Origin of the sequence: Cyanobium sp. NIES-981 (assembly GCF_900088535.1) — a bacterium.
In the GTDB taxonomy this organism is placed as follows: Bacteria; Cyanobacteriota; Cyanobacteriia; order PCC-6307; family Cyanobiaceae; genus NIES-981.
The window spans coordinates 1,535,208-1,643,042 of record NZ_LT578417.1 but is presented as its reverse complement, the minus strand read 5'-3'; the positions used below and the strand labels follow the sequence as shown (position 1 = coordinate 1,643,042).

Annotated in this window: 113 protein-coding genes, 10 tRNA genes, 3 rRNA genes and 1 riboswitch (1 of these 127 cut by a window edge); of the genes, 46 read left to right on the top strand and 80 right to left on the bottom strand. The window is 69.0% G+C overall.

Annotation, left to right across the window (positions count from 1 at the left end):
- The 4 genes from CBM981_RS08480 to recA form a co-directional block, all read left to right on the top strand.
- Positions 1-9: the end of an AAA family ATPase gene (locus tag CBM981_RS08480; protein WP_087068049.1), read on the top strand. 1,671 nt of this gene lie to the left of the window's left edge; only the last 9 of its 1,680 coding nucleotides appear in the window; the start codon falls outside the window, past its left edge; it ends in the stop codon at positions 7-9.
- Positions 10-165: 156 nt separating this feature from the next.
- Positions 166-237 (top strand) — tRNA-Gln (locus CBM981_RS08475).
- Positions 238-266: 29 nt separating this feature from the next.
- Positions 267-1,028, top strand: coding sequence for an HAD family hydrolase (locus CBM981_RS08470; protein WP_087068048.1), 762 nt, complete (start codon positions 267-269; stop codon positions 1,026-1,028).
- 118 nt (positions 1,029-1,146) lie between these two features.
- The gene (gene recA / locus CBM981_RS08465) at positions 1,147-2,355 is read left to right on the top strand and encodes a recombinase RecA (RefSeq protein ID WP_087068047.1); all 1,209 of its coding nucleotides are present in this window, start codon (positions 1,147-1,149) and stop codon (positions 2,353-2,355) included.
- A gap of 65 nt (positions 2,356-2,420) precedes the next feature.
- Here recA and CBM981_RS08460 read toward each other — a convergent pair whose 3' ends face one another.
- From CBM981_RS08460 to CBM981_RS08450, 3 genes are all read right to left on the bottom strand, one after another.
- Positions 2,421-2,771, bottom strand: a complete 351-nt coding sequence (locus CBM981_RS08460; protein ID WP_087068046.1) for a DUF1815 family protein — start codon at positions 2,769-2,771, stop codon at positions 2,421-2,423.
- Positions 2,772-2,862: 91 nt separating this feature from the next.
- A complete protein-coding gene (locus tag CBM981_RS08455) occupies positions 2,863-3,105 on the bottom strand; it encodes a DUF2839 domain-containing protein (RefSeq protein ID WP_087068045.1) in 243 nt (80 codons plus the stop codon).
- 47 nt (positions 3,106-3,152) lie between these two features.
- On the bottom strand, positions 3,153-4,631 hold the full coding sequence (locus CBM981_RS08450; RefSeq protein ID WP_087068044.1) for a helicase: 1,479 nt from the start codon (positions 4,629-4,631) through the stop codon (positions 3,153-3,155).
- Between the two features lie 78 nt (positions 4,632-4,709).
- On the opposite strand from CBM981_RS08450, the gene CBM981_RS08445 reads away from it, so the two are divergent.
- Positions 4,710-5,588: a prephenate/arogenate dehydrogenase gene (locus CBM981_RS08445; protein ID WP_225867317.1), complete on the top strand. Its 879-nt coding sequence runs from the start codon at positions 4,710-4,712 to the stop codon at positions 5,586-5,588.
- Here CBM981_RS08445 and crtD read toward each other — a convergent pair.
- Positions 5,551-7,092 carry a C-3',4' desaturase CrtD gene (gene crtD, locus CBM981_RS08440; protein WP_087068042.1) on the bottom strand — a complete coding sequence of 514 codons (1,542 nt, stop codon included), beginning with the start codon at positions 7,090-7,092 and terminating at the stop codon, positions 5,551-5,553. The genes CBM981_RS08445 and crtD overlap by 38 nt on opposite strands.
- 37 nt (positions 7,093-7,129) lie before the next feature.
- Here crtD and CBM981_RS08435 point away from each other — a divergent pair, with 37 nt between their 5' ends.
- Positions 7,130-8,041, top strand: a complete 912-nt coding sequence (locus tag CBM981_RS08435) for a fructosamine kinase family protein (protein WP_087068041.1) — start codon at positions 7,130-7,132, stop codon at positions 8,039-8,041.
- Between the two features lie 34 nt (positions 8,042-8,075).
- Here the strand turns inward: CBM981_RS08435 and CBM981_RS08430 are convergent, their stop codons facing one another.
- Positions 8,076-8,507 (bottom strand): CAAD domain-containing protein, encoded by a 432-nt coding sequence (locus CBM981_RS08430; RefSeq protein ID WP_087068040.1) that lies wholly within the window; start codon positions 8,505-8,507, stop codon positions 8,076-8,078.
- Positions 8,508-8,576: 69 nt separating this feature from the next.
- Between CBM981_RS08430 and CBM981_RS08425 the strand changes: the two genes are divergently transcribed.
- On the top strand, positions 8,577-9,011 hold the full coding sequence (locus CBM981_RS08425) for a M67 family metallopeptidase (RefSeq protein ID WP_225867316.1): 435 nt from the start codon (positions 8,577-8,579) through the stop codon (positions 9,009-9,011).
- 41 nt (positions 9,012-9,052) lie between these two features.
- On the top strand, positions 9,053-10,225 hold the full coding sequence (gene moeB / locus CBM981_RS08420) for a molybdopterin-synthase adenylyltransferase MoeB (protein WP_087068038.1): 1,173 nt from the start codon (positions 9,053-9,055) through the stop codon (positions 10,223-10,225).
- A 28-nt stretch (positions 10,226-10,253) separates the two neighbouring features.
- Here moeB and CBM981_RS08415 read toward each other — a convergent pair whose 3' ends face one another.
- Complete coding sequence (locus tag CBM981_RS08415; RefSeq protein WP_087068037.1) at positions 10,254-11,450, bottom strand: cob(I)yrinic acid a,c-diamide adenosyltransferase; 1,197 nt, start codon at positions 11,448-11,450, stop codon at positions 10,254-10,256.
- Positions 11,451-11,567: 117 nt separating this feature from the next.
- Here CBM981_RS08415 and larE point away from each other — a divergent pair, with 117 nt between their 5' ends.
- Positions 11,568-12,443 carry an ATP-dependent sacrificial sulfur transferase LarE gene (gene larE / locus CBM981_RS08410; protein ID WP_225867315.1) on the top strand — a complete coding sequence of 292 codons (876 nt, stop codon included), beginning with the start codon at positions 11,568-11,570 and terminating at the stop codon, positions 12,441-12,443.
- A 149-nt stretch (positions 12,444-12,592) separates the two neighbouring features.
- On the opposite strand, the gene speD is transcribed toward larE, so the two are convergent.
- Together speD and recF are read right to left on the bottom strand one after the other, a co-directional pair.
- Entirely contained in the window at positions 12,593-13,072 is a 480-nt protein-coding gene (gene speD, locus CBM981_RS08405; protein WP_087068035.1) for an adenosylmethionine decarboxylase, read from the bottom strand.
- 72 nt (positions 13,073-13,144) lie between these two features.
- Positions 13,145-14,230: a DNA replication/repair protein RecF gene (gene recF, locus CBM981_RS08400; RefSeq protein WP_369801693.1), complete on the bottom strand. Its 1,086-nt coding sequence runs from the start codon at positions 14,228-14,230 to the stop codon at positions 13,145-13,147.
- Positions 14,231-14,374: 144 nt separating this feature from the next.
- On the opposite strand from recF, the gene CBM981_RS08395 reads away from it, so the two are divergent.
- A tRNA-Arg gene (locus CBM981_RS08395) sits at positions 14,375-14,448 on the top strand.
- Between the two features lie 147 nt (positions 14,449-14,595).
- Here CBM981_RS08395 and CBM981_RS08390 read toward each other — a convergent pair.
- From CBM981_RS08390 to CBM981_RS08355, 8 genes are all read right to left on the bottom strand, one after another.
- Complete coding sequence (locus tag CBM981_RS08390; RefSeq protein WP_087068033.1) at positions 14,596-15,048, bottom strand: GNAT family N-acetyltransferase; 453 nt, start codon at positions 15,046-15,048, stop codon at positions 14,596-14,598.
- Positions 15,049-15,079: 31 nt separating this feature from the next.
- Positions 15,080-18,046, bottom strand: coding sequence for a phosphoenolpyruvate carboxylase (gene ppc / locus CBM981_RS08385; RefSeq protein ID WP_087069298.1), 2,967 nt, complete (start codon positions 18,044-18,046; stop codon positions 15,080-15,082).
- Between the two features lie 32 nt (positions 18,047-18,078).
- The gene (gshA, locus tag CBM981_RS08380; protein WP_087068032.1) at positions 18,079-19,245 is read right to left on the bottom strand and encodes a glutamate--cysteine ligase; all 1,167 of its coding nucleotides are present in this window, start codon (positions 19,243-19,245) and stop codon (positions 18,079-18,081) included.
- A gap of 20 nt (positions 19,246-19,265) precedes the next feature.
- Positions 19,266-20,825 carry an anthranilate synthase component I family protein gene (locus CBM981_RS08375; protein ID WP_087068031.1) on the bottom strand — a complete coding sequence of 520 codons (1,560 nt, stop codon included), beginning with the start codon at positions 20,823-20,825 and terminating at the stop codon, positions 19,266-19,268.
- Positions 20,826-20,903: 78 nt separating this feature from the next.
- Complete coding sequence (locus tag CBM981_RS08370) at positions 20,904-21,335, bottom strand: photosystem I reaction center subunit II PsaD (protein ID WP_087068030.1); 432 nt, start codon at positions 21,333-21,335, stop codon at positions 20,904-20,906.
- Between the two features lie 165 nt (positions 21,336-21,500).
- On the bottom strand, positions 21,501-22,883 hold the full coding sequence (locus CBM981_RS08365) for a HAMP domain-containing sensor histidine kinase (RefSeq protein WP_087068029.1): 1,383 nt from the start codon (positions 22,881-22,883) through the stop codon (positions 21,501-21,503).
- A gap of 12 nt (positions 22,884-22,895) precedes the next feature.
- Positions 22,896-24,173 (bottom strand): rod shape-determining protein RodA, encoded by a 1,278-nt coding sequence (gene rodA / locus CBM981_RS08360; protein WP_087068028.1) that lies wholly within the window; start codon positions 24,171-24,173, stop codon positions 22,896-22,898.
- 4 nt (positions 24,174-24,177) lie between these two features.
- A complete protein-coding gene (locus CBM981_RS08355) occupies positions 24,178-25,281 on the bottom strand; it encodes an Mrp/NBP35 family ATP-binding protein (protein ID WP_087068027.1) in 1,104 nt (367 codons plus the stop codon).
- 100 nt (positions 25,282-25,381) lie between these two features.
- Between CBM981_RS08355 and hemF the strand changes: the two genes are divergently transcribed.
- Positions 25,382-26,530: an oxygen-dependent coproporphyrinogen oxidase gene (gene hemF, locus CBM981_RS08350; RefSeq protein ID WP_225867314.1), complete on the top strand. Its 1,149-nt coding sequence runs from the start codon at positions 25,382-25,384 to the stop codon at positions 26,528-26,530.
- Here the strand turns inward: hemF and CBM981_RS08345 are convergent.
- Both CBM981_RS08345 and CBM981_RS08340 read right to left on the bottom strand, forming a co-directional pair.
- Entirely contained in the window at positions 26,457-27,383 is a 927-nt protein-coding gene (locus CBM981_RS08345) for a dehydrogenase (protein ID WP_225867313.1), read from the bottom strand. The genes hemF and CBM981_RS08345 overlap by 74 nt on opposite strands.
- Before the next feature lie 65 nt (positions 27,384-27,448).
- Positions 27,449-28,000, bottom strand: coding sequence for a cofactor assembly of complex C subunit B (locus CBM981_RS08340; RefSeq protein ID WP_087068026.1), 552 nt, complete (start codon positions 27,998-28,000; stop codon positions 27,449-27,451).
- 89 nt (positions 28,001-28,089) lie between these two features.
- Between CBM981_RS08340 and CBM981_RS08335 the strand changes: the two genes are divergently transcribed.
- Complete coding sequence (locus CBM981_RS08335) at positions 28,090-28,764, top strand: ribonuclease D (RefSeq protein ID WP_087068025.1); 675 nt, start codon at positions 28,090-28,092, stop codon at positions 28,762-28,764.
- A gap of 13 nt (positions 28,765-28,777) precedes the next feature.
- Here the strand turns inward: CBM981_RS08335 and CBM981_RS08330 are convergent, their stop codons facing one another.
- Together CBM981_RS08330 and CBM981_RS08325 are read right to left on the bottom strand one after the other, a co-directional pair.
- The gene (locus tag CBM981_RS08330) at positions 28,778-29,035 is read right to left on the bottom strand and encodes a hypothetical protein (RefSeq protein ID WP_087068024.1); all 258 of its coding nucleotides are present in this window, start codon (positions 29,033-29,035) and stop codon (positions 28,778-28,780) included.
- Between the two features lie 13 nt (positions 29,036-29,048).
- On the bottom strand, positions 29,049-30,326 hold the full coding sequence (locus CBM981_RS08325; RefSeq protein WP_172820852.1) for a lipid-A-disaccharide synthase-related protein: 1,278 nt from the start codon (positions 30,324-30,326) through the stop codon (positions 29,049-29,051).
- 44 nt (positions 30,327-30,370) lie between these two features.
- On the opposite strand from CBM981_RS08325, the gene CBM981_RS08320 reads away from it, so the two are divergent.
- Positions 30,371-30,441 (top strand) — tRNA-Cys (locus CBM981_RS08320).
- A gap of 462 nt (positions 30,442-30,903) precedes the next feature.
- Here CBM981_RS08320 and CBM981_RS08310 read toward each other — a convergent pair.
- Together CBM981_RS08310 and CBM981_RS08305 are read right to left on the bottom strand one after the other, a co-directional pair.
- Positions 30,904-31,353 carry a hypothetical protein gene (locus CBM981_RS08310; protein WP_087068022.1) on the bottom strand — a complete coding sequence of 150 codons (450 nt, stop codon included), beginning with the start codon at positions 31,351-31,353 and terminating at the stop codon, positions 30,904-30,906.
- A 26-nt stretch (positions 31,354-31,379) separates the two neighbouring features.
- The gene (locus tag CBM981_RS08305) at positions 31,380-31,550 is read right to left on the bottom strand and encodes a hypothetical protein (protein ID WP_157665383.1); all 171 of its coding nucleotides are present in this window, start codon (positions 31,548-31,550) and stop codon (positions 31,380-31,382) included.
- A gap of 34 nt (positions 31,551-31,584) precedes the next feature.
- Between CBM981_RS08305 and CBM981_RS08300 the strand changes: the two genes are divergently transcribed.
- The gene (locus CBM981_RS08300) at positions 31,585-32,565 is read left to right on the top strand and encodes an aldo/keto reductase (RefSeq protein ID WP_087068020.1); all 981 of its coding nucleotides are present in this window, start codon (positions 31,585-31,587) and stop codon (positions 32,563-32,565) included.
- Between the two features lie 31 nt (positions 32,566-32,596).
- Here the strand turns inward: CBM981_RS08300 and CBM981_RS08295 are convergent, their stop codons facing one another.
- Both CBM981_RS08295 and purM read right to left on the bottom strand, forming a co-directional pair.
- The gene (locus CBM981_RS08295; protein ID WP_087068019.1) at positions 32,597-33,253 is read right to left on the bottom strand and encodes a hypothetical protein; all 657 of its coding nucleotides are present in this window, start codon (positions 33,251-33,253) and stop codon (positions 32,597-32,599) included.
- Between the two features lie 278 nt (positions 33,254-33,531).
- Positions 33,532-34,566 (bottom strand): phosphoribosylformylglycinamidine cyclo-ligase, encoded by a 1,035-nt coding sequence (purM, locus tag CBM981_RS08290; protein ID WP_087068018.1) that lies wholly within the window; start codon positions 34,564-34,566, stop codon positions 33,532-33,534.
- A 454-nt stretch (positions 34,567-35,020) separates the two neighbouring features.
- Between purM and CBM981_RS08285 the strand changes: the two genes are divergently transcribed.
- Positions 35,021-35,539, top strand: coding sequence for a septal ring lytic transglycosylase RlpA family protein (locus CBM981_RS08285; protein WP_087068017.1), 519 nt, complete (start codon positions 35,021-35,023; stop codon positions 35,537-35,539).
- A 92-nt stretch (positions 35,540-35,631) separates the two neighbouring features.
- Entirely contained in the window at positions 35,632-37,191 is a 1,560-nt protein-coding gene (locus tag CBM981_RS08280) for a bifunctional pantoate--beta-alanine ligase/(d)CMP kinase (RefSeq protein ID WP_225867312.1), read from the top strand.
- An 11-nt stretch (positions 37,192-37,202) separates the two neighbouring features.
- Here CBM981_RS08280 and CBM981_RS08275 read toward each other — a convergent pair whose 3' ends face one another.
- The 14 genes from CBM981_RS08275 to CBM981_RS08210 form a co-directional block, all read right to left on the bottom strand.
- Positions 37,203-37,691, bottom strand: coding sequence for a low molecular weight protein-tyrosine-phosphatase (locus CBM981_RS08275; protein WP_225867311.1), 489 nt, complete (start codon positions 37,689-37,691; stop codon positions 37,203-37,205).
- A complete protein-coding gene (locus CBM981_RS08270; RefSeq protein WP_087069293.1) occupies positions 37,688-38,350 on the bottom strand; it encodes a HEAT repeat domain-containing protein in 663 nt (220 codons plus the stop codon). Before CBM981_RS08270 ends, CBM981_RS08275 begins: the two co-directional genes overlap by 4 nt.
- 5 nt (positions 38,351-38,355) lie before the next feature.
- Positions 38,356-39,165: a HEAT repeat domain-containing protein gene (locus CBM981_RS08265; RefSeq protein WP_225867310.1), complete on the bottom strand. Its 810-nt coding sequence runs from the start codon at positions 39,163-39,165 to the stop codon at positions 38,356-38,358.
- Positions 39,166-39,321: 156 nt separating this feature from the next.
- Complete coding sequence (gene cpcA, locus CBM981_RS08260) at positions 39,322-39,810, bottom strand: phycocyanin subunit alpha (protein WP_006910423.1); 489 nt, start codon at positions 39,808-39,810, stop codon at positions 39,322-39,324.
- Positions 39,811-39,883: 73 nt separating this feature from the next.
- Entirely contained in the window at positions 39,884-40,402 is a 519-nt protein-coding gene (locus tag CBM981_RS08255; RefSeq protein ID WP_087068014.1) for a phycocyanin subunit beta, read from the bottom strand.
- A gap of 345 nt (positions 40,403-40,747) precedes the next feature.
- Complete coding sequence (cpcA, locus tag CBM981_RS08250) at positions 40,748-41,236, bottom strand: phycocyanin subunit alpha (RefSeq protein ID WP_087068015.1); 489 nt, start codon at positions 41,234-41,236, stop codon at positions 40,748-40,750.
- Positions 41,237-41,309: 73 nt separating this feature from the next.
- A complete protein-coding gene (locus CBM981_RS08245; protein ID WP_087068014.1) occupies positions 41,310-41,828 on the bottom strand; it encodes a phycocyanin subunit beta in 519 nt (172 codons plus the stop codon).
- A 345-nt stretch (positions 41,829-42,173) separates the two neighbouring features.
- Complete coding sequence (gene cpcA / locus CBM981_RS08240; protein ID WP_087068015.1) at positions 42,174-42,662, bottom strand: phycocyanin subunit alpha; 489 nt, start codon at positions 42,660-42,662, stop codon at positions 42,174-42,176.
- 73 nt (positions 42,663-42,735) lie between these two features.
- Positions 42,736-43,254 carry a phycocyanin subunit beta gene (locus CBM981_RS08235; protein ID WP_087068014.1) on the bottom strand — a complete coding sequence of 173 codons (519 nt, stop codon included), beginning with the start codon at positions 43,252-43,254 and terminating at the stop codon, positions 42,736-42,738.
- Positions 43,255-43,598: 344 nt separating this feature from the next.
- Complete coding sequence (locus CBM981_RS08230; RefSeq protein ID WP_087069292.1) at positions 43,599-44,450, bottom strand: phycobilisome linker polypeptide; 852 nt, start codon at positions 44,448-44,450, stop codon at positions 43,599-43,601.
- 198 nt (positions 44,451-44,648) lie between these two features.
- Positions 44,649-45,137, bottom strand: coding sequence for a phycocyanin subunit alpha (gene cpcA, locus CBM981_RS08225; protein ID WP_006910423.1), 489 nt, complete (start codon positions 45,135-45,137; stop codon positions 44,649-44,651).
- 73 nt (positions 45,138-45,210) lie between these two features.
- Entirely contained in the window at positions 45,211-45,729 is a 519-nt protein-coding gene (locus CBM981_RS08220) for a phycocyanin subunit beta (RefSeq protein ID WP_087068014.1), read from the bottom strand.
- Between the two features lie 290 nt (positions 45,730-46,019).
- Positions 46,020-46,289 carry a phycobilisome linker polypeptide gene (locus tag CBM981_RS08215; protein ID WP_087068013.1) on the bottom strand — a complete coding sequence of 90 codons (270 nt, stop codon included), beginning with the start codon at positions 46,287-46,289 and terminating at the stop codon, positions 46,020-46,022.
- Positions 46,290-46,346: 57 nt separating this feature from the next.
- The gene (locus CBM981_RS08210) at positions 46,347-47,192 is read right to left on the bottom strand and encodes a phycobilisome rod-core linker polypeptide (RefSeq protein ID WP_087068012.1); all 846 of its coding nucleotides are present in this window, start codon (positions 47,190-47,192) and stop codon (positions 46,347-46,349) included.
- Between the two features lie 229 nt (positions 47,193-47,421).
- Between CBM981_RS08210 and CBM981_RS08205 the strand changes: the two genes are divergently transcribed.
- Positions 47,422-47,862 carry a hypothetical protein gene (locus tag CBM981_RS08205; protein ID WP_157665382.1) on the top strand — a complete coding sequence of 147 codons (441 nt, stop codon included), beginning with the start codon at positions 47,422-47,424 and terminating at the stop codon, positions 47,860-47,862.
- 12 nt (positions 47,863-47,874) lie between these two features.
- Here CBM981_RS08205 and CBM981_RS08200 read toward each other — a convergent pair whose 3' ends face one another.
- The 12 genes from CBM981_RS08200 to psbB form a co-directional block, all read right to left on the bottom strand.
- Positions 47,875-48,447 (bottom strand): chromophore lyase CpcT/CpeT, encoded by a 573-nt coding sequence (locus CBM981_RS08200; protein WP_087069291.1) that lies wholly within the window; start codon positions 48,445-48,447, stop codon positions 47,875-47,877.
- Between the two features lie 108 nt (positions 48,448-48,555).
- Complete coding sequence (locus CBM981_RS08195; RefSeq protein WP_087068010.1) at positions 48,556-48,798, bottom strand: hypothetical protein; 243 nt, start codon at positions 48,796-48,798, stop codon at positions 48,556-48,558.
- 158 nt (positions 48,799-48,956) lie between these two features.
- A tRNA-Phe gene (locus CBM981_RS08190) sits at positions 48,957-49,029 on the bottom strand.
- A 30-nt stretch (positions 49,030-49,059) separates the two neighbouring features.
- Positions 49,060-49,704, bottom strand: coding sequence for a ComF family protein (locus CBM981_RS08185; RefSeq protein WP_087068009.1), 645 nt, complete (start codon positions 49,702-49,704; stop codon positions 49,060-49,062).
- 61 nt (positions 49,705-49,765) lie between these two features.
- A complete protein-coding gene (locus CBM981_RS08180; protein WP_087068008.1) occupies positions 49,766-50,038 on the bottom strand; it encodes a DUF2470 domain-containing protein in 273 nt (90 codons plus the stop codon).
- Between the two features lie 171 nt (positions 50,039-50,209).
- On the bottom strand, positions 50,210-51,502 hold the full coding sequence (locus tag CBM981_RS08175; RefSeq protein WP_225867309.1) for an FGGY-family carbohydrate kinase: 1,293 nt from the start codon (positions 51,500-51,502) through the stop codon (positions 50,210-50,212).
- 35 nt (positions 51,503-51,537) lie between these two features.
- The gene (gene metK, locus CBM981_RS08170) at positions 51,538-52,785 is read right to left on the bottom strand and encodes a methionine adenosyltransferase (RefSeq protein ID WP_087068007.1); all 1,248 of its coding nucleotides are present in this window, start codon (positions 52,783-52,785) and stop codon (positions 51,538-51,540) included.
- 67 nt (positions 52,786-52,852) lie between these two features.
- On the bottom strand, positions 52,853-53,635 hold the full coding sequence (locus CBM981_RS08165; protein WP_087068006.1) for an HAD family hydrolase: 783 nt from the start codon (positions 53,633-53,635) through the stop codon (positions 52,853-52,855).
- Between the two features lie 8 nt (positions 53,636-53,643).
- The gene (locus CBM981_RS08160; RefSeq protein ID WP_087068005.1) at positions 53,644-54,699 is read right to left on the bottom strand and encodes a 30S ribosomal protein S1; all 1,056 of its coding nucleotides are present in this window, start codon (positions 54,697-54,699) and stop codon (positions 53,644-53,646) included.
- Between the two features lie 117 nt (positions 54,700-54,816).
- Positions 54,817-55,302, bottom strand: coding sequence for a transcriptional regulator NrdR (nrdR, locus tag CBM981_RS08155; protein ID WP_087068004.1), 486 nt, complete (start codon positions 55,300-55,302; stop codon positions 54,817-54,819).
- A gap of 166 nt (positions 55,303-55,468) precedes the next feature.
- Positions 55,469-55,564, bottom strand: a complete 96-nt coding sequence (locus CBM981_RS08150) for a photosystem II reaction center protein T (protein ID WP_043368769.1) — start codon at positions 55,562-55,564, stop codon at positions 55,469-55,471.
- 15 nt (positions 55,565-55,579) lie between these two features.
- Positions 55,580-57,139 (bottom strand): photosystem II chlorophyll-binding protein CP47, encoded by a 1,560-nt coding sequence (psbB, locus tag CBM981_RS08145; RefSeq protein ID WP_087068003.1) that lies wholly within the window; start codon positions 57,137-57,139, stop codon positions 55,580-55,582.
- 115 nt (positions 57,140-57,254) lie between these two features.
- On the opposite strand from psbB, the gene CBM981_RS08140 reads away from it, so the two are divergent.
- Both CBM981_RS08140 and psbM read left to right on the top strand, forming a co-directional pair.
- Entirely contained in the window at positions 57,255-57,755 is a 501-nt protein-coding gene (locus tag CBM981_RS08140) for a 2Fe-2S iron-sulfur cluster-binding protein (RefSeq protein WP_087068002.1), read from the top strand.
- A 129-nt stretch (positions 57,756-57,884) separates the two neighbouring features.
- Complete coding sequence (gene psbM, locus CBM981_RS08135) at positions 57,885-57,992, top strand: photosystem II reaction center protein PsbM (protein WP_087068001.1); 108 nt, start codon at positions 57,885-57,887, stop codon at positions 57,990-57,992.
- A gap of 201 nt (positions 57,993-58,193) precedes the next feature.
- On the opposite strand, the gene CBM981_RS08130 is transcribed toward psbM, so the two are convergent.
- Entirely contained in the window at positions 58,194-59,042 is an 849-nt protein-coding gene (locus tag CBM981_RS08130) for a universal stress protein (protein ID WP_087068000.1), read from the bottom strand.
- 59 nt (positions 59,043-59,101) lie between these two features.
- Here CBM981_RS08130 and CBM981_RS08125 point away from each other — a divergent pair, with 59 nt between their 5' ends.
- The 7 genes from CBM981_RS08125 (at position 59,102) to CBM981_RS08100 (ending at position 64,477) form a co-directional block, all read left to right on the top strand.
- Positions 59,102-59,554: an acyl-CoA thioesterase gene (locus CBM981_RS08125; protein WP_087067999.1), complete on the top strand. Its 453-nt coding sequence runs from the start codon at positions 59,102-59,104 to the stop codon at positions 59,552-59,554.
- A 25-nt stretch (positions 59,555-59,579) separates the two neighbouring features.
- A complete protein-coding gene (locus tag CBM981_RS08120; RefSeq protein ID WP_172820851.1) occupies positions 59,580-60,791 on the top strand; it encodes a DNA-processing protein DprA in 1,212 nt (403 codons plus the stop codon).
- A 70-nt stretch (positions 60,792-60,861) separates the two neighbouring features.
- Positions 60,862-61,737 carry a peptide chain release factor N(5)-glutamine methyltransferase gene (prmC, locus tag CBM981_RS08115; RefSeq protein WP_087069288.1) on the top strand — a complete coding sequence of 292 codons (876 nt, stop codon included), beginning with the start codon at positions 60,862-60,864 and terminating at the stop codon, positions 61,735-61,737.
- Positions 61,727-62,332 carry an L-threonylcarbamoyladenylate synthase gene (locus tag CBM981_RS08110; protein ID WP_225867308.1) on the top strand — a complete coding sequence of 202 codons (606 nt, stop codon included), beginning with the start codon at positions 61,727-61,729 and terminating at the stop codon, positions 62,330-62,332. The genes prmC and CBM981_RS08110 overlap by 11 nt, the downstream gene beginning before the upstream one ends.
- 9 nt (positions 62,333-62,341) lie before the next feature.
- Positions 62,342-62,497 (top strand): hypothetical protein, encoded by a 156-nt coding sequence (locus tag CBM981_RS15315; RefSeq protein ID WP_157665381.1) that lies wholly within the window; start codon positions 62,342-62,344, stop codon positions 62,495-62,497.
- Positions 62,498-62,534: 37 nt separating this feature from the next.
- Entirely contained in the window at positions 62,535-63,797 is a 1,263-nt protein-coding gene (locus tag CBM981_RS08105) for a glycoside hydrolase family 10 protein (RefSeq protein WP_172820850.1), read from the top strand.
- Positions 63,798-63,943: 146 nt separating this feature from the next.
- On the top strand, positions 63,944-64,477 hold the full coding sequence (locus CBM981_RS08100) for a hypothetical protein (RefSeq protein WP_087067997.1): 534 nt from the start codon (positions 63,944-63,946) through the stop codon (positions 64,475-64,477).
- Positions 64,478-64,521: 44 nt separating this feature from the next.
- Here the strand turns inward: CBM981_RS08100 and CBM981_RS08095 are convergent.
- The 7 genes from CBM981_RS08095 to ctpZ all read right to left on the bottom strand — a co-directional run bounded on the left by CBM981_RS08095 (position 64,522) and on the right by ctpZ (position 69,459).
- Positions 64,522-64,593 (bottom strand) — tRNA-Thr (locus CBM981_RS08095).
- 52 nt (positions 64,594-64,645) lie between these two features.
- Positions 64,646-64,906, bottom strand: coding sequence for a response regulator transcription factor (locus CBM981_RS08090; protein ID WP_087067996.1), 261 nt, complete (start codon positions 64,904-64,906; stop codon positions 64,646-64,648).
- 71 nt (positions 64,907-64,977) lie between these two features.
- Complete coding sequence (gene minE, locus CBM981_RS08085; protein WP_087067995.1) at positions 64,978-65,298, bottom strand: cell division topological specificity factor MinE; 321 nt, start codon at positions 65,296-65,298, stop codon at positions 64,978-64,980.
- A gap of 4 nt (positions 65,299-65,302) precedes the next feature.
- Positions 65,303-66,121: a septum site-determining protein MinD gene (minD, locus tag CBM981_RS08080; RefSeq protein WP_087067994.1), complete on the bottom strand. Its 819-nt coding sequence runs from the start codon at positions 66,119-66,121 to the stop codon at positions 65,303-65,305.
- 124 nt (positions 66,122-66,245) lie between these two features.
- Positions 66,246-66,956, bottom strand: coding sequence for a septum site-determining protein MinC (minC, locus tag CBM981_RS08075; RefSeq protein WP_087067993.1), 711 nt, complete (start codon positions 66,954-66,956; stop codon positions 66,246-66,248).
- Complete coding sequence (locus CBM981_RS08070) at positions 66,956-68,197, bottom strand: HD domain-containing protein (RefSeq protein WP_087067992.1); 1,242 nt, start codon at positions 68,195-68,197, stop codon at positions 66,956-66,958. Before CBM981_RS08070 ends, minC begins: the two co-directional genes overlap by 1 nt.
- A complete protein-coding gene (ctpZ, locus tag CBM981_RS08065; protein WP_369801594.1) occupies positions 68,194-69,459 on the bottom strand; it encodes a carboxyl-terminal processing protease CtpZ in 1,266 nt (421 codons plus the stop codon). The genes CBM981_RS08070 and ctpZ overlap by 4 nt, the downstream gene beginning before the upstream one ends.
- 50 nt (positions 69,460-69,509) lie before the next feature.
- On the opposite strand from ctpZ, the gene petB reads away from it, so the two are divergent.
- Entirely contained in the window at positions 69,510-70,181 is a 672-nt protein-coding gene (gene petB / locus CBM981_RS08060) for a cytochrome b6 (RefSeq protein ID WP_087067991.1), read from the top strand.
- 85 nt (positions 70,182-70,266) lie between these two features.
- Positions 70,267-70,749, top strand: a complete 483-nt coding sequence (gene petD, locus CBM981_RS08055) for a cytochrome b6-f complex subunit IV (protein WP_006911783.1) — start codon at positions 70,267-70,269, stop codon at positions 70,747-70,749.
- Between the two features lie 104 nt (positions 70,750-70,853).
- Here the strand turns inward: petD and CBM981_RS08050 are convergent, their stop codons facing one another.
- Positions 70,854-72,326 carry a glycoside hydrolase 100 family protein gene (locus CBM981_RS08050; protein WP_087067990.1) on the bottom strand — a complete coding sequence of 491 codons (1,473 nt, stop codon included), beginning with the start codon at positions 72,324-72,326 and terminating at the stop codon, positions 70,854-70,856.
- 818 nt (positions 72,327-73,144) lie between these two features.
- Between CBM981_RS08050 and CBM981_RS08045 the strand changes: the two genes are divergently transcribed.
- The 5 genes from CBM981_RS08045 (at position 73,145) to rrf (ending at position 78,881) form a co-directional block, all read left to right on the top strand.
- Positions 73,145-74,630, top strand: a 16S ribosomal RNA gene (locus CBM981_RS08045).
- A 324-nt stretch (positions 74,631-74,954) separates the two neighbouring features.
- Positions 74,955-75,028, top strand: a tRNA-Ile gene (locus CBM981_RS08040).
- A 35-nt stretch (positions 75,029-75,063) separates the two neighbouring features.
- Positions 75,064-75,136: transfer RNA gene (locus CBM981_RS08035), tRNA-Ala, on the top strand.
- A 598-nt stretch (positions 75,137-75,734) separates the two neighbouring features.
- Positions 75,735-78,622, top strand: a 23S ribosomal RNA gene (locus tag CBM981_RS08030).
- A 142-nt stretch (positions 78,623-78,764) separates the two neighbouring features.
- Positions 78,765-78,881, top strand: a 5S ribosomal RNA gene (gene rrf, locus CBM981_RS08025).
- The 16S, 23S and 5S rRNA genes sit together here with 2 tRNA genes alongside, the layout of an rRNA operon.
- 141 nt (positions 78,882-79,022) lie before the next feature.
- On the opposite strand, the gene mtnC is transcribed toward rrf, so the two are convergent.
- From mtnC to CBM981_RS08005, 4 genes are all read right to left on the bottom strand, one after another.
- On the bottom strand, positions 79,023-79,784 hold the full coding sequence (mtnC, locus tag CBM981_RS08020; protein ID WP_087067989.1) for an acireductone synthase: 762 nt from the start codon (positions 79,782-79,784) through the stop codon (positions 79,023-79,025).
- On the bottom strand, positions 79,781-80,404 hold the full coding sequence (mtnB, locus tag CBM981_RS08015) for a methylthioribulose 1-phosphate dehydratase (RefSeq protein WP_255376816.1): 624 nt from the start codon (positions 80,402-80,404) through the stop codon (positions 79,781-79,783). The genes mtnC and mtnB overlap by 4 nt, the downstream gene beginning before the upstream one ends.
- Before the next feature lie 151 nt (positions 80,405-80,555).
- Complete coding sequence (locus CBM981_RS08010; RefSeq protein WP_087067988.1) at positions 80,556-81,401, bottom strand: DNA-formamidopyrimidine glycosylase; 846 nt, start codon at positions 81,399-81,401, stop codon at positions 80,556-80,558.
- A gap of 216 nt (positions 81,402-81,617) precedes the next feature.
- The gene (locus CBM981_RS08005) at positions 81,618-81,827 is read right to left on the bottom strand and encodes a photosystem I reaction center subunit IV (protein ID WP_087067987.1); all 210 of its coding nucleotides are present in this window, start codon (positions 81,825-81,827) and stop codon (positions 81,618-81,620) included.
- A 153-nt stretch (positions 81,828-81,980) separates the two neighbouring features.
- Here CBM981_RS08005 and CBM981_RS08000 point away from each other — a divergent pair, with 153 nt between their 5' ends.
- Together CBM981_RS08000 and CBM981_RS07995 are read left to right on the top strand one after the other, a co-directional pair.
- Complete coding sequence (locus CBM981_RS08000; RefSeq protein WP_087067986.1) at positions 81,981-83,021, top strand: hypothetical protein; 1,041 nt, start codon at positions 81,981-81,983, stop codon at positions 83,019-83,021.
- Positions 83,022-83,096: 75 nt separating this feature from the next.
- The gene (locus CBM981_RS07995) at positions 83,097-84,629 is read left to right on the top strand and encodes an ATP-dependent DNA helicase RecQ (RefSeq protein ID WP_087067985.1); all 1,533 of its coding nucleotides are present in this window, start codon (positions 83,097-83,099) and stop codon (positions 84,627-84,629) included.
- A gap of 36 nt (positions 84,630-84,665) precedes the next feature.
- Here CBM981_RS07995 and CBM981_RS07990 read toward each other — a convergent pair whose 3' ends face one another.
- From CBM981_RS07990 to CBM981_RS07970, 5 genes are all read right to left on the bottom strand, one after another.
- Positions 84,666-86,279, bottom strand: coding sequence for a LysM peptidoglycan-binding domain-containing protein (locus CBM981_RS07990; RefSeq protein ID WP_197686646.1), 1,614 nt, complete (start codon positions 86,277-86,279; stop codon positions 84,666-84,668).
- A gap of 76 nt (positions 86,280-86,355) precedes the next feature.
- Positions 86,356-87,765, bottom strand: a complete 1,410-nt coding sequence (locus CBM981_RS07985; protein ID WP_087067983.1) for an aldehyde dehydrogenase family protein — start codon at positions 87,763-87,765, stop codon at positions 86,356-86,358.
- A 98-nt stretch (positions 87,766-87,863) separates the two neighbouring features.
- A complete protein-coding gene (locus tag CBM981_RS07980) occupies positions 87,864-88,547 on the bottom strand; it encodes a class I SAM-dependent methyltransferase (RefSeq protein ID WP_087067982.1) in 684 nt (227 codons plus the stop codon).
- A gap of 155 nt (positions 88,548-88,702) precedes the next feature.
- Positions 88,703-88,774 (bottom strand) — tRNA-Thr (locus CBM981_RS07975).
- 10 nt (positions 88,775-88,784) lie between these two features.
- Positions 88,785-88,866, bottom strand: a tRNA-Tyr gene (locus CBM981_RS07970).
- A gap of 56 nt (positions 88,867-88,922) precedes the next feature.
- Between CBM981_RS07970 and aroQ the strand changes: the two genes are divergently transcribed.
- Both aroQ and CBM981_RS07960 read left to right on the top strand, forming a co-directional pair.
- Positions 88,923-89,366: a type II 3-dehydroquinate dehydratase gene (aroQ, locus tag CBM981_RS07965; protein WP_087067981.1), complete on the top strand. Its 444-nt coding sequence runs from the start codon at positions 88,923-88,925 to the stop codon at positions 89,364-89,366.
- Positions 89,363-89,983 (top strand): tRNA-(ms[2]io[6]A)-hydroxylase, encoded by a 621-nt coding sequence (locus CBM981_RS07960; RefSeq protein ID WP_087067980.1) that lies wholly within the window; start codon positions 89,363-89,365, stop codon positions 89,981-89,983. The genes aroQ and CBM981_RS07960 overlap by 4 nt, the downstream gene beginning before the upstream one ends.
- 4 nt (positions 89,984-89,987) lie before the next feature.
- On the opposite strand, the gene CBM981_RS07955 is transcribed toward CBM981_RS07960, so the two are convergent.
- A complete protein-coding gene (locus tag CBM981_RS07955; protein WP_087067979.1) occupies positions 89,988-90,563 on the bottom strand; it encodes an acireductone dioxygenase in 576 nt (191 codons plus the stop codon).
- Here CBM981_RS07955 and cobI point away from each other — a divergent pair.
- Positions 90,562-91,329, top strand: coding sequence for a precorrin-2 C(20)-methyltransferase (gene cobI, locus CBM981_RS07950; protein ID WP_087067978.1), 768 nt, complete (start codon positions 90,562-90,564; stop codon positions 91,327-91,329). The genes CBM981_RS07955 and cobI overlap by 2 nt on opposite strands.
- Here cobI and dusB read toward each other — a convergent pair.
- The gene (gene dusB, locus CBM981_RS07945; protein WP_087069284.1) at positions 91,278-92,297 is read right to left on the bottom strand and encodes a tRNA dihydrouridine synthase DusB; all 1,020 of its coding nucleotides are present in this window, start codon (positions 92,295-92,297) and stop codon (positions 91,278-91,280) included. The genes cobI and dusB overlap by 52 nt on opposite strands.
- 401 nt (positions 92,298-92,698) lie before the next feature.
- Positions 92,699-93,322: a hypothetical protein gene (locus CBM981_RS15310; RefSeq protein ID WP_157665380.1), complete on the bottom strand. Its 624-nt coding sequence runs from the start codon at positions 93,320-93,322 to the stop codon at positions 92,699-92,701.
- Positions 93,323-93,913: 591 nt separating this feature from the next.
- Here CBM981_RS15310 and CBM981_RS07940 point away from each other — a divergent pair.
- The 7 genes from CBM981_RS07940 to proC all read left to right on the top strand — a co-directional run bounded on the left by CBM981_RS07940 (position 93,914) and on the right by proC (position 99,279).
- Positions 93,914-94,405 (top strand): DUF1823 family protein, encoded by a 492-nt coding sequence (locus CBM981_RS07940; RefSeq protein ID WP_087067977.1) that lies wholly within the window; start codon positions 93,914-93,916, stop codon positions 94,403-94,405.
- A 75-nt stretch (positions 94,406-94,480) separates the two neighbouring features.
- On the top strand, positions 94,481-95,845 hold the full coding sequence (gene der, locus CBM981_RS07935) for a ribosome biogenesis GTPase Der (protein WP_087067976.1): 1,365 nt from the start codon (positions 94,481-94,483) through the stop codon (positions 95,843-95,845).
- Positions 95,846-95,856: 11 nt separating this feature from the next.
- A complete protein-coding gene (locus tag CBM981_RS07930; protein ID WP_087067975.1) occupies positions 95,857-96,804 on the top strand; it encodes a CbiQ family ECF transporter T component in 948 nt (315 codons plus the stop codon).
- 23 nt (positions 96,805-96,827) lie between these two features.
- Positions 96,828-97,094: a PipX family protein gene (locus tag CBM981_RS07925; RefSeq protein ID WP_087067974.1), complete on the top strand. Its 267-nt coding sequence runs from the start codon at positions 96,828-96,830 to the stop codon at positions 97,092-97,094.
- 252 nt (positions 97,095-97,346) lie between these two features.
- The gene (locus CBM981_RS07920; protein WP_369801692.1) at positions 97,347-97,856 is read left to right on the top strand and encodes a YggS family pyridoxal phosphate-dependent enzyme; all 510 of its coding nucleotides are present in this window, start codon (positions 97,347-97,349) and stop codon (positions 97,854-97,856) included.
- A gap of 23 nt (positions 97,857-97,879) precedes the next feature.
- Complete coding sequence (locus CBM981_RS07915) at positions 97,880-98,431, top strand: cell division protein SepF (protein ID WP_087067973.1); 552 nt, start codon at positions 97,880-97,882, stop codon at positions 98,429-98,431.
- Between the two features lie 41 nt (positions 98,432-98,472).
- Entirely contained in the window at positions 98,473-99,279 is an 807-nt protein-coding gene (proC, locus tag CBM981_RS07910; RefSeq protein WP_087067972.1) for a pyrroline-5-carboxylate reductase, read from the top strand.
- On the opposite strand, the gene plsY is transcribed toward proC, so the two are convergent.
- From plsY to CBM981_RS07885, 5 genes are read right to left on the bottom strand one after another with little or no spacing between them, the layout of a single operon-like run.
- Positions 99,276-99,938, bottom strand: a complete 663-nt coding sequence (plsY, locus tag CBM981_RS07905; protein WP_087067971.1) for a glycerol-3-phosphate 1-O-acyltransferase PlsY — start codon at positions 99,936-99,938, stop codon at positions 99,276-99,278. The two genes, proC and plsY, sit on opposite strands and share 4 nt — an antisense overlap.
- 56 nt (positions 99,939-99,994) lie before the next feature.
- Positions 99,995-100,960: a DUF3086 domain-containing protein gene (locus CBM981_RS07900; RefSeq protein ID WP_087067970.1), complete on the bottom strand. Its 966-nt coding sequence runs from the start codon at positions 100,958-100,960 to the stop codon at positions 99,995-99,997.
- On the bottom strand, positions 100,953-101,387 hold the full coding sequence (locus tag CBM981_RS07895; RefSeq protein WP_087067969.1) for a DUF3119 family protein: 435 nt from the start codon (positions 101,385-101,387) through the stop codon (positions 100,953-100,955). Before CBM981_RS07895 ends, CBM981_RS07900 begins: the two co-directional genes overlap by 8 nt.
- Before the next feature lie 23 nt (positions 101,388-101,410).
- The gene (locus CBM981_RS07890) at positions 101,411-102,157 is read right to left on the bottom strand and encodes an ABC transporter permease (protein WP_087069283.1); all 747 of its coding nucleotides are present in this window, start codon (positions 102,155-102,157) and stop codon (positions 101,411-101,413) included.
- A 26-nt stretch (positions 102,158-102,183) separates the two neighbouring features.
- Positions 102,184-103,590 (bottom strand): MFS transporter, encoded by a 1,407-nt coding sequence (locus CBM981_RS07885; RefSeq protein ID WP_225867307.1) that lies wholly within the window; start codon positions 103,588-103,590, stop codon positions 102,184-102,186.
- A gap of 105 nt (positions 103,591-103,695) precedes the next feature.
- Between CBM981_RS07885 and CBM981_RS07880 the strand changes: the two genes are divergently transcribed.
- Positions 103,696-103,766 (top strand) — tRNA-Gly (locus CBM981_RS07880).
- Positions 103,767-103,840: 74 nt separating this feature from the next.
- Here CBM981_RS07880 and CBM981_RS07875 read toward each other — a convergent pair.
- The 4 genes from CBM981_RS07875 to CBM981_RS07860 all read right to left on the bottom strand — a co-directional run bounded on the left by CBM981_RS07875 (position 103,841) and on the right by CBM981_RS07860 (position 107,786).
- Entirely contained in the window at positions 103,841-104,449 is a 609-nt protein-coding gene (locus CBM981_RS07875; RefSeq protein ID WP_087067968.1) for a HupE/UreJ family protein, read from the bottom strand.
- Positions 104,450-104,476: 27 nt separating this feature from the next.
- Positions 104,477-104,616, bottom strand: a riboswitch (cobalamin riboswitch).
- Between the two features lie 73 nt (positions 104,617-104,689).
- On the bottom strand, positions 104,690-105,253 hold the full coding sequence (locus tag CBM981_RS07870; RefSeq protein WP_087067967.1) for a pyridoxamine 5'-phosphate oxidase family protein: 564 nt from the start codon (positions 105,251-105,253) through the stop codon (positions 104,690-104,692).
- A complete protein-coding gene (locus CBM981_RS07865) occupies positions 105,250-105,591 on the bottom strand; it encodes a hypothetical protein (RefSeq protein WP_369801592.1) in 342 nt (113 codons plus the stop codon). The genes CBM981_RS07870 and CBM981_RS07865 overlap by 4 nt, the downstream gene beginning before the upstream one ends.
- A complete protein-coding gene (locus tag CBM981_RS07860) occupies positions 105,588-107,786 on the bottom strand; it encodes a PhoX family phosphatase (RefSeq protein WP_087067966.1) in 2,199 nt (732 codons plus the stop codon). Before CBM981_RS07860 ends, CBM981_RS07865 begins: the two co-directional genes overlap by 4 nt.
- Between the last annotated feature and the right edge of the window lie 49 nt (positions 107,787-107,835).

The window sequence follows — 107,835 nt, the reverse complement described above, 5'->3', positions numbered from 1 at the left end:
CCGGCCTGAACGGGCTGGGCTTCACGGCGGCTGGTGATTGACGAAGGACCGGACGCTGTGGGTAACTATCTAGGCAACGGCGAGCGCCGCTGCGGGATCCGGTCTCACCAGCTGGGTTTCCCCCTTTCAGGAGCTGCTGCCCCGGCAGCCTGACTCCACCGACATTGGGCCGTCGCCAAGTGGTAAGGCAGCGGGTTTTGGTCCCGCCATTCCTAGGTTCGAATCCTAGCGGCCCAGTTTTTCCCCAGCACTCTGGGAGCCCTGCCGTGACTGGGAACTCCCCCGCCGCTCCCCTGGTCGTCTTCGACTTCGACGGGGTGCTCGTGGACGGCATGGCCGAGTACTGGTGGGCCGCCCGGGCGGCGGCCCTGCAGCTGGCCCCCGCCATCGCGCTGCCCGAGCAGGCGCCTGCCGCCTTCGCCCGCCTGCGTCCGCTCATCCACAAGGGATGGGAGATGGTGCTGATGGCGGCGGAACTCTCCCGTGCGGACCTCGCCCTGGAGGACCTCCTCGCCCACTACAGCCAGCGGCTGCCCCAGCTCCTCGCCCGCTGGGGCTGGAGCGCGCCGCAGCTGCAGCAGACGCTTGAGCAGGTGCGATCCCGCGCGATCCGCGCGGACCTGTCCGCCTGGCTCGCCCTGCACCGCTTCTATCCCGGCGTCGTGGAGCGGCTGCGGCGGCTGGACGGCGACGGCGTCGCCTGGATGGTGCTCACCACCAAGGGCAAGGACTTTGCCCACCGGATCCTGCAGGCTGCCGCCCTGGAGCCCTCGGCCCTGCACGGCCACGAACAGGGCAGCAAGCCCGAGGTGCTGCGGCGGCTGCTCGTCCGCCATCCCCGCCTGTGGTTCGTGGAGGACCGCCGCCCGACCCTGGAGCGGGTGCGCGCCGATCCGGCCCTGACGGCCGTGCGCTGCTTTCTGGTGAGCTGGGGCTATCTCGGTCCGGCGGATGGCGTCGATCTGCCCGACGGGATCCACTGGCTGGAGCCGGAACGCTTTGCCGGCCCCCTGGCGCAGTGGCCCTGACCCGCTAGGGTACGTACGTACTAGGCGCGATTGAGACGCTGGTCTCGTTTGGTGGTACTGACTTCCCGGCGGCCGCAGGATGGCTCTGCGGCCCGATTCACCCTCCGTTTTCCTCCCCATGCCTGCTGATTCCAAGGCCGCTTCCTTCGCCACGACCGGTGCCGCGGCCTCCTCTTCCGCCGATGCCCGTGCCGCGGCGGAGCGGGACAAGGCCCTGGGCCTGGTGCTCAACCAGATCGAGCGCAACTTCGGCAAGGGCTCGATCATGCGCCTCGGCGATGCCTCCCGCATGCGGGTGGAAACGATCTCCACCGGTGCCCTGACCCTCGATCTGGCCCTCGGCGGCGGCTATCCCAAGGGCCGGGTGGTGGAGGTCTACGGCCCGGAGAGTTCCGGCAAGACCACCCTCACGCTCCATGCCATCGCCGAGGTACAGAAGCGCGGTGGCGTGGCGGCGTTCGTGGACGCTGAGCACGCCCTCGATCCCGTCTATGCGGCCGCCCTGGGGGTGGACATCGAAAACCTGCTGGTATCCCAGCCGGATACGGGCGAAATGGCCTTGGAGATCGTCGACCAGCTGGTGCGCTCCGCCGCCGTCGACATCGTCGTGGTCGACTCGGTGGCGGCTCTGACGCCCCGGGCCGAGATCGAGGGGGAGATGGGGGATCTGGCGGTGGGCAGCCAGGCCCGTCTGATGAGCCAGGCCATGCGGAAGATCACCGGCAACATCGGCAAGTCCGGCTGCACCGTGATCTTCCTGAACCAGCTGCGCCAGAAGATCGGCGTCACCTACGGCAGTCCGGAAACCACCACCGGCGGCAATGCGCTGAAGTTCTACGCCTCGGTGCGCCTCGACATTCGCCGCATCCAGACGCTGAAGCGCGGCACCGAGGAATACGGCATCCGCGCCAAGGTGAAGGTGGCCAAGAACAAGGTGGCCCCCCCGTTCCGGATCGCCGAGTTCGACATCCTGTTCGGTCGGGGCATCAGCACCCTGGGATGCCTGCTCGATCTGGCCGAGGAAACCGGTGTGGTGATCCGCAAGGGCGCCTGGTACAGCTACGAGGGCGACAACATCGGCCAGGGCCGCGACAACACCATCACCTGGCTGGAGCAGAATCCGGAGCAAGCTGCCGAGATCGAGCAGCGCACCCGGCGCAAGCTCACCGAAGGTTCGGAGGTGACGGCCAATTCGATGAAGCCCCTGGCTGCGGCGGCCAAGGCTTCAGCCAGCACGGCGTCCGCCGTTGAGGGATCGGGCATGGCAGCTGCTTCCGGGGGCGATGCTGGGGCCAGCCCAGCCGGTGCTCTGCCGGTGGCCGGATGACAGCCGGGCGCGGGTGGCAGGTCAGCCTCACCGGCTGTCTGCCACCGGAGACAGGGGGCCGGCCTTCAGGGGGTGATCGACGGCGCTGCGGGAGCAACGTCCTGGCTGGGGGCACTCTGGAGCACCTGTGCCACTCGCTGGAGTTCCTGGATGGCTTCGGCTCCTTCCAGTTTCACCAGCTCATGGCCGTTGCGGGATTCAACCCAGCTGATGCCGAAGTCGGAGACCAGAAACCGCACCATGTGGTTGGTGCCCAGGTTGGCGACGAAGGAGGCACCGTGACCATCGCGGCCATCGCCGCAGCTGTAACAGGTGGCGGCCATGCCGCGGCTCTGGAGGCTTGTGGCCAGGGCCTCAAGGCTCATCACCAGATCGTGGACAACGGAGCGGTACTGCTCCGCGAGCCGGGGAAACATGGGTCTAGCGCCAATAACTACGGATCCTAAGCATTTCTTCCGTTTTCTGTGGGTATGAATGCCTAGTTCCGGACCTGGCCCCGGACCTGGGTCAGCCGTCCGCCAACGTCCACCATCCCAGGGCCGGACCCAGGAAGCGCACCGTGAGCCAGAACAGCACGAGGGCCGCGATGCCGATCCAGGCGCCCCTGGTGGTGATGGACACGAACCGGTCGGCCTGGGGGCGGGTGAGGGGCAGCCACGGGGCGATCCGGGGCGAGGTGTCGCCGTCTTCGGCACGCTTCGGTCCCTTGGGGGGAAGGCCCTGGATGGTGCGGCGGCGTGCTTCCCCCATCGGTCGTGCTCCGGAACGGCTTTCACCGGCTCAGGCTAGGTGGGGGGTTACGGCGGCAACAGCTGACGGAGGTTCACCCATGGCTCCAGGGCCCCGAGCACCTGGCGTCCCCAGCTGCGGCCGCGCAGCCTGCCATCCAGGATGGCCAGTCTTCCTCCCTGTCCCCGCAGGCCGGTGATGGCCAGTTGCAGGCGGGTGAGCCCGTCGGGCAGCAGCCGCTCCCGGAACCAGTCACGGCCCTGGCGCCGCAGGGCCAGCACCTGGGCTGCCGTGAGCGGATCCTCCAGGCTGGCGATCGGCAGCAGACCGACCACGATCTGGCACGGCAGGGGCAGAAGGCCCTGGTGGTCCAGCCACCAGCTCCAGCGCGCGCAGATCACCCCGTTGGATTCAGCCGTGCTGCTCTCGTGCACCACCCGACTGCCGAACTCGGCGGCCAGGCCGCTGGTCAGGGAGAGACGCAATCCCTCATCGTCGATGAGGATGAGGCTGAGCCCTGCCTGCCCCAGCACAAGGCGGCGGCACTGGTCCAGCAGGTGCTCGCCGTAGCGCGGGCTGTTCGGCAACGGTTGGCGGAGGGGGGCGTACACCGGCAGCGGATCGGACAGCGGCGTATCGCCCAGATCCACGCAGACGTTCGGGATGAAGCCCAGGCCGGCATCCCCGTTGCCGGTCAGCTGCGTGCTGGATCCGGCCAGTTCCGCCACCAGCACGGCGCCGCGACCCTCGAAGAGACCGTTGAGCAGGTGCAGCGGCTCGAGCGGCTGCCGATGCAGGCTCCAGACGAGGGCCGGACCCTGGTGCTGGCAGGCGGCTTCCAGCGCGGCCCAGCTCACCCAGGCGTCTCCCCCGCTGGCCTGCCATCGCTGCCAGGGTTCCGGCAGCGGCTGGAAGAGGCCGAGCAACTGCCGCAGCGGGGCCTCGTCTTCCGGCGCGAGGGGCAGGGGACGGCGATCCCCCCCGGGGTGGGCCATCACCTGCCGGCTCAGCCGTCCGTGCAGCTCCGCCAGCGCCGGAGCGGCAGCGGGGTGGGCGCGGGCCAGTCGGTCCCAGTCGGCTCCCACCAGTCTCATGGCCAGGCCGGCCCGGAGCCGGGCATCGAGCTGCTCGGCTTCCGGGATCACCAGCTGCCGCCCTCCCAGGGTGCCCCCGCGCCAGGCCTGCAGCAGCTCCTCCACGCTGAGCAGCCACAGCCGGGCACCCTCGGAGCCGGGCCCCTCATGGCAGGGCAGGGCCAGGCCAGCAGCCGCCAGCCGGGGCAGCTCCACCTCCAGCAGCCGCTGCCGCAGGCCCGGGCTCAGCACCAGCGCCACCGAAGCTTCGCTCAAGGCCAGCGGCACCAGCAGGCCCAGCAGCCAGCCAGGGCCGCTGCCCGGCGTGAGCCTCACCAGGGTGTGATCGCAACGCCGCAGGCTCCGAGCCACCAGCCGACAGAGGCTGAGCTGATGGGGCCAGGCGTCCTGACTTCTGCGGCCCTCCCTGCGGAGCAGGGCCTTCAGCTGGTGATGGGCATGGGCCTCGAGCATCCGCCGCCGTCAGCCGGGGCCTGAATCGTACGAAGCTGGCCCGGTGGCACTGCAGCCGTGATGACAACACCACCGTTGGTGAGCCCCCCCTTGGTGCCGGCCCGGCTGGAGGGTCCCATCGGCATCGTGGGCCTCGGCCTGATCGGAGGTTCCCTGGGCCTGGATCTGCAGGCCCGGGGGATGGAGGTGCTGGCCCTGGTGCATCGGCAGGCCACCGCCGAACGGGCGCGGCAGCGACGCCTGGCCACGCACGTGAGCCTGGATCCCGCCATCCTGCGGGGCTGTGCCCTGGTGGTGCTGGCCCTGCCGCTCGACCGGCTGCTGGCGCCGGAGCCCGCGCTTGTGCAGGCCATTCCGGCGGAAGCGGTCGTCACCGACGTGGGATCCGTGAAGGCACCTGTGCTGGAGTGCTGGACGCCGCTGCACCCCCGCTTCGTGGCCGGCCACCCGATGGCGGGAACCGCTGCGGCCGGCGTGGAGGCTGGGCAGCCGGGGCTGTTCCGCGGTCGCCCCTGGGTCCTGACCCCAGACCCCCCCACCGATCCGGCAGCGCTCGATCAGGTGGTCAGCCTGGCGGCGGCGGTGGAGGCCCGCTGCCTGGTCTGTCCCGCGGCGGAGCACGATCGCGCCGTGGCCCTGATTTCACACCTGCCCGTGCTGGTGAGCGCGGCGCTGCTGCAGGGGGTGGATGACGCGGCCCGCCGGCAGGGGGGCGGCATCCCCGAGCTCGTGCGGGCCCTGGCCTCGAGTGGCTTCGCCGATACCAGCCGGGTGGGAGGGGGTAACCCGGAGCTGGGCACCTTGATGGCCCGATGCAACCGGGAGGCGCTCCAGGATGCGCTCGCCGCCTACCGCCGCAGCCTCGAGCAGCTGGAGCGGCACCTGGCCCAGGAGAACTGGAGCGCCCTTCAGGAGGAGCTCAGGGATTGTCAGCAGTTGCGTCCGGGCTTTCTCTGAGCGTCAGCTCCCGGCCCTGGCGCGCCAGCAGCTGGCGGCTGGCCATCAGGGCGGAGAGGGTCACGCCGGCGGTCCCCTCGCCGGGATAGATGGCATCGCCGCAGAGCCAGAGGCCCTCCAGCGGAGTTCGGCTGGCCAGGCCGAAGGGACCGAAGCTGGAGGGCCTCTGGCCCAGGCCCCCCACGAACCCGAAGGGCCTGCCGGTCCACCGGGCGAAGCCCCGGGGTGTGGCCAGTTCCAGGTGCCGCCAGGCCGAGGACGGCAGACCGAGGTGATGCTCCACCCCCCGGCGGATGCCTGCCATGGCCCGGGCCTTGGCGGCCCCATAGGCGGCGGGAGTGAGGGCGAACCAGGGCCGTGCCTCGGTGAAGACACTGGCGATCAGGGTGGCCTCACCCTCCGGTGCCCGGCCGTCTCCAGGCCTGCTCACGGACAGGAACAGGGAGCCCGGGGCATCCCAGGCGATCTGGAGGTGGCTGGGGCAGTCGGCCGGCAGCGCAGCGCGCTCCACCGCCGCGTAGAGCACGAGCGCGCCGGACGGGTCCGGCAGGCGGGTGAGCCGGCGGTGGTAAGCGGCCGGCAGCCCCGCGGGACCCACCAGATCCGGCAGGCTCTGGGGCGGAATCGCCAGCACCACATCCGCGGCCTCCCAGCAGCGCTCTGCGGGGCCATCGCGGCCGGGGGCCCGGGCCCGCACGGCCCATCCGTGGTTCCGGCGCTGCAGCTGCACCACGCGGTGACGCAGGCGGAGCTGGCCACCGGCCCTCGCCAGGGCTGCCTCCAGGGCGGTGCTCAGCACCTGCATCGACCCCTGCAGATGCCAGAGCCCCAGCGGGGCCTGGGCCATGGCGAGCACCGTGGCCCCATAGAGGGCCGCCGTGCGCTCCGCCGGTTCCTGGGAATAGAGCCGCAGCTGCAGATCGAGGAAGTGCCGCAGGCGCCCATCCCCCCCGCAGCCGCAGAGCTGCAGCACCTGATCGATGCTGGCTGAAGCCAGCAGACCCGAAGCCAGGTTGGCCGGTCTGAGGGCCCCGAGCAGCCGGCGCAGATCCCAGAGGTTGCGGGGGGGCAGCACCGGATCGCGGGCGGCGAACTCCCAGTTGGCCTGATGCAGGGCAGCGCACAGCCGCCAGAACGCCCCGCTGCCAGGAAACTGGCGCTCCCGTTCCTCGTGCCAGCGCGCCGGGTCCCGCCAGAGGCGCACCGGTGGGCTGCCATCCGCCAGATCCACCACACAGGCGGGATCGAGGGGGCTGGCCGCAGGGATGGGCAGGCCGAGATGGGCCAGGATCCGGGCGTGGCTCCCCCCCGGCTCCAGGCCCGCCACCTGGGTGGCCCCCACATCGAAGACATAGGGCCCGCGGCGGAAGGTGCCGGCACAGCCACCGGTCTGGCTGTGGGCTTCCAGCAGCTCCACGCTCAGGCCGGCATCCGCCAGCAGGGCAGCGGCGGTGAGCCCGGCGACGCCGGCCCCGACCACCACCACATCCACGCTCTGCCCCATGGCGGCATGCTGGCAGCCAGGAGCGCGCCATCGCGACATGTCCGGTCTTCCCCTCGAGGCGCTGTCGGAGTGGCTGCTGTCCCGTCTGGGCAGCCAGGTGCACCGTGCGGTGCCGGTGGGAGGGGGGTGCATCCATCAGGCCTGGCGCCTCAGCTGCGCGGATGGCCGCACCCTGTTCGCCAAGAGCAACCGGGCCGGAGCCCTGCCGATGCTGGAGGCCGAAGCCACGGGACTCGAGGCCCTGGCGACCTGGTCGCCGCCGGAGCTGCTGGTGCCCCTGCCCCTCGCCTGCGGCGTGGTGGGGGATCGGGCGGTGCTGGTGCTTCCGTGGCTATCCCTGCAGGGCGGTGGGGCCGGCTGGGCCCTGCTCGGCCGGGGGCTGGCGCGGCTGCACAGGAACAGCCTGGGGGGCCACGCCGGGTGCGGATTCGGCTTCCCCGCCGACAACTTCATCGGCTCGGCACCCCAGGCCAACGGCTGGCGACCCTGCTGGGCTGACTTCTTCGCGGAGTGCCGGCTGGCCCCTCAGTTCGCGATGGCGGCGGCCCGGGGTGAGCCCTGCAGCGGGGCGGCGGCCGTGATGGAGGGCGCCCGCCGGCTGCTGCGGGACCATGCCTGCGACCCCGTGCTGGTGCACGGGGATCTGTGGACTGGCAACGCCGGTGTGATGGAGAACGCCGCGGCCCTGTTCGATCCGGCCTGCTACTGGGGCGACCGGGAAGTGGATCTGGCCATGGCCAAGTTGTTCGGTGGCTTCCCCGACGAGTTCTTCACGGCCTACCAGGCGGAGTGGCCCCTGCCGGCAGGAACCCAGCCCCGGATGGAGCTCTACAACCTCTACCACCTGCTCAACCACGCCAACCTCTTCGGCGGCGGCTACCGCCGCCAGGCGGAAGCCTCGATGGCGAGGCTTCGGGCCATCGGCGGGGGCGGGGGCGGGGCCGGCTGAGCTGAAGAGCAGCGCAGTGCTCAGCCCGCGGTGCTCAGCCCAGGTACTCGCTGCGGAGGTTCTGCAGCCTGTTCACCACGGCGGAGCGCTTCTCGCTGGTGGTGAGGTTCTTCCAGCTCCACTGCCCGACAATGACCAGCCCCAGGAGCTCCAGCAGGCCAGGCACGATCGGCAGCAGGTTGATCGTGTCGAGAACGCCCTTGATCAGGATCTGGGCCACGATCACCACCAGCAGGATGCCGACCGCCTTGCCGATCCGCCCCATCTGGGTCCAGTCCACCTGGCCCAGCGTCTGGTTGATCTGCCCCAGGATCTCGCTGTAGCGCTCCTTGATCTCGGCTGCTGTCTGGGAAGCGCCGGCGGTGCCGGATTCCGTGGCGGTGGCGCCGAACGCCGCCGTGCCGGCGTCGCTGGCCTGCTGCGTGGTGTCGCCGGATTCGACCGTGGGGGTGGTGGTGTCGTTCATGACCTGCGCAGCGCTCCGGCTCACAATGCTCCATAAAGTATCGGTGTGCCCTCCACCGCGCCAATCGCCTTGGGCGTTGATCCCGACCTGCTCACCGTGCTGGTCAGGCTCCTCACCTGTGCGGCTCCGGACGAGGGCTGTGCCCTGCTGCTGGGGCGCCGGTTCCCGGCCGCGGCGATGGATGGGGGCTCCCTGTGGCATCTGGAGCGGGTCTGGCCCTGCCTGAACGTCTGGCCGCGGCCAGGGGAGCGGGGTCATCGCTTCGCCATCGATCCCAGGGAACAGCTCGTGGCCCAGCGCTGGAGCCGGCCGCGGGGGCTGGCGGTGCTGGGAGCCGCCCACAGCCATCCTGCGGGGCCGGCGCGGCCGTCGCCCACCGATCGGGCTCTCACCCTGGCCCCGGCGCTGATGGTGATCGTGGGCAGGGATGGTGACCCTTGCGCCTGGTGGCTGGAGGAGGGGGAGGCCCCACCCCGGCCGCTGCCGTGGAGAATGGGTGATTGATCCGGTCCGCGGCCCGAGCTGCCGCGGCCACGCTCCTGCCGATGCTTCCCCCCGACACCACTGGCGTCCAGCTCAGCTCCGATGAGGTGGCCCGTTTCTCGCGCCATCTGATCCTGCCGGAGGTGGGCATGGAGGGGCAGAAGCGCCTCAAGGCGGCCTCGGTGCTCTGCGTGGGAACGGGCGGCCTGGGTTCCCCCCTGCTGCTCTATCTGGCGGCCGCGGGGGTGGGGCGGATCGGCATCGTCGATTTCGACCTGGTGGACCACTCCAACCTGCAGCGCCAGGTGATCCACGGCACCAGCTGGGTGGGCAAGCCCAAGATCGAATCGGCCAAGGCGCGGATCCACGAGATCAACCCCCACTGCCAGGTGGATCTCTACGAGACGGCCCTCACCAGCGAGAACGCCCTGGCGATCATCGAGCCCTACGACCTGGTCTGCGATGGCACCGACAACTTCCCCACCCGCTACCTGGTGAACGACGCCTGCGTGCTGCTGGGCAAGCCGAACGTGTACGGCTCGATCTTCCGCTTCGAGGGCCAGGCCACCGTGTTCAACCTCGATGCCGAGAGCCCCAACTACCGCGACCTGTTCCCCGAGCCGCCGCCGCCGGGCATGGTGCCCTCCTGTGCCGAAGGCGGTGTGGTGGGCGTGCTGCCCGGGATCATCGGCGTGATCCAGGCCACGGAGGCCGTGAAGATCATCACCGGCATCGGCACCACCCTCAGTGGCCGGCTGCTGCTGTTCGATGCCCTGGCGATGAAGTTCCGGGAGCTGAAGCTGCGGCCCAACCCGGAGCGTCCCGTGATCGACAAGCTGATCGATTATCAGGAGTTCTGCGGTGTGGGCGGCAGCGCCCCCGGCCAGGAGGAGGCGGGTTCCGTTCCCACCATCACGGTGGCTGAGCTGAAGACCGTGATCGACGGCCGGCTGGAGGAGATCCTGCTGCTGGACGTGCGCAATCCCCAGGAGGCCGAGATCGCCGTGATCCCCGGATCCGTGCTGGTGCCGCTCGATCGGATCGAGAGCGGTGAGGCGATCGAGGATGTGCGACGGCTGGCCGAGGGCAAGAAGCTCTACGTGCACTGCAAGCTGGGCGGCCGCAGCGCCAAGGCCCTGCTGGCCCTGGGGCGCCATGGCATCGAGGGCGTGAACGTGAGCGGGGGCATCGACGCCTGGAGCCAGGAGGTGGATCCCTCGGTGCAGCGCTACTGAGCTGGTGCAGCGCTGCTGAGCGGCCCGTTCAGTAATCCACGCCGCGCTTGAGGTCCACCCCCCGCTCGGCGTAGTGCTTGTGGCACACCATCTCGGAGTGCACCGAGGCCAGGTCGAAATAGAGGGGGCGGTTGCGGCAGCGGCCGGTGAGGATCACCTCCGTTTCGGCCGGTTTGCGCAGCAGGGTCTGCACGATCGGCTCCTGGGGCAGCAGCTCCAGGTCCACCGTGGGATTGATCTCATCGAGGATCACCGTCTTGTAGAGCCCGCTCGAGATCGCCGCCCGGGCGATCTCCCAGGCCCGCTCGGCCTCCACGTAGTCGATCGGCTGCTGCTGGCCGCGCCACACGATCGCATCGCGGCCGGAGCGCAGATGGTCCACCAGGTGGGGATAGCTCTCCCGCAGGGCGGCGATGGCGGCATCTTCGGTGTAGCCGGCGCCTCCCTTGAGCCACTGCAGGATCAGCACCCGGTGGCTCTTGTCCTGGCTGATGCCCCGGCCGATGGCCTGCAGGGCCTTGCCCAGGGCGCTGGTGCTCTTGCCCTTGCCCTCGCCGGTGTAGATCTCGATGCCGTCGAGGCCCAGGGGTTCGGCCGTGGCGTCCTGGCGGCGATGGGCGCGCATTTCGGAATGCAGATCGGCCAGCTGCACCAGCTGGCGCGGCGCGCCCCGCCCGGTGCAGATCACCTCCATGCCATCGGGCTTGGCCGCGAGGGTGCGGCAGATCTGCTCGGTGTCCAGCAGACCGAGATCGAGCACGGGGTTGAGCTCGTCGAGCACCACCACCGAATAGAGGTTGCTGGCGATCGCTCCCTTGGCGATGTCCCAGCCCCGCTCGGCCTCCTGCCGGTCGAAGCGGGTCACCTGCTCGGCGCTGAAGAATTCGCCGCGGCCGGTGCGCACCTGGTCGATCAGGTGGGGAAATCCCTGCTGCAGCGCTTCGATGGCCGCATCCTCGTCGTAGGCGCGGCCGGGTCCCTTGAGGAAGCGCAGCAGCAGCACCCGGGTGCGCTTCTGCTCGCAGATGCCGAGCCCGATGGTGCGCAGCACCACCCCCAGGGCCGCCTGGCTCTTGCCCTTGCCGTCGCCGTCGTACACGTGCAGCTGGCCGTGGGTGCGCTCATCGCGGTCCGAGGCCGTGCGGATCCCGATGCCGGCGCTGCTGCCGCGTCCGCTGCTCCGTCCGCTGCTCCGTTGCGGCGAGGGCGTGGTGCTCGGGCTCATCGCTGCCGTGCGTTGGCGGCGATGCTACCCACCGTGTTCCGAGAACCCGTCGCGCAGGATCCCAGCCAGCCTTGCCAGGATCGCCGCACGTCCCCCCGCTCCCGCTGCCCAGAAGCCGTGCCGTTCACCCTGCTCGAGAGCCTCCCTGCAGCCCTGGATCAGGGACTGGCCGACCTGCGGGCGCGCCTGGCTGCCCTGCCCCGGATCGTGGTGGCCTACTCCGGCGGTGTGGACAGCGCGCTGGTGGCGGCGATCGCCGTGGAGCAGCGGGGCTCTGGTGCCCTGGCGGTCACCGGGGTCTCGCCTGCCCTCGCCCCCCACCTGCGGCGGGAGGCGGCACTGCAGGCCCGCTGGCTGGGCATCAGCCATCAGGAGATCGCCACGGCCGAGCTGGCGGATCCGGCCTATGCCGCCAACCCGGTGGATCGGTGTTATGCCTGCAAGCGTGAGCTGCATCGGGTGCTGGCCCCGATCGCGGCTGCCGCCGGGGCGGCCGCGGTGCTGGATGGGGTGAACCACGACGACCTGGGCGACCACCGCCCCGGCATCCAGGCGGCCCGGGAGCATGGTGTCCGCTCACCCCTGGCGGAGCTGGGCCTCGACAAGGCGGCGGTGCGCCATCTCTCCCGCGCCCTGGGCCTGCCCTGGTGGGACAAGCCGGCCCAGCCCTGCCTGGCGTCCCGCTTTCCCTACGGCGAGGCGATCAGCGCCGCGCGCCTGGAGCGGGTGGCGGCCGCCGAAGCCTGGCTGCTGGAGCGGGGCTGGTCCGAGGTGCGGGTGCGTTGCCAGGGGGAGACCGCCCGGATCGAGTTGCCGGCTGCGCAGCTCCCCGCAGCTCTGGGGCAATGGAGCGAGGTGTCGGAGCGTGAGGCCCTGGTGCAGGCCTTCCTGGGACTGGGCTTCACGGCTGTGGGCCTCGATCTCGAGGGGCTGGTGAGCGGCAAGCTCAACCGCGCTCTGGTCGGTGGTGCCCTCCGGGCCCGCCTCCCCTGAGCCCCCGATCGCCCGTCTCCCCATCAACACCCCCCATCAACACCCCCCATCTACACGCCACGCGATCAACGGACAGCAAAACCCCCGGAAGGGGGCTGACAACAAAGCCCCCGGAAGGGGGCTGAGTTTCCGCAGCACGGCTCTCGGGCTCAGGCTGCCAGGGCCGGCTGGCGTTCCTCCGCGGCGATGGCCCCGGGGGTTTCACGCCGGAAGCTCGTGAGCTTGTGGTGGCTGGCGGCCAGTTCGCCGGCGAGCACGGCACAGGCCCGCTCCGGCATGGTGTGGTCGCCGCAGGTGAACACATCCACCGCCGCGTAGCCGGACTCCGGCCAGGTGTGGATTGAGATATGGGATTCCGCGAGCAGGGCCAGTCCGGTGACGCCCTGGGGTTCGAATCGGTGGGTGATCAGGTTGAGGAGGGTGGCACCAGCACGCTTCGCAGCGGCGGTGATGGTGTCCCTGAGAAAAGCTTCGTCGTTGAGCTTGGCGGTGTCGCAGCCGTAGAGCTCAAGAATGCAGTGTTTTCCGACCGTGTCGGAGATCTGGTGAGGCAGGGGTTCCGCGACAGGGGCGGCAGGGGTTGCACTCCATCCGGGGTGGGGGTGGAGGCAGGGAAGGGTCTGGGTCATCGAATCCGACCGCACAAGCCGCCCACCATACGTGAAGTTCCCGCCGCGGCGCCTCGGACCTGGGCCGCGGCCTCAGATCGCTGCCCTCAGGGCGCCGGCGCGCAGATGCACGATCTGGCTGCGCTGCTGCCAGCCATCGCTGAAGGCCCCCAGATGGGTGGCACTCACCAGGCACTGGTGGCCCTCGCCCACGGCCTCGAGCAGCAGCTGCTGGCGGGTCGGGTCGAGTTCGGCCAGCACGTCATCCAGCAGCAGCAGCGGCGGTTCCCCCACCACGCTGCGCACCAGGTCCAGTTCCGCCAGCTTCAGGGCGAGAACCAGGGTGCGTTGCTGCCCGGCTGAGCCGTAGCGCCGCGCCGGCTGGTCGCCGAGGGTGAAGGCCACCTCATCCCGGTGGGGCCCCACGCTGCACTGGCCCAGGCGGAGCTCGGTGTCGCGCTGGGCCGCCAGCTGGCTGCTGAGGGCGGCCCGCCAGGGCTCCTCGGCCTCGTCCCCCTCCAGCCGGGTGCCGCTGCGGTAGGCGATGGCGAGCGCATCCCGCCCGCCGCTGAGGCGCTCCTGCCACTGGGCCGCCAGGGGGTGAAGCCGTTGCAGGGCCCGATGGCGGCGGCGATGCAGCCGCGTTCCCACCAGGGCCATCTGCTGATCGAACGCATCCAGCAGCCCCGCCTGGTCCCGCCCCATCCCCCGTCGCAGCAGCTGACTGCGCTGGCGCAGCAGCCGGCCGTAGCGGCTGAGCAGATCGCCGTAGAGCGGTTCGAGCTGCAGCACCACCCGGTCGAGCCACTGACGCCGGCCAGCGGGCTCCCCCCGCACGAGCTCCAGATCCAGGGCGCTGAAGCTGACACAGCGCAGGTCGCTGAGCAGGTCGAGCTGCCGTTCCAGGGGTTTGCCGTTGCGCCGCGCCTGGCGCCCTCCCCGGGGACGCAGGTCCAGCTGGAGCTGCTCGCCGCTGGCGGTGAGGCCCCGGATCCGGGCGTGGCTGCACCCCTGCTGGATCAGATCCCGGTCGGAGCCGGTGCGGTGGCTGCGCAGGGACCCCAGCAGCTCCACCCCCTCCAGCAGGTTGGATTTGCCCTCGCCATTGGGGCCGAGCACCAGCAGCCGGGGGGCCTCCAGGTTCAGCTCCAGCCGCGTGATGTTGCGGAACTGCAGCAGCTCGAGGCGTTCCAGCCGGATGGGTCCTGAGGCGGTGAGCGGCTAAGGTAGCCCTGGTGCGGTCACCACCCGCAGACGCCCACTCCACCAGTTCGCGAGGCTGGGGATGGAGCCCGGACCCCTGGTTCCGGCCCGCGGGCATCTGGGCATGTAGCTCAGTTGGATAGAGCGTCAGATTCCGGTTCTGAATGTCGGGGGTTCGAGTCCCTCCATGCTCGTCGTTGGCCAGTCCTGTGCCCTGCTCCCTCCCGGCTGCGGTCGGGGGGGATTTTTGTGGCCGGCAGACGGCTCAGGCCGTCCCCCTCTCCTGGCCTGGCCCGTCGTCGCCCTTTCCAGGGGCCGTCAAGGTGCCTGCAGAGGTGCCTTCAGAGCTTCAGCCCCATGGCCCGGATCCCCCCCGGATCGACGATGAAGCCCTGGCGTTCGAGGGCCCGGAGGGCTTCGGGCGGGGCCGAGAGCGACACGCTGCACCCGGAGAGTTCCCGGCGCAGCCGCCCCAGGGAGGCCTGCACCAACGCCCGCATCACCTGATCGCGGTTGGCATCATTCGGATCGGTGCACAGATCCCAGAGGTTGGCGTTGAGGGCCAGGTCGCTCGTGGCGCGTACGAAGCCCACCACCGTGCCCTCGGGCCCGGCGACCCCCAGATGCCAGACACTCCGCTCCAGCGCCCGTTGCCAGCGCTCCGGCGACCTGGGGGCTTCTCCCGATGCCGTGATCAGCCCGTTGAGAACCTCAGCCGCCGGCCAGGGGTTGGACAGCAGGCTGTAGCCCTCCTGCAGCCGGGGGGGCGGTGTCTGCGGACGAAAGGGGATCAACAGGGAGCCCAGGGTGATCGCGTGCGATGGGTCAGCCGGTGTTGCGCATGCCGGCAGCGATGCCGTTGATGGTGAGCAGGGCACCCCGCAGCAGTTCACTGCGGCTGTAGGTGCGGCCATCGGAACCGCTTCCCGTAGCTTCGCGCATGGGTGGTTGCCGGTTCTGGTCCCGCAGCCGGCGCAGCAGGGCCACCTGCAGGAAGCCCAGGGGAACGATCGTGCGGTTGCGCAGATCCACCGAGAGCTGCAGGGCCGGATCGCCATCGAGCAGCCGCTGATGGCCGGTGATGGCCAGCACCAGATCGCGGGTCAGATCGAACTCTGCGGCGATGGTCTGGAAGATCTGCTCGAAGGCTTCGCGCCGCTCTGGCCGGCCCAGGGCCTGCACGTAGTGATGGGCCAGGTCGATGTCCACCTTGGAGAGGGTCATCTCCACCTTGGAGATCAGCATCCGGAAGAACGGCCAGCGCTGGTAGAGCAGCCGCAGCAGCTCCAGTTGCTCGGGGTCGTGGTCGAGCTCCTCGCGCAGAGCGGCCCCCACCCCGAACCAGCTGGGCAGAAGGAAGCGGCTCTGGGTCCAGCCGAACACCCAGGGGATGGCCCGCAGGCTGGAGAGGTCCTTGGCACCGCTCTTGCGGCGGGCCGGCCGGCTGGAGATCTGCAGCTTGCTGATCTCCTCGATCGGGGTGCATTGCTGGAAGAAGGCCACCAGATCGGGGTTGTCGTGCACCAGGGCGCGGTAGAAGTCGCGGGAGCGGGCCGCCAGGCGCCCCATCAGCTCGTTCCAGGTGGGGGTGTTGTCCACCGGGGTGCTCACCAGGCTGTTCTGCAGCACGGCCGTGGTGAGGGTCTCGAGGTTGTAGAGGGCCAGCTCGGGCAGGGAGTACTTGGAGGCCAGCACCTCCCCCTGTTCGGTGATCTTGATCCGGCCGCTCAGGGTGCCGCTGGGCTGGGCCAGCACCGCCTGGTAGGCCGGCCCGCCGCCGCGGCTCACCGAGCCGCCGCGGCCGTGGAAGATGCGCAGCGCCACGTCGTGCTGGGTGGCGAGCTGCTGCAGCGCGATCTGGGACTTGTGGATCTCCCAGTTGCTGGAGAGGAAGCCGGAATCCTTGTTGCTGTCGGAATAGCCCAGCATCACTTCCTGGAGCGGTTGGCTGGCGTCACTGGTGGCGAGCAGGCGCCGGTAGAAGGGCTGGCTGAACAGCTGCCCCATCACCGCCGGGGCCCCCTGCAGGTCCTCGACCGTTTCGAACAGGGGCACCACCAGCAGGCTGGAACTCTGGGCCACCGGATCCACCAGGCCCGCCTCCTTGGCCAGCAGCAGCACCTCCAGCAGATCGGACACCGTGTGACTCATGGAGATCACGTAGGTGCTGCAGATGCGGGTGCCGAACTCCTGCTGCAGCCGTTGCACCATCCGCAGCACCGCGAAGGTCTCGGTGGTGGCAGCGCTCCAGCTGGCGGCGGGCGGGAAGAGGGGGCGGCGGGTCTGCAGCTCCCCCAGGAGCCAGGCCACCCGTTGCTCCTCGTCCATTTCGCCGTAGGGAACGGGCAGCTGCAGGTAGCGGCTCAGCTCATCGAGCGCGTCGCTGTGGCGGGTGCTCTCCTGGCGGATGTCCAGGCTGGCGAGGCAGAAGGCAAAGATCTGCACCTGGCTGATCAGGTGCTGCAGCGATTCACAGCTGAGCCCCGTGCCCTCCAGGCTCTGGAGCACCAGTTCCAGATCGTTGCGGAACTCATCCACCGCCGCGTAGTGGAGCTCCTGAAGGCCGGCGCCCCCCCCCAGACCGCCCAGCACCGGCGCGGTGGAGGCGAGTCCGTCGCAGGGGGACTCCCAGCCGGCGTCGGCCAGCAGCTGGTTGCGTTCCTGGGTGAGGCGCAACCGCTCGAGCACGTAGCTCAGCTTGAGGCGGTAGGGCTCGAGGCGGTAGCGGGCGGCCCGTTCCTCGTAGATCTCGGGAAAGCGGAGCCGGTCCATCTCGAGCGATTCCAGCAGCGCTGGACTCACCTGGCTCCACTGCATGGAGATGCTGAGCTGGTCCCGCAGCTCACCCACGGCCTTGACGTAGCGCTCCAGCATGAGCTGGCGCTGGAAACAGGCCGTGCGCCAGGTGATGTCCGGCGTGACCGAAGGATTGCCATCCCGGTCGGCCCCCACCCAGGAGCCGTAGGTGCAGAACGCGTCGCGGGGAGGCTCCACATCGGGGTAGCTCTCCGCCAGGGCGGCGCTCACCCGCTGCCGCAGCAGGGGCATGGCCTCGAACAGCACCTCCTGGAAGAAGTGCAGGGCGTAATCCACCTCATCGAGCACGGTGGGCTTGAACTGGTGCAGTTCATCGGTGCGCCACCAGAGGCGGATCTCCTCCTCCAGCTGCAGGCGGAGGCTCTGCCGTTCCACCCGGTTCAGGCCGGAGCCCTGCTCCAGCTTCTGAATCAACGTGGCCACCCGCCGCTGCTTGTGGCGCACGGTGTGGCGCACGATCTCGGTGGGATGGGCCGTGAACACCAGGCGCAGATCGAGATTCCGCAGCAGGTTCTCGATCTGGGCCGGCGGCACGTTGAGGTTGCGGAGCCGCTCGAACAGCTGGCGGAACGTGGCCGGCTCGGTCTGGCTGGCCAGCGGCGGCAGGAAAGGGTCGCTCGAGACAGGCTCGGGGAGGGTCTTGAGGCTGTCGAGGTAGCTGTCCTCCTCGATGTGCTGTTCGAGGATGTTGACCAGCTGGAAATAGAGGGAGAAGGCCCGGGCAGCCGCAATCGCTTCGGCCAGATCCATCTCGCGGATCAGCTGCACGATGGCGGCGCCGTTGTCGACGGTGGCGGTGTCGCCCTCCGTGGGATCACTCAGCTGTTTCAGGCGAAGCAGCCGCTCGGCATGGTGCGGAGGGCACTCGCTGCGGAGCACGGTCTGCCACAGGTCTTCGACCAGCTCCATCCGCTCACCGAGCAGACGGGTGGCGCGAGGGGAAGGTTCAACGACGGAAGGCACCAACTGCCGCATGGAGGCTGGACGATCGTCGCGTGTGGTGGTGATCATCCCAAAAGACCCAGAGCCGGGTCTGTGCCCGTCATGGCGGAGAGGCGCAGCTCCTGGGCTGCCATGGAGGCCACCTCTCCGCCCAGGATGGCACGGATCGTGCTTCCCTCCCGGTGCTGCCGCAACCAGGTCATGGCCTGGTTGCCGTGGCGGAGCACACCCTCGAGCGGCGCCAGCACGGCTGTGAGGCCCAGCTCCGACGCCAGCGGCGCCACCTCGCCCAGCAGCCTCTCCAGCCACTGCTGGGCCTGGATCGGCGTGCCATCCCGCCAGTCCCGCAGCTGGGCGTCCAGGCTGCTGCGGGCCGCGGCCCTGTCGTTGGCATCGGCCAGCAGGGCCAGCTCGGCCCGGTCCAGGCTGCTGGCCAGCAGGGGATCCCAGCGCTGGGGATCCCGCTGCACCTGCCAGAGCCGCAGCTCCGCCAGGGCCGTGATCGCCAGCAGCACCAGGGGATCGCTCACCAGATCGCAGATGCGGATCTCCAGCCGGTTGAGGCCGTAGGGGCGGTCGTCGCCGTTGGGCCGCACCGAGGTCCAGAGGTGCCGCACGTTCTGCATGGTGCCGGCCTCCAGCTGCTGTTCCATCCAGCGGATGTAGTGGCCGTGATCGAGAAACAGGGGCACCTGCTCTGGCGTGAGCGGGAACTGCAGCCAGCGCTGGGAGTGGGCGCCCGTGGGGACCCCATCCAGGAAGGGGGAGCTGGCACTGAGGGCCAGCAGGAGCGAGGCCTCGCAGCGCAGCAGGCGCAGGCCGGCGAAGAGGGGTTCCATCGCCCGCAGCCCGAGGTTGATGTGCACGCTCGCCGTCACCACGCGGGTGCCGTAGGTGTGCTCGATGTAGTCGTGATACGGGTTCTGGGGGTTGGAGCGCTCGAAATGGCCGCTGTCACCCAGGCTCAGGGTGCTGCCGGGCAGCAGGGTGAGGCCGCGCTGGCCCAGCCAGTGCCGCAGCCGCTGGCGTGGTTCGAGCAGCAGGACCAGCAGGCGGTCGTAGTCCGTCTCCGGGGCCGTGATGTACTCCAGATTGCGGTGGTCGGGCTCGGTCACGAAGCCAGGCAGGGCCGCCGCGGCCTCAGCCGAGCAGCCCACCACCGTGCCGTCGTCGCGGCCGGTGTACAGCTCCACTTCGAAACCCTTGAGCAGCAGCGGCGATCCCGGGGGCATGGATGCGGCCTCAGAGGAATTCACGCCAGACACGCCAGGGCCTTCAGCATGCCGCGTGCCTTGTTGAGGGTTTCCTCGTATTCGGCCGTGGGCCTGGAATCCGCCACCAGACCGGCACCCGCCTGCACCTGCACGCGCCAGGTGCCCCCATCGCCGGGTTGCACCACCATCGTGCGGATGGTGATGGCCGTGTTCAGGGCTCCGCCCAGATCCACGGCGCCGTAGACGCCTGAGTAGGGGCCCCTCGCATCAGGTTCAAGGGCATGGATCAGCTGCATGGCCCGGATCTTGGGAGCGCCGCTGACCGTACCTGCCGGGAACGCCGCCATCAGCAGGTCCCACACGCTGCGGTCCTCGGCCAGGAGCCCCTCCACCTGGCTCACGATGTGCATCACGTGGGAGTAGCGCTCGATCACCATCAGGTCGGTGACCTTCACCGTGCCGGGCTGACAGACGCGCCCGAGATCGTTGCGGCCCAGATCCACCAGCATCACGTGCTCGGCCCGTTCCTTCGGGTCGGCCAGCAGGTCGGCCTCCAGGGCCAGGTCCTCGGCTTCGTCCGCCCCCCGCGGACGGGTGCCGGCGATGGGCCGGAGCGAAGCCCTGATCCCTCCGTCCGGCAGGGGGTCGGCCTTCACCATCACCTCCGGACTCGACCCGATCAGGTACCAGCCGCCGAAGTTGAAGAACGCCATGTAGGGCGATGGATTCACCATCCGCAGGCTGCGGTAGAGCTCGAAGGGATCCCGGCGGATCGAGGTCTCGAGGCGCTGGCTGATCACCAGCTGGAAGACATCCCCGGCGGCGATGTGCTCCCGGGCCTGCACCACGGCGGCCTCGAAGTCCGCCTGGCTGCGGTTGCTGCTGGTGGCCAGGTCACTGCCGCTCCGTTCGTCCCACTGGAGGGGAGCCACGTCTGCAGGCAGGGGGGCGTGCATCTGCGCCTCCAGCGCCGTGATCCTGGCTGCGGCCTCCGCATGGGCGGAGGCTGGATCGGCACCACCGCTGAGATCGGCGTAGGCGATCGCGGTGATCTGGCGCTTGACCTGATCGAACACCAGCAGGCTGTCGGCCAGCATCCAGCAGCCGTCCGGGGGGGCCTGGGCACGCACGGCATGGACGGGCACGCTGGGCTCGATCCACTGGATCAGCTCGTAGCCCCAGAAGCCGAACAGCTGTCCCACCGGCGGCAGCCCGGGAATCGGCGGGCTCTGGAGCGGCTGGAGGCAGGTGCGCAGCAGCTCGAAGGGGTTGCCCTCAAGCTCATCGCAGCGCCCATCGCGCCACTGGCGGATCGCCTGGGGGCCGCGGGCGGTGAGGATCCAGAGCGGGTTGGTCACCACGAAGCTCCAGCGTCCGATCCTTTCGCCCCCCTCCACCGACTCCAGCAGCACCCCATGGCTGCTGGCCGCGCCCACCTTCAGCCAGGTGGTGAGCGGGGTTTCCAGGTCGGCGGGCCAGCGCTTCCAGAGGGGGATGAAGGTGTGGCCCGCCGCCACCTGGTCCAGGAAGGCCTGGTCAGGGAAGGACTCGTCCGGGAAGCCGGGTTCGCTGGTGTCGGAGCGATCGGACGGGGACATGGGAGAACCGGCAGGCAAAAAAAACGGGGCACCGGGCCCCGCCTTTATAGGAGTTGATTGGACGGGGTCCCTCGGGACTCAGGCGTCGTAGGTGTTCTTGCCGGTGAACTTGAGATTGGCGGGGTTGGTGTTGGCGCCGATGGTGCGGGGATTGTGGCCAACGATGGGGCGACCTTCGTTCACTTTTTCGGGGAACACACCATCTTTGGGATGGAGATATTCGGTATCGCCACCGGGGAAGATGCGGTAGATCTTGTAGTCCTCGATGCGGGGCTTGAACTTGGTGCGGAGCTGGGTGCCGAGGGCGAGGCACTGCTCCTTGCGGGCGAAATACATGAGGTTTTCGCCTTCGTTCATTTCGGCCGCCCCACCGGTGGGCAGTTCGAACACCTGGGCCTTGGAGCTGGTCCAGGTGATCGCGTACTTCTCTTCGGTTTCAGCGGCGTTGAGCAGGCCGCCGGTGCTGCCGATGTACTTGGGAAGTTGACCGCTCAGTGCCGTTGCTGTCATGACGAGGTTCAGGTGTCGGCAGACTGTTTCAGCGGGAAGCTAGCACCGTGTTTTTGCTCCCTCTCGCGGCTCAGCTCCACTCTTCACACCCGTCAACAAACCCGTTCAGACCCCTCCCGCTCAGGAGCCTGCAGCTCAGGAGCCTGCAGCTCAGCTGTCTCCAGCTCAGCAGACCGGAAAGAACACCGTGAGGCCGTTGCCGCTGCGTTCGGTGAGCCGGCCCCCCATCCGCTCGAACAGCTGCTGGGTGGCCTGATGGCTCAGCTGCAGGCTGCCGGTGGTGGGGTTCCAGCTCAGCACCGGCCCCACCAGCTCCCGGGCGGTGGCCTGGCTGGAGGGGGCGAGGGGCTGCAGGTCGGTGCCCTCGCCACTCAGCTGCAGCTTCAGCCGTGCTCCGGCGGGTTGCAGCGACACCACCACGGTGCTGCCGGCCGGCAGGCTGCGGCTGAAGCGGTCGATCAGTCCGCCCAGCATCGTTTCCAGCCGGGCTGGATCGCTGAGCACGGCAGGCAGGCCATCGGCCAGCGTGAGCCGCAGGGTGAGATCACGGCGGGCCAGCTGGCGTTGCCAGAGCGCCTCGAGCTGGGCCAGCAGCTGGCTGAGGTCGGTGCGGGCCAGGGGATGGTCGGTGGGGGCCTGGGCCGGGTCGCTCCGCCGCTGCAGCTCCGCGGCCAGAAAGATCAGGCCGAAGCGGTCGATCTGCTCACTGCATTCGCCATCGATATGCTCCAGTCGCTGCCGCACCACGGCCGGCAGGTCGCCGCGGCGCAGCAGGGAGCGGATCAGGGTGCGGATGGTGGCCAGGGGGGTGCGCACCTCGTGGGTGAGGGCCTCCAGCAGCGCCAGTTCCGTCTTCACCGCCCGGCTCTCGGCCTGGGAGGCCTGCGGTGGCCGCGGCTCCTCCACCAGGGGCTGCAGCGTGAGGCTCGGGGCGATGGCCGCCAGGCGGTCGGCCAGGCGCGGCCAGAACCGTTCGCCGAGGGAGGGATCGCTGTGGAGCGGGCCCAGGCGCTGCACGGCGGCCCGCAGATCGGCCGCGGCGGGCTGATCGGTGCACTCCAGCCGCTCGTGGATCAGGGTGAGGGCCCGCGAGAGCACTTCGGCGTCGAACCGCACCACCAGCCGCCGCGCCTCGGCGGCTCCGTCCAGGCAGAGGGCCACCTGCAGGTGCGGAGTGATGAGCACCAGCACCGGGTCATTGCCGTCGTCGGCCTCGAGCGGCAACCGCCGGAATCCACTGGCCGGGTCGTCACCGGCCTGGCGTGTTGCCGCTGCCCCGGGAAGCAGCGGCGCGCCCGGGGGCAGCAGTGCCTCCAGGGGGCCAGGTGTCCACACCCATCCCTGCAACTGCTGCAGCAGGTCCGGCTCATAGAGAGCCGGCAGCGGGGCGGCCAGCCAGAGCCCTGAGAGGCTTCCCCGGGGCAGGAGAAAATCCTCCTGCAGGGTGGCCAGGGCTGCCCACCACTGCCGCCGCACACCATCGTCGCGGCTGGATCCGGGAGGCACCCCCTCACAGAGGCAGCGCCGCAGCTCGCGCAGGCTCGCCAATCCGCTCCTCCCCTACCAGCGGTTCGGCGAAGCTCGGCCCCGCCGCGCCACGGAGGCGCACAGCCCCAGGGCCATGAAGTTCATCAGCATGGCCGAGCGGCCGTAGCTCAGAAACGGCAGGGGGATGCCGGTGATGGGGCCGAGGCCGATCGTCATGTTGATGTTCACCACCACCTGGAACATCAGCATCGCGCCGATTCCCACCACCACCAGGGATTCGTAATCGGTTCGCGCCTTGCCGGCGATCTGCAGCAGCCGCCACATCAACAGCACGAAGCCGGCTACCACCAGCGCCGAGCCGATGAAGCCGGTCTCCTCGCCGAGGGCGCTGAAGATGAAATCGGTGTGCTGCTCGGGAATGAACCGGAGCTTGGTGAGGGACCCCTGCATCAGGCCGGTGCCCCAGAGCTGGCCGCTGCCGATGCCCACCGTGCTCTGCAGCAGGTGGTAGCCCCCGCCGAGCGGGTCCTGGCCCGGGTCCAGGAAGAGGGTGAGCCGATCCCGCTGGTGCGGCCGCAGCCCGTGCTCCCAGAGCCAGGGGGTGAGCACGGCGAACAGGGCCTGCACGCCCACGGCCACCGCCAGCATCACCCGCTTCCAGGGCAGCGACGTCCAGGCCAGCCAGCCCATCAGCGGGATCCAGCCGATCAGCAGCCACGGCACGGTGCCCGAGGCGATGGCGCTCACCAGCGGCGAGAGCAGCAGCACCACCCAGGCGGCCGGCATGCCGGCCCAGAACAGCATCACCAGCAGCACCGCACCGAACACCAGGGAACTGCCGAGGTCGGGCTGGATGAACACGAGCAACCAGGGCAGGCCGATCACGGCCACCGGGCGTATCAGGTCCACCGGCCGCTCCACCGGGTGCCTGGCCAGCACATCCGCGAGCAGCAGGATCGCGCCGAGCTTGGCGAACTCGGAGGGCTGCACGTAGAAGCCGCCGATGTTGATCCAGCTCTGGGCGCCGAGGGCGCTCACCCCCACCACCCGCACGGCGATGAGGCTGGCCACCATGACGGCGAAGACCGGCCACTTCCAGGGCAGCAGGCGCTCCAGGGGAAGCCTGGCCAGCAGCAACGCCACCACCATTCCCACCGCGCCGGTGATCCAGTGCTGGTACCAGTCGGCGTAGTTGGCCTGACGCTGGGTGCTGGCGATCAGCACGCCGGCCACCAGCACCATCGCCAGGGGGATGCCCCAAAGGAACCAGTCCACGTTGGCCAGGGGACGCCGTCGTGCCGCTCCGCCCGCCGAGAACAGGCCCCGGTTCCGTCGCGGCAGGGTCACCATCCGCTCAGGCGGGCACCGCCGCCAGGGAGGCCACCCTGCCGGCCAGAGCCATGAAGCCCCGGGCCGTCGCGGACTCGGGCGCCGTCAGCACCACCGGGCGGCCGCCATCGCCCGCCTCACGCACCGGCATCTCCAGCGGCAGCTCCGCCAGCAGAGGCACGCCGGCCTCCCGGGCCAGCCGCTCCCCGCCCCCCTGCCCGAAGATCGGGTAGAGCTTGTCGGGCGCGTCCGGGGGAATGAACCCGCTCATGTTCTCCACCACCCCCAGCACCGGCACCCCCATCTGCAGGAACATCGCCAGGCCGCGGCGGGCATCGGCCAGGGACACCTCCTGGGGGGTGGTGACCACGATCACGCCGGCCATCGGCACCGCCTGGGCCAGGGTGAGCTGGGCATCGCCGGTGCCGGGGGGAAGGTCCACCACCAGCACATCGCGTTCCCCCCAGGCCACCTGGTAAAGGAACTGGCGGATGATCCCGTTCAGCATCGGACCGCGCCAGATCACCGGCTGGTTCTCCGCGATCAGCAGCCCCATCGACACCATGGCGATGCCGCAGGTCTCGATCGGCTGCAGCTCCTGGCTGGCGCCCTCGCCGCTCACTTCGGGGGTGCGGTCGGCCACCCCGAGCATGGTGGGCGCGTTGGGCCCGTAGATGTCGGCGTCGAGCAGGCCCACCCGCAGGCCGCTGCGGGCCAGGGCACAGGCCAGGTTCACGGCCACCGTGCTCTTGCCCACGCCCCCCTTGCCGCTGCTCACGGCGATCACCTGCTTCACGCCCGCAATCGGCTGGCGCTGGGGCAGCTGCCCCTGGCCGCCGGGTCCATGTCCGGCGGCACCGATCGGGGCGCCGCTGTGGCCCGCGGCCTCGGGCTGGGCCAGCTCGATCTGCACGTCCTGCACGCCGTCGAGGCCGAGCAGGGCCTGCCGTGCCTCGCTGACGATCCGATCCCGCTGGCTCTGGGCAAAGCCGGGCAGGGCCAGCCGGATCACGGCCCGCTCCCCTTGCAGGCGCGGATCCTGGATCCAGCCCAGGTCCAGCACGCCACGGCCGCTGCCCGCGTCCTTGAGGCCGCTCAGGGCGGCACGGGCCTGCTCGACAGTGGCCATCCGGGGAGCACGTAGGGAGGAGCGATCCTAGGAGGCATCAGCCGGTTGGCTGGCATGACAGAGCCTCTCGAACACTTGATGGCCGGCCGTCCGGGCTGAAATGGTGAAACCGTTTCAGGCGCCCGTGGGGCGCGATGTGATGCGCAAGGCCGAGTCGACGCTGGGGGCCGCCGGGAGTGCGGACGTGGGTGCCGAGGGCGGCGGCGGGGGGCAGGCGCCGGCCCTGGAGGCGCCGCCGGCGGGGTCCCGCCAGAGGGCCCGCGAGCTGCTGCTCGGCCTGCAGGATTCGATCTGCGCCGGCCTCGAGCAGCTCGATGGTGAGGGCCGCTTCGCCGAGGAGAGCTGGGAGCGGCCGGAGGGCGGCGGCGGCCGCTCCCGGGTGATGAAGGAAGGCCGGGTGTTCGAGCAGGGGGGCGTGAACTTCTCGGAGGTGCAGGGCTCGGAGCTGCCCCCCTCGATCCTCAGCCAGCGGCCCGAGGCCAAGGGGCATCCCTGGTTCGCCACCGGCACCTCGATGGTGCTGCATCCCCGCAACCCCTACATCCCCACCGTTCACCTCAATTACCGCTACTTCGAGGCGGGGCCGGTGTGGTGGTTCGGCGGCGGCGCCGACCTCACCCCCTACTACCCCTTCCTGGAGGATGCCCGCCATTTCCATCGCACCCTCAAGGGGGCCTGCGACAGCGTGAACCCGGCCTACTACCCGGTGTTCAAGCCGTGGTGCGACGAATACTTCTTTCTGCGCCACCGCCAGGAGACCCGGGGCGTGGGGGGGATCTTCTACGACTACCAGGACCCGCGGGGCGTGCTCTACAAGGGCCAGAATCCCGAGGGCCCTGCCGCCGCCGCCAGCCTGCGCCAGGGCCCTCTGCCCCAGAGCTGGGAGCAGCTGTTCCAGCTGGCCAGCGCCTGCGGCCATGCCTTCCTGCCCAGCTACGTGCCGATCGCCGAGAAGCGCCAGCACACGCCCTTCGGGGATCGGGAGCGCCAGTTCCAGCTCTACCGGCGCGGCCGCTACGTGGAGTTCAACCTGGTGTTCGACCGGGGCACGATCTTCGGGCTGCAGACCAACGGCCGCACGGAATCGATCCTGATGTCCCTGCCGCCGCTGGTGCGCTGGGAATACGGCTACAGCGCCGGGGAGGGCAGCAGGGAAGCCCTGCTCACCGACCTGTTCACCCGCCCCCAGGACTGGCTGGAGGACGGGTCCCTGGAGGAACGCTGCGCCCCTCACCAGGCCGTGAACTGAGGCCGCTGCCGCCGGGGCGGGGCGCGGCGGTCGTCGGCCTGGTCAGGCTGGGGGTGGCCAGGATGGGGGCGCCTCCGGGTGGCATCTCCGCGGGCTCAGCCAGCCCGCGCTCCAAGGCTGCCACCACCCGCTCGGCGATGGCGCCGATGGTGGCGTTGCGGCGGCGCGGATCGCGCAGGGCCCGCTCCAGCGGCCCCTCCAGCTTGCCGATCTCCAGGATCGCGATGCCGCGGCGGGGGGCCCCGAGCCCTTCGCGGTAGCGCAGGGGGTAGGCCCCGAAGGCCTGGGCCAGGCTCTCGTCCAGCCGGCTGGGCTGGCGGTGCAGGGGTGGAATCAACCCCGAGCCCACCCCATCCGGTCCGTAGGCGTCGTAGTGGATCTCCAGCGCGTAGCCCCCCCGGGCCGCGTGGGCCTTGCCGACGCTCCAGTTGGTGCGCGGGTCGTCCCCATCGGCGATGGTGCGCACGGGAGGGTCGTACAGCCGGATCGCCAGACCCCGCTGGCGGCCCAGGGCCACCACGGCCCGGGCCGTGAGCAGGTTCCAGTAGAGCTCGTCGCGGATGCCGGGCTGCATCGGCCGGGCCCCGAGGCGATCCACCGCTTCACCGGCGGTGCCGGCGCCGCCGATGCCCTGGGAATCGGCGTGGCCGGCCATCACCAGAATCTCGGTGTCGCCCGGCAGGGCGCGCAGACCGATCCAGTCCTTCTGGCCGCTGAGGCGGCTGCGGGGTCCGGTGAGGGGGTCGGGTTCGGGGATCACCGGCGCCCGGGCGACGGCGGCCGGAGCCAGCAGCAGCCCTGTGAGCGCGAGCAGCAGGGCCGGCTGGCGCAGGTTCGGTGGGCGGAACGGCATGGGATGACACCAGCGGGGACGCAGTCCAGGGGGCGCGTCCCATCGGCCCCCATCCTGAGGGAGATTCAGATGGGGGAGCTCAACAGATTGGCATCGCTGAACAGCCCGAGCCGGGGCCCGAGCTCCAGCTCGATCGCGATGAGTTCGTCACGGTGGGCCCGCAGCCGCAGGGCGCTGCCCGTGGCCAGGTCGTGGCTGATCAGCCGCAGTTCCAGCGTTTCAGCGCGGGCGGCGCGGCGGCTGTAGATCAGGCCTGCCATGGGACCCAGCAGGGTGAGCAGCAACGGCCACCAGCCGAGGGACGGCTGCACCTGGCGGATCACCAGGCCCAGGCAGCCCGCACCCACCGCCCCGAGCAGGGACAGCAGGCCTGCCAGCAGGCCGCTGGAGCGCACCTGGCCGCGGAAGCGGAGGCTGCGCTGGTCGGGATCGCTGGCCTCCGCCATCCAGCCCCGTTGCTGCAGCCAGGTGCTGAGGCAGTCGAGCACCTCCAGGGGTGGCCGCGACGAGCGCACCTCCACGGTGGTGGTGCGGTCCTTGCTGGCGGCCCGCAGGAAGAACACCAGCCCCACCGCCAGCAGCAGGGTGAGCACGAGGGTGGAGCTGCTGGAGGTCATGGCCTGGCCGTTTCACCCCCATTCTGGAGGGGAGGCAGGCGGGCGGCGTTCAACATGGACCTGCCCGCCGCCGCACCGCCGCCCCTGCCATGACCACCACCCCCACCAGCAACCTGCCGTCCCCGGCCCGGTTCGCCGTGTTCGACGGCGATCTCGACGCCGACTGGGCGGAGCTCTACGCCGGTGCGCGGGCCCTGGCGGTGGACACCGAGGCGATGGGCCTGATCCACGGCCGCGACCGGCTCTGCCTGGTGCAGATCTGCGACGACGCGGACAACGTGTGCTGCATCCGGCTCCGCCGGGGTCAGCGCTCGGCCCCGCGCCTGCAGGCCCTGATGGAGAACACGGCCATCGAGAAGGTGTTCCACTTCGCCCGCTTCGATGTGGCCGCCCTGGCCGAGAACCTCGGCATCGCCGTGGATCCGATCTTCTGCACCAAGATCGGCAGCCGTCTGGCCCGCACCTACAGCCCCCGGCACGGCCTCAAGGATGTGGTGCAGGAGCTGGTGGGGGTGGAGCTCGACAAGCGCGCCCAGAGCTCGGACTGGGGGGAGGTGGAGGATCTCACTGAGGCCCAGCTGGCCTACGCCGCCGGCGACGTGCGCTACCTGCTGCAGGCGCGCGACCGGCTGGAACGGATGCTGCGGCGCGAGGAGCGCTGGGAGCTGGCCCAGCGCTGCTTCACCTGCCTGCCGGTATTCGCCGACCTCGATCGCCAGCGCTTCCATCTGCTGTTCGAGCACTCCAGCGGCGGCAACCGCTGAGGCCTGCCGACAGTCAGTCCTCCAGCATGAAGTGTTCGTCGCTGCCCACCGCCTCCAGCAGGGAGGAGAGCATCGCGTGGCTGGCGGCGCTGCTGGAGGTGGCCTCGGTCAGCAGCTCTTCGGCGAGGCCCAGCCGTCCGGCGGTGTCCCGGATGCCGGCCGCCGCGGCTTTCACCTCCACCCGACGCCGGGCGGCGGCGAGGCTCACCCCCATGGCGCTGGCCAGCCTGGCGCAGGCGGCGTTGTAGGCCCGATCGGGAATGCCCGCCATGGGTGCTGCCGTGTCAGAACCCCTGCATCATCCCAAGGAGCAGGCGTTCTTCCACCAGGGCGGCGAGGCGGTCGCCGCCTCCGGCCTCCCCCATGTGCCGCTGGCCCCGCTGGCCCAGGTGTCGCCGCAGAGCACCATCGTCGAGAAGCTGCTCGAGGCGCCGGGCCAGATCCGCCGGTCCGGCGCAGGGCTGCACTGCACCTCCCAGCAGACGGCTCTGCCGCCGCGCGAAGTTGATGGTGAACTGGGGGCCCGGCCCCGGCAGGGAGAGCACGGGCACCCCCAGCCCGGCCAGTTGTTCGGTGGCCGTGCCGGCATTCGCCAGTCCCACCTCGGCCCAGCCGGCCCACTGCGCAAAACGGCCGTAGCCGAGCAGCACCTCCAGGCACCCGCGCCGCCAGGCGGCGTGGGCTCCGAGGGCTGCGGCGTCGGAGCCCAGCGCGATTGGCTCCAGCCCGTGGCGGCACAGGTGCTGATTCCATTCCTGCCGCTCCGGGCGGCTGGTGCTGGCAATCAGCAGCGTGGCGGCGGCGGTGGGCTGCCATGGCACCAGCACCTCCAGCAGGCGGCTGGCATTGCGCAGGCATTCCGGCACCCGGCTGCCGGGCAGGAGCAGCAGCCGTCGCCGCCGGCGCAGCCAGGCGGGCGGGGGTGGCGCTGAGCCGAGGTGATCCAGCATCGGATTGCCTGGAGCCTGGGCGGGCACGCCACGCCGGCGCAGGCCCCGGGCCGTGAGGCGGTCGCGCACGGCCACCAGCCGACAGCGTCGCTGCCGCATCAGCATCCATTCCCAGGGGTCCCATTCGCTGCCCTTGCAGCGGTGGTACGCATCCGCCGCAGGTGTGGGGCGCCAGCCCCGGGGGGGTGGGGAAGTCCAGGTGAAATCGCTCTTGGGGGTGCCGATGAAGCCGTAGGGCGCCCCCGAGGCCCAGGCCAGCAGGAGGGGGAGCACATCGCCGATCGCCAGCACCGACCCGCCGGGGTTGCTCCTGCACCAGGCCTGCAGCACGCGCCACTGCTGCCAGCTCAGCTGGGCGAGGCCTGCAAGCAGATCCTGGCCCAGTCCCGCCAGGCTCTGGTTGCTGAAGCCTCCGCTGGGCAAGGGGCATCGCGGCCCCAGCAGCCGGACCAGGCCGCGGGCGGCGCTGCTCTCAAAGCTGCCGCCCTCGCCCACCAGCGGCAGCACGGCCGGAAGCAGGTCGGGCTGGCGTTGCCGCAGAGCCTCGATCACCCGCAGGGCGATCAGGTCTTCGCCATGGCCGTTGCTCAGAACCAGCAGCGGGGCAGGCATGCCATGGCTGATACGATCCGCTCACGGGAGTTTGCTCCCCAGCCGGCGGCATGGCCAAGTGGTAAGGCAGAGGATTGCAAATCCTTTACCCCCAGTTCGAATCTGGGTGCCGCCTCTTCTCTGATCCTCCGACCCGGCCTGGCAGGGCAGCCTGGGAGGTTCGCCTGGGAGGTCAGCCTGCGCGCCCTGGGCCACCCGCGGCTTCCGCGGCGGGATCGGTCCTGCTCCAGGCCTGGGCTTGCCCTGCACTTGTCCTGCAGCAGGGACTGCAGGTCGTGACATCCATCGCCAGGGCCCCGCAGCGTGCATAGCGTGATGGGGACGTGGTTCAGAAGAATGATGCGATCCAATGGCCCTCAAGCCCGTGGCCCCCATGCCCGTGGCCTTCAGGCTGCTGCGGCCATCGGATCGGGGTTCAGGGCCCTGGCGCTGCTGCTGCCCCTCACCGCCCTGCTCAGTGGAGCTCTCCAGCCGGCTGGAGCCTGTGAGCGCCACCTCGACGGACACCAGAACGGTTCCGAGACTGCCCAAGAGGTGATGGGCCGGTGACAACGCAGCCCCGGGGAGGGCCAGCGCATCACCACAGCCGGGCTTCGGCCATCCAGCGGCCCCCGCTGGGATTGCGCGCCTCACAGTGCAGCTTCCCCTGCTGCAGAGTGCAGGTCCCCCTGGCCAGGTGGGTCCGGGGCAGCTCGAGGATCAACCCCCGCCTGTCGTAGCGGCTCCCCGCCACCGTGCTCACCGTCAGGGCGGTGGGCTGGCGCGGCGCGCAGTGCCCGTCGTCGGAACAGGCCATGGCTGGCTGGCCGTCCTGCAGCTCCCCCACGAACAGCAGGTCCTCGGCGGCGACCTTCGGATCACGGCCCTCAGCCAGGAAGCGCACGCTGAGCATGCCGGCGAGATTCTGCTCCAGACGCACACCGTGGCAGCCGTAGTCCTGCTGGTTGATGCGCAGGTCACAGTCATGGGTCTGCCGTTCCCACCGCCCGTAGCCCTTGCCGAGGGCCGGGGCCTGGCTCACGGCCATGGGCAGAGCGGCCGCCTGTAGACCGATCAGTAGCCCGAATCCGCCACGCAGTAGCCCTGGCAGCTGATGCCGTTGCCGGCGGTGCGACCGCAGTGGCCGCAGAGCACCGGCTCGTCGGCAGGCGCGGGGACTGGCGGTGGAGGGCACGGCTCGCGGGCAGGCTGGGTGGAGGACAGGGGCGTCGGCAACGCGCTCATCTTGGACGGTTCACCGCAGACGATCCACCACACCATGGCGCATCCGAACCCGCCGCTGCCCCCGGCCCCCGGTATCGGCGTGGGCACCTGGGCCTGGGGCAATCAGCTGCTCTGGGGCTACGAGCCCGGGCAGGATGGCCAGCTTCAGGCCACGTTCAACCGGGCTGTGGAGCTCGGGCTGTGCTGGTTCGATACGGCCGATTCCTATGGCACCGGCCGTTTCAACGGTCGCAGCGAGATGCTGCTGGGGCAGTTCTGTGCCGGCCTGGCCCCCGGTCAGCGCGAACGGATCTGCATCGCGACCAAGCTGGCCCCCTTCCCCTGGCGCCTGGGACGCAGCGGGCTGAAGCGCGCCTTCGAGGCCTCCAGGCAACGTCTGCAGGGCAAGCTCGACCGGGTGCAGCTCCACTGGAGCACCGCCCGCTATGCCCCCTGGCAGGAAGGGCCGCTGCTGGAGGGGCTGGCCGACCTGGTCAGCAGCGGCCAGGTGGCGGAACTGGGAGTCTCGAATGTGGGCCCCCGGCGGTTGCGGCAGATGCACGCCCAGCTGGCCCGGCTCGGGGTGCGGCTCAGCAGCCTGCAGGTGCAGCTCTCCCTTCTGAGCACGGCGCCGCTGGAAGCCGGCGGTGCGGCGGAGGTATGCCGTGAGCTCGGGATTGAGCTGATCGCCTACAGCCCCCTCGCCCTGGGCCTTCTGGCCCGGGGGCGAGGCCAGACCACACCCAGGGGCCCCCGCGGTGCCCTGTTCAGGCGCCTCAGCCCCCAGTTGGACCCTCTGCTCTCGGCGATGGAGGCCATGGCCATCTCCCGAGGCGCTCCCCTGGCGGCCGTGGCTCTGAACTGGTGCCGCGCCCACGGAGCGATGCCGATCCCCGGTCTGCGCCAGCAGGCCCAGGCCGAGGTGGCCGGGCAGGCCCTCCGCTGGCAGCTGGACTGCGGCGAGCGGGACGAACTTGATCGTCTGGCCCGCTGCCTGCCGCGCAGGATGCCGGCCAACCCCTTCACCAGTTCCTGAAAACGGCAGGCTGGCGGACAAGGCTGGCTGATCAGGAGCCCGCCGGAGCCGGGGTGAGCACCACGGGCATGGCCTGGGGACGCGCCACCGGCATCACGGGCACAGGGCGGCCGCCTTCGGCCTGGGGCGGGGTGCCAGCGTCGGCCTGTTCTGGCTGGGACTGGTTGTCCGGTCCGCAGGCCGTGAGGGCCTCCTGAAGCAGGGAGTCGAAGGTGGCGCCGGGCAGGCGGTGCCTGGCCAGCTCCATGAAGGCCCGGGCCAGGGATTCGCCGGCGGCCGCGCGCAGGGCCGGGTTGTTGCGGCGCAGGTCCTGTTCCTCGTCGATGGCCCGGATGAACCGCTCGGTCACATCCCGCTTGGTGCTGGCACGGATGCGGGTGTCCTGCTCCGCCTGGTTCAGGCCGGCCCGGGCCTCCAGTTCCCCGAGGCGCCGCAGCAGGCTCTCCAGCACCTCCCTGGCCTCCTTGGCGATGTGAGCCAGCTGCCCGTCGGAGAGTCGGGGCAGGTCGGCCACATACACCTTGCCGTGGTCCCGCAGGGTGAGGAAGGTGGGCCGCAGACCTGCCCGAGCGCCATGGGGATGGCCATCGCGGGGCCGGACCGGCCGGGTCGGGGGCAGGGGGCCGGCCGAGCTGCGGCGCCGGGTGATGCGTTGCCCTGTGGAGAAGGAGCTTTGCGGCTTATTCATGCGGTATGGCGTGGAACGGCGTGACACCGGCGACCCCTGCCGTCGGCGGGCTCTGCCGCCGGCGGGCCCCCGGAACCGGCACATGCCGGGAGACCATGGACTTGTCGGGAGACGATGGACTGGCCGGGTGAATCGGACTGGCCGGGTGGATCTGGCCTGAAGAGGGGGAGGCGCCTGGGACCTCAGGCAGGGGCCAATCTGCCAGCGAAGCTGGCAGAGATCCAGCCGGGCGCTGTTCGGCAATCCGCCGGGCTGGCTGGCCCTCGCGCTGGCGGCGATCAGAGCGGCAGCCCGCTGATCCCGCCGCTCTGCTCGGGCGCAGCCACCACCTCACCCAGCCTCCAGGCCTCGTGACCGGAGGCTGCGCAGCAGCTGAGCGCCGCCTGCTCGGCGCCCGGAGGCACCACCAGGCAGTACCCCACGCCCAGGTTGAAGGTGTGCCAGAGGTCGCTCTCCGGAACCTCACCGGCCTCCTGCAGCCAGCGAAACACCGGCGGCCGTTCCCAGCTGGCCGGGTCCACCCTTGCCTGGAGGCCGGGAGGAAGGCAGCGGGGCAGGTTCTCGGGCAGGCCTCCGCCGGTGATGTGGGCCATGCCCCGCACTGGCACCTCCGAGCTCCGCAGATCTTTCACCAGGCCGCCGTACAGACGGGTGGGGGTGAGAAGGGAATCGAGCAGTCCCCGGTCGCTGCCGGGCAGCGGGGTCGTGGCGCCGGCGCCACTGGCCTCGAGGATGCGGCGCACCAGGCTGTAGCCGTTGCTGTGCACGCCGCTGCTGGCCACGCCGATGATCCGGTCACCGGCCTCGATGCGGCTGCCGTCAATCAACGCCTCCGCCTCCACCACCGCCACGCAGAAGCCGGCCAGGTCGTACCGGCCCGGGGCGTAGAAGCCCGGCATCTCGGCCGTCTCCCCCCCCAGCAGGGCACAGCCGCTCAGCCGGCATCCCTCGGCAATACCCTCCACCACGGCGGCCATGGCCACCGGGCTCAGCTTGCCCGTGGCGATGTAGTCGAGAAAGAAGAGGGGCTCGGCGCCGCTGGTGATCACGTCGTTGACGCACATCGCCACCAGGTCGATGCCGACCTCATGGTGGCGGCCATGGGCCTGGGCCAGTTCGAGCTTGGTGCCGACCCCATCGGTGCCGGCCACCAGCAGAGGCTCCCTGAGTCCGCTGGGCAGCCGGCAGAGCCCGCCGAACCCCCCCAGCTGGCCCAGCACCTCGGGGCGCCGTGTGGCTTCGACGCTGGAGCGGATGCGATCCACGAAGGCGCGGCCTGCTGCCACGTCCACCCCGGCCGTGCGGTAATCCATCCCTCGAACCCCGGTCTGTGATCTCCACGATCCTCCGACGGCGGGGGCAGGGAGCCGGGCCCATGGGCCTGTTGCCGCGAGCCAGTCGCCGGATTGGCACAAGCTTGAATCAGTGTGGCTTATTGCAGTGATCGGACTGACTGATCAATCTTCCGGCGCCAAGGCCGGTCAAGCGCAGGCCAGGGCTTGGGAGTGGGGTCTGATGAAGAAAACTGATTGGTCGTGGACGGGATTCTGCTGGCAGAAACCGCGTGGAAATGCCACTACCTTTGCGCAGTTGTTTTCTGGTTAGGAACTCCGCAGGCGAATTCGCTAATCCTTTGGCCCCCGTCCACATCCAAAACCTTCCGCAGCGGTTCTTGTCCGCTTTGGGACGTTGTGAACGGGTCCGAGCGAATCCAACGCCCGCGAACCTTTTCCTGAGGTTGCTGTTCTGCAGCGGGTTTCGCTTGTTATGCACCGAACCATCTCGCTCGGGGCCCTTGCCCTCACTCTTGCCGGTAGCGCCCTGGTTCCCGGTCTTGCGGAATCTGCCCGGGCTGCTGACGCCGCCACCCCTGTTTCCTCCTCTCCCTCGTCGTCCCTGGCCATCCGCGACGCCGAGCCTGCTGTGCCAGCGCTCGAGGGGCTGCAGCAGATCGCCCCTCCTGTACGCATCGCCAGCAATGCTCCCGCCGTGGTGAAGGTCATCCGCGGCGACGCCAGCTGGTACGGCCCTGGCTTCTACGGCCGCCGCACGGCCAACGGTGAGCGGTTCCAGCGCGGCACCCTCACCGCCGCCCACCGCACCCTCCCCTTCGGTACCAGGGTGCGCGTCACCAACCTGCACAACGGCCGCACCACCGTGGTGCGCATCAATGACCGGGGCCCCTTCCATGGCAACCGGGTCATCGACCTGGCCCATGGGGCGGCCTCTGAGGTGGGCCTCACCGCCAGCGGTCTGGCGCCCGTGAAGCTGGAAGTTCTGCGCTGATTCCGGCGCCGCCTCCGGGTCGCTGCCCATGAACCGGCATGATGCCGCCCACCTGCTCCCGCGGTGGGCGGTTTTCATTGGCCAGGCCTCCCGTGCAACTGCTCCACTCCCCTGAAGCGCTGGTCGCCTGGCGCCGGCAGCAGCACGCGCCGCTCCACTTCGTTCCCACGATGGGGGCGCTGCATCGAGGCCATCAGGCGCTCATCCGTGCCGCGGCTACCCCGAGGGCCGGGGTGGAGCCCGCGGTGCTGGTGAGCGTGTTCGTGAACCCGCTCCAGTTCGGGCCGGAGGAAGACTTCGAGCGCTACCCGCGCGATCTGGCCGCTGATGCCGTGCTGGCTGATGCGGCAGGGGCGGCGGCCCTGTTCGCTCCCGAGGCCCGGGCCCTGTTCCCCGGGGGAGCCGGGTCCACCACCCGCATCCGGCCGCCGGACTCCCTGACGCAGAGCCTCTGCGGACCAGGGCGCCCCGGCCATTTCGAGGGGGTGGCGACCGTCGTCGTGCGGCTGCTGCGTCTGGTGCGGCCCCACCGGCTCTGGCTCGGGGAGAAGGATTGGCAGCAGCTGGTGATCCTTCGCCGGGTGATCACCGATCTGGGACTCCCCGTTCAGGTCCACGGGGTGGGCACCGTGCGGGAGCCGGATGGCCTGCCCTGCAGCTCCCGCAACAGCTACCTCTCGGAGCGGGAGCGGCAGCAGGCGGCGGCTCTGCCGGGCGCCCTGGCCGCGGTGGCCCGGCGGGCCCTGCAGGATCCGTTGCCCTGCGCTTCCCCTCCTGCCCAGCTGCGCAGCCTGCTCGAGGAACAGGGCCTGCAGGTGGACTATGCCCAGTGGGTGGAGGCTCACACCCTGCAGCCGGCCCACCGGGTGTCAGGGTTGACTCTCCTGGCGGCGGCGGCCCACTGTGGGTCGGCGCGGCTGATCGATCACACCTTCCTGATGAGCCGCGCCCCGATCGTTGCCATCGACGGCCCCGCCGGAGCTGGCAAGAGCACCGTGACCCGTGCCTTCGCCAGCCGGCTCGGCCTGGTGTATCTCGACACCGGAGCCATGTACCGGGCTGTCACCTGGTGGCTGCAGCACCAGGGGGTGGATCCTTCCGACCCTGCGGCGGTGGCCGCCCAGCTCGGCGAGCTGGACCTGGGCTTCCGGGGCACAGGCGAGGAGCAACGGGTGCTGCTTCGGGGCCTTGACATCACCGAGGCCATTCGCAGCCCCGAGGTCACCGCCGCGGTGTCCGTGGTGGCGGCCTATGGCTGCGTGCGCGAGGCCCTCACCACCCAGCAGCAGGCCATGGGCAGCCGCGGCGGGCTGGTGGCGGAGGGACGCGACATCGGCACCGCCGTCTTCCCCGAGGCTGACCTCAAGGTGTTTCTCACGGCCACCGTGGCCGAGCGTGCCAGACGCCGCGCCCGCGATCTGCGTGAGCGGGGCTTCGCCGTGCCGAGCCTGGCCGAGCTCGAGGCCCAGATCGCCGAGCGGGATCACCGCGACTCCAGCCGCGCCGTTGCCCCCCTCCAGATGGCGCAGGATGCCGTGGAGCTGGTCACCGACGGCATGGGCATCGAGGCGGTGATCCAGGCCCTGATGGACCTGTTCCGGGAACGGGTGCCCCACGATGCCTGGCCGGATCCCCTGACCGGGGCCGCCTAGGCACGCCCCGCTCAGGGGCTGGGGCGCAGGTGCTCCACCAGGCCCAGGCAGGCATCGAAGAGCAGATCGAGCACCCGATCGAACCCCTCGGGGCCGCCGTAGTAGGGATCCGGAACGGCCTCTGCCTGGTGCTCACGGCAGTAGCGGGTGAGGGGCTCGATCCTGGCCAGATCGGCGCGGGAGCCCAGTTCCCCGCTGAGGCCGCGCACCTGCGCGAGGTTGTCGTCATCCATCGTGAGGATGTGGTCAAAGCTGGTGAGGTCTGCCAGCTGCAGCTGGCGGGCCCTGCTGGTGAGGGTGAGGCCCCGCTGTGCGGCAGCGGCCTGCATGCGGCGGTCCGCCGGTCTGCCGGTGTGCCAGCCACCGGTGCCGGCCGAGTCGACCACGAACTGATCCTCCAGCTGCCGCTGGGCCAGCAGATGCAGGAACACCCCCTCCGCGGCGGGGGACCTGCAGATGTTTCCCAGGCAGACGAACAGCACGCGCGTGGGCTCGGTCACGGCTTCTCGAGGCGATGCAGAGCCAACTCTGCCCGCAGCTGCACCACCCGGGGATTCTCCTCACTCGCCTGCGCCAGGCCGCGCAGGCCCGCCAGGCTCCGCTGCTTCAGAGGCGCCGCGCCCGGCAGGCCGGAGGCCAGGGATTCGAGTCCAACCGCCACGGCGTAACGCACCACCCACTCCCCATCGCCGGTGGCGGCCAGCAGCGCCTCCAGGCATTGTTCACGCACGGCCTGGCGGCGGGCCGGCTCAAGGGCGTCCAGGCCCAGCTGGCCCAGACCCCGGGCCGCTGCCCGCCGCACACTGGCCGCCACATCCGTTCCGAGGGCCTCGATCAGCAGATCCAGGCCGCGCACGTCCCCAATGCCGGCCAGAGCCCTCACGGCCCAGGCCCGGGCACCGTAGTTCTCGGCATCCAGCCGAAGCAGCGCCTCCACGGCGCTCTCCCCGAGGGCGATCAGCCCCTCCACCGCGGCCACGGCAGCGCCGGGGTTGTTGAAGCCGAGCACCTCCACCAGGGTGGCAGCCGCCCGTTGGTCGCTGCAGCCGGCCAGGGCCCGGGTGGCCAGCACCAGCGCTTCGCTGCTCCCGGCCTGCTGGACTGCCGCGATCAGGGTCAGCACCCTGTCGTCGGACTGCGCGGCGGAGAGGGAAATCATGCCGCTCACAGCAGGGCATCCATGCAGGCGAGCAGCCGCTCTTCGCCAGGGTCACCCTGCCCCCGCTCCACCAGCCCCCGCAGTGCGATCAGCTTGAGGCTGTTCTCCGCCAGCGTGGTGCTGATGGCCTGATGGGCTGGGCGCCACCCCGCAGCGCCCAGGTCCATCAGGGCAGCACGGCGCACCTGCAGCTGGGGATGCTCGAGCAGCTCCAGCAGCAGGGCGCCCCACCGGGGGTCTCCGCTCAGCTGCAGCAGGGTGCGGGCGGCGGCGCTACGGATCAGGGGCCGGGGATGGCCAACGAAGGGTTCAACCACGGCCATCACCTCGGGCCTCACCACACCCAGTTCCCCCAGGGCCTCCAGCAGCGCCTCACAGGGTTCCACCAGCCTGGGGCTGCCGGGTTCCTGGGCGCCCGCGCCGGTTGGGCCGCTGGCCAGCCGGCGGCAGAGCGGGGCCACCGCTTCGCGGGCCCCCAGCTGACCCAGTGACCGGGCCGCTGCCTCCCGCAGCCCGTGGTCCTCGTCCTCGAGGGTGTCCAGCAGGTCCGGGATGGCCACCAGGGCGGCAGGGCCGAGCTTGCCAAGCGAGCGGGCCGCATTGCGGGCAACGGCATTCTCCTCAACGCCGGCGCTGGGATCGCGGGGGCGCCGCTGGCGCAGTGCGGCCTGAAGCAGGGGCACGGTGTCCGGATGCCGGCTGCGCATCCGACCCACCCACCAGGCCGCGTAGTACTGCTGGGAGGGATCCGCCGTCTGGCGCAACCGGGCCAGGGCCTCTGCCTCGCTGATGGGTTCGCCGGCCGTGGTCGGCATCTCTGAACTGGCCATGGATGGGGTCCCTGCGCCGTGCAGCTGGTGTCGATGATCGCAGTCCATCGGGCCGTCGCAGGCCGATGGGCAACAACCGAATCAGGGCAAGAAAAAAGCCCCCCTGAAGGGGGGCGGGGCCTGGAACCGTGGGAGCGGAACTCAGACGAGGGCGGCGATGGCGTAGTCGATGTAGTTGTTGGCGATCACACCGGGGTCACCGGAGATGCCGTGGTTGGCCTTGATGTAGTTGAGGGCCTCGACGTACCAGGAGGGGGAGAGTTCGAAGGCGCGGTTGATTTCATCGAGACCGGCGATCAGGTACTCATCCATGGGGCCGGTGCCACCTGCCACGAGGCAGTAGGTGACCATGCGGAGGTAGTAGCCGATGTCCCGGGCGCACTTGGCCTTGCCGCGGGAGTCGGAGGCGTAGTTGCTGCCCTGCATCTGGGTGGTGTAGGGGAACTTGTTGTAAACGGCCTGGGCAGCGCCGTTGACGAGTTCATCGGCCTTGGCGGTGAGGGCCTTGGCGGCGCTGAGGGCGTTGGCGGCGCGCTCGAAGCGACCGAAGGCGGCGTTCAGCTCGGTGTTGGAGAGAAAGCGGCCCTGGGAATCAGCGGCGGCGACGGCCTCGGTGAGGGGGGTCTTCATGGGAGAGAAAAGAGGAAGGTGGAACCGTTGTTGATCAGGGGGAGGTCAGGGACGACCGGGTGATCGGTGCCGATCAGCCGACAGCGGCAGCAGCGCGGTCGAAGTAGGTGCCGACTTCGCTCATGAGAGCGGAGCAGTCGCCGGGGGTGATGCCGTTGCGGTCGTTGGCGATGGCGATGGCGGCGTCCTTCATCTTGCGGATGCCTTCTGCCACGGAAGCGCCGGGGACGCCGAGGGCGAGGTAGGTTTCACGGAGGCCATTGAGGCAGCGGTCTTCCAGGACGGAAGCGTCGCCGGTGAAGATGGCGTAGGTGACGTAGCGGAGAACGATCTCCATGTCGCGCAGGCAGGCGGCCATGCGGCGATGGGTGTAGGCGTTACCGCCGGGGGCGATCAGAGCGGGCTGCGAATCGAAGAGATCGCGAGCGGCGTTGGTGACGATCTTGGAAGCGTTGGAGGTGATGCGGTTCACCGTGTCCATGCGCTTGTTGCTCTCGGCCACCATGGCGGCGAGGGCGTCAATCTGACCGGCGTTGATGAATTCGCCGCGGGCATCAGCCTGGGCTACAACCTTGGTGAAGGCGTCGAACATTGAAGGGCTCCTGGTCTCGACGAGGGGTCGGGAAGGGAAAGAAATGGGACGGAAGGCGTGGTGCTATCCGCTGTGCGATTGCACGGGGCCATTTTGATCAACTTGTCGCCGGGAATCGCGTCGGTTCACAAAGGGTCACCCACGGGCTGGGCGTGGGGTCCGGGGGCCGCTGGATCCGTGCCTTCTCCTGGCATCCTGCGGTTGGCTGGCCCGGTCTGCCGCCGTGGGAGCGGCGGTGGAGAGGGCATGAAAAAAGCCCCCGATTGGGGGCTGATCAGGGATCGCGCGGAATCGCGATGCGATCGATCGGATGGGGACCTGGCCTGGGGCTGATCCGGACCGAACTCAGACCAGAGCCGAGATGGCGTAGTCGATGTAGTTGTTGGCGATCACACCGGGGTCACCGGAGATGCCGTGGTTGGCCTTGATGTAGTTGAGGGCCTCGACGTACCAGGAGGGGGAGAGTTCGAAGGCGCGGTTGATTTCATCGAGACCGGCGATCAGGTACTCATCCATGGGGCCGGTGCCACCTGCCACGAGGCAGTAGGTGACCATGCGGAGGTAGTAGCCGATGTCCCGGGCGCACTTGGCCTTGCCGCGGGAGTCGGAGGCGTAGTTGCTGCCCTGCATCTGGGTGGTGTAGGGGAACTTGTTGTAAACGGCCTGGGCAGCGCCGTTGACGAGTTCATCGGCCTTGGCGGTGAGGGCCTTGGCGGCGCTGAGGGCGTTGGCGGCGCGCTCGAAGCGACCGAAGGCGGCGTTCAGCTCGGTGTTGGAGAGAAAGCGGCCCTGGGAATCAGCGGCGGCGACGGCCTCGGTGAGGGGGGTCTTCATGGGAGAGAAAAGAGGAAGGTGGAACCGTTGTTGATCAGGGGGAGGTCAGGGACGACCGGGTGATCGGTGCCGATCAGCCGACAGCGGCAGCAGCGCGGTCGAAGTAGGTGCCGACTTCGCTCATGAGAGCGGAGCAGTCGCCGGGGGTGATGCCGTTGCGGTCGTTGGCGATGGCGATGGCGGCGTCCTTCATCTTGCGGATGCCTTCTGCCACGGAAGCGCCGGGGACGCCGAGGGCGAGGTAGGTTTCACGGAGGCCATTGAGGCAGCGGTCTTCCAGGACGGAAGCGTCGCCGGTGAAGATGGCGTAGGTGACGTAGCGGAGAACGATCTCCATGTCGCGCAGGCAGGCGGCCATGCGGCGATGGGTGTAGGCGTTACCGCCGGGGGCGATCAGAGCGGGCTGCGAATCGAAGAGATCGCGAGCGGCGTTGGTGACGATCTTGGAAGCGTTGGAGGTGATGCGGTTCACCGTGTCCATGCGCTTGTTGCTCTCGGCCACCATGGCGGCGAGGGCGTCAATCTGACCGGCGTTGATGAATTCGCCGCGGGCATCAGCCTGGGCTACAACCTTGGTGAAGGCGTCGAACATTGAAGGGCTCCTGGTCTCGACGAGGGGTCGGGAAGGGAAAGAAATGGGACGGAAGGCGTGGTGCTATCCGCTGTGCGATTGCACGGGGCCATTTTGATCAACTTGTCGCCGGGAATCGCGTCGGTTCACAAAGGGTCACCCACGGGCTGGGCGTGGGGTCCGGGGGCCGCTGGATCCGTGCCTTCTCCTGGCATCCTGCGGTTGGCTGGCCCGGTCTGCCGCCGTGGGAGCGGCGGTGGAGAGGGCATGAAAAAAGCCCCCGATTGGGGGCTGATCAGGGATCGCGCGGAATCGCGATGCGATCGATCGGATGGGGACCTGGCCTGGGGCTGATCCGGACCGAACTCAGACCAGAGCCGAGATGGCGTAGTCGATGTAGTTGTTGGCGATCACACCGGGGTCACCGGAGATGCCGTGGTTGGCCTTGATGTAGTTGAGGGCCTCGACGTACCAGGAGGGGGAGAGTTCGAAGGCGCGGTTGATTTCATCGAGACCGGCGATCAGGTACTCATCCATGGGGCCGGTGCCACCTGCCACGAGGCAGTAGGTGACCATGCGGAGGTAGTAGCCGATGTCCCGGGCGCACTTGGCCTTGCCGCGGGAGTCGGAGGCGTAGTTGCTGCCCTGCATCTGGGTGGTGTAGGGGAACTTGTTGTAAACGGCCTGGGCAGCGCCGTTGACGAGTTCATCGGCCTTGGCGGTGAGTGCCTTGGCGGCGCTGAGGGCGTTGGCGGCGCGCTCGAAGCGACCGAAGGCGGCGTTCAGCTCGGTGTTGGAGAGAAAGCGGCCCTGGGAATCAGCGGCGGCGACGGCCTCGGTGAGGGGGGTCTTCATGGGAGAGAAAAGAGGAAGGTGGAACCGTTGTTGATCAGGGGGAGGTCAGGGACGACCGGGTGATCGGTGCCGATCAGCCGACAGCGGCAGCAGCGCGGTCGAAGTAGGTGCCGACTTCGCTCATGAGAGCGGAGCAGTCGCCGGGGGTGATGCCGTTGCGGTCGTTGGCGATGGCGATGGCGGCGTCCTTCATCTTGCGGATGCCTTCTGCCACGGAAGCGCCGGGGACGCCGAGGGCGAGGTAGGTTTCACGGAGGCCATTGAGGCAGCGGTCTTCCAGGACGGAAGCGTCGCCGGTGAAGATGGCGTAGGTGACGTAGCGGAGAACGATCTCCATGTCGCGCAGGCAGGCGGCCATGCGGCGATGGGTGTAGGCGTTACCGCCGGGGGCGATCAGAGCGGGCTGCGAATCGAAGAGATCGCGAGCGGCGTTGGTGACGATCTTGGAAGCGTTGGAGGTGATGCGGTTCACCGTGTCCATGCGCTTGTTGCTCTCGGCCACCATGGCGGCGAGGGCGTCAATCTGACCGGCGTTGATGAATTCGCCGCGGGCATCAGCCTGGGCTACAACCTTGGTGAAGGCGTCGAACATGGAAGAGCTCCTGGTGAAGAGGAAGGATGGATGTCTGGAAGCGTTTCAGGCCTGATGACGGCAGCAGCCTGGGTCGGCGGATCTCCGTGGGTTGACCGAAACCGAGGGATGGACCGCAAACGGGATCCAGCCGATCCCTGAGGGCCTTGACCGCCGCTGGCGCTGCCGTGAAAGCCGCTGATGACCAGCTGCTTCCAGGGCTGCCGACGGGCTCGGCGCGTGAAGGTGAACACGCTCCAAGCTTGCCGCGCAAAGCACCTGACCATTGTTAAGGAAGGGTGCCGGGTGGCGGGGGCCAGCTTTACGAAGGGTCACCGGCTGGGTGCTGAGCCCCCTTGGCAGTGTCAGTTCACCGGCGTCACGCTGGCGACCCGCCCGCCCTGGCGGTGGATCATCTGCTGGGCTTCCAGCAGCTTGTCAAAGGTGACGAAGCGGGCCGTGCTGGCACGCTTGTGCAGCCGGTAGTTGCTCAGCCCGGTCACTTCAATCCGGTAGACCCTGGCCTTCTGGCCGATGCCGCGAGCCATGCTGGTGATCGATTCATTCGCCACCTGCGTGGGCTGGTAGCCAGCGCCTTTGGCATTCGGGCTCACCACGGGAACCGCCCGGTCCTGGTGCAAGGCCTTGCCCAGCCGGAAATTGGTGCCCGCGGTGTCCCCCTTCACCGAGGCAGCGACGCCGCGGGCCAGCTGCATCAGCCAGGAGAACTGGCGGCCCTGCTGGCCACTGGAATAATCCCATCCGTGCACGTAGGGAACCGTTTCCTCCCCAAAACGTTGCTGGTACTCGCTGCTGTCGATGTAGGAATCGATCTCAGCGTCATACCCCTGTTCCTGCAGGATGGTGAAGTGGTGCAGCATCTCCGCCTTGTTATTGGGCGCGCGTCCGAGCAGATGCTTGTGATTGAGCTCGATGAAATGATAGGGGTTGCAGTTCTCAAAGAACTTGCTGCGGTACAGGCCGCTTTTGGCGACTTGACGAACGAACTCCCGAACACTCAGTAGGTTGTGCTTGAACAGGGACTCTGTTTGTGTGAGCCTCTCGCTCTGCATGATGTATTGATTGCCCAGAACCTGTTTGTAGACAGCGCGAATCAGGCCGGCTTTATCTTCCTGGGAGCTGACACTCCAGTTCTCTTTGTTCCGATCATTGCTGAAACGTTCAATGCCGAGGTGCGAGGCATTCAGGAGGGGCATGGCGGGGGCGAAGCAGAGGGAGATGGCGCCGAGACGTCGGCGCATGCGAAAGGGAGCCTATGAGCATTCCCCCGGGCCTTCACAGGCTCGACAGCAAGCTTCACAGCCCATTCTGCTGCGGTGGGCCGGGGGAGTTCATCAGGGCAAGAAAAAAGCCCCCCTGAAGGGGGGCGGGGCCTGGAACCGTGGGAGCGGAACTCAGACGAGGGCGGCGATGGCGTAGTCGATGTAGTTGTTGGCGATCACACCGGGGTCACCGGAGATGCCGTGGTTGGCCTTGATGTAGTTGAGGGCCTCGACGTACCAGGAGGGGGAGAGTTCGAAGGCGCGGTTGATTTCATCGAGACCGGCGATCAGGTACTCATCCATGGGGCCGGTGCCACCTGCCACGAGGCAGTAGGTGACCATGCGGAGGTAGTAGCCGATGTCCCGGGCGCACTTGGCCTTGCCGCGGGAGTCGGAGGCGTAGTTGCTGCCCTGCATCTGGGTGGTGTAGGGGAACTTGTTGTAAACGGCCTGGGCAGCGCCGTTGACGAGTTCATCGGCCTTGGCGGTGAGGGCCTTGGCGGCGCTGAGGGCGTTGGCGGCGCGCTCGAAGCGACCGAAGGCGGCGTTCAGCTCGGTGTTGGAGAGAAAGCGGCCCTGGGAATCAGCGGCGGCGACGGCCTCGGTGAGGGGGGTCTTCATGGGAGAGAAAAGAGGAAGGTGGAACCGTTGTTGATCAGGGGGAGGTCAGGGACGACCGGGTGATCGGTGCCGATCAGCCGACAGCGGCAGCAGCGCGGTCGAAGTAGGTGCCGACTTCGCTCATGAGAGCGGAGCAGTCGCCGGGGGTGATGCCGTTGCGGTCGTTGGCGATGGCGATGGCGGCGTCCTTCATCTTGCGGATGCCTTCTGCCACGGAAGCGCCGGGGACGCCGAGGGCGAGGTAGGTTTCACGGAGGCCATTGAGGCAGCGGTCTTCCAGGACGGAAGCGTCGCCGGTGAAGATGGCGTAGGTGACGTAGCGGAGAACGATCTCCATGTCGCGCAGGCAGGCGGCCATGCGGCGATGGGTGTAGGCGTTACCGCCGGGGGCGATCAGAGCGGGCTGCGAATCGAAGAGATCGCGAGCGGCATTGGTGACGATCTTGGAAGCGTTGGAGGTGATGCGGTTCACCGTGTCCATGCGCTTGTTGCTCTCGGCCACCATGGCGGCGAGGGCGTCAATCTGACCGGCGTTGATGAATTCGCCGCGGGCATCAGCCTGGGCTACAACCTTGGTGAAGGCGTCGAACATTGAAGGGCTCCTGGTCTCGACGAAGAGTCGGGGCGGGTGAATAGAGATGCCAGGTTATTCATGTCCCGGCATCGCCAGGCCCATGCCAACTTGACGCGTCCATTCTTGACAGTATTGATCCTTGTCGCGAGCAGCGTTTACAAACGGTCACTACGGTCACTCCACAGACGGCCGGCCCGTGCAGGCGGCTCGGGATGGCTGGGATGCCCATGACAAGAAGGGGATTCCCATGAAAAAGCCCCCGGTCAGCGGGGGCTCGGCGGTGGCAGGCTGCGGGGCTGCGGAGGGGGTCAGCCTTCGCTGCTCGACTGAATCTTCTTCCGTGCCGGGGCCGCCTTGGAGCCGGCACCCACCAGATCACCGCCGTTGACCGAGACTGCCGTGATCTTGCCACCCATCCGCTGAACCAGACGCATGGTCTCGTTCATCCGGGTGTAGGGCACGTTCATCACCATGTCGGCGGTACGTGAGTAGTCGTTGTTGGCGAGACCGGTCACGGTGAAGGTGACCTGACGGCTGCTGGTGAAGCTGGTGCCTCGCGTTCCTGCGGAAACCTTCATGGCTGAAAAGTCAGTGGGTAGGGAGGAAAGATGGTTGGAGCGAGCAGCTCGGCGGGATCAGTTCACCGGCGTGATGCTGGCGATTCTGCCACCTTCACGGTGAATCTGCTGCTGATACTGGAGCAGCTTGTTGAAGGGAATGAAGCGCACCCTGTTGCTGCGCTTGTGGAGCCGGTAGTTGTTGAACCCAGAGATTTCCACCCGGAATGTGCGACCCTCCTCGCCAGAGCCCACGCCCTGACGCGTCACGCCGTCGCTGCCGACTTTCCGGAAGACCGCACCCTTGGCATTGGGGCTGACCACGGGCATGGGCTGTTCCGAGTGGACAGCTGGATTGAGGCGGGACTGGGTCTTGAGGAGGTCGCCCCGCACAGAGGCACCCACGCCGCGGGTGAGTTGCAGCATGTAGGAGAACTGCAGGCCCTGCTGACCAGAGTTGTAATTGAAACCGTGCAGATAGGGTACCGTCTCCTCACCGAAACGCTCCTGGTATTCGGCGCTGTCGATATAGGAATCAATTTCGGCGTCGAATCCCTGCTCCTGCAGGATCGTGAAGTGGTGCAGCATCTCGGCCTTGTTCTGAGGAGCCCGGCCGAGCAGATGCTTGAAGTTCAGTTCGATGAAGCGGTAGGGGTTGCAGTTCTCGAAGAACTTCTGCTTGTAGAGGCCACTCTTGGCAACCTGGCGGACGAACTCGCGGACACTCAGGTAACCACGCTTGAACAGCGACTCAGGGCCTTCAAGGCGCTCGCTCTTCATCACGTACTGGTTGCCAAGCACCTGCTTGTAGACCGCACGGATGAGAAGCGCCTTGTCATTGTCCGAGGCGTTGGTCCAGTTCTCTTTGTTACGGTCGTTGGCGAAACGCTCGATGCCCAGGTAGGCAGCGTTGGCGAGAGTCATGGGCGTGGGGCCGTTGGGGAGAAAACGCGTCGTGACCGTTGGCCGCCATGGCAGGACAATCGGCCGATGCAGCGCGGCGCAGCGATAAACGACTCTGCCAACAGCTGCATCAGCAGATCCTATGGGCCGTTCGGAGTCCCATGGCGAGGCTTTCAGAATCGTTACAAACCCTGGGCCTGGCGCCCGCTGCTGGAGTCGATACCATCCCACCCAACAGTGCTGCGCAGCCATGGGCGTCGACGCCGTGGGTCCACCGTCCGGGTTCGGCGGGGCTGCACCCCAGGCCGGGGGGGATCCCAGGTTGCTCGACCGGCTGGCCCTCCAGCTCAACACCGTCTCCGAGCTGCTGGAGACGCTCACGGTCAGGGTGCTCGAGCTGGAGGAGAGGCTCGACGCCCACCAGCAGGCCTTCGAGACCTGGAAGGATCTGCACCCAGCGCCTCCCCAGACGGAGATGGCGGAGCTGCGTCTGGAGGACACCGAAGATCGGCTGAGCAGGATGGAAGCCCTGCTCCAGGGGCTGGATCAGCTGCATGGATCTCCGCCCCCGCCTTCCCTCCAGGGGCGACGCCGGTTGGCCCCGGAGGACGCCGAGCCCATGGATGCTCCCTTCGAGGAGGAGGAGCAGCAGCCGTTCATGGATGAGATGGCTGATCAGCTGACGGCATGATCCGCCGACCGCTCACGGCTGGAAGGCGTCGTGCCAGGCGGCAGGGATTTCGTGGCTGTAGTCGTCCGTCCGGCTGAATTCAAAGGGCCCCGCCAGGGAACCCCACACCTGGGCGTGGGATTGCGGGTCGTGTCCGGTGTCGATGGTGCGCATCCCATGGGCATCGAGTTCGAGCCGGCTCACCAGGTAGGTGGTCTGACCCTTGCGCTCCACCAGACAGCGACAGCCCGGTTCCACCTCACCGATGAATCCTCCGGCATGCTCCCGCACCACGTAGGCACAGCCCTCCAGGGGGCGCAGGTCGGCAGGGCTGATGCGGCTGCGCAGCGCCTCGTTCTCCGCCGCACCCCAGAAGCGCTGGTCATCGGCCAGGGCCTGGTTCTGGATGACCAGGCCATCACCCTGCCGCTCCGCCCGCAGCACCCGGATCCGATACGGCGCCGCGGGATTGATGGCGTAGCTCTGTTCCAGCAGCAGGGATCCCGGGGCGAGCTGGGGAAGTGGCCTCATCTTCACCAGGATGTGGGCGTAGAGGGGCGGGTTGTCGAAGGCCTGTTGCTGGTTGCTGAAGCCGGCGCACAGCATCTGCACCAGGCGACTCAAGGGGGGGGCTGTGCCGATCACCGCTGGGACCAAACTGTGCTGCGGCCAAATTAGGACCTGCCCCAGGGTGCTCCGTGCGGCCCTACCGCCTCAGAGTCCGAGCAGCCGGAGTCGGAATTGCGCCACCTGCTCGGCCAGTTCCGGAGAGCTGCGGCAAAAGGGATGATCCGCGAGCTGCTCGAGCACCGTGGCCAGGCTCGCCTCCCGGTCGAGCTCGACGCCGTGGTCGGAGCGGCTCAGTTGCTTCCAGGCCTCATCGAAGGCCTGGGCAAAACTGTCGGCGTTGTCGAACAGCTGGGAAGCGCTGCCGGCAGGCTCACGGATCGGGGCCATGGCAGGGGCGTGCGAATGGATCAACGGGGCAGGCGAGTCCTAGCACCGCCAGGCGCGCAGAGACCAGCGCCAGAACGATGGGCATGCTGTCTGACGCTGACTGTCTGCCCCTGACTGTCTGACGCTGAGGCTGTCTCTGACAGTGGTTCTGATGGCAATGCCAGGACCCAGATTTGAACTGGGGACACGGCGATTTTCAGTCGCCTGCTCTACCAACTGAGCTATCCCGGCCCACCGCCTTGGCGGCACCGGGATCTTAGATCACGGCCGGCGGTGTTCCGGGGTGCGGGCGAGGCAGGCCATGCCCAGCGGCCGCCAGCCGGCCGCTTCGAGGCTGGCCGCAGCGTTGCAGGCGGTGGCGCCCGTGGTGAGGATGTCATCGAGGATCAGCACGGGCCGCCGTCCGCGGGGATCCTGATGGGCCGTCACCAGGCAGCGGAACGCCCCTTGCTGGTTAGCCCAGCGCAGGTCGCGGTTGAGCCGGTGCTGCCCGAGCACGGGCCTGCTGCGTGCCAGCAGGGGAGCCAGTGGCCATTGCAGCTGGGCGGAGAGCTGGCGGGCCAGCAGTGGCGGCAACGGGTTGGCGCGGCTTTTCCAGCTGGGTATGGGCACCAGGAGGGGGGAGGCCCGCAGCGTGGAGAGGCGGGGATCAGCCTGGAGGCTGGTGGCCAGTCTGCGTACCAGTGGCAGCAGCCGCTGGGGTTGGAGGTCACGCCGCAGGCCCAGGAGCTGGCGCCGCAGCCCCGCCTCGTAGAGCCCTGCGGCCCACCAGGGCAACGGCAGCTCCCCCTGGGTGGCCGGCTCGCGCTGCTGCAGCGATCCGGGCAGCTGGGTGCCGTCCCGGTGCCTGATCAGCCACTCCAGCGGCAGCAGGGTGACCAGGCACCGGGAGAAGGAGACAGCCATCGCAGCGCCGCCGGTAGACCGGCAGTGTTGCCACAGGCTCCCCCCGGCCGCAGCCCGCTGCTCAGGCGGGGCCGGGCAGGGCGCGCAGCATCGCCACGAGGGTGCGGTGGGCGTCTTCGCTGTCGCTCAGGGTGTGGTCGAAGGCCACGCGCACGGCCGCGCCATCCACGTCGAGCTCCATGGCGTCGGGTTGGATCGCCACCATCCGCGCCTGGGTGGCGTCTTGGAGGCCGCCGTAGTGGCGCGCGTAGCTGAGCACCGCTTCGGCGTGGTCGTCGTTCATGTGCTTACAGATGCGCTCGCTCACGGCGGCGTTCAGGGGATCGGCGGGCATGGACGGAGGCAGTGCGGCGGGGTGGAAGGGGTCAGTCTGGGGCCTGCCCGTGTCGTCAGGCGGCGGCGAAGCGCTGCCAGAGCAACAGAGCGAGCCGGATGGCACTGAAGCCGACGTAGCCCGCCAGCACCACGAATAGGGCCATCGAGATCCAGGTGCGCAGGCGTTCGTTCATGGGGTGGCGAGGGAACTCTCGAGCTTGGATGCGGCCAGTCTGGCCATGCCGAGGGCGGCGGAGAGCCCGGGGCGGTTGAGCACCGGCACGCCCAGCCGCTGTTCGCGTAGGCGCCGCCACTGGGGATTGCGGGCACCCCCTCCCAGCGTGATCACCCGCCGGATCGGGGGGATGCCGAGGGAGGCGAGCTTTCGCCATCCCGCCAGCTCGATGTCCGCCAGGGCCTCCAGAAGCGCCTGCAGGTAGAGGACGTCACTCACCGGCCTGGGCTCCAGCACCGGCTCCAGCCCGGGGTCATCCACCGGGAAGCGCTCCCCCCGGCCGAGCAGGGGCCGCAGAGCCAGGCCCGTGGGCTGGGCAGGGTTGATCTGCCGACTCAGTTCCTCCAGCTGCACGGGGCTGTAGAAGCGGCTGAGCACTCCCGCACCGCTGTTGGAGGCCCCACCCACAAGCCAGCGGCCGGCCACCCGGTGGCAACTGATCCCGGAGCCGTGCACCGGCATGGTCGAGAACTGCTTCAGCACAAGAGTGGTGCCCAGCACGGTGATGCCGTCCTCAGGGGAGGGGTTGGCCGCCAGCACGCCGGCGTTGGCATCGGTGCTGCCGGCCACGACCTGGCACTGCCGGGGAAGCCCCAGCGCGCGGGCTGGGCCGGGGGCCAGGGGGCCCAGCGGTGTGCCGGAAGCGCAGATGCGCGGCAGCGCCGCACTCCAGGGCTGCGCGGAGATCTGGCCGCACCACTGCCCGCGTTCCAGGTGCCACCCCAGCCGCAGATTGTTGCCGGCTTCTCCCCACTGCCAGGTCCCGAGCAGCCAGCCCATCAGCCAGTCGGCCTGATGGCGCAGGAGCAGGCCGTCGGTGGGGCCGGGCACGCTCTCCAGCAGGCGAAGGGCGCGGGCCAGGCTGCCGCTGGCACTGGCCGCGGGGCCCACCAGGGCGGGTGGTCCGCCTGCGATCGCCTCGGCCGCTGCCCCTTGCTCGGGGCAGGCCTGCGCGTAGGAGAGGGCCCGGCCAGGACGACCCTCCAGCAGGGTGCCGTCCTGGCGGCAGAGCAGCAGGGTTCCGGAGGTGCCATCGATGGCGATCGCGCCGACGGCCTGCCGCAACGCCTCCGGGATCCGGGAGCACAGATGCTGGAAGCCCCGTTGCCATCCCAGGGGGTCGTCGAAGGGGGCCGGGTAGGGCGAGGCCTGCTCATCCAGCGGGCGGCCGGCAGCATCGACGACCACCAGACGAAGCCCGCTGGTGCCGAGATCGAGGCCCAGGGCACAGGGCAGGAGGGGGGGCACCGGCGGGGGAGCAGCCAGGCCTGAAGCGGCAGGCCTCAGGCTGCAGCCGCTACGGCGCCGGCCTCCCGCAGCACGGCGGCGATCGTCGCCACATCTTCCCAGGGGAGCTGGAGATCACTCCGTCCGAAATGGCCGTAGGCCGCCACGTCCTGGTAGAAGCGGCCGCCGCGCTGCTGCGGCAGCTCACGCAGACCGAAGGTTTCGATGATGGCCCCAGGGCGCAGGTCGAAGTGCCGCTGCACCAGTGCGGTGAGGTCGGCATTGCTGCGGGTGCCCGTGCCGAAGCTCTCCACCAGGATGCTCACCGGTTTGGCCACGCCGATGGCGTAGCTCAGCTGCACCTCGGCCTTGCGGGCCAGGCCGGCGGCCACTAGGGCCTTGGCCACGTAGCGGGCCGCATAGGCGGCCGAGCGGTCCACCTTGGTGGGATCCTTGCCCGAAAAGGCGCCACCCCCATGGCGGGCATAGCCGCCGTAGGTGTCCACGATGATCTTGCGGCCGGTGAGCCCGGCGTCCCCCTGGGGCCCACCGACCACGAACTTGCCGGTGGGATTGACCAGGAAGCGCGTGCTCTCCCGGCTGGGCCTGAGTGCCAGATCCGCCGTGGCGGGCACCACCACGTGGGACCAGAGGTCGGCGGCGATCCGCTCCCTCAGCGCCTTTTCCTCACTCAGCCCATCAATCTCAGGGGTGTGCTGGGTGGAGATCAGGATCGTGTCAATGGCGACTGGCCGCTCATCCTCATAGACCACGCTCACCTGGGTTTTGCCGTCGGGCAGCAGGTAGCCCAGGGTGCCGTCATGACGCACTTCAGACAGGCGACGGGCCAGGCGGTGGGCCAGGCTGATCGGAAGCGGCATCAGCTCCGGCGTCTCGTCGCAGGCGAAGCCGAACATGATCCCCTGATCGCCAGCCCCCACCTTGTCGAGGGGATCGCCGTCGTGGTCGTCGGCCTCATCCACGCCCTGGGCGATGTCGGGGGACTGCTGATCGAGGGCCACCAACACGGCGCAGCCGTGGGCGTCGAAGCCGCCGGCCCTGGCCCCCGTGTAGCCGATCTGCTGGATCACCCCACGCACGAGGGTGTTGAAGTCCACCCGCGCCGTGGTGGTCACCTCCCCGGTGATCAGGCAGAGCCCCGTGTTCACCACGGTCTCGCAGGCCACCCTGGAGGCGGGGTCCTCGGCGAGCAGGGCATCGAGCACGGCATCGCTCACCTGGTCGCAGATCTTGTCGGGGTGCCCCTCGGTCACGGACTCGGAGGTGAACACGTACCTGCTCATGGCTTGCGGCCTGCCGGGGGCCACACAGCTTATGGCGTGACGTTTCAGCTGAAGGGCCTCGGGCGACTCAGCGCAGGAGGACCTCCAGTTCCTCCCAGTGCCGCATGTGGGGGAACGTGGGATCCAGGGGCGGCGGGCTGCCCCAGCCGGCCAGGTAGCCCACGGCCAGCGGGAGACCGGCACGGCGGGCCATCAGCAGGTCGCTGTTCGCATCGCCGATCAGGGCACAGCGCTGGGGCTGCACGCCCAGGTCACGGCAGAGGGCCAGCACAGCGGCCGGGTCAGGCTTGCGAGGACTGTGCTCCGCGCTCCAGATCGCCTGGAAGTGCCGGCGTAACCCCTGGCTGGAGAGGAACGCCTCGATGCCGGCCGTCTCGTCGTTGCTGATCACGGCGCACGTCACCGCCGCTTCCGCCAGGCGCTTCACCAGGGCGTGGAGTCCCTCGGTGGCCTGGGCCTGCCGGGCGCTGCCGTGGCCCTGCAGATGGTCGGTTGCCAGGAACGTGGCCTCGCTCAGTTCGACGGACTCCGGCCAACCCAGCCCGAGCTGGGCCAGGGCGGTGGCCGTGGAGATCAGGTTGTGGGCGCGGCTGGCAACGGCCGTGGTGCCAGCGGGATCGAGTCCGCTGCCGCGGAGGCCGTAGGCCCGCTGCAACAGGTCCCGCAGCTGCGGGCCCAGCCGGGCATGCAGGGCTTCATCGTGCTGCCGCAGCAACTGGTCGCAATGAAAAACCCTGGCGGTGGCCAGGGCGTGCAGGCCGGGCTCACTGACGGAGAGGGTGCCGTCCTTGTCGAACAGAACGGCCTCCACCTCCCCGATCAGCTCACCCCGCAGCAGGAGCAAGGCCACAGCGGGGCTCAGTCGAGGGTGACACCCATCGGCTCGTTGTCTTCGGCCTGCTCCAGCAGCATCTGCTTGTAGCGGGCCGCCATTTCCTCGGCCTTGTCGAACACCTTCTGGGGGTCGGTGAGCATGTCGCCGGGTTCCGGCTCGAGAGCTTTGGTGGAGAGGGAGATCCGGCCCCGCTCGGCGTCGAGATCGATGATCATCACCTTCATCTGGTCGTTCACATTGAGCACCGTGTGGGGCGTCTCGATGTGCTCGTGGCTGATTTCGGAGATGTGCAGCAGGCCGCTGACCCCACCGATGTCGATGAAGGCGCCGTAGGGCTTGATGCCGCGCACGGTGCCGAGCACCACCTCGCCCACTTCGAGGCGGTTCATCTTGCGCTCCACCAGGGCGCGACGGTGGCTGAGCACCAGCCGGTTGCGCTCCTCATCCACCTCCAGGAACTTGAGGGGCAGGAAGTCGGCCACCAGCTCCTCCTTGGCCTTGCGGGTGCTGATGTGGCTGCCGGGGATGAAGCCCCGCAGCCCTTCCACCCGCACCAGGGCGCCACCGCGGTTGGTGGCGAACACCTCGGAGTAGATGGTGGCGTCCTCCTTCTGCAGCTGCCTGACCCGCTCCCAGGCGCGCTGGTACTCGATCCGGCGGATCGAGAGGGTGAGCTGGCCGTCCTCGTTCTCCTCGCTGAGGATGAAGAATTCCCGGATCTCGCCGGGCTCCAGCACGTCGCTGAGCCCTTCGACGCGGTTGATCGACACCTCCTGGAGCGGCATGAAGGCCGCTGTCTTGGCGCCGATGTCGATCATGGCGCCCTTCGATTCCAGGGCGAACACGGTGCCGTTGACAACGTCACCCGGTTTGAAGTTGTAGTCGTACTTGCTGAGCAGGGCGGCGAACTCATCCAGCGTGAAACCGACGCCGTCGAGGTCGCGGGTCGCGGCCCGGCTGCTGGGGTCATCGGCCGTCGGTACCTCTTCCGGGATGGCGAGGTCGAGATCGGCTGCCGCTTCAGCGGCCAGGTCCAGATCGGCCTCGGTGCTGCTGATTTCGGAAGGGGTCACGGTCATGGTGGATGGCGGCCTGCCAGTGGCAGTGCGAGGGGGAACGACCAATCCGCCCGCCAGCGGCTTCGTCGCGATCCACCATCGTAACAACGCACCTCGCCTTGGCCTGGAGCTGGAGGCTCAGCCCACGGCCGCCAGGGCTGAGGGCTTGGCCGTGCGGCGGTGGAGCCCCTCCAGGGTGGCGATGAAATCACTGATCCCCTGGAACTGGCGGTACACCGAGGCGAAGCGCACGTAGGCCACCTCACTCATCTCGGCCAGTTGCAGGAGCACCAGTTCACCGATCTCGGCGCTGCTGACCTCCCGGCCCGTGCGCTGCTGCAGCACCAGCTCGATCTCGTCGACCACCAACTCGAGCCGGGCAGGTTCCAGGCCGGTCTTCTCGCAGGCCCGCAGCAAGCCGTGCAGCAACTTGCCGCGGTTGAAGGTTTCCCTGGAGCCGCTGCGCTTGATCACGGTGATCGGCACGGTTTCCACACGTTCGTAGGTGGTGAACCGGAACTCGCAATTGAGGCATTCCCGCCGCCGCCGCACACTGCGCCCGGCATCAGCCGCTCGGGACTCGAGCACCCGGCTGTCGGTGTGTTGGCAGGAGGGGCATTGCATCCCCGTCGATCCGGGAGGGTTATGGAAGTTTAAGCAGACCATCTCCCGTTGAGAAGTGGCTGAGAAGGATGACCTTCCTGGGCGGCATTCCGTTCTGGCATGCCGCGGCCGTGGCAAGAAAAAAGCCCCCGATTGCGTCGGGGGCTGAAAACCTTGGGGCCAGAGTTCATTTGCCGATCTTCGGCGGATCGCGGAAGGCGATCGCGAAGAACAGGGTGGCCAGGGCCAGGGTAAGGATCAGGATGTAGGCAAAGCTCTCCATGAGGGGTCTCCGGGGTCAGCTGAGGGTGGAGCCGGCCGGGGGGGTATAGCCCTCAGGCAGACGGCGGGTGGACTTGTCGCCGAGCTTCTGGAACAGACCGAACTCCACCTGCTCACCGAGATCAGGGTCGATGCCGGCGAACACATCCCGGTAGAGGGTGCGAGCGCCGTGCCAGATGTGCCCGAAGAAGAAGAGCAGTGCGAAGGTGGCGTGGCCGAAGGTGAACCAGCCGCGGGGGGAGCTGCGGAAGGTGCCGTCGGAGTGGTAGGTCTCGCGATCGAATTCGAAGGCCTCACCCAGCTGGGCCTTGCGGGCCAGCCGCTTCACATCGGCGGGGTCGGTGAAGGTCTGACCGTTCAGCGCGCCTCCGTACACGGTGGCGGTGATGCCGGTCTGCTCGAAGGAATACTTAGCCTCGGCGCGACGGAACGGAATGTCACCGCGGACGATGCCGTTCTGGTCTTCGAGCACCACGGGGAAGTTCTCGAAGAAGTTGGGCAGGCGTCGCACTTCCAGGTCACGTCCCTCCTTGTCGGTGAAGGCGATGTGGCCGATCCAGCCGGTGGGCAGGCCGTCGCCGTTCACCATGGGGCCAACCCGGAACAGGCCACCTTTGGCCGGGCTGTTGCCGACGTAGTCGTAGAAGGCCAGTTTCTCGGGGATGGAGCCGTAGGCCTCCTCCTTGGTGGCACCGTTGTCGAGGGCGGTCTGCACACGCCGGTTGATCTCGGCCTTGAAGTAGCCCTGATCCCACTGGTAGCGGGTGGGTCCGAAGAGTTCCACCGGTGTGGCGGCAGCGCCGTACCACATGGTGCCGGCCACCACGAAGGCTGCGAAGAACACGGCGGCGATGGCGGAAGCCAGCACCGTTTCGATGTTCCCCATCCGCAGAGCCTTGTAGAGGCGCTCGGGGGGACGGGTGGTGATGTGGAAGATGCCGGCGATGATGCCCACGATGCCGGCAGCGATGTGGTGGGCCACGATCCCGCCAGGGTTGAAGGGATTGAATCCCTCGGGGCCCCAGGCCGGCTGCACTGGTTCGAGATGCCCGGTGAGGCCGTAGGCGTCGCTCACCCACATCCCCGGGCCGAACACGCCGGTGAGGTGGAAGGCGCCGAAGCCGAAACAGCCGAGGCCGGCCAGCAGCAGGTGGATCCCGAAGATCTTGGGCAGGTCCAGAGCCGGTTCCCCGGTGCGGGGGTCCTGCCAGATCTCGAGATCCCAGTAGGTCCAGTGCCAGATGGCGGCCAGGAACAGCAGGCCACTGAAGATGATGTGGGCGGCGGCGACGCCTTCGAAGCTCCAGAACCCGGGATCGACACCGGTTTCGCCGGTGATGCTCCAGCCGCCCCAGCTGCCAGTCACGCCGAGTCGGGCCATGAACGGCATGACGAACATGCCCTGGCGCCACATCGGGTTGAGCACCGGGTCGGAGGGATCGAAGATCGCGAGCTCATAGAGCGCCATGGAGCCGGCCCAGCCGGCCACCAGCGCGGTGTGCATGAGGTGCACGGCGAGCAGTCGGCCCGGGTCGTTGATCACGACCGTGTGCACCCGATACCAGGGCAATCCCATGGGGGGTAGTTCTGGGGTGGGTTGGGCGATCGTAAGGGCGTAACCGGCTCCGCGGCGGCGCAGGTTACGGAGCGCAACGGCTCGCACCAGAATGGCGGCAGATGCGCCTGCGCCCATGCCCGTGATCCGATTCGTGCGTGAGGGTCGTGATGTGGAGTGCTACCCCGGCGAGAACCTGCGCGAGGTGGCCCTGCGGGAGGGGCTGCAGCTCTATGGCCTGAAGGGAGCCCTCGGCAACTGCGGTGGCTGCGGCCAGTGCATCACCTGTTTCGTGGAGATCCCGGAGGGCACCGCGGCCCAGGCCCTGAGCGGCCGCACTCCCGTGGAGGACCAGAAACTGAGACGGCGCCCCCAGAACTGGCGCCTCGCCTGCCAGGCGCTGGTGCAGCACTCCCTCGTGGTGCTGACCCGCCCCCAGGTGGGCCTGGCCGACAAATCGGCGCGCCTCGATGCAGCGATGGCATCGCCCCTTCCCCCCGGACCCACGGAATGGCCTGCGGCGGCAGAGTCCGCCGATGACGAGGGTGCCGACGCCGAAGGTGGCGATGGCGAGGGTGGCGATGCCGGTCCGGTGCAGGCCGCCACGGACGCCCGTCCCGGCGACCTGCCGGCCTGAGCGCCAGCGAGCGCCAGGAAGACCCAGCCGCAACGACCCAGGCGCAACGACCCGAGCGCAACGACCGGTGAAGGGGTCAGGGAGCCACCGGAACGACGGTGATACCCTCCGGTGACCTTCAGCTCCGCTATGGAAACCAACGATCTCGGCTTCGTGGCCAGCCTGATGTTCGTCCTGGTTCCCACCGTGTTCCTGCTGGTGCTGTACATCCAGACCAGCAGCCGCCAGGGTGGCTGAGACGGCATCGCCCGTTCCACCCCACCAGCACTCGGCACCAGCGCTCGGCACCAGCGCTCGGCACCAGCGCTCGGCACCAGCGCTCGGCCTGATGGGCCCGACCATGCTCCCGTCGCCAGCTGTGCTGGCGGCACGGCTGCCCCGCCCAGGCTCATGGCTCCCGGCGGGGAGCCTGTCTGGCACCGCCCACTCCAGGCGGAATCACCGCCGGCCTTCGGGTTCGCGAACCAGGAGCACCGGAGCCGGGGCGTGGACACGGATGTAGTCGCTCACCGAACTGCCGAGCAGACGATCCAGATCCACCAGGGCCTTGGCCACCACGGGCCGCCGGTCCTGGGAGGCGATCACCACCAGATCGCTCTTCAGTTCTTCGGCCGCCGCGCAGACGGTGCGTCCCACATCGCCGGTTCGGTGCACCGGCTGCAGGCTCACCCCCAGGCCCCGGGCTCGCTGCACCGCCCGCTCCAGCACATCATCGGCCGGTGATTTGCCGCCCCGGGAGGGGGTGAGGTCCTGGCGGGTCACATGGATCCCGGTGAGGGTGCCCCCGGGGATCTCCCGCACCAGCTCACAGGCCAGTCGCAGCGCATCGTCGCCCACCCCGGTGCCATCGATGGCCACCATCACCTTGTTGATGTGGCGCACATAGAGGTCGTCGCGCACCAGCAGCATCGGGCGGGTGGAGAGCTGGAAGACGTACTGGCTGGCACTGTTGCTGAGAATGGACTGCAGCCGGCTCAGCCCCCGGGACCCCATCACGATGAGGTCGGCATGGAGCTCCTCCGCCACCCGCAGCACCGTCTGCTTGGTGTCGCCCTGGCGGATGATGGTGTTGATCTCACTGGGGTCGAGCTTCAGGCGCCCCACGGCGGCGGCCACGATGCCGGCCGCTTCCTGCCAGTGCTCCTGAAAGTCCTCGCCGGCCTGTTCCGGCACCACGTGGAGCAGGTTCAGGCGGGCCTGACGCACCACGGGGATCTCGCGGAGCATCCGCACCATCTCCTCCACATGGCCTTTGCCGGAGTCGGCGATCAGAACGTTGCGGAACACGGCTGGGCAGCGGGCTATCGGGCAGCCTATGGCGGTTTGTGAGGCCTGAAGCTCCTGGCATGCACACCGTGATGGAGGAGCCCCGCAGCTGGCGGATGGAACGTCGCGTCCTGCCCCAGCACACCGACCATGCGGGGGTGATGTGGCACGGGGCCTACGTCGCCTGGATGGAAGAGGCCCGGGTGCAGGCCCTGGAGGCGGCGGGCCTGGCCTACAGCGAGCTCTCCGGGCGGGGCCTGGAGCTGCCCGTGGTGGGGCTCGCGATCAGCTACCGCCAGGCCCTCTTCCATGGCGATCTGGTGCAGGTGCGCAGTGTGGTGCTGCCCCGCCAGGGCATCAAGCTGCCCTGGTACTGCTGTTTCGTGGCTCCTGACGGTGCCGTCGCCGCCGAGGCGCAGGTGGAGCTGGTGCTGCTGGACAGCTCCGCGGGGCCGGACCGGCGGCGGGTGCTGCGCAGGCTGCCGCCGGATCTCGCCGCGGCGGTGGAGGCCCTGCGCCGGGGACCGTCTTAGCATCAGTACAGATGTACTGATGCTGATGGGTCAGGTGCTGCAGTTGCCGCTGCGGGCGGCGGAGGTGCCGGGCTGCCAGGGGGCCCGCGGCGGAGGGCGCGGGCGCGCCTGGTCTCGGGAGCGGCGGCGCTGGTGGCTGCTGTGGGCCTCCTGTCCTGGGGTCGGCTGGGTGCGCCTCCGGGCGATCGAGGCCACGTTCGGCGATCTGGCCGAGGCCTGGCAGGCGCCTCTGGAGGCCTTTGCGCTGCTGCCCGGGATCGGAGGCGCGTGGCTGCAGCGCCTGGCTGGCTTCCGTGGGCACTGGGGGCCCGATCCCTTCGGCGGTTCGGCCCCGCCGGCTTCGCTGCGGAGGCTGCTGGCCTCCGAGCGCCGTGTGCTGCTTCCCGGTGATCCCACCTATCCGGCAGCGATGGCCGCCCTGGAAAGGCCGCCACTGGCGCTGCACTGGCGCGGGCATGGTGCCCTCTGGCCACTGCTGGCCCGTCGCCAGGGGGTGGCGATCGTGGGCACCCGTCGCCCATCCCGCCACGGAATGGCCGCTGCCGAGGCCCTCGGTGCGGCCCTGGCCCGGGCTGGCTGGCCGGTGGTGAGCGGCCTGGCGGAGGGGATCGATGCGGCGGCCCACCGCGGCTGCCTGGAGGCGGGTGGGGTGCCGGTGGCGGTGCTGGGCACCCCGCTGGAGCGGGTCTATCCACGCCATCACGGCCGTCTCCAGCGGGAGGTGGCCGAGCGCGGACTGCTGGTGAGCGAGCAGCCGGCCGGCGCGGCCGTGCGCCCGGGCCATTTCGCGGCCCGCAACCGTCTCCAGGTGGCCCTCGCCCAGGCGGTGGTGGTGGTGGAGTGCCCCGAGTCGAGCGGGGCGCTCCATTCAGCCCGCCTGGCCTGGGACAGCCTGCTGCCACTCTGGGTGGTGCCGGCCGACGCGGGCCGCCTCTCGGCCCGGGGCAGCAACCGCTTGATGACGCAGGGTGCCTCCGCGCTGCTCGAGGCCGACGACCTCATCCAGCAGCTCGGCCCCGGGCCCCACCGGCGGCCCCCATCGGCTGTCCGGCCTGGCGGCCGATCCAGCGGCTCCGATGCGGCTCTGCTGCAGGTGCTGGAGGGTGGAGGCGCCTGCCTGGAGCAGCTCTGCCGGGCCCTGGACCAGCCTGCCCCCCAGGTGGCCGCACGCCTGCTCACCCTGGAGCTGGCCGGGCTGGTGCAGGCGGAGCCAGGCTTGCGCTGGCGCCGGATCTAGGGTCTCCCCAGGGCAACGGGGCCTTGGGATGCTGCAGGGGCCAGCCAATCGGGCCGCTGACTCGGTCAGCATGGCCGGCGAGGCCCTGCTGGCCTGGCGCCGACGCTGTCTGGCGGAGGGTGGTCGGCCGGCCGATTTCGACTGGCTGCTCGATCTCGCCGGCGGCCTGCGCTGGACCCAGCTTCAGCGCCTGCGGCTGGACCCCGCTGCGGCCGTGCAGCTCCGGCGGGATCCGGCCGAGCTCGAGCAGCTCTGGCGCCGGCACCTTGAGACAGGCGAACCCCTGCAGTATCTGGTGGGCCTCTGCCCCTGGCGCGATCTGGAGCTGCAGGTGGGCCCCGGGGTGCTGATCCCTCGCCAGGAAACCGAGCTGCTGGTGGACCTGGCGCTGGAACTCTGCCCGCAGCCCCCGTCGCTCTGGGCCGATCTGGGCACGGGCTCAGGCGCGCTGGCGGTGGCCCTGGCGCGGCAGTGGCCTGATGCCAGGGGCCTGGCGGTGGACCTCAGTGCCGCGGCCCTCCGCCAGGCCCGCACCAATCTCGAGGTGTTCGGAGCGGTCGGCCGGGTGCGGTTGCTGCAGGGCAGCTGGTGGGAACCTCTGCTGCCCTGGCGGGGAGCGGTGGAGCTGGCGCTGGCCAACCCCCCCTACATCCCCACTGCCGTGTGGGAGGAGCTGGAACCGGTGGTGCGCGACCACGAACCCAGGCTGGCCCTGGAGGCGGGGGACGACGGGCTGCAGGCCATCCGGGCCGTGGTCCAAGGTGCCGGGGCGGGGCTGGCTGCCGGTGGCTGGCTGCTGCTGGAGCACCATCACGACCAGAGTGAGGCTGTGGCGGAACTGCTCGCCGAGGCGGGCCTGACCCAGGTGCAGGCCCATCGCGACCTCGAGACCGTGCGCCGCTTCGCCTCGGCCCGCAAGCCCCAGCAAGCCTCCCGTGACCGTTGACCCCCTGTCGCCCCAGATCTGCACCCCGCCCCAGCTGGCGGAACGGCTGCGCGGGGGGGAGGCTGCCCTCCTCCCCACGGACACCCTGCCGGCCCTGGCCGCCTGTCCGGAGCATGCCGGCCAGATCTGGGGCCTCAAGAGCCGGCCGGCCGGGAAGCCCCTGATCCTGATGGGCGCCGAGCTCGAGCAGCTCCTTCCCCTGCTGGGTGAGCCCTGGCGGCCGGAGTGGCAGACCATGGCGGGCCAGGGCTGGCCCGGCGCCCTCACCCTGGTGCTGCCCGCCTCCGGCCCCGTGGTGGAAGCCCTGAATCCGGGCAGCAACACCCTGGGTCTGCGGGTCCCCGCCTGTGCGCAGACCCGGGCCCTGCTCCGGCTGAGTGGCCCCCTGGCCACCACCAGCGCCAATCCCTCGGGCCGCCCCCCGGCCACCACGGCGGCAGAGGCGGCCGCCTGCTTTCCCCATCTGCCCCTGCTGGGCCCGCTGCCCTGGCCGCAGGCCGCAGGTGTGGCCAGCACGGTGCTGGCCTGGTCGGCCTCGGGTGCCTGGCAGGTGTTGCGTGCGGGCGCTGTGATGCCCCCAGGCATCGCTCCCTGAGGTTCGACCATGGCGGCTCTGATCCTGGTGCTGGCCGTGGCCATCGCCTGTTACCACTGGATGGCGACCCCCCTGATCGGCGGCCTCACGGGGGTGTTGCAGGCCGGCTGGCTGCCTGTGCCCCCTCTGCTGGTGCTGCTCTGGCTGCTGGCCGGCCGGCGTTGAACCGGCCTAGGTTTCACCCCTCGTAGTCACACACCTGTTGCGTCGTCGTCTTCGTCTGCTGGCTGCGTTGTTCGCGGTGCTCACCTGGGGGGTGACCCTGCTGGGGCATGGCGGCCCCAGCGCCCTGGCCCAGCAGGCCGCGCCTGAGCTGCGCGGGGTGTGGCTCACCGCCAACGACATGCCGGTGCTCAGGGATCGCGAGCGGATGCGGGCCGCCGTGGCCGATCTCGCCGCCCTGCGGTTCAACACCCTCTACCCGGTGGTGTGGAACGGTGGAATCGCCTATTACCCAAGCCAGGTGGTGGAGGACCGCCAGCTGCAGCACTTCACCTACCGGGGGCTGCAGGGCCAGGACGTGCTGGGTGAACTGATCGCGGAGGGGCGCAGGCAGGGGCTGCTGGTGATCCCCTGGTTTGAGTTCGGCTTCATGGCTCCCAAGGATTCAGCCCTGGCCCGGCGTCACCCGGACTGGCTGACCCGCCAGCGCGATGGCGGGCTCACCTCGATCAGCGCCGCTGGGGAAGTGGCCTGGCTCAATCCTTTCCGCCCCGAGGTGCAGCAGCTGATCACCGATCTGGTGCTGGAGGTGGTGGGCCGCTACGGCGCCGACGGGATCCAGTTCGACGACCACATGAGCCTGCCCCGGGAATTCGGTTACGACCCCTTCACCGTGGCGCTGTACCGCCGCGAAACGGGCAAGGCGCCCCCGGCCAACCCAGCAGACGGCGCCTGGGTGAAGTGGCGGGCTGACAAGATCACGGCCTTCATGGACCGGCTCAGCAAGAAGGTGCGGGCTGCCAACCCCGATGCCGTGATTTCGGTCTCGCCCAATTACTACAACTTCGCCTACAAACTCCAGCTTCAGGATTGGCTCGCCTGGGTCCGCAAGGGGATCGCCGATGAGTTGCTGGTGCAGATCTACCGTCCTGATCTGCCGAGTTATCTGCCCCACCTGGTGCGGCCGGAGGTGAAGGAGGCGCGCGCGAAGATTCCCACGGCTATCGCGATCATGAGCGGGCAACGCAACCGACCGACCGCCATCGACCTGCTGGAGGAGAAGGTGAGGGCCAACCGGGCCCAGGGTCTGGGCGTGGCGTTCTTCTATTTCGAGAGCCTCTGGAATCTGGGCCCCGAATCGCCGGATCAGCGCCAGGCGGCCCTGGGCCGCTGGTTTGCGGCTCCGGCACCGCGCCGGAGTCCGGCCGCGCCCAGCGTCCCCCAGGTTCAGCCTTCGCGGGGCCCTGCCGCCGCTCCTCCTTCGCCCCCGCCCCCGCTCCCCACACCGGCGGTCGGGCTCTGATCCTCGGCGCGGTCGTGTCCGGGCCCCTGGGCCTGTGTGGGCTTACTGGCGGGGCGGGATAGTCCTGCGGGCCTCCGTTTGAATGCCCCAGGCCGTCGGGCGTGTGAGCTGCATGCGTCCTGCGGTGGTCCTGACCTCTTGATCCCATGTCTGCAGCCATCGATGATGCGCCCTGGTACAAGGTGCTGCTGGCCGTGCGCTGGCCCTGCGCCCTGGTGGTGTCCTCCGCCGTGCTGGGGGGGGTGCTGCTCCACGTGCTGAGCCGGCCCATTCCGATCCGGCTCGCCATGCCGCTGGATGAACCCCTGGCCGTGAAGGCCCAGGTGGCCGAGTTGGAACAGCCGATCAAGGTGCATCAGCTCGATGGGGCGATCAAGATCAACCTCAAGGAGAAGGTGTTGGTGCATGGCCAGGTGGGGATTGACCCCAGGGCCCCCATTCCGATCACGGGAGAGCCCAGGGTGGTGGTGACCAACCCGGTGCAGGTGAGAGCCTCCGAAGCCCTCCCCGTTCAGGGCTCGGTGGCTGTGAAGGCCGAAGAAACCCTGCCGGTGCAGGTGGAGGGGGATGTGAAGGTGGCCACGCCGGAGCCGCTCAAGGTGGAGACCGACGTGACCCTCGACACCGACGAGAAGCCGGTGCAGATTCAGGTGAAGGAAGGCCTGATGGGGATTTTCTGAGTCTGAGAGCCGCCGGGCCCCACGGGCCCCGGGAGTCTGGAGAAAGCCGGCTAACGGATTTGAACCGATGGCCTTCGCTTTACAAAAGCGCTGCTCTACCGCTGAGCTAAGCCGGCCGGGGAGTGATCCTGGCGGAGGGTGCGCCGCCCCGGGTTCCCGATGGCCAAATTACTCGGCGGACAGGGCCCAGATCAGCAGCTGGGTGCGGTTCCGGCAACCGGTCTTGGCCAGCAGGCTGGAGATGTGACTCTCCACGGTGCGCACGCTCACCACCAGAGCCGTGGCGATGTCGCGGTTGCTGTGGCCTCGGCACACCAGACCCAGCACCCGGGCTTCGGCCGGGGTGGCCACCGGGGGGGTGCCCGCCGCCGAGACACCCGGGCTGAAGGCGGGACTGGGGCCGGGGAAGGCGGGGCCGGGCTGGGCCATGCAGAACTCCGTGGCGCCGGGTGGCGTTCAGCACAGGGTTGCCACACAGGGCAGGTCCGGGGGCAGGGGCCTCAGGGGAGCTTGCCGGGGGCCGCTGCCGAACTGCCGGCGGCGGGCGTTCCCGACACCAGGGGTCGCGTGCCCTTGATCGGCAGGTTGGCCACCAGCGCGGTCACCCGATCTTCCGTCTCCAGGCTCACATCCCCCTCCTCGAGATCGATCTCCACGTAGCGGCTCACCACCTCGAGGATTTCCCGGCGCATCTGCTGGAGCAGCTCGGGATTGAGATCGCTGCGGTCGTGGGCCAGCACCAGCTGCAGGCGCTGCTTGGCGGTGGTGGCACTGGCGGGCTCCCGTCCCAGCAGCTTGTTGATCAGATCGCGCAGCGTCATCGGCTCAGAAGATCTTGGTTTGCATCAGGCGGCCGATCTTGGCCCGCAGTCCCTGGCGCTCCTTGGAGGGATCGATCAGCGGCACCACCTCACCGCGCAGGCGGCGGGCCACGTTGGTGTAGGCCCTGCTGGCAGGGGACTGGATGTCGCTGAGGGTGAGGGGTTCGCCGCGGTTGGTGGACACGATCACCTGCTCGTCCTCCAGCACCAGCCCCAGCAAGGGAAGGGCCAGGATGTCCGTCACGTCGTCGACGGCCAGCATCTCCTGGTTGGCCATCATCTTCGGCCGCACCCGGTTGAGCACCAGCTGGATCGGTTTCACCCCCTCGGTGTTGAGCAGTCCGATCACCCGGTCGGCGTCCCGCACGGCGGACACCTCGGGTGTGGTGACCACGATCGCCTCGCGGGCCGCGGCCATGGCATTGCGGAAGCCGCCTTCGATGCCGGCCGGCGCGTCGATCAGCACGTAGTCGAAGCTCTCGCCCACCAGCGCGGCGATCTTCTGCATGTCTTCCGGCTTCAGCCACTCGAGCATGCGGGGGTTGCCGGCAGGCAGCAGGGCCAGGTTCGGTTCCTGCTTGTGCTTCACCAGGGCCTGCTCCAGGCGGCAGGACTCGGCCAGCACGTCCTGGGCGGTGTAGACGATGCGGTTCTCCAGCCCCAGCAGCAGGTCGAGGTTGCGCAGACCGAAATCGGCATCCAGCACCGCGGTGCGTGCCCCCTGCTTGGCCAGGGCGATGCCCAGATTGGCGGTGAGCGTGGTCTTGCCCACGCCCCCTTTGCCGGAGCAGATCAGAATGAAGCGGGTGGACGCGGCTGGCACGGCACTGGCTGAGGTCGGGGCAGGCTAAGGCCAAATTCCCTGCCGCACCCCCTGGCGGGGATTTGGCTCCTCCGGGGAGCGGCTGCAGCGGGATACCCGCCAGCCCCGGACTGCACCGCCGTGATCAGGCGCTGAGGGGCCACTGCGGTGGCGCCGGCTCGAGCCGGATGGCCCCATCCACCAGGCTGGCCTGCTCGGCCAGTCCTGCCGGTGGCGTGCCCTTGGGCCCGCGGGCCACGGCATCGGCGATCCGCAGCTGCAGGGGCTGCAGCTGCAGGGCCACGATCAGGGCCTGGCTGTCGCCCCGGCAGCCGGCATGGGCCGTGCCCCGCAACCGGCCCCACACCAGCACGTGGCCGCTGGCGGTGACCCGGGCGCCTGGATTCACATCCCCCAGCAGCAGCAGCGATCCTTCGCTCTGGAGATGGTCGCCGGAGCGGAGGGTGCCGCGGTGCAGGGTCAGGGTCGGCGGCGATCCCCCACCCGCCTCCACACCCGTGCACGGGGCGAGCAGGAGCCGCGACTCCAGGCCCAGCGCCGCGCCGGCCACCAGGGAGCGCCGGTTGCTGCTCAGGAGGCCCTGCAGGGTGAGGCCAGCCTCCGCCAGCGCTGTGGCCATGGCCCTCAGCTCCCCCACCGGCAGCCACCAGTCGCCGGCGTGCAGGTCCACGGCCCCCGCCGCCGGGAGGTTGTTCAGCAGGCGCGCGCTCGCCAGGGCGGCGGCCACCAGCTCGGCGGCGCCCTGGCCGCCGCCGGGTCGGGGGAGCACGAGCTGGTGAGGGGCGCCGTCCGCACCGGAGGAGAGGAACAGGGCGCTGAGCGGCGTCGCGGTCATCAGGCCTGCAGCAACCGCCGCAACCTAGGGGCCACTTCGCCGGGATGAATCAGCCAGGCCAGCTCCGTGGGCTCGCTGAGGCTGCGCACCATCACGGAGCGTTGCTCCAGGGCCTGCAGCTGCTGCCCATCCCAGAGGCGGAGTCCGCCGGCATAGGGGTCGTAGCCCCGGCTCTGACGTTGCTCGAGGGCACAGCAACCATCGGGATCGAAGCCCTCGACGCCGGCCAGCCGCCTGGCCTCGGCCAGCAGCTCCAGACGGCGTTCCCGGGTCAGGCCGCTCACATCGGTGGCCTTCAGCAGCCTGCGCTCCAGCAGCCGGCCGCAGGGCTCGGCCAGTTCCGCGGGCCCGTCCTCCATCCAGCGCTCGAGGTGATAGCCGGTGCGGACGTCGTCGTTGGCCAGATAGGTGCTCAGATCCAGCTGGGCGGGCTCCCAGAGCCAGCGGCCCATCACCCGATCGGCCCACACCGCGCCGGGGCCCAGCTGACGCGCCACGCTGATCACCCGGCGCAGCAGCCAGTTGCACACCACATTGAGCCGATGGTTGTACACGCTGCGGTACATCAGGTTGCGCACCACCAGGTAGTGCTCCACCGCCATCAGCCCCCTGGGATGCACCGCCAGGCTGCCATCGGGGGCCAGGGTCAGGGCGGCCAGGATCCGCTCCAGATCGAGCCGGCCGTAGCTGGTGCCGGTGCTGTAGCTGTCGCGCAGCAGGTAGTCGAGCCGGTCGCAGTCCAGCTGGCTGCTCACCAGCGCCTTGATGGCCGCGCAGGGATAGCGGCCGTGTTCCAGCAGATCGGCCACGGCATCGGCAGAGCCTTGCGCATGGCGTTCGAGCAGGTCGCGCAGGGCGGGATGATCGCGCACCAGGCGACCTGACCAGGCCTCGTGGCGCAGGCCGTACATCTCCTCCCCCGCGTGGCTCAGGGGGCCATGGCCCACATCGTGCAGCAGGGCAGCGGCGTAGAGCACCCCCCGGTGCTCTGCCAGCTGGGGATGCAGGGTCTCCAGGTCGTGAAGGGCCAGCCGCGCCAGGTGCAGCACGCCCAGGGAATGGGTGAAACGGCTGAATTCGGCGCCGTGAAAGGTGAGAAAGGCCGGCCCAAGCTGCCGGATCCGGCGCAGGCGCTGGAAGGGGGGCGTGTCGATCAGGGCGATCGCCAGGGCTTCGGCGGGCTGCTGGCGGCTCAGGCGGATCGCGCCGTGCAGCGGGTCGTGGTAGACGCGGCTGCTCATGGCCCGTCGCTGGCCCCGATCTGCTCCAGCAGCAGATCCGACGCCTCCTGCAGCCAGGCATCGTTGTCGCCGCCTGGGTTGAGCGGCTCGGGCGCGGGCAGGGGATGGTCAGGCTCGATGCCCTGATTCTGGATATCCCGGCCGCTGGGGGTCACGTAGCGGGCCACGGTCACCGCCAATCCGCTGCTGTCGCTGAGGGGCAGCAGGCTCTGGATCAGGCCCTTGCCGAAGGTGCGGCTGCCCGCCAGCGCACTGCGGCCGTTGTCCTGCAGGGCACCGGCGAGGATCTCGCTGGCGCTGGCCGTACCGCCGTTCACCAGGGTCAGCATCGGTCCGTCGTAGAGCTGGCCGGCACCCGCCTGCACGGGCGAGCTCAGGCCATCGCGGTCCTGGGTCTCGACGATCGGCTGGCGGTCGAGCAGCTGGTCGGCCACCGCCAGCCCGGCGCTCACCAGGCCCCCCGAGTTGTTGCGCAGATCGAGCAGCAGGCCTTCGATACCCTGGTCCACCAGGTCGGTGAGGGCCTGATGCACCTGCTCGGGCACCGGCTCGGCGAACTGGGTGATCCGCAGGTAGCCCACGGTGTGGCCCTCGAGCCGCAGCCGCCGGCTGCGCACGGGGCGCAGGTTCACCTGCCTCCGCTCCAGCACCACCTCCTCGGGCTGGCCGGAGCGGGCCACCGTCACCAGCACCTGGCTGCCGGTGCTGCCCCGCAGGGCCGCGGCCGTGCCCTCGAGGCCCAGGGCTGGCGTGGGTTCGCCGTCCACCGCCAGCAGCTCCGTTCCGCTGGTCAGGCCCGCCTCGGCCGCTGGTGAGTCGTCCAGCGGGGCGATCACCACCACGCGCTGGTCGCCGTCGCGCAGGCCGATCTGCAGGCCCACGCCGTTGACGCTGCCCTGGGTGCTGGAACGCAGGTTGGCGTAGTCATCCGGCCGCAGCAGCCGCGTGTAGGGGTCGCCGATCGGCGCGAGCATGGCCTCGATGGCCGTGTAGGCGTCGTCGGAGCTGGAGATCGGCCGTTCCAGCGCCTTCTGGCGCAGCCTGCGCCAGTGCACGGCTTCGAAGCGCTGGGGATCCACGTAGCTCTGGTTCACCAGGCGCCACGCCTCCACCACGAGCTGCTGCGCATCGCTGAGGGCCCGCACCGGGGCTGCCGCCAGCAGCAGCACCACCCCGAGGGCCAGGGCAGCCCTGAGGGCGCTGGCCCATCGGGGCCGGCAGGGGAGCGGGGATGGCCGCAACCACGGGCGTTCGGTGCTCACGGTGCCTTCGAGGTGGTGCGTAGACTCTCGCAACCAAACCTCCCAGCTGCATGGCGAACACTCCTGCTGGAAAGTCGTCCCCGGTCTACGACTGGTTCGAGGAGCGTCTCGAGATCCAGGCGATTGCCGACGACATCTCGGCCAAGTACGTGCCGCCCCACGTCAACATCTTCTATTGCCTGGGCGGGATCACCCTGGTGTGCTTCCTGATCCAGTTCGCGACGGGCTTCGCGATGACGTTCTATTACAAGCCCACCGTGGCCGAGGCCTACGCCTCGGTGCAGTACCTGATGACCGACGTGAGCTTCGGCTGGCTGATCCGCTCGGTGCACCGCTGGAGCGCCTCGATGATGGTGCTGATGCTGATCCTGCACGTGTTCCGCGTGTATCTCACCGGCGGCTTCAAGCGGCCCCGGGAGCTCACCTGGGTCACCGGCGTCACCATGGCCGTCATCACCGTGTCGTTCGGCGTCACCGGCTACTCCCTCCCCTGGGACCAGGTGGGCTACTGGGCTGTGAAGATCGTGAGTGGCGTTCCTGCTGCCGTGCCGGTGGTGGGTGATTTCATGGTGGAACTGCTGCGCGGCGGTGAGTCCGTGGGCCAGGCCACCCTCACCCGCTTCTACAGCCTCCACACCTTCGTGATGCCCTGGCTGCTGGCGGTGTTCATGCTCATGCACTTCCTGATGATCCGGAAGCAGGGCATCTCCGGCCCCTTGTGACTGTTCGAAACAGTCTCCCACTGCCGCTCCGGCGGCCTTCCTAGCTTCCCCCCACGACCAGCGATCACGGCACCCGGCCAACGCCATGCACATCCTCAAGAAGCCTGACCTCACCGACCCCGCTCTCCGCGCCAAGCTGGCCAAGGGCATGGGCCACAACTATTACGGCGAGCCCGCCTGGCCCAACGACCTGCTCTACATGTTCCCGGTGGTGATCCTGGGCACCATCGGCTGCATCGTCGGCCTGGCCGTGCTTGATCCCGCCATGCTGGGCGACAAGGCCGATCCCTTCGCCACGCCTCTGGAAATCCTGCCCGAGTGGTACCTCTACCCGGTGTTCCAGATCCTGCGGGTGGTGCCCAACAAGCTCCTGGGCATCGCCCTGCAGACCATGATCCCGCTGGGGCTGATGCTGGTTCCCTTCATCGAGAGCTTCAACAAGTTCCAGAACCCCTTCCGCCGTCCCGTGGCCATGGCCGTGTTCCTGTTCGGAACGGTGTTCACCATTTACCTCGGGATCGGGGCTGCTCTGCCGATCGACAAGTCGCTGACCCTGGGTCTGTTCTGATCCAGACCCTGTCGTTGTCAGCTCTTTTCTGTGCACCCCCTGCCGCGACTCCGGTCGCGGCTTTTTTTTGTCTGCGAGTGCCCCCCGCCTTGCTGCGCTGCTGCTCAGGAGTGGAGCAGGCCTGAGGCGGGATCGGGGTCGAGATCCAGCAGGGTCACGTCTTCGGGCTTCATCCGCAGCAGGTGGTGCAGCAGCAGAAAGCCCACGATCGTCCAGGTCTGGTAGGTGCGCGCCTGCTGCCCCACCCAGGTGCCGGTGGGGCCGTCGAAATACTCGGCCCACTGCTGCCTGGGCAGCTGGTTGAGCTGGCTCCAGTAGCACTCCTCCAGCATGGCCTTCATCTGGCCCATCAGCAGCACGTCCGCCTGGGGATGGCACTGCTCGTGCAGCAGGATGGCCCCCCCCAGGAACCAGAGCAGGCTCGGCCAGTGGCCGCCGTTGTGGTAGCTCCAGGGCCAGTTCTTGGGATCGGACCCCGTCTTGTTGCGCCACTCATCGGCCTCCATCGGTGGATGGCAGATGCGCATCGGCATCTGGGCCATCAGGTCACCCCGGTTGTGGAGCACCAGCCGGAACAGGGCCCGCTGCTGCGGCGCGGTGAGCAGGCCGAACAGGCAGGCCAGGGAGTTGCCGAGGCTGTAGAAGCGGAAATCCGGCCGGCCGGTGCGGATGTTGCCGATCAGGTAGCCGCCGCGGTTTTCCAGCCAGTCCTGCAGCCAGGGGGGGATCACCTGGGGCTGCACGTTGAATTCGTTCTCGTGCTGGTGGTCGCCGTACTGCTCGGTGGGCCGCCGGCGCAGCACCTGCATGGTCTTGCTGGTCACCCAGTAGTGCTTCAGCAGGAAGGAGCGCAGGTCATGGAGCCACTGCCGCGTCAGCACCAGCCGCTGATCCAGCAGCCGGCTCATCGAGCTGGTCTTGGCGATCTCCATCAGGTTGCAGCAGCTGCGCAGACAGCCGAACAGCAGCACCTCCACCTCCAGGGGGGCGCCCCACACATCCATGGGACGGTCAATCATGAAGGCGCAGTCCGGCACGAACAGCACCGGCGTGCCTTCGAAGGTGGGATGCAGCACCAGATCCAGCAGCAGCTGCACGCCCCGCTGCACCCGCTGGCTGGTGGCGAACTCCACGTCCTTGCTGCGCTTCACGTAGAGCCAGCAGAGCACCGGCCACCAGAGGCTGGCGTCCACGGAGGTGATGCGGCCGATCGAGCGCTGGCCGTAGTCGGCCACGATCTGGCCCTCCTCTTCCACGAAGCTGGTGGGGAACACGCCGCGGGTCTGGTACTTGGTGCTCTGCAGATCCAGGCACACGCTCAGGAAGTGGCGCACGATCTCGTAGCGCCCCTGCAGCAGCAGGTAGAGCATCACCGGCACGTTGTCGCGCAGGAACACCTCGCCGTAATTGGCCTCGTCGTGTTTGCGCGGATGTTCCAGGGCGGCTACGGAGCCCACCAGTTCGCCTCGCACCCGCACCAGGGTGCGCTCGAAGTGCTCGCGGGCCCTGGCCACCACAGCCTCCTCGCGGGAACTGGGCCTGACGCGCAGGCGCTCCTGGCTGAATTGGGGGGGCATCCGCGCGGGTGGCATGGGCCCCAACGGGCCGGTCCCCAGACCCTAAGCAGGGTGCGGGGATTGGTCAGTGGTCGGCCAGAAGACCGATGCTCCGCTACTGGAGGCGCCGCCCCCGCCGTGACATCTGCTACAGTTTTGGACTGCGCCCCAGGAGCGAGAGCTGCGGGGTTAGCGGGCTTACGGAGGGGAAGCGAGGGCCGCAAGGCAGGAGCCCCCCGGTGATGTAAGTTTTCTGAGTTGCCGGAGCGGGGAACCGCGAGGCAGCGTCCACCGAGAGCACCGGGGTGACTGGTGTGGAGGTGGAGGAACCTGGACAACCGAAACGTTTAGGAACTGACGCTTCCACTGCGTCATGGTCCTGGAGTGAGCTGCTGGCTGAAGAGCCTGGACCTTGAGGGTCTGGGTGCAACGGGTGGGAGTGAGCTGCGGGAGGGTGACGAACGAGCAGTGGGGGTGTGAGGTCCCGTCAAAAGAACACAGCGACCGGCGAGAGCGGGCGAGTGCTGCCGAGCTTGATCACGAAGCGAGGGAGCATGCAAAGCGTCTGCTGAAGCTGGAAGCGAACCGGATCTGAGATCTGGGAAAGCCACGGGAAGCCTGAGATGACGGAGGAGCCATGGGAATGGGAATTCTTGTGGTGAGGCCTGAGTTGAGGGACGAGCGTGCACTCTTTGAAACCATTGTGAAGACAATGGGGCGACGACTGAGTTTGGTACGCCAGTGCCGAGCTTGGGAGTGAGCAAGCCGAGTTGAGGGCCAGGGCTTGACTGGGTGCCGCGAGGCATCTGGTGAGGTGACTGGTTCAAGAGGACCGGACTACAACGGAGAGTTTGATCCTGGCTCAGGATGAACGCTGGCGGCGTGCTTAACACATGCAAGTCGAACGCACCTTCGGGTGAGTGGCGGACGGGTGAGTAACGCGTGAGAATCTGCCCTCAGGAGGGGGATAACGGCTGGAAACGGCCGCTAATACCCCATATGCCGCGAGGTGAAATGAGTTTTCGCCTGAGGATGAGCTCGCGTCTGATTAGCTAGTTGGTGGGGTAAGAGCCTACCAAGGCATCGATCAGTAGCTGGTCTGAGAGGATGATCAGCCACACTGGGACTGAGACACGGCCCAGACTCCTACGGGAGGCAGCAGTGGGGAATTTTCCGCAATGGGCGAAAGCCTGACGGAGCAACGCCGCGTGAGGGATGAAGGCCTCTGGGCTGTAAACCTCTTTTCTCAAGGAAGAAGATCTGACGGTACTTGAGGAATAAGCCACGGCTAATTCCGTGCCAGCAGCCGCGGTAATACGGGAGTGGCAAGCGTTATCCGGAATTATTGGGCGTAAAGCGTCCGCAGGCGGTCTTGAAAGTCTGTTGTTAAAGCGTGGAGCTCAACTCCATTTAAGCAATGGAAACTACAAGACTAGAGTGTGGTAGGGGCAGAGGGAATTCCCGGTGTAGCGGTGAAATGCGTAGATATCGGGAAGAACACCAGTGGCGAAGGCGCTCTGCTGGGCCATAACTGACGCTCATGGACGAAAGCCAGGGGAGCGAAAGGGATTAGATACCCCTGTAGTCCTGGCCGTAAACGATGAACACTAGGTGTCGGGGGAATCGACCCCCTCGGTGTCGTAGCCAACGCGTTAAGTGTTCCGCCTGGGGAGTACGCACGCAAGTGTGAAACTCAAAGGAATTGACGGGGGCCCGCACAAGCGGTGGAGTATGTGGTTTAATTCGATGCAACGCGAAGAACCTTACCAGGGTTTGACATCCTGCGAATCCCTGAGAAATCGGGGAGTGCCTTCGGGAGCGCAGAGACAGGTGGTGCATGGCTGTCGTCAGCTCGTGTCGTGAGATGTTGGGTTAAGTCCCGCAACGAGCGCAACCCACGTCTTTAGTTGCCAGCATTAAGTTGGGCACTCTAGAGAGACCGCCGGTGATAAACCGGAGGAAGGTGTGGATGACGTCAAGTCATCATGCCCCTTACATCCTGGGCTACACACGTACTACAATGCTACGGACAAAGGGCAGCAAACTCGCGAGAGCTAGCAAATCCCATAAACCGTGGCTCAGTTCAGATCGTAGGCTGCAACTCGCCTACGTGAAGGAGGAATCGCTAGTAATCGCAGGTCAGCATACTGCGGTGAATACGTTCCCGGGCCTTGTACACACCGCCCGTCACACCATGGAAGTTGGCCACGCCCGAAGTCGTTACTCCAACCCTTGTGGAGGAGGACGCCGAAGGTGGGGCTGATGACTGGGGTGAAGTCGTAACAAGGTAGCCGTACCGGAAGGTGCGGCTGGATCACCTCCTAACAGGGAGACACAACTGATTGTGATGTCTGAGCGCCACGAGGACGAAAGTCTGAAGGGCCCAATTGTCTCAGGCCACGGTCCTGTCATCTCGAAGGTCGATCGGTACCTCAAGGAGAGAGTCAGCGAACTGAAGCAAGGCTGAAGCAGGGAGATCCGCGAGGGTCAAGCTGTGACGGTGCTGGATTTGGTGAGGCTGTGCGATCTTTTTCAGTTCCTAAACGTTGTCTAGGTCACCCCACGAGCTCCCAGACCGTGGCTTGCGAGAGGAGAGGGTCCGAGAGGACAATCTCTTGGAGGAAGACGTGTTGCGGGAGATTCCTTCCTGGGCCATTAGCTCAGGTGGTTAGAGCGCACCCCTGATAAGGGTGAGGTCCCTGGTTCAAGTCCAGGATGGCCCATTCGCCGCCTGCCCAGCAGGCAGGACTTGCCGGCTGGGGGTTTAGCTCAGTTGGTAGAGCGCCTGCTTTGCAAGCAGGATGTCAGCGGTTCGAGTCCGCTAACCTCCACTGACGCAGCGCGGGAAGGCAAGGGAGCACGATGATGTTGCTGCCGAGCCGGAATGCAGGCGGGACACCCCGAAAGCCAGAAACCCGATCGCCAGGAAGCAAGGCGTGAGGAGGTGACCAGACAGACGGTAGGTTTCAGCAGCATCAAGAGAGATTTTGATGGCTGCGGATGATAGCTGCGGAGTTCAGCCTCTGCTCATTCCTGATCATCAACGGTGATCAACGATTGAGCCGATGCTGGATTCACTCTGTGAGCGTGAGTTGACAGAGAGAAGACAGCAGAACCTTGACAACTGCATAGGTGAGTCTGGAAAGAAAGCATCTCATGGAGGCTTGATTTCCTGCGCTGGAGGGAGTGGCGATGAGCCAGTACCAAGAGCGTGCGGGAATCGGCAATTCTATGGAGACAAGAGCCGAGAGCTTTCAGTGTTCTTTTGCCTTCCGCCGAGGAGGGGAGAGTCTGATCCAGCATTCCAGCGAACGCGTGAGGGCAGTGGCAACGATCATCCGATGAGGGTGATGGAAGCTGTTGCCTGAGCGTGTGAATGGAATGGTGAGAGAATAGGTGTCAACAACCTGAAGCACTGGGAGTTTAAATGGTCAAGCTACAAAGGGCTCACGGTGGATACCTTGGCACACAGAGGCGATGAAGGACGTGGTTACCTGCGATAAGTCTCGGGGAGCTGGAAACACGCTTTGATCCGGGAATTTCCGAATGGGGCAACCCCTAGAACGGCCGCCTGAATCCATAGGGCGGTGCGAGCCAACCCAGCGAACTGAAACATCTTAGTAGCTGGAGGAAAGGAAAGTAAAAACGACTCCCTCAGTAGCGGCGAGCGAACGGGGACAAGCCTAAACCGATGCTTTCGAGCATCGGGGTTGTGGGACAGCAACGTGTATCAGGGAGATTAGGAGAAGCGTTTGAATGGCGCGCCACAGAGGGTGAAAGCCCCGTAACCGAAAATCGAACTGAGCTAGCTGTATCCCGAGTAGCACGGAGCACGTGAAATTCCGTGTGAATCCGCGAGGACCACCTCGTAAGGCTAAGTACTCCTGTGTGACCGATAGCGCAACAGTACCGCGAGGGAAAGGTGAAAAGAACCCCGGGAGGGGAGTGAAATAGAACATGAAACCGTGAGCTTACAAGCAATGGGAGCCCGACTGATCGGGTGACCGTGTGCCTGTTGAAGAATGAGCCGGCGACTTATAGGCACTGGCAGGTTAAACCGGGAATGGTGGAGCCATAGCGAAAGCGAGTCTGAATAGGGCGATCGTCAGTGTTTATAGACCCGAACCCGGGTGATCTAACCATGGCCAGGATGAAGCTTGGGTGATACCAAGTGGAGGTCCGAACCGACTGATGTTGAAAAATCAGCGGATGAGCTGTGGTTAGGGGTGAAATGCCAATCGAACCCGGAGCTAGCTGGTTCTCCCCGAAATACGTTGAGGCGTAGCGTCTCGTGCTCCAGCAGGGGGGTAAAGCCACCGTTTCGGTGCGGGCTGCGAGAGCGGTACCAAATCGAGACGAACTCTGAATACCCTGTGTGAAGCGAGGCAGTCAGACTGTGGGGGATAAGCTCCATGGTCGAAAGGGAAACAGCCCAGACCGCCAGCTAAGGTCCCCAAATCAATGCTGAGTGATAAAGGAGGTGGGATTGCCCAGACAACCAGGAGGTTTGCCTAGAAGCAGCCATCCTCAAAGGAGTGCGTAATAGCTCACTGGTCGAGCGATCCTGCGCCGAAAATGAACGGGGCTAAGCATTGTACCGAAGCTGCGGATTTAAATGTTCTTAGGAACATGTGAATGGTAGGGGAGCGTTCCATGTGGGGTGAAGCGTTAGCGTAAGCGGGCGTGGACTGCATGGAAGTGAGAATGTCGGCTTGAGTAGCGAAAACATGGGTGAGAATCCCATGCCCCGAAACCCTAAGGGTTCCTCCGGCAGGCTCGTCCGCGGAGGGTTAGTCAGGACCTAAGGCGAGGCCGAAAGGCGTAGTCGATGGACAACAGGTCAACATTCCTGTACCTGTCATGTTTTGGGAAGGGGGACGGAGAAGGCTAGTCCAGCCAGACGTTGGTTACTGGTTCAAGCGTTCGAGGTGTTGAGGGACGGCGAAAACGTCCTGAGCTGAGGCGTGAGTACGAGCGGCTACGGCCGCGAAGTGGATGATGTCAAGCTTCCAAGAAAAGCCCTATACCCGTTAAGGCATGATGGCCTGTACCCGAAACCGACACAGGTGGGGTGGTAGAGAATACCGAGGGGCGCGAGGTAACTCTCTCTAAGGAACTCGGCAAAATGGCCCCGTAACTTCGGGAGAAGGGGTGCCACCGCGAGGTGGTCGCAGTGAAGAGGCCCAGGCGACTGTTTACCAAAAACACAGGTCTCCGCTAAGTCGCAAGACGATGTATGGGGGCTGACGCCTGCCCAGTGCCGGAAGGTTAAGGAAGCCGGTCAGCGAAAGCGAAGCTGGCGACTGAAGCCCCGGTGAACGGCGGCCGTAACTATAACGGTCCTAAGGTAGCGAAATTCCTTGTCGGGTAAGTTCCGACCCGCACGAAAGGCGTAACGATCTGGGCGCTGTCTCGGAGAGAGGCTCGGCGAAATAGAATTGTCTGTGAAGATGCGGACTACGTGCACCCGGACAGAAAGACCCTATGAAGCTTTACTGTAGCTTGGTATTGTGCTCGGGCTCGGAATGCGCAGGATAGGTGGGAGGCTATGAACCATTGCTTGCGGGTGATGGTGAGCCACTGGTGAGATACCACTCTTTCCGAGCTAGAGTTCTAACAGCAACCCGTTATCCGGGTGCTGGACAGTATCAGGTGGGCAGTTTGACTGGGGCGGTCGCCTCCTAAAAGGTAACGGAGGCGCGCAAAGGTCTGCTCAGGCTGGTTGGAAATCAGCCGACGAGTGTAAAAGCAGAAGCAGGCTTGACTGTGAGACCTACAAGTCGAACAGGGAGGAAACTCGGCTTTAGTGATCCGACGGTTCTGAGTGGAAGGGCCGTCGCTCAACGGATAAAAGTTACTCTAGGGATAACAGGCTGATCTCCCCCAAGAGTTCACATCGACGGGGAGGTTTGGCACCTCGATGTCGGCTCATCGCAACCTGGGGCTGAAGTCGGTCCCAAGGGTTGGGCTGTTCGCCCATTAAAGCGGTACGCGAGCTGGGTTCAGAACGTCGTGAGACAGTTCGGTCCATATCCGGTGCACGCGCAGGAATATTGAGAGGATTTCTCCCTAGTACGAGAGGACCGGGAGGAACGCACCTCTGGTGTGCCAGTTATCGTGCCAACGGTAAACGCTGGGTAGCCATGTGCGGAGAGGATAACCGCTGAAAGCATCTAAGTGGGAAGCCCACCTCAAGATGAGTATTCCCATGGCATAAGCCAGTAAGGTCACGGGAAGAACACCCGTTGATAGGCTCTACGTGGAAGCGCAGTAATGTGTGAAGCGGAGGAGTACTAATAGACCGAGGGCTTGACCATCAACTCGAGCTCTTGTGCTTGATTCCAGAGGATGTTGATCACAGCCAGGCCTGGTGCCCCTGCAGAGGGGAGTCAGGTGGGGCAGGTGATCAGGATCTAACCTATGCAGTTCTCAGGGTTCACCTGGGAGCGCGACGACTATCCTGGTGTCCATGGCGCAGTGGAACCACACCGATCCATCTCGAACTCGGTTGTGAAACGCTGCAGCGCCGACGATATTTGGGGGGTAGCCCCCTGAGAAAATAGGTCGATGCCAGGTAAAACTATTGCTGCTCCAAAGAAGAAGGTCCTGCGTGAGGCAGGCCGGAAGCCACCTGCGGGTGGCTTTTTTTGTGGCTTGGTTTGTGGCCCGGACCCCGGAGGCGGGGCGGGCCTGGAGTACTGAACTGCTGGAGTGGGGTCATCGTTTCCCCGGCAGGATCAGCAGGTTGGTGTAGTCCTCCACGCAGGGGAAGGCGGCAGCTGCCCGGGCTGAGTTGCCTGGTCGGAGGCTGAACACCACCTGCAGACCCGCCTGCTGGGCGGCCACGCACTCGGCCAGCGCATCGCTGATGAACAGGATTTGCGCGGGGGCGGCCTCCATCACCTCTGCGATCCCCCGATAGCTTGCCGGTTCGTGTTTGGCGCCATTGCGTGTATCGAACCAGTGGCTGAACAGGGGGCGAAGGTCACCAGCCGTGCTGTGTTGGTACAGCAGCTTCTGGGCTTGCACAGACCCAGATGAATACACCGCCAGGGTCAGTCCCTGGCGTTTCCAGCGTTCCAGTGCAGACGGCACATCCTGGAACAGCGGGGCCTGGAGAATGCCTTCGGCATAGCCCTCCTCCCAGATCAATCCCTGAAGTTCCTTCAGGGCTGTCAGTTTTCTGTCCTGCCTGATCAGCAGCGCGAGGTAGTCGGCCACCCTTGCATTCGGCTGTTCTCGCAGCTGCTGTGCTGCCGGATCGGCATCCCGGGTCCAGGCCTCTCGGGCCGCCTCCAGCAGAGCCAGCACTGGAGGGTTCTGGCCCTGCTGCTCGAGATAGCTGTCCAGTTGGGCGGCTGCGTAGGGGAACAGCACCTCGGCCACAAAACTCACCGGGCAGGTGGTCCCTTCAATGTCAAGCAGCAGGTGGCTGACGCCCTGGCAGGTCACTGTCGGGCCGGATTGGGGGATGGTCATCGCGGCTCCTGCCGGCGGTTGAGCAGCGCATCGAGCTGCAGCTGGCGCCACTGCTGCTCCAGCAGGAATTCATGGATCTCGAGATGACGCCGTGCTTCCGGCAGATCACGCCCCCAGGCGTAGAGACCGTGGCCGGCGATCAGGATGCCCATCGGTGCCTCGGCCAGCAGCGGGCGAGCCCTGGCGCTGAGCCGTTGCATGTCCTGGTCGTTGGCCAGCACCGGCACCTCCACCTGGGTGGCGTGGGTCTGCACCCCTTCGAGCCCCTTCAGCATTTCCAGATCCCGCAGGACCAGCCGTGCCACCCCGTCCTGGGCGGGTCCGTGATGCCGGGAGAGCAGGGTGCCGGCCTGGGAATGGGTGTGCAGCACGGCACCAGCCCGGGTGGTTTCCACGATGGCCAGGTGCAGCAGGGTCTCGGCACTGGCCCGCCCCTTTCCCTGGATCACCTCGCCCGTGCTGCTCACGGTGATCAGGCTTTCGGGCGGCACGCTGCCTTTGTCCACCCCACTGGGTGCCATCAGCAGCACCAGCGGGTGCCGGCCGAGCACACAGCTGAAATTTCCACCCGTACCATCGCACCAGCCCCGCCGGTGGATGGCGGCCATGGCTTCGCTCAAGGCCCGGGCCAGCGCTGGACGGTCAGGCGGCGGAGAGCCTTGGGGTTGGTGATGTGACAGGACGGACGCGGCCAAGGTGTGAGCGCGAGGGGCAGAGGCGGCACCGACCGGGGGCCGGCGGGGGCTGGCGACGAGCAGGGGTGCCCCGGCGTCAATGCTGGCAGTTCGGGCACCAGTGGCTGCTGCGGCCGGCCAGCTTCTGACGCTCGATCGCTGTGCCGCAGCGCCGGCAGGGTTCACCCCCGCGGCGGTACACCCACGCCACTCCCCCGTAGTTGCCGTTGGTGCCGGTGAGGTCGCGGAAGTCGCTGAAGGTGGTGCCTCCGGCTCCGATGCTGGTCTCCAGCACCTCCACGAGCGCCCGCACCAGGCGCTCGAGCTGGGGCAGCCGGAGTTGCCCGGCGGGGGTATGGGGGCGGATGCCTGCCGCAAACAGCGACTCGTCGGCGTAGATGTTGCCCACGCCGGCCACCAGCGCCTGATCCAGCAGGGCGTTCTTGATCGGTCGCGCTGAGCCGTGCAGCCGCCCCTGCAGGTAGGACGGCGTGAAGTCCGGACCGAGAGGTTCGGGGCCCAGGCGCCGGAGTCCACCCATCACCGCCTCGGGAGGCTCGCCCGGGGGAATCCACCACATCTGCCCGAAGCTGCGGGTGTCGATGAAGCGCAGCTCCTGGCCCTGGGCGTCCCATAGCTGTACGCGGGTGTGGCTGCAGGGAGGGCGGGGTTCGTCCAGCCACAGGAACTGGCCGGTCATGCGCAGATGCACCCCCCAGTGGCCGCCGTCGCCGCCGTCGCTTGCCAGATGGCTGATCAGATACTTGCCGCGCCGCCGCCAGTGCTGCACGGTGCATCCCTGCAGTGCCGCCGCAAAGGCTTCGGGATCCTGGGGGCTGGCCACGGCCCGTGCCCGGTGCACCACCACCCGTGCGATCGCGAACCCATGGGTCTGCCGCTCAAGCCCCCGTCGCACCGTTTCGACCTCAGGCAGTTCCGGCACGGAAGGGGCGGGGGTGGATTGTGGTGGCATCGTGGCGCACGCGCCGGCCCGACCCCCGGGGACAGGGCTGGCCAACAGCGCAAGGCCCCGGCTTGAGCAAGCCGGGGCCCAGAAGGTGTCTTGACCTGAAGCTGCCCCACAGGGCGGCATCGGTGGCCCGGAGACGCTGCCGAGGTAGGAGCCCCGGCCATGGTCACGGCTCCGGGCGGTGGTCGATCAGGCTTTCTCCAGCTCGGCTTCGGCGAAGTTGTTGGTGTTGATGCCGCCCTCGGAGCCGCTGTAGCCGTTGTAGTTCACCTTCTCGAAGCGAACCACCACGGGGTAGCGGATGCCCGAGGTGTCCACCGAGGCGACGGTGCCGACTTCATTGAACCAGTAGGACTCAGGGCGCTTGATGCGTACTTTGTCGCCGCGGGAAATGGCCATCGCTGCGCTTTGGAATCGGAGGCTGCCGTAGGGAAGATACCCGTCTTCTCCTGGGCTGCCGGGGGCGGCGTCACGATTCGTCGCCCTTGCCCGCCTGCCGGAGCGGATCGGGGTGCGTGGGAGCATCGGCGCTGTTGCAGCCGGCGAAGGCCCATGGGTTCCTCGGAGCTTTCCGCACCTCCCGCCCTTCACCTGGAGCTGCCGGATCCGGAGAGCGACACCATCAGCACGATGGAGTTCCTGGCCCGGCTGGAGGAGGCCTGGGCGGTGTGCGACCGCTTCGACCTGCAGACCGAGATCTGGCGCGGACGCATTCTGCGGGCCGTGCGGGACCGGGAGAAGCGCGGCGGGGAGGGCCGCGGCACGGGCTTTCTGCAGTGGCTCCGCGAGCGGGAGATCAGCAAGACGCGCGCCTACACCCTGATCCAGCTGGCGGAGTCCGCCGACGACCTGGTGGGAGGGGGGCTGCTGGAGGAGAGCAGCGTGAACAACTTCTCCAAGCGGGCCTTCCTGGAGACGGCCCAGTCGGACCCCGAGGTGCAGCAGATGATCTCGGAGGCGGCCAACGACGGCCAGCAGATCACCCGCAAGCAGGTGCGCCGCCTCAGCGACGAGTTCACCGCCGCCACCAGCCCGCTGCTGCCGGAGGAGATCCGGCAGCGCACCGCCGAGAACCTGCTGCCGCCGCGGGCGGTGGCGCCCCTGGTGAAAGAGCTGGCCAAGCTGCCCCAGGAGCAGCAGGAGGACCTGCGCCGGGTGCTGCGCGAGGAGCCCGAGCTCGACCGGGTGCGCGATGTGACCAGCACGGCCCGCTGGCTCAGCAAGGCCGCCGAGGCGGCCCTGGCGGTGCGGGCCTTCCAGCAGGGGGACCTGGATTTCGAGCGGGCCCTCCAGGAGGCCCAGCGCCTCGATGCCCTCGGCCTGCTGGCGGATGCGGTGGGGCAGGCCCAGGTGCTGGAAGCGGCCGTGCTGAAGCTGCACACCAGCTGGCGACGGCTGGGAGGCCTGCAGGAGCGGCTCTGGGTGGAGAGCGGCAGCAGCACGCCCCATCTGCGGGAGCTGCTCACCGCCCTGCAGACCCTCAGCGGCAGCGTGCTGCGGGTGTCGCTGGGGGAGCTGGCCGGCGGCAAGCGGGTGCGGCTGCAGCTGGTGGAGGAGAGTCCCGAGCAGCTGGAGGCCCCACCGCTGCCCTGACGGCCTGCGGTTCCGGGCCGCAGCCGGGGCTACACCAGATCTGGGGGTCGCTATCCTCAGCCTGCGCTGGGGCTGGTGAGTTTGGCCGATTCCGCGTCCCCCGTCCGGGGTACGCCGAGCCTCCTGGAGGATGCCCTGCGGCAGCACTTCGGCTGGTGCGCCTTCCGGCCCGGCCAGCGCCCCGTGGTGGAGGCCCTGCTCGCCGGCCAGGACTGCCTGGCCGTGCTGCCCACCGGTGGTGGCAAGTCGCTCTGCTTCCAGCTGCCGGCCCTGGTGCGGCAGGGGCTGGTGCTGGTGATCTCCCCCCTGGTGGCCCTGATGCAGGACCAGGTGATGCAGCTGCAGCGGCGGGGGATCGCGGCGGCCTGTCTGCACCGGGGGCTCGGCGTCAGCGAGCGCCGCAGCCTGCACGGGGCCCTGCGCGACGGCCGGCTGCGGCTGCTCTACCTGGCCCCGGAGCGGCTGCAGGTGGAGGCCACCCGCCAGTTGCTGGAGGAGGTGCTGGACAGCGGCCGGCTGGTGGCCCTGGCCGTGGACGAGGCCCATTGCATCAGTGCCTGGGGCCACGACTTCCGCCCTGACTACCGGCGGCTGGGCCAGCTGCGGGCGCTCTGCCCGGGGGTGCCCCTGGTGGCTCTCAGCGCCACTGCCGCCCCCCGGGTGCGGGCCGACATCATCCGCCTGCTGCAGCTGCGGCGGCCCCTGGTGCAGGTGCGCTCCGCCCGCCGCACCAACCTCACCTATGCGATGCGCCGCCGCCCGGCCGATCCGTTGCCCCTGGTGCTCGAGGCGGTGGCCCGGGCCCGGGGAGCGGTGCTGATCTATGCCCGCACCCGGCGCTCCGTGGAGCAGTGGGCGTCAAGGCTGCTGGTGGCAGGCCTGGAGGCCATCGCGTACCACGCTGGTCTGGATGCGGAGAGCCGGGTGCTGGCGCTGGAGCATTTCCAGCAGCAGCCCCGGCCGGTGCTGGTGGCCACGGTGGCCTTCGGCATGGGGGTCGACCGGCCGGACGTGGGCCTCGTGCTGCATCTGGATCTTCCCCCCAGTGCCGAGGGCTATCTGCAGGAGTCGGGTCGGGCGGGCCGGGACGGCCTCCCGGCCGAGTGCCTGGTGCTGTTCGACCCGGCTGATCGCACCACCCTCGGCTGGGCGATCCGTGGTGCGGCCGCCGGCCACGGATCCGGTGACGCTGGGGCCGCTCAGCAGCGGCTCGAGCTGGCCCAGCGGCAGCTGCGCCGGATGGAGGCGGTGGCCGAGGGGGAGACCTGCCGGGAGCAGGCCCTGCTGCTGGCGGTGGGAGAGCTGGTGCCGCCCTGCGGCCGCTGTGACCGCTGCCTGGAGGAGGACCGCCGCCGCGACTGGTCCGGCAGGGCCACCCGGGTGCTGGCCTGCCTTCAGCAGCGGGGCGGCCAGGATCTGCGCAGCCTGGCGGCGGATCTGGCGGATGGAGCCTCGGGCCAGGAGCAGGAGCGGTGGGCCTGGCTGGCCAGGCGGCTGGTGCAGGAGGAGCTGCTCAGCGAGAGTGACGACGGCGCCCAGCGGCTGTACCTGCGCACGCGCGGCCGCCATTACCTGCGCCAGCCCTGGCCCCTGCACTGGGCGGCCTGATGAGTGCCGCCTGATAGGGGCTGCCGCGCCAGGGGCTCAGCCGCCCTTGGCCTTGCAGAGATCGCTCACCAGCTTCTGCTCGTAGTCGCGCTGCGGGTCATCCCAGGTTTTCCACTGGCCGGATTGTCCTGTGGCGTTCACCTTGCGGGCGCCGCAGTTGATGGCGAGGTAGAGCGGCTCCCCCTCGCTGTTGAGGGTGGGGGCCACATAGCTGCCCCCCATGGGCTGCCAGTTGGCCCAGTCCACCTGCAGGGGGCCATAGCTGCGCCAGTCATGGTTACCGTCCGTGGCGCCGCTGGCTGGGGAGGCGGACGTGGCGGCCGCCGTGGCGGTGGGCTTGCCGATGGTGCGGCTGGCCACGGTCGTCACCCCCGCGGCGGTGCCGGCCACGGCCGGTGTGGCGGCCCGGACCGTACCCCGGGGAGTGGTCTGTCCCAGACCGCGGGTGGCCAGGGTGAGGCGGCTCGGCCTGGGCTCGGGCTTCGGTGCGGCCTTGGGCTCGGGCTTCGGCTCAGGTTCGGCACTGGTCTGGGTTGCCGCGGCGGAGGGGGCCGGCTGGGCAGGCTGGGTCGCGGCTGCCGCGGTGGGGGTGCGTTCCGCGCTGGGGGCCGGCTTTTCGGCATCCCGATCGGCCGGCGCCTGGGCCACCGCGGCCCTGGTGGCTTCGGGCCTGGTGGCGGCCGCGGTTGTGGTGCTGCTGGGTTGGGGGGTGCTGGTGGGCGTCGCCGCAGGAGCCGGGGCGGCCTGGGCAGCGGCGGCAGGCACCGGTTTGGGAGCGGGTTTCGGTTCGGGCTTGGGCGCCGTTTGAGCCGCGGTCTTGGACGCCGGTTGGGCCGTGGTCTTGGGTGCTGGTTGAGCCGTGGTCTTGGCAGGAGGCGTTCCCACCAGTTTCAGCCGGGTTCCGGCATGCAGCAGGTCGGGGTTCTCGAGGCCGTTCAGGGCGACCAGCCGATCGACCGTCGTACCGTAGCGGTCGGCGATGGAGCCGAGGCTTTCACCGGGGCTCACCACGTGTGCCGTGGCGCTGGCGGCTGAACGGGCTGGAGCCGCCGTGCCGCCGGGCCGCGATGGAATCCGCAGCCTGGAGCCGGCCAGCACCAGGTCGGGGTTGCTCAGGGCGTTGATCTGGATCAACCGTTCCGGGGTGGTGCCGAAGCGGGCGGCGATGTCGGAGAGGGTCTCGCCGCTTTGCACGGTGTAGGGCGCGGTGGGTGTCGCCCGGGCTGGAGATCCAGCCGCGGCGCTGCTGCGACTGCGGCCGGGAACCGCCAGCCGCTGGCCCACCATCACCAGATCGGCATTGCCGAGGCCGTTGGCCTGCATGAGCTGGCTCATGCTGACCCCTTCCCGCTCGGCGATTTCGGAGAGGGTTTCGCCCGGCTTCACGGTGACACTGCCGCTGGCCGTGCGGCTGCCGTTGCTCCGGGCCACACCGCCGGGGATCACCAGGTTCTGGCCCACCACGACGAGATCGGGGTTGGTGATGCCGTTGGCCTGCATCAGGCGGCTGAGGCTGACGCCATGCCGTTCGGCGATCTCCGAAAGGGTCTCGCCCGGGCGGACCACCACCTGGGCGTGAACGGGGGTCGGTGCCAGGGACGGGAGCGGCAAGGCCACCGCCAGGGCCAGGGCTGCAAGGGCGCGGCGCATGGGCGGTCCAGAGAGCTGCCGCCAAGGTAAGGGGTGCATCTGCCGCGATCCAGCCCCCGCGGCCGTCGGATCGGATTCAGCCCAGCAGCCGCTTCACCAGGCCGAGCTTGCCGGCATAGGGCGGGTAGCGAAACGGCAGGTCGAGCCAGAAGGGCCGGCTCAGCACGCTGCGCGGGTGGGAGAAGGTGTCGAAGCCTGCCCGGCCGTGGTAGCGGCCCAGGCCGCTCTCCCCCACCCCGCCGAAGGGCAGGGCGGTGACCCCGGCCTGCATCACCACGTCGTTGACGCAGACACTGCCGGAACTGGTGGCCGCCAGCACCCGCTCCCGCGCGGCGGCGGAGCGGCTGAAGAGGTAGAGGGCCAGGGGCTTGGGACGGGAGCGCACCTGGCGCAGGGCCTCCTCCAGATCCGGCACCGTGAGCACCGGCAACAGCGGCCCGAACAGCTCCTCCTCCATCAGCGGATCCTCCGGATCCTCGACGGCCAGGAGGGTGGGGGCGATCCGGCGCCGCTGGGAATCATGCTGGCCGCCGTGCAGGATCTGGCCCCGCTGGCGGGCGCCTTCGAGCAGCGCCGCCAGGCGGGCGTACTGGGCGTCGTTGACGATGCTGCCCAGGTCCGGCGACAGCAGTGGATCAGCTCCGTAGAAGCGTGTCAGCTCCCTGGCGAGGCCCTCCACCAGCGCGTCGCGGACCGGGCCTTCCACCAGCAGGTGGTCCGGGGCGATGCAGGTCTGACCCGCGTTGAGGCCCTTGCCCCAGGCCAGCCGCCGGGCCGTGACCGCCAGGTCGGCATCCGCCAGCACGATGGCGGGGCTCTTGCCGCCCAGTTCCAGGGTCACGGGCGTGAGGTGCCGGGCCGCCGCCGCCATCACCAGCCGCCCCACCCGGCTGCCGCCGGTGAACAGGATGTGATCGAAGCGCTGCTCCAGCAGGGACGCGGCCGTGGCCCCGTCCCCGGTCACCACCTGCACCACCGCGGCGGGGAAGTGGTCGGCCACGGCCGCCGCCAGCAGGGCCGCCGTGCGGGGGGCATGCTCGGACGGTTTGAGCACCACGGTGTTCCCCGCGGCCAGGGCACTCACCAGGGGGTGCAGACACAGCTGGGCCGGATAGTTCCAGGGGCCGATGATCAGCACGCAGCCGAGGGGCTCCGGCTGCACCCAGGCCCGTCCGGGGCGCAGCGGCGGATCCAGGGGTACCGGCGCCGCCGCCATCCAGCGGCGCAGATTCCTGCGGGTGTGGCGCAGCTCCTGGCGCACGGCCACCAGCTCGAACTGGGCCTCCAGGGCGGGTTTGCCCAGATCGGCGGCCAGGGCCTCGCGAAGGGCCTGCTCCTGGCTGTCGAGCAGTCGCTCCAGCCGCCCGAGCTGCTCGAGCCGCCAGTCCCGGGAGCGGGTGGCGCCTGCGCTCACAGGTTCACGCATCACCGCGATCGGCACGCTGAGCAGCGAGCTCGGGGCGGCGGCCGGGCTGTCCACGGTCATGGGGCGCGAAGCTGACGGGAAATCAGTCTCACGGATCCGGTGGGGCGGCTGCGTTCCCCGGTCACGGGTTCCCGGGCCTCTGCCGCAGAGCCTGAGCCTCAGGGCCGCGGACTGATCACCGCAAAGAAGGGATCGCCGTGGCCGCCCAGCCAGCCCAGCGGCCCGGGAGAGCGGGTGGCTTCGGCGATCAGCTCCGGCTGCCCCCAGCCCTGGGCGAGCAGCACCCGGGCCACGTAGGCCAGGTGGTCGCGATCGCCGCCGTCGGTCCAGATCTGCGGTGCCTTCTGGAAGAACATCCGGTTGGAGAAGGCCACGATCACCTGCCCGCGGGGGCGCACCACCCGCAGCAGCTCGGCGGCCACCGCTTCGGGCTGCTGCAGGTACTGCCAGCCGGCCACGATCAGGGCGGCATCCACGCTGGCCGTGTCCAGGGGGAGGCGCTGGTCCTGGTTCAGGTTCTGCACCCAGTGGCTGTCGAGGCGCGGATTGGCCTCCAGTTCCCGTCCGTTGAGGCCGTGGCCGATCACCCTGTCGTAGTGGATGTCCTCGGGCAGGTGGCTCACCCAGCTGCTCATCAGGTCGAGCACCGTGGCGCAGGGGGGGATCCGCTCGCGGTAGAGCTGGGTGAGCCGGCCGCGAAAGGCTGCATCCAGATGCTGCACCAAGCGCGGTTCGGCGTAGAAGAGGGCGTCGTCGCCCCCATCGAGCTTGAAGCGCTCCGCCTCGTTGAGCACCGGCACCACCGGTGCCTGCGCGGGCCCGGATCCATCCGGCAGGACCATGGGGGACGCGGCGCAGCTGGCTGCAGTGTGGCGCGGCGAACGGCACGGGTGCGGCTCTGACTTGTCCAACCTCGAACTGACGCCATGCGCAACCTCGCGCTGCCCCCACCCCCAGGCTCAGCCGCGGGGTGATGCCCGGAGATGCAGAAGAGAAGAGCCCTTGACGAGACTTGAACTCGTGACCTCTCCCTTACCAAGGGAGTGCTCTACCGCTGAGCTACAAGGGCGTGTGGTGGATGGGCCGGGTTGGATTTGAACCAACGTAGGCAGAGCCAGCGGATTTACAGTCCGCCCCCATTAACCACTCGGGCACCGACCCGAACCACACCGCACGAACTTACCAGCCGACCAACCCGGCCCTTCCAACACCCCTCGATGCAGCTGCTTGCCCTTCACGGCCCCAACCTGAATCTGCTGGGTCTGCGCGAGCCCGGCCTCTACGGCAGCACCACGCTGGAGCAGATCAACGGGGCCCTGGCCGAGCGCGCGGCCGCCCTCGGTGTGGGTCTCGACTGCTTCCAGAGCAACCACGAAGGCGCCCTGGTGGATCGGATCCACGAGGCGCGCGGCCAGGTGGACGGCATCCTGATCAATGCGGCCGCCTACACCCACACCTCGGTGGCGATCCGTGATGCCCTGCTGGCGGTGGCCATCCCCTTCGTGGAGGTTCACCTGAGCAACGTTTACGCCCGCGAACCCTTCCGCCATCACTCCCACCTGGCCGACAAGGCGGTGGGGATCATCAGCGGTTTCGGGCCCGGCAGCTACCGTCTCGCCCTCGAGGGCCTGGTGGCCCATCTGCGCGCGCTCCAGCTATGACCCTCTCCGCTTTGGCGGCGCCCGGGAGCGCCGTTGCCCGCATCCGCTGGCTGGCCGCCCCCAGCAGCGAGGCCTGGCTGGAGCAGGCGCTCGCCCATCCGGAGCTGCTGCTGATCGACCATGCCCACTGCGAGCGCAAGGCGGCCGGGGCGGCTCTGCAGCTCATGTTCCGCTACCCCGGCGACGCCGCTCTGGCGGCCGTGCTCAGCCCCCTGGCCCGGGAGGAGCTGGAGCATTTCGAGCAGCTGCTGGCCCTGCTGGAGCGCCGGGGGATCGGCCTGCGTCCGCTGGAGGCCCCTCCCTACGGCGCCGAACTGGTCCGGGCCGTGCGGCGCGAGGAGCCTCAGCGCATGCTCGACAGCTTCCTGGTGGCGGGGCTGATCGAGGCCCGCAGCCATGAGCGCATGGCCCTGCTGGCGGAGCACAGCCCTGACCCCGAACTCCAGGCGCTCTATGGCGCGCTGCTGGCCAGTGAAGCCCGCCATTTCGGCCTCTACTGGGTGCTCTGTGAGCAGCGCTGGCCCCGGGTCCGGGTGCAGGAGCGGCTGCAGCAGCTGGCGACTCTGGAGGCCTCGCTCCTGGCCAGCCTTCATCCCAAGCCGCGCATGCACAGCTGAACCCTCAGCCGGCCGCGGCGGTGAGGGCATCCAGCAGGGGGTAGCGCTCCGCGATCGGGTCGCCGGTGAAGGTGGCCACCCAGCCCTCCGGATTGTCGAAGAAGCGCAGGGCACAGAAGCGGGGCTCGGGGCCCATGTCGAACCAGTGGCGGGTGCCTGCCGGCACGGCGATCCAGTCGCCGGCCTCACACAGCACCTGCAGCACCTCCTCGCCGATGTGCAGGCAGAAGAGCCCGCAGCCCTCCACGAAGAAGCGCACCTCGTCTTCGCTGTGGGTGTGCTCCGCCAGGAACTTGCGGCGCAGCGCCTGCCGCTCCGGGTGGTCGGGCCCGAGCCGGATCGCATCCACGGTGGGGTAGGCGCCGCCCTCCTGCACCCGCGCCACCTCGGCGGCGTAGGCCGAGAGGATGGCGCTCTGGTCGGCACCGGCCTCGAGGCGGGCCCGGGCCGGCCACTGCTGGAAGCGGATGCCGCGGGCGGCCAGCTCGGCGGCGATGCGCTGCGGATCGCTGCTGCGCAGCAGCGGTTCGTGACCGTCCTGCGGGGTGGCAGGGTGCCGGTAGAGGACCAACAACGTCATGGCGTCCGCGCCGCTTGCGCCAACCTTAGAAACGGCCCCGCCCGGGCTCGTGCTGGTGGGGGTGGGCCCGGGCGATCCGGAGCTGCTCACGGTGGCGGCGGTGCGGGCCCTGCGGGCCGCGGCGGTGGTGGCCTACCCGGTGGCCCGGCAGGGCGGCGAGGGCATGGCCGCCGCCATCGCCGCCCCCTGGCTGGGGGAGCACCAGCGCCGTCTGCCGCTGGTGTTTCCGATGGTGGCCGAGGCCGCTCCGCGCCTGGCCGCCTGGCGGGCGGCGGCCGACGCCCTGGCTGCGGAGGTGGCCGCCGGCCGGGGGGTGGTGCTGTTGTGCGAGGGGGATGTGTCGCTGTTCGCCAGCAGCAGCTACGTGCTGCTGGCCCTGCGCCGCCGCCACCCCGCCTGCCCGGTGCGGCTCATTCCCGGGGTCACGGCGGTGGCCGCGGCGGCGGCGGCCGGCGCCTGGCCGCTGGCGCTGCAGCAGGAGGGGCTGCTGATCCGCCCCACCCCTGAAACGGAGGCCGAGCTGGAGGCCCTGCTGGCGGCCTCGGCGGCCTCGGCCACGGTGCTGGCCCTGCTCAAGCTGGGCCAGCGCTGGCGCTGGGTGCGGCCGCTGCTGGAGCGGCGCGGCCTGCTGCAGCAGGCCCTCTTCGCCCAGCGGGTGGGCTGGCCCGATGAGCGGCTGGCGCCGGCCGCAGAGCTGCCGGCGGCGGAGCAGCCCTACTTCTCGCTGCTGCTGATCCGCCAGGGCTGGCCGGCGGTGCTGCCGTAGGCCCGCTCCAGCAGCGTCAGGGCCTCCGCCGGGGTGGGGGCCCGCATCAGGGCATGGCGCAGCTGCGGCGCTCCGGGGAAGCCGGTGCAGGTCCAGCCCATGTGCTTGCGGGCGATCAGCAGGCCGTGGTCCCCCTTGGCGGCCACCAGCGCCTGCAGCTGCTCGGCCGCCAGGGCGATGCGCTCGGCCGCCCCTGGGGTGGGCGGGACCGGCCGGCCGCTGAGGGCGGCGTCGATCTGGCCCACCAGCCACGGGGCCCCCATCGTGCCCCGTCCAACCATCAGCCCGTCGGCGCCGGTGGCCGCCAGGCAGTGCAGGGCCTCTTCCGGTGTGTTCACATCACCGTTGGCGATCACCGGAATGGTGAGGGCCTGTTTCACGGCGGCGATCGCGCCCCAGTCGGCCCGGCCCTTGAAGCCCTGCTCGCGGGTGCGCCCGTGCAGGGTGAGCAGCTGGGCGCCGGCCTCCTGCAGCTGGCGGCACCAGCTGATCGGGTCGGCGTCGCTGCCGCACCAGCCCAGGCGGGTCTTCACCGTCACCGGGATGGCCACGGCCGCCGCCACCGCCTCCACGATGCGGCGCGCCAGCTCGGGGTCGCGGATCAGGCCGCTGCCGCCGCCCTTGCGGGCGATCTTCCTCACCGGGCAGCCCATGTTGATGTCGATCAGGAAGGCGCCGGCGGCCTCGGCGCGGCGGGCGGCGTCGGCCATGGCGGCGGGGCGGTGGTCGAACAGCTGCACCCCGATCGGGCCGCTCTCGCTGGCGAGTTCCTCCACCTTCTGCAGGCCGTGGCCCAGCTCCAGGCTGGTGGCGTTCACCATCTCGGTGAACAGCAGGGCATCGGGGGCCCAGCGCCGCACCAGGCCCCGGAAGATGCGGTCGCTCACCCCGGCCAGGGGCGACTGCAGCACCCGGCAGCGCAGGAAGCGCGTGTGGATAGTGCCGATCCGCAACAGCTCTGTCACCATCCCCGAATCCATACCCAATTTGCACGCACTCCCATCAAAGCTTGCGGCCCAGCCTGACCCCGATGCCGGTTCAGCCCTCGCTGATCCGGCACTGGAGTGCAAGCTTTCCCCGGTTCGTGAGGCCTGAAGGCTATCTGCCGCTGGGTTGGGCTGAATCAGCGGGACGGCCAACTTCGGCCTACTCAGCCAGTCACGGCCATGCTTCACCTCGCTTCCGCTGTGTTCAGCCGAACATGTGGCCCTGTTGGCCCTCTGCAGAGCACCTCGGAGCCGGGCAATAGCCCCCTGATGTGCTCGCCAGACCCTTTCGGGGGAGTGTCAAGTGGTCTTTGGGGGCCTGAGGGCGCTATGGCGCAAGGGGTGGCTGCGTCGGTGTGGCTCAAGCTCCAGGGAAGAGACAGCTACATCAGTGAGCTGAGAAAACCTCCGCACTGGCTGGTGACTTGACTTGATGCCACCTCAACTGAATTCCAGGCAGCCTTGAAAGCTGTTTCTTCGGCCAGGCAAGACGCTGGGGGTGGTCCAAAGGGCCCCTCACCTTCAGTGGTTGGAGGATTCTCAGCAAGACACCTGATCCAAGCTCTGCTGGCATCGCGCAATTGCTTGAATGCTTGTGCTAATTGGAAGACCGCACGCTTGCAATCCTGTCCCGAAGGAGACCATTGAGGTGAAATTTCTAATCTGGCTAAAGAGGCTGATAGCGCGACGGTGGTTGCAAGGCGATCGAGTTCTTCTCGCGCTTGTTTTCTGTAGGCCTGGCTGGCGATAAATTCGCTTGTTGATGCCAGCAGCCCCAGTTGGGCTGACGTGCCAAGGGAGATGGTTAATGCCGTGCGGTAGAGGGAAAAAGCATCTGATTCCAAATTCTTGCTTTGCCCAGGCGAAGGATGACGGCCTTCTCCACTAAGAGTGGCGAGGAGAAAAGAAGAGTCTTTCTCTAGTCTTTCTGCCAAAGCGAAGCCCGTGGCGGGAAACAAGAAGGAGCTTTCCAGCAGTTTTTGATACCCGCTTTTGAGATCAAGCACTGTGATGCTGGTAATTTCTGTCTCAGGATAGACTCGGTGCCTAGGGGGTTATCCGCGCGGCGTGATCTTTGGCAATATGAAGAATTTTATTGCGTCTCCGGGTGGCTTGCCTCGATTGGGGTCCTGATTGAAGCTTTCATTCGCTCCCAGGATGTTTGGCAGTGGTGGTGGTGTTCGCTCTTGTTCCCGTATTCCCTGAAGGCCTTCGCTCTCTCCTCGCGCTCGCTTCCGCTGAGGCCCCTGGAGCTTTCCCGGTAGCCAGCATGAAGACACTTGCATCTGAGCTTGCCCTCAGGTTGAGGTGATCCGGTCTGCCTTCCGGGAGCCCCCGTTGCCGCTCCTGACCGTTGTCCTCCAGTTCCAACAGGGGTGGCGTACGTCCTTCTCGCTCGGTACGGGTCATCTTCCCCTTCCGGTCCACCACCCGTGGCCTGCGCGTCAGGGGGGACATGGCCGCAGTTGAACGCCACCGGAAAGGCGCTGACTGATCGCCGTGGGATACCGATGGCATGGTTGCGCTGATCGATCGCCCTCTTGTTGTTGCGGCATCGAGTGACTCGCAATCATTGGGGCTGATTCTGGGATGAGGCCGTGCTCCCCCCTGCCACTTCCGCCCAAGCCGCCCCCGGGGCCGGGCCCTGGCCCCTCAGCCGGGCGCTGCTGGAGGCGGTGCTGGCCGATCGCCTCAGCGACCGGTTCGTGTGTGAGCTGATCTGGCCGCGCCTGGGGTACGCGCCCGATGGTTCCGGCACCTGGAGCGCGGGCCCGGCCACGGAGGCCAGCTGGCGGGAGTCGTTCCCGAGCGAGCCGCAGTTCATCGCCGAGCGCCCCGCCAGCGTGGCGCTCACCCGCTCGATCCCCAAGCCCCTCAAGCAGCTGCTCAAGGAGCAGCTGGGCTTCGCGGGCTACCGGATCGGCGGCCTCTATCCCCGCCGCACCCGCCGCGCCACCGCCGTGAACTGGCTGCTGGCCCACCTGGCCACACGGGGCGAGCCGCTGCCGGAGCAGGGCCCGCTGCCGGAGCTGTTGCCCGAGCCCGCCGATCCGGTGGCCGGCCATCCCGGCGACCTGCCGATCAGCTGATCAGCCGATCCGCTGACCTGCTCCCAGAAGGCCTCTCTGTAGGGTCAAGACACGACAGTTGTTGCGATAACTCCTTTGGCCTACCCGGTCGTCGCCATCATCGGCCGCCCCAACGTGGGCAAATCCACCCTGGTCAATCGTCTGTGCCGCAGCCGCGAGGCGATCGTGCACGACCAGCCCGGCGTGACCCGGGACCGCACCTACCAGGAGGGCTTCTGGGGCGACCGTACCTTCCGCGTGGTGGACACCGGTGGGCTGGTGTTCGACGACGACAGTGAATTCCTGCCCGAGATCCGCGAGCAGGCCAACCTGGCCCTGGCGGAGGCCTCGGTGGCCCTGGTGATCGTGGACGGCCAGCAGGGCTGCACCGCCGCCGACGAGGCGATCGCCGTCTGGCTGCGGGGCCACAACGTGCCGGTGCTGCTGGCGGTGAACAAGTGCGAGTCGCCCGAGGCCGGCCTGGCCATGGCGGCGGAGTTCTGGGGGCTGGGCCTGGGGGAGCCCCATCCGATCTCGGCCATCCACGGCGCCGGCACCGGCGATCTGCTCGATCAGGTGATCGCCCACCTGCCGCCCACCCAGGAGGAGGAGGGGGAGGAGCCGATCCAGCTGGCGATCATCGGCCGCCCCAACGTGGGGAAATCCAGCCTGCTCAATGCGGTGTGCGGTGAGAACCGGGCGATCGTGAGCCCGATCCGCGGCACCACCCGCGACACGATCGACACCACGATCGAGCGGGAGGGCAAGACCTGGAAGCTGCTGGACACCGCCGGCATCCGCCGCCGCCGCTCGGTGAACTACGGCCCGGAGTTCTTCGGCATCAACCGCAGCTTCAAGGCGATCGAGCGCAGCGACGTGTGCGTGCTGGTGATCGATGCTCTCGACGGCGTCACCGAGCAGGACCAGCGCCTCGCCGGCCGCATCGAGGAGGACGGCCGCGCCTGCGTGGTGGTGGTGAACAAATGGGATGCCATTGAAAAGGACAGCCACACCATGCCGGCCATGGAGAAGGAACTCCGGGCCAAGCTCTACTTCCTCGACTGGGCGCCGATGCTGTTCACCTCGGCCCTGAGCGGCCAGCGGGTGCAGGCCATCTTCCCCCTGGCGCTGCTGGCGGTGGAGCAGCACCGCCGCCGGGTCACCACCTCGGTGGTGAATGAGGTGCTCACGGAGGCCCTCAGCTGGCGCACCCCGCCCACCAGCCGTGGTGGCCGTCAGGGCCGCCTCTACTACGGCACCCAGGTGGCGGTGCGTCCCCCCAGCTTCACCCTGTTCGTGAACGACCCCAAGCTGTTCGGCGACACCTACCGGCGCTATGTGGAGCGCCAGATCCGGGAGGGGCTGGGCTTCGAGGGCACGCCGATCAAGCTGTTCTGGCGGGGCAAGCAGCAGCGCGATGCCGAGCGCGACTTCGCCCGCCAGCAGAATCGCGGCCGCTGAGCACCCTGCCGGTGGACATCCTGCGCCAGATGCCGATCGGCCAGTTCGTGGCCGAGGACCCCGGGGCGGCCCGCCGCAGCTGGCTGCGGGCCCTGGATCCCCGCCTGAAGTTCGCCTGGACGGTGGCCTTCCTGGTCACGCCGATCCTGGCCGGCCCGATCTGGCGGCTGGCCCTGGTGGGGGTGCTGCTGCTGATCACCGCCGTGTGCGGCCTGCCCTGGCGGCTGTGGCGCCGCAGCCTGCCCCTGCTGGTCCTGTTGGCCCTGCTGGTGGGAGGCCTGGCCGCGGTGCTGCCCGCCGGCAGCGTGGCGCCGGCCCCCCTGGAGCGTCCCCCCGCGGAGGTGCGGCTGGTGGCCGGCTCGCCGCTGGAGGCCCCGGCCGAGCGCTCAGGCCTGGCCTGGGAGCTGGTGCGCTGGGGGCCGGTGTCCCTGGGCCCCGTGGAGCTGGGGCCGCTGGTGATCAGCCGCCGCTCGGCGGAACTGGGCCTGAACGGCGCCACCCTGCTGTTCACCCTGGTGCACAGCGCCAACCTGCTGCTGCTGAGCACGCCCCCCGAGCAGCTGGTGTGGTCGTTCAGCTGGGTGCTGGCGCCCCTGGCCCGCCTGGGCTGGCCCGTGGAGCGGCTGGGCTTCACCCTGTTGCTCGCCCTGCGCTTCCTGCCGCTGGTGCAGGAGGAGCTGCAGAACCTGCTGCGGGCCCTGGCCACCCGGGCGGTGAACCTGCGGCGCCTGGGCCTGCGCACCTCGCTGGGCCTGGTGCTGGTGGTGGGGGAGCGTCTGCTGGCCAACCTGCTGCTGCGCGCCGAACAGGGGGCTGAAGCCCTGCTGGCCCGTGGCGGCACCTGGCAGACGGCGGCGCAACTGCACCGCCCGGGGCCACCCTGCCGGCTCGGCAATGGGGTGGCCGCCGTGGGGCTGGCGATCCTGCTGGTGCTCCGTTGGAAAGTCGGTGCTCTTTAATACCCCACAGATCCCGCGGCTGAGTGACGACCGAGCGCTACCTCAACCACCCCACCTTCGGGATGCTCTACAGGGTCGCCCCTGTGGCGGAGGGGCGCGATCTGTACGCCACGCTGTATGCCCAGCGCATCTTCTTCGTGGTGACCCTGCAGCCCAGGGGTGCCAGCTTCGAGGTGGTGCCCCTGATGGATGCCCGCCACTACGCCGAGCAGAACCTGGCCCGGGTGCGGCGTGAGGGGCCTGAGGCCCAGGCCCACTGGCGACAGCTCTTTGACCAGACCTTCATCTGATTCCGCGGCCCCAAAGGCCCCAGCCCAGGAGCCTGAGGCCCCAGCCCAGGAGAACGGGGCCCTGGCGGCCCGGTTCCAGGCCATCCGGGCCGAGCTGCCGCCCTCCTGCCGGCTGCTGGCGGTGAGCAAGGGGCAGCCCGCTGCCGCCATCCGCGCTGCCGTGGCCACAGGGCAGCGGAGCTTCGGGGAGAGCCGGCTGCAGGAGGCCATGGCCAAGCAGGAGGCCATGGCCAAGCCAGGCAGCAGGAGGCGCTGGCCGATCTGGCGCCGCTCGACTGGCACTTCATCGGCAGGCTGCAGGCCAACAAGGCCCGGGGGGTGCTGCGCCGCTTCGGCACGATCCATTCGGTGGACAGCCTGGCCCTGGCCCAGCGCCTGGCCCGCATCGCCGCCGAGGAGGGGCTCAGCCCGGCGGTGCTGTTCCAGGTGAAGTTCCGCTCCGACCCCGCCAAGACAGGATTCGAGCCCGAGGAGCTGCGGGCCGGGTGGGCCACGCTCTCCAACCTGCCCGCCCTGCGTCCCGTGGGGCTGATGACCATCGCGCCCATGGGCCTGGTGGCCAGCGAGCGCCTGGCGCTGTTCCAGGCGTGTGCCGCGCTGGCCACGGCCCTGGGTCTCCCGGAGCGCTCGATGGGCATGAGCGGCGACTGGCCCGAGGCGGTGGCCGCGGGCAGCACCTGGGTGCGGCTGGGCAGCAGCCTGTTTGGTGACCGCCCATCCCAAAATCTTGCGATCCCTGACGTGGGACGCTATTCAGGTTGAAAGCACCCCAAGAGGATCGCTCCGTGTCGTTGTTCTCCCGCCTGCGTGCCGTCGTCTCCGGCGATGACTACCTTGACGGCGACTACGACGAGGAGCTGGATTACGCCGGTGAGGAGGTTCAGGAGCCTGCCCCGCCCACCAGTCGCAGCAGTGCCCTGGCCCTCACCTCAGACTTCTCCACGGACGACCCGTTCGCGGGCACGAACGTGATCGGCATGCCCGGGCTCTCCTCCTCAGTCGCGGAGGTGACCCTGATGGAGCCGCGCAGCTTCGATGAGATGCCCCGGGCGATCCAGGCGCTGCGCGAGCGCAAGACCGTGATCCTCAACCTCACCATGATGGAGCCCGACCAGGCCCAGCGGGCGGTGGATTTCGTGGCGGGCGGCACCTTCGCCATCGATGGCCACCAGGAGCGGGTGGGGGAGAGCATCTTCCTGTTCGCGCCCAGCTGTGTCACGGTCACCACCGCCGGCGGGGAGGAGATGTCATCGCCCACCACGGTGTCGCGGGATCTGGGCCATGAGCAGGAGGCCGCCCCGTCTCCCGCCTGGGGTCGTCAGGACACCGCGATCTGAGCGTCTCCTCCCTGACCACCCCCTCCCCCGCAGGCACGGCCGTGCTGGCCTCGTTCGGTGTGATCGGTCTGGGGCGCATGGCCCAGGCCCTTCTCCTGCCCCTGATCCAGGCCGGACTGGTGGACCCCTCAGGCGTGCAGGCCGTGGTGGCGAGCCGTGCCTCGGCGGAGCGGCTGACGGCGGAGCACGGCCTGGCCGTGGGCACCGATCCCAGGGCTGCCTGGATGGCGCCCGTGGTGCTGCTGGCGGTGAAGCCCCAGCAGCTGGAGGCCGTGGCGGCGGCGGCTCCGGCAGGTCATACGGGCCTGCTGGTTTCGGTGCTGGCCGGTGTGCCCGTGGCGCGGCTGCAGCGCCTGTTCCCCGGCTGGCGCTGTGTGCGCGCCGTGCCCAACACGCCGTCTCTGGTGGGGCAGGGCCTCACCGGTCTCAGCTTCGCTCCGGAGGTCACCGAAGCCGACGCGGCTCTGGTGCAGCAGCTGTTCGCCCGGGTGGGTGAGGTGCACCGGCTGCCGGAACCCCAGCTGGATGCCTTCCTGGCGCTCACCTCCTCCGGCCCCGCCTTCGTGGCCCTGGTGGCCGAGGCGATGGCCGATGGGGCCGTGGCGGCCGGCCTGCCGCGGTTGCTGGCCCAGCACCTGGCCCATCGCACCCTGGCGGGCAGCGCGGCTCTGCTCCAGGAGCAGGCTCTCCACCCGGGCCAGCTCAAGGACATGGTGAGTTCCCCCGCGGGCACCACGATCGCCGGCCTGCGTCAGCTGGAGCGTGCCGGCCTGCGCTCCGCTCTGCTGGAGGCTGTGCTGGCCGCGGCCGAACGCAGCCGCGAACTCGGCGCAGATCGCGCCCCCTAGGAGCCGTCCGCCTTCCTGCCCAGCCGGGGTTCGGTGCCGGCCAGCAGCCGCCCCAGGTTGCTGCGGTGGCGCCAGATCACCAGAACGCTGGTGAGCAGTGCCAGCACCAGGTAGGGCCAGCGCACGCCCGTCCCCTGGCCCTGGAACCAGCCCAGCATCAGCAGCGGCAGGGCCACCGCGCCCAGCACGCTGGAGAGCGACACGATGCGGCTGAGGGTGAGGGCGGTGAGGAACACCCCGAAACAGGCCAGCCCCACCGGCCAGGCCAGGCCGAGCAGCATGCCGAGGGCGGTGGCCACGGCCTTGCCGCCGCGCCAGCCCAGCCACACCGGCCAGGTGTGGCCCGCCAGGGCGGCCAGGCCGGCGGCCACCACCCCGCTGTCGATCGTCCAGCCCCGGGGATCCAGGGGAACCCCCAGCGGCTCCAGCACTGTCTTGGCCAGCAGCACGGCGGCGGTGCCCTTGAGCACGTCCACCAGAAACACGGCCAGGGCCGGGCCCTTGCCCACCACCCGCAGCACGTTGGTGGCGCCGGTGGAGCCTGACCCCTCCTGGCGGATGTCCAGGCCCCCGCACCAGCGACCCGCCAGATAGCCGCTGGGGATGGAGCCGAGCAGGTAGCCCGCCAGCAGCACGGGCAGCACCAGGGGAAGCAGCATGGCGAGAGGGTGGATCAGGAGAAGCGGATCAGGAGAAGCGGATCAGGAGAAGCGGATCAGTAGAGCTCTTCGTCGTCGATCAGTTCCCCCGGCCCCGGCGCGAAGGCCAGCCAGAGGGGGAACTGGAGGATCGGGATGTCCACCACCTGTTCGGCGGCGTCCACCACGATGAAGGGAAGCTCGCCCCGTTCCTCCAGCCGGTCGGCCCGCTCGATCAGGGCATCGGGCCGCTCGAAGAGCACGATGCCACTGGTGGGGCCGAAGTCTTCCCGCTCCAGCCCGAGACTGTCCTGCAGGATGCGGCGCCACTCGCCGAGGCGCTCCGGTTGGCTGGCCAGCACCAGGGTCTGGAAGCGGTCGCCGTAGAGCTCCCCGAGGATCGCCACCGCGGCTGCGGTGAGGAGGGCGTTGCGGCTGCGGCTGCCGCTGCTGGGCTGGGCCCCGCGGCCACCCTGCTCGAGAAACCAGCTGTCCAGGCTCGCGGCGGCGGCCGCCTCCAGGCTGCGGCGCAGCTTCCAGGGATCGGCGTAGAAGTCGGGCTGGCCCTGGAAGGCCGCCAGCCGCTCCCGGATCAGGGCCTCATCGGCGCTGAACAGCCCGGCGGCGGCCACCGGCTGGGGCGGGGCTGGGGCATCGCCCGCCGGCGGGGCCGCCACATCCAGGGCCGAGGGGGCCACGAGCACCTGCTGGGGCACCAGATCCACCTGCTCGGCCGCCACCGCCAGGTCCTGAAGGGCACCCACCAGGTAGTCCTGGAAGCCCTTGAGGCGCCGCGCCACGGCATCGGCCTGGCCGGCGAAGCTGCTGCTGATCTCGCGGTTGATCTGATCCCGGCGGGCCTCCAGCTGCCTGATCTCCTCCTCCAGTTCGGTTCTCTGCTGGCGCAGCTCCGTGAGGGCCAGCTGCTGCCAGCTGGTTGGCGGCTCCTCGCCAGGGGGGCGTGGGGGAGTGCCGGCCGGGTCGCCGCCAGGCACGCCGGTGTCGGGAGAGGGGGCCGGCTGGGGTGTGGGCTCGTCAGGCATCGGGGGCAGGCAGGTGGCTCAGATGACGGTCGAGTTGCTGGCGCAGGGCCTTGGCATCAAACAACAGCGGCAGCAGGTGGGGGCTCTGCTCTTCGCGGAAATAGAACACCACCGGCAGTCCGGGCCAGAACAGTCTCCAGCTCTTCCAGGCGCTGTAGGGGAACCGGCGGAGCAGGGTGGACTGCCGCCACACCACCAGGGCCTCGTCCTGGAATTCCAGCCGCAGCAGGGCGGTCTGGATCACCAGGAACAGCCCCAGCAGGCTCACCACCAGGCAGAGCCAGAGGGCTCCGCTCCAGACGGGCACCAATGCCAGGCAGGCCAGGCCGAGCGCCACCACGGCGAGCGCCACGCCGTAGTGGGCCGGCAGGGTGCCGGGGGAGCTGCCGGAGGCTGGGGCAGGGGACGGAGTGGGAGGCGGGGTCATGGCGGCGGGCAGCGGTGGGAGGGTCAACCGAACAGCAGCTTGGTGAGCAGGGCGTCCATCAGCGCCACGGTGACGAGGATCATCACCACGGCGCCGGTGGTGCTGGTGCCCACCTCCTTGGGGCCGCCCCGGGTGGTGAGGCCCCAGCCGCAGGCGATCACGGCGATCTGCAGGCCGAACACCAGGGCCTTCACCAGCATCAGGGGCAGATCATCCGGCTGCATCCAGGTGCGCACCGAGGTCCAGAACACGCTGGGGGGGATGTTGTACAGCAGGGAGCTGCTCAGCTGGCCTGACCAGATCCCCACCCCGAAGAACAGCAGGCACTGCACAGGCGCCATCACCACCATCGCCAGCACCCGCGGCACCACGAGGTACTGCACAGGATCGGTGCGCAGCATCGTGATCGCGTCGATCTGCTCCGTCACCTTCATCGTGCCGAGCTGGGCGGCGTAGGCGGTGGCCACCTTGCCGGTGAGCAGGGTGGCGGTGAGTAGGGGGGCGATCTCCCGCGAGAGGCCCAGGGCGAGGAGGCCCCCCACCGCGGCGTTGGCGCCCTGCTTGGAGAGCTCGGCCACCACCTGGATGTTGAACACGGTGCCGGCCGCCAGGGCCGTGATCACCACGATCAGGAAACTGCCGGGGCCAGCCTCCAGCAGCTCCTGCATCAGGTCGTTGAAGCCGATGCGGCCGCGGGCGATGGCGCTCACCGCCTGGCCGCCGATCATGCAGCTCACCCCCAGCCGCCGCAGCCAGCGGGGCAGCCGCAGGGGGCGGAGCAGCAGGAAGGAGCGACTCATGCGGCCCGGGGCAGACGGCGGGGCCAGTGGCGCATCACCACCAGCCCGAGCACCACCAGCACCGCCGGGATCAGCCCCATGCACAGCCGGATCGTCACCAGGGCGCTGGCGGGCTGTCCAGCGTTGGGGAGGGCTTCGTCGTAGCCGCTGGCGGTGAGCAGCACACCGAGCAGGGTGATCACCAGGCTGATGCACACCTTCTGGGCCAGCACCATCCAGGCGCTGTACTGCCCGGCCGGTTTTTCCGGGTCGGCATCGATGGCATCCGGCAGCAGCGACCAGGGGATCAGGTAGGCCGTGGAGGCGCCGATGCCGGCGATCACGATCGTGCCCAGCAGCAGCAGCAGCCTGATGGCATTGCCGGGCCAGGCGAAGGCCTCCATCGAGCTGTCCAGGGGCTGGAGCAGCATCACGCTGAGGCAGGCAGCGATCCACAGACCGCCGCCCCAGCGCAGGGCCGCCAGCCGGCCGCGGCGGTGGGACACCGCGGTCCAGAGCCAGAGGCCGCCCAGCGAACTGACCAGAAACGGCAGCAGGATCAGCTTGCTGATGCTTTCGGGCACCTCCATGACCACCGGCAGAAAGAACAGGGACACCGCCTGCATCAGCTGCAGGGAGCACCAGAGCAGGAGATAGAGGCCCAGCACCATGCCGAAGCGGCCGTTCCGCACCACCCGGCGCAACAGCCGCCGGGTGGTGCCGGTGGACCGTTCCGGGCGCTGGCACTGGCGGGCGGCGGGGATCAGCCCCCAGCCGCACAGGAGGGCGGAGGCGGTGATGATCAGCCCGGCCACCAGCCCCACGGGCAGGTAGCTGCTGGCATCACTGAGGTCGCGCACCAGCACGCCCGCCAGCAGGGCCGCCGTCACGGTGGCCAGGATCGATCCGGTGAAGCGGGCCGTGTTGAGCCGGGTGCGCAGGGAGACATCGGTGCTGAGCTCCGCCGCCAGAGCCGTGTACGGCAGGTTGACGCAGGTGTAGAGGCTGTTGGCCACCACCGAGACCAGCAAGAAGATGGTGAACTTGGTCCACAGGCTCTGCCACGGGGGCAGCCACCACATGGCCGCCATCGCCACCCCGAGCGGGGCGGCGCTCCAGAGGATCCAGGGCAGCCGCGGCCCCCAGGGGCTGCTGGTCTTGTCGCTCAGCCAGCCCACGATCGGGTCGTTGATGGCGTCCCAGAGGCGCCCCAGCCCGTAGGCCAGCCCGGCCAGCCAGGGGGGCAGGCCGGCCGCCACATAGAACCGCAGCAGGTAGAAGCCGATCAGGGAGGCCCCCATGCCGGTGCCGACGTCCCCCAGGCCGTAGGCCCAGAGCAGTCGCTGGCGTGGGCCGCCGCGCAGGTCGGCGGCATCTGTGAGGGGCGCCGATGCCGGAGGCGCTTCGCGGGCGGTGGTCGCCAAGGGCGTGGGGAGCGTTCCGGACGCAGGCCATAATGGCCGAGCCCTCAGGCCGCGGAGCCCCCAGCCGCCGAGCCCGAGGACTCACGCCAGTACGTGTGTACTGATGCGGGCGTAGTTTAGTGGTAAAACCTCAGCCTTCCAAGCTGATGATGCGGGTTCGATTCCCGCCGCCCGCTTCACGGAGCAAAGCTCTCAGAGAGCCACTTCTCAGGGAGCGACTACAGAGCACCGGGCTTCAGTGCACCGGGCTTCAGAGCACCAGAGCGCGGAGCGGAGCCAGGGCCATCACGCCGCCGAACAGGGCCAGCAGCAGCGCCACCGCCGCCGTCCAGCGGGTGGGCAGGCGGCGCAGCAGCAGGTAGCTGCCGCCGCTCACCAGCAGGGATGCGGCGCCGGATCCGGCCCACCACAGGGCGGAGGCGACGCCCGCGGGTGCTTCCTGGCCGTGGAGCATGGCATGGACCGCCACGGCCGTGGCGATCAGGCCCCCGCAGAGCCCCAGGGCCGGCGCCTGGCTGGCCCTGGGGCTCTGCAGCACCAGGGCGGCCACCGCGGGCACCGCCAGGGCCGCCAGCAGCTCGGCGGCGGGCAGGCCGCCGCCCAGGGCGCCGAAAAGCCCGCCGGCCAGGGCCCCGGCCAGCCCCCAGAGCAGCAGCTGGGAGGAGAGCCAGGAGGCTGCGGCGCCCACGGCGATCAGGAGCAGCAGATGGTCGGTGCCGGCCAGGGGGTGCAGGAAGCCGGCCGCCAGCCCGCCGCTGGCGATGCTGTGGGCCTGGGCAGGCTGGCCCGCCAGCAGGGCCGTACCGGTGGCGAGGGCCACCAGCACGGCCAGGGAACGGGTGCTCGGGAACTGGGGCATGGATTCTCCCGGTGTCCGCGCCGGGCAGAAAGGAATGGGGAAAACGGCGAGCGTTCTGACTCGGGAGCCGGGCTCCCTCACAGCTGCGGGACAGTGCCGGAGTTGCACCGGGCTTTCCTCCTTGCCTTCCGGCGGTGGCCCCGGAAACCGTCTCCCGCCCATTCTGCGCACAGGGGGCGATCGGGGGGCACGGGCGTGGGCTGGGCAGTGGGCGTGGGCTGGGCGGTGCGGACGGCCGGCTCAGGGGTTGAGGATCTCCTCCCGCCATCCCTCCTCGCGACGCCAGCGGCGGCGGCGATGGGGGTGGCCCACCAGCTCCAGCAGCTCCACCTGCCCGATCCCGATCCGCAGCAGCTGGAAGTGCTCCGGCATGGGGACGTCGTCGGCCAGGTCTGCCGGGAAGGGCGCCCCAGCCTCCAGGGGGGCTCCCGGGGCGGGCCAGCCCCAGAGCGCCCGGCCGCCCGGGCTCAGGCCCCGCCAGTGCCGTTGCCGCTCGCCCATCTCCAGGTCGGGAGGCAAGGCGAGAAGCCGGCCGCGCAGGCGGAACTGGCAGCGGGCCCGGCTCAGCAGCCAGCAGAGCTCCACCCCGGGCTGGTGGCGGAGCTCGGCTGCCTTGGCACTGCGCCCGTCGGTGAGCAGATCGAGGCTGGCGCCATCGGCCCAGCCCCGGAACACCAGGGTGCGCAGCCGCGGGGTGCCGTCAGCGGCCACCGTGGCCAGCTGCAGCCAGCGGGCCGCGGGCGAGCGGCCTTCCCGCTGGCGTGCCCCCTTCAGCAGGGGGCGCCAGGGGGGCAGGTCGCTCACGCGGCCTGGGCCTGGCGGCGCTGGAGCATCACGGCGGCGGCGCCCGTGGCCGCCAGGCCCAGGGCGCCGCCCACGGCCAGGAACACCAGGGTCTGCAGGGCCAGCAGGACCAGCCCGATGGCCGAGGCGGTCTTGATCTGGATCCGGGATTTGATCAGCAGGGTGAGCAGCAGCAGCACGGTGGCCTGCAGCCCGGCGATCCTGGCCACCAGGGCCGGGCCGCTGAGCGGGCAGAGGGGGCAGGGAGGGAGCATCGGGGCCGGGAGCAGCCTGCCCATGCTGGCGGGAACGCGGGCCCTGCTGCCGGCCCGCCCGGAGCTGCCGGCAGCAGGGCTCACGGCAGCAGGGGCCCGCCGCTGGCGCGGCGGATGGCCACGATCCCAGGACGGGGCGGCCGGCCCGGAACGCCGGAGGGCCAGTTCGAGCCCAGGGGCACCGTGCGCTCCTGCACGAAGGAGGTGCCGCCCCGGTCCACCAGGGGGGTGCGCAGGATGGTGGAGGCGTTGGCCGCTCGGGTGCCGTTCAGTTCACCGGGGTGCTGCACGGCCAGGAAGAGCGTGTGCTGCCCTGCGTCGAAGCAGGGGCCGGTGAGCTCGCACTCCATGGGGCCGGTGGCGAAGCAGAGCGCTTCTCCCCGGGCCGGGCCGTCCTTCGGCAGCACCCAGCAGCTGTTGTTGCCGAAGGGATCGCCCGGGTCCGGCCGCGAGGAGCGATCGGTCACGAGCCACACGTTGCCGGAGCGGTCCACCTCCAGGTTGTCGGGGTTGGCGAAGCCCATGCCCCCCTGCCAGGGGGGGCCGCCCACCGCCACCATCTGCCAGCGGAAGCTCCCGCTCCGGCCCCCGTCCCGCCCACCGCTCCGCTCACCCCTAGCCGGGTTGCCATCGGTGAGGCGCATCACCCAGCCGTGGGGCCAGGTGGGCTCGCCACCCGGGCCCGAGAAGATGGCGGGATCCGCCCGCCCTTCCTCCGGCTCGCCCCCCCCGGCCGTGAAGGCGATCAGCAGATCCCCCGTGGTGGGATCGATCACCGTGTCTTCCGGACGGGCCGTGGCGGTGGCCCCCACGGCATTGGCGGCGCCGTGGGCATCGATCAGGATCGCCCCGAGCCGGGCCTCGCCTTCGCCTGGATAGAGGGCCGCCAGTGAGCCGAACCGCTGCCGGTAGGCGCTCACCTCGGCGTCACTGGCCAGGGCGACGGCGCCGGGGCGGCCGCGGTCGTGGTGGGGCACCAGCGTGGGCTGGTTCAGCCCCCAGCGCCCGTAGTGGCTGGGCCGCTGCGGCTCCACGCGGGTGCCGGGCAGCAGCGGGATCCAGCGGCCGCGGCCATCGGCGCCGAAGCGGGCCACCTCGAGGCGCCCCCGGGTGAACAGGCCGGAGTTGGCCGGGTCTTCGGGATCCTCGATCCGGCCGGTGCTCACGTAGCGGTAGAGGTGTCCGCCATGGCGGTCGCAGCCGGAATACACCACCAGGGGCCGGCCGGCCTCGGCCTTCACGGCCACCGCCTCGTGGCGGAAGCGCCCCAGGGCCGTGTGCTTCACCGGCGGCCGGTGGGGCCGGCGCGGATCCACCTCCACGATCCAGCCGTACTTGTTGCCGGCCAGGCCGAAGGGATTGCCCAGGCCCCGCAGGCGCCGGCCATCCCACTGGAAGGGCAGGTGGGACGGGGGCGGGGAGGAGCCGTCGGCGTACACCTCCTCGCACACCTCGTTCTGGACGTTCTCCTCGGCGCTGAGCACCGTGCCCCAGGGGGTGGTGCCACCGGCACAGTTGGCGAAGGTGCCGATGATCCGCTCGCCGAGGCCGTCGTCGTAGCCGAGCCTCCGGGGTGCCCGGAACACCACCGCCGCCGGCCCACTGGTGCGCAGGCGCTGGGCGGGGTCCTCCAGCCCGCTCAGCCCCGTGATGCGGCGATCGAAACGGCCGGCCTGCCGCTGCCAGCGGCCCTCGGATCCCCGCCGCAGACCCGCCACGCCGATGCCCAGATCCTCCAGGGCCGCGGCGGCCACGGCCCGCACCATGGCCAGCAGGGGATCACGGCGCTCCAGGGCCGTGGCATCCACGCGGCCGCCCCGATCGCCCAGGGCAGCCTGCAGCGCCTCCAGCGGCAGCGCCAGCCCGCGGGCCTCGGCCAGACCCTCGGCCCAGGCTCTGGCGCTGATGGACTCGAAGTTCACCGTGAGCAGGGCCGAATCCGGCGCCAGCGCCAGGAGGGCCAGGTGGTCGTTGTTGAAGCCGAAGCGGCCCCGGCCGAGGGGATCGCCCCACACCGCCAGCAGATCGGCCCGGTAGCCCTCGGGCACCACCAGGCGGTCCTCCAGGCTCACCTGGCCGTAGTGGCGGCGCTGCTCCGCCGCCGGGAGGCCATCGACCGCAAGCGGCAGGGGCGTGGGCACCGGACGGAAGGGCAGGGCCCGGGGCGGGATGTCCGCCGGGGACACGTCCGCGCCGGGGAGCCTCCGCGTCCGTGCCAGCGCCCGGGTGGCACGGCCCGTGCCCAGGCCCAGCAGCACCAGCAGGGAACGGCGGTTCATGGCTGCTGCGGGCGAGGGAAAGGGCCGGGAGGGCCGGCGAGGGGGCGTT

Excerpts from the sequence above, each read along its gene's own strand:
- recA (WP_087068047.1), top strand. The coding sequence starts at position 1,147 with ATGCCTGCTGATTCCAAGGCCGCTTCCTTCGCCACGACCGGTGCCGCG.
- CBM981_RS08460 (WP_087068046.1), bottom strand. The coding sequence starts at position 2,771 with ATGTTTCCCCGGCTCGCGGAGCAGTACCGCTCCGTTGTCCACGATCTG.
- CBM981_RS08455 (WP_087068045.1), bottom strand. The coding sequence starts at position 3,105 with ATGGGGGAAGCACGCCGCCGCACCATCCAGGGCCTTCCCCCCAAGGGA.
- CBM981_RS08450 (WP_087068044.1), bottom strand. The coding sequence starts at position 4,631 with ATGCTCGAGGCCCATGCCCATCACCAGCTGAAGGCCCTGCTCCGCAGG.
- crtD (WP_087068042.1), bottom strand. The coding sequence starts at position 7,092 with ATGGGGCAGAGCGTGGATGTGGTGGTGGTCGGGGCCGGCGTCGCCGGG.
- CBM981_RS08435 (WP_087068041.1), top strand. The coding sequence starts at position 7,130 with ATGTCCGGTCTTCCCCTCGAGGCGCTGTCGGAGTGGCTGCTGTCCCGT.
- CBM981_RS08430 (WP_087068040.1), bottom strand. The coding sequence starts at position 8,507 with ATGAACGACACCACCACCCCCACGGTCGAATCCGGCGACACCACGCAG.
- moeB (WP_087068038.1), top strand. The coding sequence starts at position 9,053 with ATGCTTCCCCCCGACACCACTGGCGTCCAGCTCAGCTCCGATGAGGTG.
- CBM981_RS08415 (WP_087068037.1), bottom strand. The coding sequence starts at position 11,450 with ATGAGCCCGAGCACCACGCCCTCGCCGCAACGGAGCAGCGGACGGAGC.
- speD (WP_087068035.1), bottom strand. The coding sequence starts at position 13,072 with ATGACCCAGACCCTTCCCTGCCTCCACCCCCACCCCGGATGGAGTGCA.
- ppc (WP_087069298.1), bottom strand. The coding sequence starts at position 18,046 with ATGCGGCAGTTGGTGCCTTCCGTCGTTGAACCTTCCCCTCGCGCCACC.
- gshA (WP_087068032.1), bottom strand. The coding sequence starts at position 19,245 with ATGCCCCCGGGATCGCCGCTGCTGCTCAAGGGTTTCGAAGTGGAGCTG.
- CBM981_RS08375 (WP_087068031.1), bottom strand. The coding sequence starts at position 20,825 with ATGTCCCCGTCCGATCGCTCCGACACCAGCGAACCCGGCTTCCCGGAC.
- CBM981_RS08370 (WP_087068030.1), bottom strand. The coding sequence starts at position 21,335 with ATGACAGCAACGGCACTGAGCGGTCAACTTCCCAAGTACATCGGCAGC.
- rodA (WP_087068028.1), bottom strand. The coding sequence starts at position 24,173 with ATGGTGACCCTGCCGCGACGGAACCGGGGCCTGTTCTCGGCGGGCGGA.
- CBM981_RS08355 (WP_087068027.1), bottom strand. The coding sequence starts at position 25,281 with ATGGCCACTGTCGAGCAGGCCCGTGCCGCCCTGAGCGGCCTCAAGGAC.
- hemF (WP_225867314.1), top strand. The coding sequence starts at position 25,382 with ATGGTGAAACCGTTTCAGGCGCCCGTGGGGCGCGATGTGATGCGCAAG.
- CBM981_RS08345 (WP_225867313.1), bottom strand. The coding sequence starts at position 27,383 with ATGCCGTTCCGCCCACCGAACCTGCGCCAGCCGGCCCTGCTGCTCGCG.
- CBM981_RS08340 (WP_087068026.1), bottom strand. The coding sequence starts at position 28,000 with ATGACCTCCAGCAGCTCCACCCTCGTGCTCACCCTGCTGCTGGCGGTG.
- CBM981_RS08335 (WP_087068025.1), top strand. The coding sequence starts at position 28,090 with ATGACCACCACCCCCACCAGCAACCTGCCGTCCCCGGCCCGGTTCGCC.
- CBM981_RS08330 (WP_087068024.1), bottom strand. The coding sequence starts at position 29,035 with ATGGCGGGCATTCCCGATCGGGCCTACAACGCCGCCTGCGCCAGGCTG.
- CBM981_RS08325 (WP_172820852.1), bottom strand. The coding sequence starts at position 30,326 with ATGCCTGCCCCGCTGCTGGTTCTGAGCAACGGCCATGGCGAAGACCTG.
- CBM981_RS08310 (WP_087068022.1), bottom strand. The coding sequence starts at position 31,353 with ATGGCCGTGAGCCAGGCCCCGGCCCTCGGCAAGGGCTACGGGCGGTGG.
- CBM981_RS08305 (WP_157665383.1), bottom strand. The coding sequence starts at position 31,550 with ATGAGCGCGTTGCCGACGCCCCTGTCCTCCACCCAGCCTGCCCGCGAG.
- CBM981_RS08300 (WP_087068020.1), top strand. The coding sequence starts at position 31,585 with ATGGCGCATCCGAACCCGCCGCTGCCCCCGGCCCCCGGTATCGGCGTG.
- CBM981_RS08295 (WP_087068019.1), bottom strand. The coding sequence starts at position 33,253 with ATGAATAAGCCGCAAAGCTCCTTCTCCACAGGGCAACGCATCACCCGG.
- purM (WP_087068018.1), bottom strand. The coding sequence starts at position 34,566 with ATGGATTACCGCACGGCCGGGGTGGACGTGGCAGCAGGCCGCGCCTTC.
- CBM981_RS08285 (WP_087068017.1), top strand. The coding sequence starts at position 35,021 with ATGCACCGAACCATCTCGCTCGGGGCCCTTGCCCTCACTCTTGCCGGT.
- CBM981_RS08270 (WP_087069293.1), bottom strand. The coding sequence starts at position 38,350 with ATGATTTCCCTCTCCGCCGCGCAGTCCGACGACAGGGTGCTGACCCTG.
- CBM981_RS08265 (WP_225867310.1), bottom strand. The coding sequence starts at position 39,165 with ATGCCGACCACGGCCGGCGAACCCATCAGCGAGGCAGAGGCCCTGGCC.
- cpcA (WP_006910423.1), bottom strand. The coding sequence starts at position 39,810 with ATGAAGACCCCCCTCACCGAGGCCGTCGCCGCCGCTGATTCCCAGGGC.
- CBM981_RS08255 (WP_087068014.1), bottom strand. The coding sequence starts at position 40,402 with ATGTTCGACGCCTTCACCAAGGTTGTAGCCCAGGCTGATGCCCGCGGC.
- cpcA (WP_087068015.1), bottom strand. The coding sequence starts at position 41,236 with ATGAAGACCCCCCTCACCGAGGCCGTCGCCGCCGCTGATTCCCAGGGC.
- CBM981_RS08245 (WP_087068014.1), bottom strand. The coding sequence starts at position 41,828 with ATGTTCGACGCCTTCACCAAGGTTGTAGCCCAGGCTGATGCCCGCGGC.
- cpcA (WP_087068015.1), bottom strand. The coding sequence starts at position 42,662 with ATGAAGACCCCCCTCACCGAGGCCGTCGCCGCCGCTGATTCCCAGGGC.
- CBM981_RS08235 (WP_087068014.1), bottom strand. The coding sequence starts at position 43,254 with ATGTTCGACGCCTTCACCAAGGTTGTAGCCCAGGCTGATGCCCGCGGC.
- CBM981_RS08230 (WP_087069292.1), bottom strand. The coding sequence starts at position 44,450 with ATGCCCCTCCTGAATGCCTCGCACCTCGGCATTGAACGTTTCAGCAAT.
- cpcA (WP_006910423.1), bottom strand. The coding sequence starts at position 45,137 with ATGAAGACCCCCCTCACCGAGGCCGTCGCCGCCGCTGATTCCCAGGGC.
- CBM981_RS08220 (WP_087068014.1), bottom strand. The coding sequence starts at position 45,729 with ATGTTCGACGCCTTCACCAAGGTTGTAGCCCAGGCTGATGCCCGCGGC.
- CBM981_RS08215 (WP_087068013.1), bottom strand. The coding sequence starts at position 46,289 with ATGAAGGTTTCCGCAGGAACGCGAGGCACCAGCTTCACCAGCAGCCGT.
- CBM981_RS08210 (WP_087068012.1), bottom strand. The coding sequence starts at position 47,192 with ATGACTCTCGCCAACGCTGCCTACCTGGGCATCGAGCGTTTCGCCAAC.
- CBM981_RS08205 (WP_157665382.1), top strand. The coding sequence starts at position 47,422 with ATGGGCGTCGACGCCGTGGGTCCACCGTCCGGGTTCGGCGGGGCTGCA.
- CBM981_RS08200 (WP_087069291.1), bottom strand. The coding sequence starts at position 48,447 with ATGCTGTGCGCCGGCTTCAGCAACCAGCAACAGGCCTTCGACAACCCG.
- CBM981_RS08195 (WP_087068010.1), bottom strand. The coding sequence starts at position 48,798 with ATGGCCCCGATCCGTGAGCCTGCCGGCAGCGCTTCCCAGCTGTTCGAC.
- CBM981_RS08185 (WP_087068009.1), bottom strand. The coding sequence starts at position 49,704 with ATGGCTGTCTCCTTCTCCCGGTGCCTGGTCACCCTGCTGCCGCTGGAG.
- CBM981_RS08180 (WP_087068008.1), bottom strand. The coding sequence starts at position 50,038 with ATGCCCGCCGATCCCCTGAACGCCGCCGTGAGCGAGCGCATCTGTAAG.
- metK (WP_087068007.1), bottom strand. The coding sequence starts at position 52,785 with ATGAGCAGGTACGTGTTCACCTCCGAGTCCGTGACCGAGGGGCACCCC.
- CBM981_RS08160 (WP_087068005.1), bottom strand. The coding sequence starts at position 54,699 with ATGACCGTGACCCCTTCCGAAATCAGCAGCACCGAGGCCGATCTGGAC.
- nrdR (WP_087068004.1), bottom strand. The coding sequence starts at position 55,302 with ATGCAATGCCCCTCCTGCCAACACACCGACAGCCGGGTGCTCGAGTCC.
- CBM981_RS08150 (WP_043368769.1), bottom strand. The coding sequence starts at position 55,564 with ATGGAGAGCTTTGCCTACATCCTGATCCTTACCCTGGCCCTGGCCACC.
- psbB (WP_087068003.1), bottom strand. The coding sequence starts at position 57,139 with ATGGGATTGCCCTGGTATCGGGTGCACACGGTCGTGATCAACGACCCG.
- CBM981_RS08140 (WP_087068002.1), top strand. The coding sequence starts at position 57,255 with ATGCCCGTGATCCGATTCGTGCGTGAGGGTCGTGATGTGGAGTGCTAC.
- psbM (WP_087068001.1), top strand. The coding sequence starts at position 57,885 with ATGGAAACCAACGATCTCGGCTTCGTGGCCAGCCTGATGTTCGTCCTG.
- CBM981_RS08125 (WP_087067999.1), top strand. The coding sequence starts at position 59,102 with ATGCACACCGTGATGGAGGAGCCCCGCAGCTGGCGGATGGAACGTCGC.
- CBM981_RS08120 (WP_172820851.1), top strand. The coding sequence starts at position 59,580 with ATGGGTCAGGTGCTGCAGTTGCCGCTGCGGGCGGCGGAGGTGCCGGGC.
- prmC (WP_087069288.1), top strand. The coding sequence starts at position 60,862 with ATGGCCGGCGAGGCCCTGCTGGCCTGGCGCCGACGCTGTCTGGCGGAG.
- CBM981_RS15315 (WP_157665381.1), top strand. The coding sequence starts at position 62,342 with ATGGCGGCTCTGATCCTGGTGCTGGCCGTGGCCATCGCCTGTTACCAC.
- CBM981_RS08100 (WP_087067997.1), top strand. The coding sequence starts at position 63,944 with ATGTCTGCAGCCATCGATGATGCGCCCTGGTACAAGGTGCTGCTGGCC.
- CBM981_RS08090 (WP_087067996.1), bottom strand. The coding sequence starts at position 64,906 with ATGGCCCAGCCCGGCCCCGCCTTCCCCGGCCCCAGTCCCGCCTTCAGC.
- minE (WP_087067995.1), bottom strand. The coding sequence starts at position 65,298 with ATGACGCTGCGCGATCTGATCAACAAGCTGCTGGGACGGGAGCCCGCC.
- minC (WP_087067993.1), bottom strand. The coding sequence starts at position 66,956 with ATGACCGCGACGCCGCTCAGCGCCCTGTTCCTCTCCTCCGGTGCGGAC.
- CBM981_RS08070 (WP_087067992.1), bottom strand. The coding sequence starts at position 68,197 with ATGAGCAGCCGCGTCTACCACGACCCGCTGCACGGCGCGATCCGCCTG.
- petB (WP_087067991.1), top strand. The coding sequence starts at position 69,510 with ATGGCGAACACTCCTGCTGGAAAGTCGTCCCCGGTCTACGACTGGTTC.
- petD (WP_006911783.1), top strand. The coding sequence starts at position 70,267 with ATGCACATCCTCAAGAAGCCTGACCTCACCGACCCCGCTCTCCGCGCC.
- CBM981_RS08050 (WP_087067990.1), bottom strand. The coding sequence starts at position 72,326 with ATGCCCCCCCAATTCAGCCAGGAGCGCCTGCGCGTCAGGCCCAGTTCC.
- mtnC (WP_087067989.1), bottom strand. The coding sequence starts at position 79,784 with ATGACCATCCCCCAATCCGGCCCGACAGTGACCTGCCAGGGCGTCAGC.
- CBM981_RS08005 (WP_087067987.1), bottom strand. The coding sequence starts at position 81,827 with ATGGCCATTTCCCGCGGCGACAAAGTACGCATCAAGCGCCCTGAGTCC.
- CBM981_RS08000 (WP_087067986.1), top strand. The coding sequence starts at position 81,981 with ATGGGTTCCTCGGAGCTTTCCGCACCTCCCGCCCTTCACCTGGAGCTG.
- CBM981_RS07990 (WP_197686646.1), bottom strand. The coding sequence starts at position 86,279 with ATGCGCCGCGCCCTTGCAGCCCTGGCCCTGGCGGTGGCCTTGCCGCTC.
- CBM981_RS07985 (WP_087067983.1), bottom strand. The coding sequence starts at position 87,765 with ATGACCGTGGACAGCCCGGCCGCCGCCCCGAGCTCGCTGCTCAGCGTG.
- CBM981_RS07980 (WP_087067982.1), bottom strand. The coding sequence starts at position 88,547 with ATGGTCCTGCCGGATGGATCCGGGCCCGCGCAGGCACCGGTGGTGCCG.
- aroQ (WP_087067981.1), top strand. The coding sequence starts at position 88,923 with ATGCAGCTGCTTGCCCTTCACGGCCCCAACCTGAATCTGCTGGGTCTG.
- CBM981_RS07960 (WP_087067980.1), top strand. The coding sequence starts at position 89,363 with ATGACCCTCTCCGCTTTGGCGGCGCCCGGGAGCGCCGTTGCCCGCATC.
- cobI (WP_087067978.1), top strand. The coding sequence starts at position 90,562 with ATGGCGTCCGCGCCGCTTGCGCCAACCTTAGAAACGGCCCCGCCCGGG.
- CBM981_RS07955 (WP_087067979.1), bottom strand. The coding sequence starts at position 90,563 with ATGACGTTGTTGGTCCTCTACCGGCACCCTGCCACCCCGCAGGACGGT.
- dusB (WP_087069284.1), bottom strand. The coding sequence starts at position 92,297 with ATGGTGACAGAGCTGTTGCGGATCGGCACTATCCACACGCGCTTCCTG.
- plsY (WP_087067971.1), bottom strand. The coding sequence starts at position 99,938 with ATGCTGCTTCCCCTGGTGCTGCCCGTGCTGCTGGCGGGCTACCTGCTC.
- CBM981_RS07900 (WP_087067970.1), bottom strand. The coding sequence starts at position 100,960 with ATGCCTGACGAGCCCACACCCCAGCCGGCCCCCTCTCCCGACACCGGC.
- CBM981_RS07895 (WP_087067969.1), bottom strand. The coding sequence starts at position 101,387 with ATGACCCCGCCTCCCACTCCGTCCCCTGCCCCAGCCTCCGGCAGCTCC.
- CBM981_RS07875 (WP_087067968.1), bottom strand. The coding sequence starts at position 104,449 with ATGCCCCAGTTCCCGAGCACCCGTTCCCTGGCCGTGCTGGTGGCCCTC.
- CBM981_RS07860 (WP_087067966.1), bottom strand. The coding sequence starts at position 107,786 with ATGAACCGCCGTTCCCTGCTGGTGCTGCTGGGCCTGGGCACGGGCCGT.